Source organism: Butyrivibrio sp. AC2005 (genome assembly GCF_000424145.1).
Taxonomy (GTDB): Bacteria; Bacillota; Clostridia; order Lachnospirales; family Lachnospiraceae; genus Butyrivibrio.
The window spans coordinates 516,265-619,739 of sequence record NZ_KE384137.1; the positions used below are offsets into that span (position 1 = coordinate 516,265).

83 protein-coding genes and 1 tRNA gene (1 of these 84 running past the window's edge) are annotated in these 103,475 nt (G+C 40.5%); 17 read left to right on the forward strand and 67 right to left on the reverse strand.

Going from position 1 to position 103,475, the window contains the following annotated elements; genetic code table 11:
• The 4 genes from G602_RS0119270 to G602_RS0119285 all read right to left on the reverse strand — a co-directional run.
• Positions 1-819, reverse strand: partial view of an ABC transporter permease gene (locus tag G602_RS0119270; protein WP_049945343.1) — the 5' portion only. 381 nt of this gene lie to the left of the window's left edge; 819 of the gene's 1,200 nt are visible here — the first part of the coding sequence; it begins with the start codon at positions 817-819; its stop codon lies beyond the left edge, outside the window.
• Positions 812-1,507, reverse strand: coding sequence for an ABC transporter ATP-binding protein (locus G602_RS0119275; protein WP_026660450.1), 696 nt, complete (start codon positions 1,505-1,507; stop codon positions 812-814). The genes G602_RS0119270 and G602_RS0119275 overlap by 8 nt, the downstream gene beginning before the upstream one ends.
• Positions 1,504-3,201, reverse strand: coding sequence for an efflux RND transporter periplasmic adaptor subunit (locus G602_RS29345; protein ID WP_049945344.1), 1,698 nt, complete (start codon positions 3,199-3,201; stop codon positions 1,504-1,506). Before G602_RS29345 ends, G602_RS0119275 begins: the two co-directional genes overlap by 4 nt.
• A 159-nt stretch (positions 3,202-3,360) precedes the next feature.
• Positions 3,361-4,554 carry an acetate/propionate family kinase gene (locus G602_RS0119285; protein WP_026660451.1) on the reverse strand — a complete coding sequence of 398 codons (1,194 nt, stop codon included), beginning with the start codon at positions 4,552-4,554 and terminating at the stop codon, positions 3,361-3,363.
• Between the two features lie 29 nt (positions 4,555-4,583).
• On the opposite strand from G602_RS0119285, the gene G602_RS0119290 reads away from it, so the two are divergent.
• Positions 4,584-5,876, forward strand: coding sequence for a tRNA(Met) cytidine acetate ligase (locus tag G602_RS0119290; protein ID WP_026660453.1), 1,293 nt, complete (start codon positions 4,584-4,586; stop codon positions 5,874-5,876).
• A 25-nt stretch (positions 5,877-5,901) separates the two neighbouring features.
• Here the strand turns inward: G602_RS0119290 and G602_RS0119295 are convergent, their stop codons facing one another.
• Positions 5,902-7,185: a hypothetical protein gene (locus G602_RS0119295; protein ID WP_026660454.1), complete on the reverse strand. Its 1,284-nt coding sequence runs from the start codon at positions 7,183-7,185 to the stop codon at positions 5,902-5,904.
• Positions 7,186-7,395: 210 nt separating this feature from the next.
• Here G602_RS0119295 and G602_RS27560 point away from each other — a divergent pair, with 210 nt between their 5' ends.
• Positions 7,396-8,412 (forward strand): GGDEF domain-containing protein, encoded by a 1,017-nt coding sequence (locus G602_RS27560; RefSeq protein ID WP_049945345.1) that lies wholly within the window; start codon positions 7,396-7,398, stop codon positions 8,410-8,412.
• A 58-nt stretch (positions 8,413-8,470) separates the two neighbouring features.
• Complete coding sequence (locus G602_RS0119305; protein ID WP_026660455.1) at positions 8,471-8,989, forward strand: fibronectin type III domain-containing protein; 519 nt, start codon at positions 8,471-8,473, stop codon at positions 8,987-8,989.
• Between the two features lie 88 nt (positions 8,990-9,077).
• Here the strand turns inward: G602_RS0119305 and G602_RS0119310 are convergent, their stop codons facing one another.
• Both G602_RS0119310 and G602_RS29350 read right to left on the reverse strand, forming a co-directional pair.
• Positions 9,078-9,971 carry a hypothetical protein gene (locus G602_RS0119310; RefSeq protein ID WP_026660456.1) on the reverse strand — a complete coding sequence of 298 codons (894 nt, stop codon included), beginning with the start codon at positions 9,969-9,971 and terminating at the stop codon, positions 9,078-9,080.
• 99 nt (positions 9,972-10,070) lie between these two features.
• Positions 10,071-11,987: a putative bifunctional diguanylate cyclase/phosphodiesterase gene (locus tag G602_RS29350; RefSeq protein WP_026660457.1), complete on the reverse strand. Its 1,917-nt coding sequence runs from the start codon at positions 11,985-11,987 to the stop codon at positions 10,071-10,073.
• A 267-nt stretch (positions 11,988-12,254) separates the two neighbouring features.
• Between G602_RS29350 and G602_RS29355 the strand changes: the two genes are divergently transcribed.
• Both G602_RS29355 and G602_RS31130 read left to right on the forward strand, forming a co-directional pair.
• Complete coding sequence (locus tag G602_RS29355; RefSeq protein ID WP_049945346.1) at positions 12,255-14,366, forward strand: Crp/Fnr family transcriptional regulator; 2,112 nt, start codon at positions 12,255-12,257, stop codon at positions 14,364-14,366.
• Positions 14,367-14,386: 20 nt separating this feature from the next.
• Positions 14,387-14,563 (forward strand): DUF6472 family protein, encoded by a 177-nt coding sequence (locus G602_RS31130; protein ID WP_196808727.1) that lies wholly within the window; start codon positions 14,387-14,389, stop codon positions 14,561-14,563.
• Between the two features lie 45 nt (positions 14,564-14,608).
• On the opposite strand, the gene G602_RS0119330 is transcribed toward G602_RS31130, so the two are convergent.
• The 8 genes from G602_RS0119330 to mscL all read right to left on the reverse strand — a co-directional run bounded on the left by G602_RS0119330 (position 14,609) and on the right by mscL (position 24,114).
• Positions 14,609-15,640 (reverse strand): ABC transporter permease, encoded by a 1,032-nt coding sequence (locus G602_RS0119330; protein ID WP_026660458.1) that lies wholly within the window; start codon positions 15,638-15,640, stop codon positions 14,609-14,611.
• 16 nt (positions 15,641-15,656) lie between these two features.
• Entirely contained in the window at positions 15,657-17,153 is a 1,497-nt protein-coding gene (locus G602_RS0119335; protein WP_026660459.1) for a sugar ABC transporter ATP-binding protein, read from the reverse strand.
• Between the two features lie 11 nt (positions 17,154-17,164).
• On the reverse strand, positions 17,165-18,112 hold the full coding sequence (locus G602_RS0119340) for an ABC transporter permease (protein WP_026660460.1): 948 nt from the start codon (positions 18,110-18,112) through the stop codon (positions 17,165-17,167).
• 214 nt (positions 18,113-18,326) lie between these two features.
• Entirely contained in the window at positions 18,327-19,499 is a 1,173-nt protein-coding gene (locus tag G602_RS0119345) for a sugar ABC transporter substrate-binding protein (RefSeq protein WP_026660461.1), read from the reverse strand.
• Between the two features lie 71 nt (positions 19,500-19,570).
• On the reverse strand, positions 19,571-20,023 hold the full coding sequence (locus tag G602_RS0119350; protein WP_026660463.1) for a hypothetical protein: 453 nt from the start codon (positions 20,021-20,023) through the stop codon (positions 19,571-19,573).
• Between the two features lie 129 nt (positions 20,024-20,152).
• Positions 20,153-21,742, reverse strand: coding sequence for a response regulator transcription factor (locus G602_RS0119355; RefSeq protein WP_026660464.1), 1,590 nt, complete (start codon positions 21,740-21,742; stop codon positions 20,153-20,155).
• On the reverse strand, positions 21,711-23,534 hold the full coding sequence (locus G602_RS27575) for a cache domain-containing sensor histidine kinase (protein ID WP_044932782.1): 1,824 nt from the start codon (positions 23,532-23,534) through the stop codon (positions 21,711-21,713). Before G602_RS27575 ends, G602_RS0119355 begins: the two co-directional genes overlap by 32 nt.
• A gap of 97 nt (positions 23,535-23,631) precedes the next feature.
• A complete protein-coding gene (mscL, locus tag G602_RS0119365; RefSeq protein WP_044932950.1) occupies positions 23,632-24,114 on the reverse strand; it encodes a large conductance mechanosensitive channel protein MscL in 483 nt (160 codons plus the stop codon).
• 101 nt (positions 24,115-24,215) lie between these two features.
• On the opposite strand from mscL, the gene G602_RS0119370 reads away from it, so the two are divergent.
• A tRNA-Gly gene (locus G602_RS0119370) sits at positions 24,216-24,286 on the forward strand.
• A 240-nt stretch (positions 24,287-24,526) separates the two neighbouring features.
• Here the strand turns inward: G602_RS0119370 and G602_RS27580 are convergent.
• From G602_RS27580 to G602_RS0119440, 14 genes are all read right to left on the reverse strand, one after another.
• A complete protein-coding gene (locus G602_RS27580; RefSeq protein ID WP_049945347.1) occupies positions 24,527-25,165 on the reverse strand; it encodes a 4'-phosphopantetheinyl transferase family protein in 639 nt (212 codons plus the stop codon).
• A gap of 18 nt (positions 25,166-25,183) precedes the next feature.
• The gene (locus G602_RS0119380) at positions 25,184-26,440 is read right to left on the reverse strand and encodes an L-lactate MFS transporter (RefSeq protein ID WP_026660466.1); all 1,257 of its coding nucleotides are present in this window, start codon (positions 26,438-26,440) and stop codon (positions 25,184-25,186) included.
• 15 nt (positions 26,441-26,455) lie between these two features.
• Positions 26,456-27,274 (reverse strand): MBL fold metallo-hydrolase, encoded by an 819-nt coding sequence (locus tag G602_RS0119385; RefSeq protein WP_026660467.1) that lies wholly within the window; start codon positions 27,272-27,274, stop codon positions 26,456-26,458.
• Complete coding sequence (locus tag G602_RS0119390) at positions 27,258-27,821, reverse strand: DUF1097 family protein (RefSeq protein WP_026660468.1); 564 nt, start codon at positions 27,819-27,821, stop codon at positions 27,258-27,260. Before G602_RS0119390 ends, G602_RS0119385 begins: the two co-directional genes overlap by 17 nt.
• Before the next feature lie 183 nt (positions 27,822-28,004).
• The gene (locus G602_RS0119395) at positions 28,005-28,508 is read right to left on the reverse strand and encodes a DUF1097 domain-containing protein (RefSeq protein WP_026660469.1); all 504 of its coding nucleotides are present in this window, start codon (positions 28,506-28,508) and stop codon (positions 28,005-28,007) included.
• Positions 28,509-28,549: 41 nt separating this feature from the next.
• Positions 28,550-29,662, reverse strand: coding sequence for a butyrate kinase (gene buk / locus G602_RS0119400; protein ID WP_026660471.1), 1,113 nt, complete (start codon positions 29,660-29,662; stop codon positions 28,550-28,552).
• A complete protein-coding gene (locus tag G602_RS0119405) occupies positions 29,659-30,663 on the reverse strand; it encodes a phosphate acyltransferase (protein ID WP_026660472.1) in 1,005 nt (334 codons plus the stop codon). Before G602_RS0119405 ends, buk begins: the two co-directional genes overlap by 4 nt.
• Positions 30,664-30,741: 78 nt before the next feature.
• Positions 30,742-30,981, reverse strand: a complete 240-nt coding sequence (locus G602_RS0119410; RefSeq protein ID WP_026660473.1) for an acyl carrier protein — start codon at positions 30,979-30,981, stop codon at positions 30,742-30,744.
• A 15-nt stretch (positions 30,982-30,996) separates the two neighbouring features.
• On the reverse strand, positions 30,997-31,419 hold the full coding sequence (locus G602_RS0119415; RefSeq protein ID WP_026660474.1) for a Zn-ribbon domain-containing OB-fold protein: 423 nt from the start codon (positions 31,417-31,419) through the stop codon (positions 30,997-30,999).
• Positions 31,420-31,434: 15 nt separating this feature from the next.
• Positions 31,435-32,742: a thiolase family protein gene (locus tag G602_RS0119420; protein ID WP_026660475.1), complete on the reverse strand. Its 1,308-nt coding sequence runs from the start codon at positions 32,740-32,742 to the stop codon at positions 31,435-31,437.
• Positions 32,743-32,992: 250 nt separating this feature from the next.
• Positions 32,993-33,568: an NADH-ubiquinone oxidoreductase-F iron-sulfur binding region domain-containing protein gene (locus G602_RS0119425; RefSeq protein WP_026660476.1), complete on the reverse strand. Its 576-nt coding sequence runs from the start codon at positions 33,566-33,568 to the stop codon at positions 32,993-32,995.
• Between the two features lie 10 nt (positions 33,569-33,578).
• The gene (locus G602_RS0119430) at positions 33,579-35,666 is read right to left on the reverse strand and encodes an FAD-dependent oxidoreductase (protein WP_026660477.1); all 2,088 of its coding nucleotides are present in this window, start codon (positions 35,664-35,666) and stop codon (positions 33,579-33,581) included.
• A gap of 20 nt (positions 35,667-35,686) precedes the next feature.
• Positions 35,687-37,180, reverse strand: a complete 1,494-nt coding sequence (locus G602_RS0119435; RefSeq protein WP_026660478.1) for an FAD-dependent oxidoreductase — start codon at positions 37,178-37,180, stop codon at positions 35,687-35,689.
• An 18-nt stretch (positions 37,181-37,198) separates the two neighbouring features.
• Positions 37,199-38,143, reverse strand: coding sequence for a flavodoxin family protein (locus G602_RS0119440; protein WP_026660480.1), 945 nt, complete (start codon positions 38,141-38,143; stop codon positions 37,199-37,201).
• Between the two features lie 179 nt (positions 38,144-38,322).
• Here G602_RS0119440 and G602_RS0119445 point away from each other — a divergent pair, with 179 nt between their 5' ends.
• A complete protein-coding gene (locus tag G602_RS0119445) occupies positions 38,323-39,834 on the forward strand; it encodes a PucR family transcriptional regulator (RefSeq protein WP_026660481.1) in 1,512 nt (503 codons plus the stop codon).
• Between the two features lie 33 nt (positions 39,835-39,867).
• Here the strand turns inward: G602_RS0119445 and G602_RS0119450 are convergent, their stop codons facing one another.
• Positions 39,868-40,770, reverse strand: a complete 903-nt coding sequence (locus G602_RS0119450; RefSeq protein WP_026660482.1) for a hypothetical protein — start codon at positions 40,768-40,770, stop codon at positions 39,868-39,870.
• A gap of 147 nt (positions 40,771-40,917) precedes the next feature.
• Between G602_RS0119450 and G602_RS0119455 the strand changes: the two genes are divergently transcribed.
• Positions 40,918-42,147 carry a hypothetical protein gene (locus G602_RS0119455; RefSeq protein WP_026660483.1) on the forward strand — a complete coding sequence of 410 codons (1,230 nt, stop codon included), beginning with the start codon at positions 40,918-40,920 and terminating at the stop codon, positions 42,145-42,147.
• Between the two features lie 15 nt (positions 42,148-42,162).
• On the opposite strand, the gene cls is transcribed toward G602_RS0119455, so the two are convergent.
• Positions 42,163-43,707 (reverse strand): cardiolipin synthase, encoded by a 1,545-nt coding sequence (cls, locus tag G602_RS0119460; protein WP_026660484.1) that lies wholly within the window; start codon positions 43,705-43,707, stop codon positions 42,163-42,165.
• Positions 43,708-44,111: 404 nt separating this feature from the next.
• On the opposite strand from cls, the gene G602_RS0119470 reads away from it, so the two are divergent.
• Positions 44,112-45,872: a Na/Pi cotransporter family protein gene (locus G602_RS0119470; RefSeq protein ID WP_026660486.1), complete on the forward strand. Its 1,761-nt coding sequence runs from the start codon at positions 44,112-44,114 to the stop codon at positions 45,870-45,872.
• A gap of 46 nt (positions 45,873-45,918) precedes the next feature.
• On the opposite strand, the gene G602_RS0119475 is transcribed toward G602_RS0119470, so the two are convergent.
• The 11 genes from G602_RS0119475 to G602_RS0119525 form a co-directional block, all read right to left on the reverse strand.
• A complete protein-coding gene (locus G602_RS0119475; RefSeq protein ID WP_026660487.1) occupies positions 45,919-46,338 on the reverse strand; it encodes a hypothetical protein in 420 nt (139 codons plus the stop codon).
• A 23-nt stretch (positions 46,339-46,361) separates the two neighbouring features.
• Positions 46,362-47,168 carry a class B sortase gene (locus G602_RS27585; protein ID WP_049945348.1) on the reverse strand — a complete coding sequence of 269 codons (807 nt, stop codon included), beginning with the start codon at positions 47,166-47,168 and terminating at the stop codon, positions 46,362-46,364.
• Between the two features lie 66 nt (positions 47,169-47,234).
• Positions 47,235-48,398, reverse strand: a complete 1,164-nt coding sequence (locus G602_RS0119485) for a pectin acetylesterase-family hydrolase (RefSeq protein WP_026660489.1) — start codon at positions 48,396-48,398, stop codon at positions 47,235-47,237.
• Between the two features lie 57 nt (positions 48,399-48,455).
• Positions 48,456-49,175 carry a DUF6320 domain-containing protein gene (locus G602_RS0119490; RefSeq protein WP_026660490.1) on the reverse strand — a complete coding sequence of 240 codons (720 nt, stop codon included), beginning with the start codon at positions 49,173-49,175 and terminating at the stop codon, positions 48,456-48,458.
• Positions 49,175-50,476, reverse strand: coding sequence for a hypothetical protein (locus G602_RS0119495; protein WP_026660491.1), 1,302 nt, complete (start codon positions 50,474-50,476; stop codon positions 49,175-49,177). Before G602_RS0119495 ends, G602_RS0119490 begins: the two co-directional genes overlap by 1 nt.
• A gap of 17 nt (positions 50,477-50,493) precedes the next feature.
• Complete coding sequence (locus G602_RS27590; RefSeq protein ID WP_081676079.1) at positions 50,494-53,178, reverse strand: right-handed parallel beta-helix repeat-containing protein; 2,685 nt, start codon at positions 53,176-53,178, stop codon at positions 50,494-50,496.
• Positions 53,179-53,215: 37 nt separating this feature from the next.
• On the reverse strand, positions 53,216-54,367 hold the full coding sequence (locus G602_RS29360; RefSeq protein ID WP_049945349.1) for a GGDEF domain-containing protein: 1,152 nt from the start codon (positions 54,365-54,367) through the stop codon (positions 53,216-53,218).
• A gap of 27 nt (positions 54,368-54,394) precedes the next feature.
• Positions 54,395-54,667: a hypothetical protein gene (locus tag G602_RS0119510; protein WP_026660492.1), complete on the reverse strand. Its 273-nt coding sequence runs from the start codon at positions 54,665-54,667 to the stop codon at positions 54,395-54,397.
• A 139-nt stretch (positions 54,668-54,806) separates the two neighbouring features.
• Positions 54,807-55,505 (reverse strand): YggS family pyridoxal phosphate-dependent enzyme, encoded by a 699-nt coding sequence (locus G602_RS0119515; protein WP_026660493.1) that lies wholly within the window; start codon positions 55,503-55,505, stop codon positions 54,807-54,809.
• 91 nt (positions 55,506-55,596) lie between these two features.
• Positions 55,597-56,205 (reverse strand): NUDIX hydrolase, encoded by a 609-nt coding sequence (locus tag G602_RS0119520; protein ID WP_026660494.1) that lies wholly within the window; start codon positions 56,203-56,205, stop codon positions 55,597-55,599.
• A 40-nt stretch (positions 56,206-56,245) separates the two neighbouring features.
• Positions 56,246-56,842, reverse strand: a complete 597-nt coding sequence (locus G602_RS0119525; RefSeq protein ID WP_044932785.1) for a manganese efflux pump MntP — start codon at positions 56,840-56,842, stop codon at positions 56,246-56,248.
• Between the two features lie 89 nt (positions 56,843-56,931).
• On the opposite strand from G602_RS0119525, the gene G602_RS0119530 reads away from it, so the two are divergent.
• Positions 56,932-58,038 carry a cation diffusion facilitator family transporter gene (locus tag G602_RS0119530; protein WP_026660496.1) on the forward strand — a complete coding sequence of 369 codons (1,107 nt, stop codon included), beginning with the start codon at positions 56,932-56,934 and terminating at the stop codon, positions 58,036-58,038.
• Between the two features lie 276 nt (positions 58,039-58,314).
• Here G602_RS0119530 and G602_RS0119535 read toward each other — a convergent pair whose 3' ends face one another.
• Positions 58,315-58,533, reverse strand: a complete 219-nt coding sequence (locus G602_RS0119535; RefSeq protein ID WP_026660497.1) for a hypothetical protein — start codon at positions 58,531-58,533, stop codon at positions 58,315-58,317.
• 196 nt (positions 58,534-58,729) lie between these two features.
• Here G602_RS0119535 and G602_RS27600 point away from each other — a divergent pair, with 196 nt between their 5' ends.
• Together G602_RS27600 and G602_RS0119545 are read left to right on the forward strand one after the other, a co-directional pair.
• Positions 58,730-58,984 carry a DUF6465 family protein gene (locus G602_RS27600; protein WP_044932788.1) on the forward strand — a complete coding sequence of 85 codons (255 nt, stop codon included), beginning with the start codon at positions 58,730-58,732 and terminating at the stop codon, positions 58,982-58,984.
• Between the two features lie 27 nt (positions 58,985-59,011).
• The gene (locus tag G602_RS0119545; protein ID WP_026660499.1) at positions 59,012-59,776 is read left to right on the forward strand and encodes a ParA family protein; all 765 of its coding nucleotides are present in this window, start codon (positions 59,012-59,014) and stop codon (positions 59,774-59,776) included.
• 196 nt (positions 59,777-59,972) lie between these two features.
• On the opposite strand, the gene G602_RS0119550 is transcribed toward G602_RS0119545, so the two are convergent.
• Together G602_RS0119550 and G602_RS0119555 are read right to left on the reverse strand one after the other, a co-directional pair.
• Positions 59,973-61,532, reverse strand: a complete 1,560-nt coding sequence (locus tag G602_RS0119550) for an ABC-F family ATP-binding cassette domain-containing protein (RefSeq protein WP_026660500.1) — start codon at positions 61,530-61,532, stop codon at positions 59,973-59,975.
• Positions 61,533-61,662: 130 nt separating this feature from the next.
• Entirely contained in the window at positions 61,663-63,024 is a 1,362-nt protein-coding gene (locus tag G602_RS0119555; protein ID WP_026660501.1) for a sodium-dependent transporter, read from the reverse strand.
• A 179-nt stretch (positions 63,025-63,203) separates the two neighbouring features.
• Here G602_RS0119555 and G602_RS0119560 point away from each other — a divergent pair, with 179 nt between their 5' ends.
• Positions 63,204-63,947, forward strand: coding sequence for a helix-turn-helix domain-containing protein (locus tag G602_RS0119560; RefSeq protein ID WP_026660502.1), 744 nt, complete (start codon positions 63,204-63,206; stop codon positions 63,945-63,947).
• 71 nt (positions 63,948-64,018) lie between these two features.
• On the opposite strand, the gene G602_RS29365 is transcribed toward G602_RS0119560, so the two are convergent.
• Positions 64,019-67,792, reverse strand: a complete 3,774-nt coding sequence (locus G602_RS29365) for a carbohydrate binding domain-containing protein (RefSeq protein WP_049945350.1) — start codon at positions 67,790-67,792, stop codon at positions 64,019-64,021.
• A 334-nt stretch (positions 67,793-68,126) separates the two neighbouring features.
• On the opposite strand from G602_RS29365, the gene G602_RS0119570 reads away from it, so the two are divergent.
• Positions 68,127-69,170: an acyltransferase family protein gene (locus G602_RS0119570; protein ID WP_026660503.1), complete on the forward strand. Its 1,044-nt coding sequence runs from the start codon at positions 68,127-68,129 to the stop codon at positions 69,168-69,170.
• Positions 69,171-69,214: 44 nt separating this feature from the next.
• Here the strand turns inward: G602_RS0119570 and G602_RS0119575 are convergent, their stop codons facing one another.
• From G602_RS0119575 to G602_RS27610, 8 genes are all read right to left on the reverse strand, one after another.
• Positions 69,215-71,491, reverse strand: a complete 2,277-nt coding sequence (locus tag G602_RS0119575) for a hypothetical protein (RefSeq protein ID WP_044932791.1) — start codon at positions 71,489-71,491, stop codon at positions 69,215-69,217.
• Between the two features lie 36 nt (positions 71,492-71,527).
• The gene (locus tag G602_RS0119580) at positions 71,528-72,367 is read right to left on the reverse strand and encodes a hypothetical protein (RefSeq protein WP_026660505.1); all 840 of its coding nucleotides are present in this window, start codon (positions 72,365-72,367) and stop codon (positions 71,528-71,530) included.
• A 4-nt stretch (positions 72,368-72,371) separates the two neighbouring features.
• Complete coding sequence (locus G602_RS0119585) at positions 72,372-73,886, reverse strand: bifunctional metallophosphatase/5'-nucleotidase (RefSeq protein WP_044932793.1); 1,515 nt, start codon at positions 73,884-73,886, stop codon at positions 72,372-72,374.
• 158 nt (positions 73,887-74,044) lie between these two features.
• A complete protein-coding gene (locus G602_RS0119590) occupies positions 74,045-75,913 on the reverse strand; it encodes a DUF3298 and DUF4163 domain-containing protein (RefSeq protein ID WP_026660508.1) in 1,869 nt (622 codons plus the stop codon).
• A 235-nt stretch (positions 75,914-76,148) separates the two neighbouring features.
• Positions 76,149-78,401, reverse strand: coding sequence for an alpha-galactosidase (locus G602_RS0119595; protein ID WP_026660509.1), 2,253 nt, complete (start codon positions 78,399-78,401; stop codon positions 76,149-76,151).
• 16 nt (positions 78,402-78,417) lie between these two features.
• Positions 78,418-79,251 (reverse strand): carbohydrate ABC transporter permease, encoded by an 834-nt coding sequence (locus tag G602_RS0119600; protein WP_026660510.1) that lies wholly within the window; start codon positions 79,249-79,251, stop codon positions 78,418-78,420.
• 24 nt (positions 79,252-79,275) lie between these two features.
• Entirely contained in the window at positions 79,276-80,166 is an 891-nt protein-coding gene (locus tag G602_RS0119605) for a carbohydrate ABC transporter permease (protein ID WP_026660511.1), read from the reverse strand.
• Positions 80,167-80,242: 76 nt separating this feature from the next.
• A complete protein-coding gene (locus G602_RS27610; protein WP_044932797.1) occupies positions 80,243-81,622 on the reverse strand; it encodes an ABC transporter substrate-binding protein in 1,380 nt (459 codons plus the stop codon).
• A 150-nt stretch (positions 81,623-81,772) separates the two neighbouring features.
• Between G602_RS27610 and G602_RS0119615 the strand changes: the two genes are divergently transcribed.
• Entirely contained in the window at positions 81,773-82,636 is an 864-nt protein-coding gene (locus G602_RS0119615) for an AraC family transcriptional regulator (protein WP_026660512.1), read from the forward strand.
• 1 nt (position 82,637) lies between these two features.
• Here G602_RS0119615 and G602_RS0119620 read toward each other — a convergent pair whose 3' ends face one another.
• On the reverse strand, positions 82,638-83,747 hold the full coding sequence (locus G602_RS0119620) for a cation diffusion facilitator family transporter (RefSeq protein ID WP_026660513.1): 1,110 nt from the start codon (positions 83,745-83,747) through the stop codon (positions 82,638-82,640).
• A 125-nt stretch (positions 83,748-83,872) separates the two neighbouring features.
• Here G602_RS0119620 and G602_RS0119625 point away from each other — a divergent pair, with 125 nt between their 5' ends.
• On the forward strand, positions 83,873-84,472 hold the full coding sequence (locus G602_RS0119625) for an NUDIX hydrolase (RefSeq protein ID WP_026660515.1): 600 nt from the start codon (positions 83,873-83,875) through the stop codon (positions 84,470-84,472).
• A gap of 149 nt (positions 84,473-84,621) precedes the next feature.
• Here the strand turns inward: G602_RS0119625 and G602_RS0119630 are convergent, their stop codons facing one another.
• The 8 genes from G602_RS0119630 to G602_RS27615 all read right to left on the reverse strand — a co-directional run bounded on the left by G602_RS0119630 (position 84,622) and on the right by G602_RS27615 (position 98,508).
• A complete protein-coding gene (locus G602_RS0119630; RefSeq protein WP_026660516.1) occupies positions 84,622-85,179 on the reverse strand; it encodes a hypothetical protein in 558 nt (185 codons plus the stop codon).
• 209 nt (positions 85,180-85,388) lie between these two features.
• Entirely contained in the window at positions 85,389-86,042 is a 654-nt protein-coding gene (locus G602_RS0119635) for a hypothetical protein (RefSeq protein WP_026660517.1), read from the reverse strand.
• Positions 86,043-86,092: 50 nt separating this feature from the next.
• A complete protein-coding gene (locus G602_RS0119640) occupies positions 86,093-88,228 on the reverse strand; it encodes a zinc-ribbon domain-containing protein (RefSeq protein WP_026660518.1) in 2,136 nt (711 codons plus the stop codon).
• A gap of 16 nt (positions 88,229-88,244) precedes the next feature.
• Complete coding sequence (locus tag G602_RS0119645) at positions 88,245-92,399, reverse strand: vWA domain-containing protein (RefSeq protein WP_081676081.1); 4,155 nt, start codon at positions 92,397-92,399, stop codon at positions 88,245-88,247.
• A 64-nt stretch (positions 92,400-92,463) separates the two neighbouring features.
• Positions 92,464-93,699: a YARHG domain-containing protein gene (locus G602_RS0119650; RefSeq protein WP_026660520.1), complete on the reverse strand. Its 1,236-nt coding sequence runs from the start codon at positions 93,697-93,699 to the stop codon at positions 92,464-92,466.
• A 28-nt stretch (positions 93,700-93,727) separates the two neighbouring features.
• Entirely contained in the window at positions 93,728-95,995 is a 2,268-nt protein-coding gene (locus tag G602_RS0119655) for a zinc-ribbon domain-containing protein (RefSeq protein WP_026660521.1), read from the reverse strand.
• A 59-nt stretch (positions 95,996-96,054) separates the two neighbouring features.
• Positions 96,055-97,074 (reverse strand): hypothetical protein, encoded by a 1,020-nt coding sequence (locus G602_RS0119660; RefSeq protein WP_026660523.1) that lies wholly within the window; start codon positions 97,072-97,074, stop codon positions 96,055-96,057.
• A 102-nt stretch (positions 97,075-97,176) separates the two neighbouring features.
• Entirely contained in the window at positions 97,177-98,508 is a 1,332-nt protein-coding gene (locus G602_RS27615) for an HD-GYP domain-containing protein (RefSeq protein ID WP_049945351.1), read from the reverse strand.
• A gap of 393 nt (positions 98,509-98,901) precedes the next feature.
• On the opposite strand from G602_RS27615, the gene G602_RS27620 reads away from it, so the two are divergent.
• Entirely contained in the window at positions 98,902-100,023 is a 1,122-nt protein-coding gene (locus tag G602_RS27620) for a PD-(D/E)XK nuclease family transposase (RefSeq protein WP_155829993.1), read from the forward strand.
• Positions 100,024-100,118: 95 nt separating this feature from the next.
• On the opposite strand, the gene G602_RS0119675 is transcribed toward G602_RS27620, so the two are convergent.
• From G602_RS0119675 to G602_RS0119690, 4 genes are all read right to left on the reverse strand, one after another.
• Positions 100,119-100,799 (reverse strand): hypothetical protein, encoded by a 681-nt coding sequence (locus G602_RS0119675; RefSeq protein ID WP_026660524.1) that lies wholly within the window; start codon positions 100,797-100,799, stop codon positions 100,119-100,121.
• A gap of 204 nt (positions 100,800-101,003) precedes the next feature.
• Positions 101,004-102,086 (reverse strand): tRNA 2-thiouridine(34) synthase MnmA, encoded by a 1,083-nt coding sequence (gene mnmA / locus G602_RS0119680; RefSeq protein WP_026660525.1) that lies wholly within the window; start codon positions 102,084-102,086, stop codon positions 101,004-101,006.
• A gap of 10 nt (positions 102,087-102,096) precedes the next feature.
• On the reverse strand, positions 102,097-102,414 hold the full coding sequence (locus G602_RS0119685; RefSeq protein ID WP_026660526.1) for a metal-sensing transcriptional repressor: 318 nt from the start codon (positions 102,412-102,414) through the stop codon (positions 102,097-102,099).
• 188 nt (positions 102,415-102,602) lie between these two features.
• On the reverse strand, positions 102,603-103,358 hold the full coding sequence (locus G602_RS0119690) for an energy-coupling factor ABC transporter ATP-binding protein (protein ID WP_242835675.1): 756 nt from the start codon (positions 103,356-103,358) through the stop codon (positions 102,603-102,605).
• Positions 103,359-103,475 lie beyond the last annotated feature (117 nt).

Here is a 103,475-nt window from a genome sequence, read left to right on the forward strand (position 1 = left end):
CATCATATCCGTAACGGTACTCATTGTGGTCATCAGGCTTTCCATATTGAAAATCGAATAACTGTTATCAGCATCATTATATATGCCATCCAGTACATCACGGAGGGAATTCTCCACTGTAGTACTTTCATATCCGTCTTTAATATAGACCTCTACACTGGATACATTCTGCTTTCCACTCATACGAAGAACATTTTTGTAGGGGACAATAACCGTTCCATCAGAATCACTATTGTCCACCATGGCATTAAGCAGACTGTCATCGCTCTTCCTTACACCTATTATCGTGTACTCATAACCGTTAAGTTTGAATGACTTACCAAGTACATCCGGATTTTTGAAAACAGTATCAACGAAATCCTTGTCTACTATGCACACCTTAACATCTCCGCTCATATCCTGATTATTGAAAATCCGTCCTCTGTCAAGGATATCATTATGCTCAAAATAGACAACATCATTACCGGAGATAGAAACCTTATCATAAACTTCATTGTTAAGACTGGCAGCCCCATTCAGTGATGCAGTAGGAGCTATTCCATCCACACCATCAACAGCCCTTAGCCTGTCAAGATCATTTTCCGTAAGTCCCTGCTTTAGCGCCGTGCCATTCGCATTAACCGTAAGTGTTCCCGCACCAAGACTTGAAAACTGGTCAAGGACGGAATTGGTAACGCCCTGAACTATGGTTATAAGTCCGATTACGGATGCAACACCTATTACTATTCCAAGCATCGTCAGAAACGATCTCATCTTATTTGCTTTTATATTCTGCAGAGACATTTTAAAGCTCTGCTTTATCAATGAAAAATTACGCATCTGACAGATCTCCTTCACTTAACTCTCCATCAAGAATCCTCACAATTCTGGATGCATGGGATGCTATGTGTCTGTCATGTGTGATCATTATTATTGTTCTGCCCTCATCATTCAGACTGTGAAACAAATCTATAATCTGTGCTCCTGTCTTCTGATCAAGCGCACCTGTAGGCTCATCTGCCAGCAGAATTGTAGGATTGGCTGCTATCGCTCGTGCAATCGCCACTCTCTGCTGCTGCCCACCTGAGAGCTGATTGGGATAATGATTGACTTTATGAGCAAGCTGTACCTTATCCAACATTTCAATCACCCTGTCATGTCGCTCTTTTTCAGGCATATTGGCATATATAAGAGGAAGCTCTACATTTTCATAAGCTGTCTGTCTCTGAAGAAGCTGAAACTGCTGAAAAATAAATCCAACCTCCTTATTTCTGATCTGTGCCAGAGAAGCTTCATCCTGATCAGCAATAAGTTTGCCACTAAGTCTGTACTCACCTTCTGTTGGAACATCCAGGCATCCGATTATATTCATAAGGGTGGATTTACCCGATCCCGATGGTCCAAGAATCGCCAGAAACTCTCCTCTTTTAACCGACAGATTGATTCCTTTCAGGACTCTCGAAACCTCGTCTCCCAGAACATAATCCTTCACAATGCCTTTCATATTGAGAATCTCATTATCACTCATCGTCTGCCACCCATCTGTCCATAGGGCGTATTAAGTGCAAGTGCATTCTCAAGTACTACATCTCCTTCGGATAATCCCTCCACAATCTGTATATAAGTTCCATCTGTTTCACCAACAGTGACCTCCTGCTTAACAGGATTCTTTCCGGTGCCCTTTACCAAAACGTAGGAAGAACCGTCATCATTGGTATTAACTGCTGTACTCGGTACAGTGAGAACCTGCTTCAAATCGTTGATTGCAAGACGGATTTCTACGCTCATACCACTTTTTATATCCTCATCAGCGTCGAAGTCCACTTCCGCTTCAAAATAAGAAACACCATTATCGATTGTAGCTGTTTTTGCTATATGTTTTAATGCCCCGGTATATTTCTTATTCGTTGCATTAACATCTATCTCAACTTCTTTTCCTTCTGTCACACCGAGAGTGTCATACTCATTGATTTTTATATCAACCTTCATCTTGTCAAAGCTTGTTACCTGCGCAAGCTTGGTAGATAATGTTGTAGCATCTCCGATTTTAACGGGGACATCTGTTATAACGCCATCAACAGGTGCCTTAACTTCGCAATCATTTATCTGCCTCTGATAATTTTCCAGTCTGACCTCATTTACACTGTTATCGCTCTGAAGCTTCGCCTGTTCTATCTTAAGAGCATATGCTTCAAGCTGCTGACGTGAGCTTGTAACTGCGGCATTGTAATTATCAATTGCATTCAGATAAGACTGCTGTGCCTGCAGTAACTGGTCAAATAAATTGGTCAGGCTGTTTTGCTCGTTTATTTTTGCGGCTTCATAGCTTGCAAGAGTATCATTATAGCTGGTCCATGCATTTTCAAGTGTAAGAGATGACTGATCCATTTGATTATTGGCAGCTTTTACAGCATCCTCAGCTGATTCCACCGCTTTTTTGGCAGAATCTTTTGCTGCTCTCGCAGTCTCCAAAGCACTCTTATTTGCTGCACTTTTATCAGCGTTATATTTATCCTTCGCGTCCGATACATCATCCTTGGCATCTTCCAGATCTTTTTTTGCATCATCAAGTTTACTATCAGCATCGGAAACGGAGCTTTCGGCCTGTTCATAAGAAAGCTGACTGTTCCTTACATTATTATAGGAACTATCCAGGCCGGAAATCGCATTAAGCATAGTTGCGGATAATCCCTGATTGTTCAGCCCAACCTCATTATTATAATTTTCCTGAGCTGATACCAGCTGAGCATATGAGCTGTCTATAGCCTGCTCTGCACTGAGTATGGTTGTATTGAGATCATTATCAAGATTATATTTATAATCACTATAGCTCTTTTGAGCTTCCTTAAGGCTAAGTGCACCAGACTCCTCGGTTGAAGCCATTGTCGCTTCAAGCTCTTCCACAGACTCTTCGATAGTACTGGGATCAAGTCTGAAAAGTACATCTCCCTTCTTGACCGAATCTCCTTCTTCCACAAGAATCTCTTTTATCTTGGGACCCGCCACATCAGGATACACATTTCTCTCATCTACGGGAGCTATGGTTCCCGTAAAGCTGTGGTAAGTCTTAATATCTCTAAGCTGGGCAGTATCCTCAATGTACATACCGTTATCCCCACCCCGAGGCATAAGAAAAAGCCCTGCAATAAGTGCTATAGCAGCCACTATCACAACAGGCTTAAACCACTTCTTTTTCCTGATATTCAAAACCTTCTTCACCATTACTTACTACTCCTCCCAAAAACATTGCATTTCTATTATATCCAAGAAACCAACTGCGCACAATGAAAATGATAATTATTGTAAAATACAATAATAAAAAATACTCTCTCTGGAAATGACAAACTCCAAAGAGAGTATTCTACAATTCATATATTTAGCTTATTTGCAAAGCTCATTTGTGTCACGGGCAATTGCAAGCTCCTCATTTGTAGGAACTACAAGAACCTTAACCTTGGAATCGGGAGTAGATACTTCCTTATCCTTGCCATGAACCTCATTAGCTTCCTTGTCAAGCTTAACGCCAAGGAAACCAAGTTTCTCGCAGATGATGCTTCTTACAAGAGGTCCGTTCTCTCCGACACCTGCTGTAAAGCAGATGCAGTCAACACCATCCATGGCAGCAGCGTAAGCACCGATATACTTGGAAACTCTGTAGCAGAAGGTATTGATTGCACGGATGCAACCCTCATCTCCATTGTTATAGCCATCCTCAAGATCTCTGAAATCAGAGGACACATCTCCTGAAAGACCGTAAACACCTGACTTCTTATTAAGAAGATTCTCAGCTCCGGCTACATCGCAACCCTCTTTTTTCATAATAAATTCAACTACTGAAGGATCAATGTCACCGCTTCGTGTTCCCATGATAAGGCCTTCAAGGGGAGTAAGTCCCATAGAAGTATCTACACACTTACCGTTCTTAACAGCTGATACAGACGCTCCGTTACCAAGGTGGCAAACAATAGTCTTAAGCTCGCTGTAATCCTTACCAAGCATCTCTGCTGCTCTCTTACTTACATAAGAATGGCTTGTTCCATGGAAACCATATCTGCGGATCTTGTACTTCTCATAAAGAGTATAGGGAATTCCGTAGAGATAAGCCTCCTCAGGCATTGTCTGATGGAAAGCTGTATCAAATACCGCAACCATAGGTACTCCGGGCATAGCCTTCTGACAAGCTCTGATACCAATAAGGTTGGCCGGGTTGTGAAGAGGTGCAAGATCTGAAACCTCTTCTATAGCCTTAATTACATCCTCATCAATAACTACAGACTTAGTAAACTTCTCTCCGCCATGTACAATTCTGTGTCCAACTGCACCGATCTCATCAAGTGATCCGATAACTCCTGTTTCCTTATTGGTAAGTGCCTCGATAACAAGCTCAATTGCACGATTATGATCAGGAATAGCTGTGTCATTTGTAATCTTATCGCCATCACCGGGAGTGAATACTATTCTGCCGTCGATGCCGATTCTCTCACAAATGCCCTTTCCAAGTACTTTTTCTGTCTCTGAATCAATAAGCTGAAATTTAAGTGATGAACTTCCGCAATTGATAACCAGTATTTTCATTATGTAACCTCCATGATATTATATTTTTTATGAAGACCGTAGGAATCATTGCTGAATTTAACCCCTTCCATAAGGGACACGAATACCTGATCCGTACTCTGAAAAAAGAGACCGGGTCCGATTATGCTGTCATTGTAATGAGCGGTGATTACACTCAGCGTGGAGCTCCTGCAATCCTCGATAAATATACAAGAACAAAAATGGCCCTGCTATGCGGAGCCGACCTTGTATTAGAATTGCCTATCTATTATAGCACATCCAGCGCAGAATTTTTCGCAGGAGGTGCAGTTTCTTTATTAAATAATCTTGGGTGCATTGACTTTCTCGGATTCGGCTCCGAATCAGGAGATATAGAATCCATGAAAAAAGTTTCCGCTGTTCTTGCTGACGAACCAAAAGACTTTTCAGAACATATAAAAAGGAATCTGAAGAGTGGGATGAGTTATCCTGCAGCAAGATCTGATGCACTCTCCAAATATATTGACAAAACCAGTGATACAAATGACAACGGATTTGATGTCTCTCCGCTTTCAAGCCCTAACGATATTCTCGGAACCGAATATATAAAGGCACTGATATTACAGCACAGTACTATTACACCTTATGCCGTAAAAAGAGTAGGTGCAGGTTACGATGATACTGAGCTGTTTTCTGATCCCGGCCATTATGCTTCTGCTAAAGCTATACGGACTGTTCTTGAAAACCTTGGAGATATTAAGAGCATTTCAGGGAAAGACCTGTCGCAGGAAGACGCTTTTTCTCAGCTTCCCATTGCTGTTAAGGATTATCTTCTTAGTTTAAATAATGACGGAAAGCTCTCTTACATTTCTGCAGATAGTTTTTCAGAACTTTTGCACTATAAATTATTACTTGGAAAAAATACAGGCTTTTCCGATTTTCTTGATGTCACACCTGACTTATCCGATAAAATCCTGGGGAATCTTAATAGTTTTTCTTCATTTTCAGATTACATTATGAAGCTCAAATCCAAGGATCTGACATATACCAGAATAAGTCGTGCGCTTTTGCATATTGTTCTTGGGATGACCTCAGATAAATTAAAGCTATACACCGAAGACCGCAGTGCTTTCACATCATATGCACGAATTCTGGGCTTTAACAAAAGCGCTTCTCCTCTTATGAAAAAAATACAGGAATGCTCTCACATTCCTGTTATTTCCACGCTCTCTGATGCATATAAGACACTTGACAAAACTGCATATATGCTTCTTTGTGATACCATATCCGCATCAAATATTTATGACCTTGTAAGAGGTACTACACCAATAAACGAATATGCAAAACCTCCGGTCATTTTATAAGCCTTAGTTTATTCCTTTGCAGCTGTCAGTCTGCTCTTTTATATGCATAAGGGCTAAATTCCTGAATCTCACCACTTCCAAACATAGCAGCTTCATCAACTTCAAATGTGGGAACCTGACTATTCTTCAGGCTTTCTTCTGCTTCTACCTGTGCTTTCTTTAAATCCTTTACATACTGAATCTCGTACCCCAATATTTTTGCCAGATACAGCAGACCTCCGAGTCCCTGGACATTACCTTTTTCAAAGGCTTTTTTTGCATTTTCCTCAAGCTTTGCCTTAACCTTGTCTTTCGGATAAGTTTTTAATGCGTCAACAGCCATCTGAAAGTATGCTTCATCCACATCATTCAGGCAGTCAAACAAAAAGTCTAATCCATTATGTTTAAGATGGCTGTCTACCACTTTAAGAAGTCTTATTCCATTACATACACTGTATTCATTTTCATAGCCCTTAAAGCACATGTAGTCTGTAAGCTTTACTTTACCCTGTCTTATAGCCCTGGCATATTTATTTACTTCTGCCTCTGTAAGAACTCTCTCAAATATATCCCTGCCATCTCCGGTAATAACAGCTTCTCCTGCATTGTATTTTTCCCATTGATATCGAACCTTCCCCCAGTCAGCCTTTGACAGTTCATCAAGAGGTCTTCCGAGAGCAGCCTTAAATCTTGCATTTGATTTCTTCGGAAGCTCAGTATAATAATCGCCCCTATCCTCAAAGAATTTTTCAATGCTCTCGCTTAAGAAGGGAAGTCGTCCTCTTACAGGGAGTTTTATTACCGTTCCATCAATCGCATATAACTCATTCTCTTTTTTGTTATAACCAACGATAAGATCAACCGGATATATACTTCCTAAAATACGAACCCACTTATCATCATCACTCATTTTAATATATGGAATTTCTTTTCCCCATTTATTTTTATATGGATGAAAGCTCATATCACTAATGATGTCTTCGAATTGCTTTCTCTTATACATATCCCTGAAATGAGGCATTTTACCATATCCCCAGACATCCGGGGTCTCTTCTTCAGGCTCCGGCATCCTGGCATTGGCATGGCTTTCGGCAGTGACTTTATCAGTTTTCCAAAAAGCCAATGCCGAGAGCACAGGCACCAGTAAACAAAATGAAAAAATACCGGCTTCTTCATTTTGTAAAAGAGTTGCCAGCATAACTGAAACTCCACCTGAACAGATTACTGTAGCAGTTTCAATCAGGATTACCATCCAGAATATTTTCCATGCAAGCTTACTTTTTTCACCATAAGAGGCTTTCTCAGCTTTTTTTAATAATTCATTGAACATTACTTATTTTCCGCCTTAGCAGTTATATCACGAAGCAAAATTATAACAAAATTCACCTTGTCTTCCAAGAGTGTGTATACCGTAATATTATTTATAAAGCTTTAATTTGAATGGTGAAAATAGTGCATAGTATAATTTATTTGGGAAAATTTTAACTTTGTATATTACTGAATTAAGCTTTACAGCCTATATAAATTCGGAGAAATATCCATGAATAGCCAGTCTGTATTTTATAACTCAGTTTCACTATATGTATCTATAGCCCTCCTGGGGCTTTTATTTCTTGCCTTTTTTACATACTATCAAAAGCACAAGAAAACCCGTGAGCTTGAAAGTGCCATTCATGCACTGGCAGATATGTACTCTTCCATGACACTGTTTGACCTGAAAGAAAAGAAAGTCACGCCTCTCAGAAACAGCGATATAGACGAGAAAGTTTTCAAGGGTGAAAAAGAGATTATATACAACAGAGAAAGAGCTTTGGCAGCACATCTGGCTACTGAAGCATCCCGGGAAGCATTGTATCAGTTCATGAGAATGGACCAGATCAGGGAAAGAATCGGAGATCTTTCTCATATTACCCATGAATATGTTGACAATAACGGAAAATGGAATCGCCTGCATTTTATTGTAGTAAAAAGAGATTTCGACGGAACAATCCAAAAGCTGCTATGGGCAGTTGAATCTATAGATGAAGACCGAAAGCGTCAGGAACTGTTTAAAAAGTTGTCTGAAACCGATTCTTTGACCAAGCTCCTAAACCGCACAGGAGGTGAAACCAAAGTTTCCGAATATCTTGAAAGCGGAAAAAAAGGGTTATTTCTCATGCTCGATGCCGATCATTTCAAACATGTAAATGATGCTTATGGTCATGACATGGGGGATGAGGTAATTATTGCGCTTGCAAATGCCCTAAGAGAAACCTTCAGAGAGGTTGATGTTATATTCAGACTTGGTGGCGATGAGTTTGTGGTTTTCGCACCGGGAGTCGAAAATGAAACTACCTGCAGAACGCTGATTAACAGACTTTTTGAAAATGTAAATAAAGTTTCTTTTGATAAGATTAGCGATTGGAAACTACAAATAAGTGTAGGCGCTGTTCTGTGCAACTACAAAGATTCCTTTGATTCCTTATATCAGATAGCAGACAAAGCCATGTATCAAAGTAAGGAAGTTGAAGGGAATCATGTGACATATTCAGGACTGCTTCTGCGCTCTTCCTCATAAGACAGCAACAGGCTCTGCTCTTACGCCTGCTGTTACTTTAAAATACAAAGATAATACTTTGGTTTCAGGGACTGATTATTCAACCCAATATTCAAATAATGTCAATGCAGGCTATGCCACTGTTACTATTACGGGAAAAGGGAACTTTACAGGGACCACAACAACCTCTTTCTATATAGAAAGCCCTCCCGAAGTAAACAATAATGAAGTCGATGCAAACAACCAGGAATCTGAATCAAACAGAGCTTCAAATACTACATCAAAAAAATCTGCCTCCGACGATTCATTAGACTCATTCGATAAGATAAAATCCTTCTCTCTTAAAAAAGGAAAAAAATCCCTTACAGTAAGCTGGGATAAAGTAGACGAAGCAGATAAATATGAGATTCAGTATTCTACCAATAAAAAATTTACCGATGCTAAAACAAAGACCTGCAAGGGTTCCAAGAAATCAGTAAAAATCAAGAAACTTAAATCCGGAAAGAAATATTACGTCCGCATCCGTTATCGCCAAAGTAATTATGGAATAAAAACTTACTCAAAATGGAGTAAAGTAAAGAAAGTCAAAGTAAGCTAATATAAAAAAAATGACTAAATATTATCACTTTATCGTGTTAAATATTTAGTCATTTTTATTTGCAGACTTCGCACGCCGAAAATAATAATCAAAACAAATCCAGCATACTGTCCAGATATATGTCCTCTCTAACCTTAAGCTGATATTCAGGCTTTGTCATATAGTAGAGCAAAAACTCGAGTATTATCGCACTTCCAAGACTGCGCCCTTCAATCTTAAAGTTTGTAAAACCGTTAGGCCCATATACTTTTGTAATGTCTTCTATCCCGATAAATCCCGGATTTTTCATAGCCTCAGAGAATCTGTATCCGCTTCCTGCGGTAGGTGACACACATACATGATCCTCACAGTCCTCTCCAAGACTCTTTCGGCTGACATTCTCATAACAATTTTTCCTATCGTAACAATCATACCTGCAACATTCGTTACAGAGAAATTCAACCTTATCCTTTAGTAACTGCGGTAAATTATTCAGTTTATCAAAAGCCTTATTTAATCTGAAATCCGGTACGACATACCGAAAGTCCTCGCGGTTTAATTCGTCTTCGAAATCCTTAAAGTCGGTAAGAACCTTAGTCGTAGAGGACACAAAATAGAAACCGGGATAATTGGCTTTAATATAATCCAGTAACAAATCTGAATACAGAATTATGCCATTCTCTGTTTCTCCGTTCTTCTCAAACAGGCTGCAGAGATAATTACACCGTTTATCTTCAAGATGTTCTTTTCTCAAAAGTGAATTACTGAAGGTCAGTCTGGCAGAAATACCATATTCTTCCATTAAATCTGCGACATTCAGAGGCTCTTCCTCTCCAAAACCCACTCGTCCTCCGCCCCAGATGCAATCTCCCGGAGCACCATAAACAGACCCTATTTCGCACCAGTCATAAAAGTATTCACGATGGGCACGATATAGAGGCAGGAAGGCCTTGTATAATTCATAGAACTCAAATAAACCCGGAAGATGATAGTATGCTGTCATCATAAAAATCGTCACCCCTCATCCGGCGCTTCGCGCCACCTTCCCCCCAAGGGGAAGGCTTTAAGGTTACATATTCCGGCGGGCGTAAGGCTTAAAAATTCACCCGGCGTTAACCTGATCCGAAAAGATTTCGGATGGCATTGGTTTTGCAAAGTAGAATCCCTGTATCATCTCACAGTGAAGCTTTCTAATGTAATCATATTGTTCCTGAGTTTCTACTCCTTCAACAACAATCTTAAGTCCCAGCCGTTTTGCCATCTGTACAACAGATTCAAGAACTATCATACCCTTTTCACTGTTCTCAATATTGCGCAGGAAATACATATCGATTTTCACAATATCAACCGGCATATCCTTGAACATATTCAGATTTGAGTATCCGCTTCCAAAATCATCCATCATTATGATGAATCCATGACTCCGCAGCTGATTCAGCATTTTGATAATATTTTCCATGTTATCATTAAACGCACTCTCAGTAAGTTCTATCTTTATAAGGCTGTGATCAATATTGTATTTATCAACAATACGAACAATCTCTTCAACTATGCCATGATGGTCGACATCAACTCTGGAAAAATTAACAGATACGGGAACCACTTCCATTCCCTGATTAATCCATTCTCTCAGTATTCTGCATACTTCTTCCAAAACATAAAGATCAAGCTCAGTTATAAACCCGTTCTTTTCAAGAATAGGAATAAAATCACCGGGATTTATCATCTGATTCTTGGAATCAATCCATCTTACAAGTGCCTCGGCACTAACTCTCTGTCGTGACATTGTATCGCATACAGGCTGCAGATAAACCTTAAACTCTTTATCAAGAATAGCTCCTCTTACACGCTGCTCTACAGATTTTCTGTGCTCATCCTCAAGTCTTATATCAGCATCATAAAACGCAACATTGGTCTTGAAATTGCCCGATACCCACTTAAGTGCATACCCTGCGTGATCAAGCATCTTGTCGATATCCTTATCCCCATCTTCCAATCTGTAAATGCCGGCATAAAAAGAGACAGCATAGTCCATACCTGTAAGGGGATTGCTTATCGCCTCTGACAAGTCCATATTTTTTATCGTTTGGATTGATATTTCCTCTTCAGTCAGTATAGCAAAAGTATCTCCGCCAATTCTGCCACATACCGCTTTATGCCTGGCACTATCTACACATTTTTGAATACTTTCAGCAAGAAGCATCAGGACTCGGTCACCATTTTCCATTCCGGTTCTCTCATTTAGCTCCTGCATATGATAAACCTGAATTTTTACCATCGCGTATCCACTCATATCCTGCTTATGCATAAGCTCGTCACAGGAGCGAACGAATCCCACCTTATTGTTAAGTCCCGTAAGCTCATCAACGGTAACATCGATAAAGCAAAATACCACTATAGTCATAGCAACAGCAAGCGCTATGATAAGACCTGTAAGGGATTGTTCCGGAAGAAACGCCTGATATAAAAGATTGAAAACAGTAATAAGAAATACTGTAAACAAAAGTCTTCTTCTGATATTCCCCAGATATCTCTTGTGCCTGAATGCGCAAATTCCCACCATAATGGAGCAGATAAGATAATAAATAAAGGTAATGGGAACACCAAATCCGTGTTCATAATCAAGAGTGTTTTTATCGAGTGAAAAGAACATATCAAAGAAAATATTCCCGAAAGTCGCAAAAACAAGCATTATGCCAAGACCTGCATTCATAATTTTATGCTTGCCATCTTCTCCGCACAGCTCATAAAAATATCTGGTTGCACTATAGGGTATTAAATACAATACGCAAAAATATGCCAGCAGCGCTATATAAGTGATGTAATAAGAACGTGGATTGGCTATTTTCAGAAGAATTACTGTAAGTGAATCGAGAATATTATACGCAATTGCGCAACAAATAAGCAGCTTTAAACTAAAGCCGAAATTTTTCATAAGCTTTGGACGAATCCAGGCGCATATTAAACTGGTGAATATTACCATTATGCCGGCAACATCAAATTGGTAAGAAAACTGCATAATAGTACCTCAGGCAGAATCTATAGTAAATACGGTTAATTTCTATAAAAAAAGACGAAAAAAGATGATGTCCCCTCATATAGGCACATCATCTCCTCCACCTAACTATAATATATTATCTAAAATTTAATTTTTCAAGCGATTTTTTTGATTGATGATGTGTTTTTCTAAGTATTTTGAAATATATTTACCAAACTTTAATAAATTGCTATCAAAAATTCGTCTATAATAAATTCAAACTATATTCTATTGTTAAAAAGGAGCAATATGGGGCTTATAACACTTAAGCAGAATCAGGTCCTGCACAAAAGCGGCGACATAGTAGAAACCCTTGAGATAGTTGTTAAAGGGTCTGTTTCTGTTATCATCGAGGGTGAATCCATCATCGTCGGTGTAGGTGGTATTTTAGGTGCTCCCGAACATCCAGGGTCTGAATATGTCTATACTTATACCGCTCTTGAGGATACATCCGTATTCTCATATCCTTTTAATTCAATAGATGATATTTTCAGAGTTGTCGCATCAAATCCTAAAATATCCCCCATCCTTGCTGCCCAGACAGTTAAAAATGTTGTTCTTAGCCTTGATAAATATAATGAGGATTACGACAACATTCTTGCAGAATACAAACAGCTTGATATCGATGAAGCAGATTACCCCATGATGGCGGTTTCAGTTGGCATGGAGGTCGAGGATTTTCCCGAACTTGATGATATAAGGCCTCCTGTTCGTACGCAGGCTCTTTCTGATTGGCAGGAAAAATTCTATCGCAAATTAAACGATAATGAAGAACTAATGAAGAAGACGTGCTATGCCCGCTCTGCAGACATATCAGACGGCTTTATTATGTATGCCCTGGAGGCTATTTCCTATACTGCGGCCTGCAGAGAACAGCTCACAGAATACAGACACGATTTTCAGAAACAGACAAGCAGATTCCGTTCATCCATGCAGCTTATACGCGCAAAATCAGATGATATGAAGCGAAATGGCGCAGACGGAGCTGCTACAGATATTGATATCAGGGATGCACTCAATACCATACTTCAGTATGCCGATGCGGACGAAACTGCAACTGAGAACTTCCGCAATATCATTATTGAATTTAAGAATACAAAGACAAGATATGACACTTCGGATGAGAGCAGGGCCTTAAGGCGAAATGTGGCAAAGGACTACTACACTATTTACACCTCTGCATTCCTTCGCAGCCTCAGTGATCCTTCTATTCCGTCTGAAGTCATGATGTTTTTGATGTTCGGTTTTGTGGACGAAGAGCTTGCAGGGCGAGAAAACACAAGGCAACTCTATGCCCTTATGAAAACCTATAAGCCTGATCCGGCCGGCCATGTTATGACCGTTTATGAATGGCTGAAAAAGGTTTATGCAATGGAGCTTGAGCCTTCAAGAAATGAATTCGATGAAGATTATTTCACTGCTCTTCGCACCTTAAAAACCAGCGGTGACATAAGCGAAGAACAGATGGAAGAAATGAAGCTTGATCCCATGGAACGCCTGAAATTTGAGATAAAGAACCTTCTTGCTCTCGGAAACAGAATGAGTTTTGGAAGGCCATCAATGTTTGTTCCTGTTTTTGACGAAGAAAATGTAATACGCCCTCTGGACGTAGCTTATGTAAATACTGAAAAAGTGAATAGCTTCTATGAATATATACGTTCTATTGACTTTTCATTGTTCTGCAGGCAAAGTATCTTTTCAGATCCGGAAATCGGCGTGAATCAGGCATTTATCGACGAAGATGTGACGCCGTACATGATACTCATGCCGAATATGGGAAGCCGGGCTTCTCTATGGCAGGAAATAGAAGGAAAGAAAAGAAATACTCCCGCAAGATTTATCATTTCGATTTTTAACACAGAGACCTTTGAAGATGTTATGATACGTCTATGCGGCGAATTCCGTTGGGAAATGTGCAAGACAATTCAGGGTGTTCACTGGAATGATGTCACAGATCCATCTCTCACATCAATGTACTGTGATTATCTGCAGTTTTATAAAAAGAACCACTCTCTTTCCACTGAGATGAAGGAAAAGCTCAGAACAGATCTTAAGAAATACAACAACAATTATAAGAATCTGTTTGTATCTGAATATATGGCTTATATTAAATTTGAAGCAAACCAGTCCCCCAGGCTTAACAAGATTTCCAGGGAGATTATATTCACGTACTGTCCGTTCTCAGCTGAGCTTAGGGAAAAATTTGCAGATAATCCTCAATATGGTGAGCTAATAAAGAAATATACCGCACATATAAACGGTATCATGCGCCCTATTTCCAATATGATCAGAAGGATACAAAATGACGGCTTTGAAGTGCCTCAGGTTCTGAAGGATCAATATGAGTATCTTAAGAAATAATTATCAGGAAGGATTATTATATGCAAATGCACTGCGATGAATGTACTTATTACGAGTACGATGAAGATGATGAAGCTTATTACTGCGGAGTCGATATGGATGAAGACGACTACGCAAGACTGATGGGTAATTCCAAGAGTGAATGCCCATATTTTAGAAATAATAATGAATACGAGGTGGTTAAACACCAGATGTAACCCAGCACCGCCCCAATATACATTGGGGCGGGCAAGTTGTTAAAGTTATTTAACTATCATTCCGGTCTCGCGGTCAGCGAAGACTGCTACCATTATCAGGAATACAATACCCATAATAAGCTGCTGCGTCTTAGGTTCTATGCCAAGCATGACCAGACCTGCAGTCAGAATTTTGTAGGTTAATGCTCCAAGAATTATGTTATAGAACTTAACCTTAGCTCCACCGTTTACAGGCATCCCACCAAGAACTAACGCAATCATGATCTGTGTCTCAAGCTGATTACCTGCAGTTGAGGTTACAGATCCAACTTTGATGCTATTGATAAAAGCTGCAAGTCCTGTTATCATTCCGGCGGCCATGTAAACAAGCATCTTGGTTCTCTCTACTCTTACACCTGCAAATCTGGCAGCTGTTTCTCCCGCACCGATAGCCTTAAGCCTGTTACCAAGACCTGTGTACTGAAATACAGCAAATGCTGCAAGCAATATAAGTAATGTAAAGGTCAGATTAAAGGGCATGGTGTTATAGGAAAACACTGACTGACAAAAAAAATACAGACCAGCTGTGGCCTGTAAGTACTTCTGATATAATTTAACTGTCAAACTCCCGGTTATATTTGAAACACCATAAACAGGAGTTTTTGTAGTAGCATATGCAACAATACCTCTTAACAGATACATATTACATATAGTGACAATAAAGGATGTGATTTTTCTTTTCACATTGAAAAATCCGTTAACAAGGCCTATTATTCCTCCGGTCAGTACTCCGCATAATACAGCAAGTACGATATTGAAGTTTGACAGAAAACAAACAACTACCGAACATACACCAAGCATAGACCCCTGAGAAAAATCAAGCCCTCCCATTGTCATAACCATGAACACTCCAACACATGCTATCAGCAGTACATAGGACTGGGATAACAGGAGTTTTAAATTACCTGCAGTAAATAACTGTCCCCCTGTAAGTACCGCAAACAATATCACAATAAATATGAATCCTGCAAAGGGCATTATATTTCTTATAAGAGCACGTTCCATAAACGGAACTGCTATTTTTTTACCATTTTCCATTTTGTCCTCCCGGCTCTTATACCATCTTCGCTATAAGGTCTGTATCCTTAAGATCTTCTGATCGTTTGAATTCACCACTCTGCTTACCATCTTTCATTATAATAATTCGATCAGCCATACCAAGAAGCTCCGATATTTCTTCCGATATCATAATGATTGACTTGCCGTCTTTTCTCATATGGCTCATCATCTGGTAAATCGTAGCTTTAACCTTGACATCAATTCCTCTGGTAGGTGAATCCAGTATTATGATGTCCGAGTTTTTACCGATCCATCTTGCCAGGACGACCTTCTGCTTGTTACCACCGGAAAGCGCTGACATAAACTGATGAACCCCCTCCATCTTTGTACTCATCTGCTTAGCATATTTTTCAGCAAATGCTTTTTCATCCTTTGAATGAAGAATGTGATTTTTCTTAAGTTCCTCAAGTGAAGGCAGGCAAATGTTATCCTGTATGGTATCGTTTATGACAAGCGACTCGTTATCTCTGTCCTTGGAGGCATAAGCAATACTGTTATCTATTGCAGTCTTAATGTCATTTATCTCTGTACCGTCAGCAAGATATACATTTCCCTCTCTGTCGTAGGAAGCGCCAAACAACGCTTTTCCAACTTCATGCATACCACACTCTGACAAGCCGCCGATTCCAATAATCTCACCTTTGTGCAGTTCTATATTAAAATCATCAATCTCTCCAGGAACAGTCAGATGTTCTCCTCTTAAAACTACTTCGTCCGAAATCTCTGTGCCATAGTCCGTACGATAGTAATTGTTACTCATCTCACGTCCTACCATAAGTTTTTTCAGAGCATCCGCATCAACCTCACTGCTTTTAACTGTATCGATCAGAACTCCGTCTCTGAGCACACTGATTGAATCTGACTGTTCTATAACTTCATCAAGGTCATGAGATATAAAAATCACACATCTGCCATCATCCTTAGTCTGTTTCATGACTTTGAAAAGTTCTTTACGTCCTTTTTCACCAAGTGCTGTCGTTGTCTCATCCACAACAAGTACCTGTGGTTTAAAATGCGTAGCTTTAACTATTTCTATAAGCTTTCTGTCCTCAAAATTGTATTTGTCAATAACATCTGTTGCCTTAATGTAATTAAATCCATACGAATCCAAAAGCTCCTGGGCTTTTCTGTTCATAGCATTGGTGTTTTTTACGCAGAAGCTTGTAAACTCTTTTTCCTTACCAAGAAAGATATTCTCAGCAACGGTAAGGCCTGATAGTGTTCCAATCTCCTGAACTATAATCGCTACCCCCTGGTAATTTCCATCAACCTGATTCTTAGCGGATACTTCTTTTCCGTTTAAGGTAAAGGTTCCTGTATCCTTGTGATAGATACCTGTAAGACATGATGTAAAGGTTGATTTACCGGAGCCGTTTTCACCTATAAGTGCATGCACCTCACCTTTATAGAAGTCAAGAGTGACATGGTCGATGGCATGGGTGACGCCAAAATTTTTGTCGATTTCCTCGGCATGAAGCAGTACTTCGTTCATGTCTCCCTCCTTTACTTCACAACAACGCCCTTAACAGGCTTAATAGTCATAGTTACAATCGCAAGAAGAACAATACCGGTTACAATGTTCTGTACTGTTGTCGGAGCGCCAAGTGCAACAAAGCCCTGGAAAAGTAGCTGAATGATAAACTCCCCGACTACAATTGCCACAACAGGATGTCCATACTTTTTAAAAGCAAGGCCAAAAAACGTTCCCATAAGAGGCGGGAAGTTTCGGCTCATGGATGCAAGGTTTGAAGCACTAGTCATAGATGTTCCATAAGATATTGTCAGAATAGATTCAACCCCCACAAAGAATCCGCAGAGCACAAAAGCAACCACCTTATATTTGTCAACATCAACACCCATATTCTTTGCAACAACTTCGTTTGAACCTATCGCATAAGTATAGGTTCCAATCTTTGTGTACTTTAAAATAAATCCGCATAGGAAAAAGGCCAAAAGTGCAAGAATAAGATTTCCCGGATAATCACCAAAGGCTCTGTACTGCGGTGCAAGAATCGCTTCTTTTCCATTAGTTGCAAAAATGGAAAGAGCCTCATAAACAAGTGACAGGCCCGCTGTCACGATAAGTGATGATATTCTGAATTTTATATATACAAGTCCGTTAAGGAGTCCCACCAGTACTCCGCTTATCATGGGAGCAACAAGAAGGCCCACATAACCGAAACGTTCACTCATATTTACCGCAAGCACCGAGGAAAGTACGATGTTTGCACCAACGCTCATATCAAAGGGACCCATAACACAAATAAAATAGAGTCCGCATCCGCCTACCGCATAATAAAGAGCGGTTTTTAAATATGTCTGCAATTTATTAAAGTCCCCGAAGGTCTGGGGTGCCAGAATTTTAAAGAAAGCCCAGAAAACAAAGGCTATCAGAACCAGAAGGAGCATACCGTACCACTGGCTCTGTTTGAATTTTTGTAGCTTGTTCATAGAATCCTCCCATAACCCCTCATCCGTCAGCTTCGCTGACACCTTCCCCCCTACCAGGGGGGAAGGCATAATATTAGTTGCCCCAACGCATATTAACATTGCCAGTTGAAAGGTATAATATTAGTTGTCACAACGCATGTTAACATTGCCAGTTGAAAGGTATAATATTAGTTGCCACAACGCATGTTAACATTGCCAGTTGAAAGGTATGATATTAGTTACTGTGGCGTGTTATAACGTCATCGATTGAAAGATTTGTAGCTGCCTTGTTGAGTTCGTCAAAGCTGTAACCTGCCATTTCAGCGAGCTCTTCGTCTGTATAAGGATCATCCTTTACAAAGTACTTCTCATAGTTTGCATAGTCATCGGGAGATGAAACATACAGGTACGGGAAAAGAATCTCATAACCAAAGGTTCCTTCTTCCTTAACATAGTTGCCCTTTACTGCGTTAAGCACAAGGTAGAAAGCAAAAAGAGGATCGCAGAAATGTCCACCTGACTCGGCAAACATACCACCTGACTTAAGCTGCTCAGCAAGATCATCAAGGAAGTCTGTGGATACAACATCGATTTTTCCTGTAAGACCTTCATTAGCGTATGCACCGATGGAACCAACGAGGGAATCACCACCGCCACCTGCTACGATAAGGGCATCCATTCCGGGATTTGAATTGTAAAGTGACATAGCTGCTGCTGCACCTTCTTCAGAAGATGTGTTAGCATAAACAGGCTCTGTCATTGTTGCCTGGTCATCGGGATGAGCTGAATTCCACTCATCGATTGCCTGCTGATATCCCTGCCATCTGAGCTGGAATGTAGCATCACCAACTGTCCAAGCCTCAAGGCCTATTGTTCTGTCGCCTTTTTCAAGAAGAAGGTTAACAAGAGTATAACCGTTTGTTATCTCGTCCTCGTGAACCGCACCAACATAGTACTTGGAATTACATGCTGTCTTATATACCTCCGGACTGTTTTCCTCTGAAATAATACGGAAGAACTGTGCGATGTATACCCCATTCTCTGTACATGTATTGATAGCTGAAGTCATTTCGGAATCAGCTGAGTTACAGATTATAATACCCTTACATCCTGCTGCGCAAAGCTGCTCAACAGATGCTGTAACCTGCTCAGATACATGTCCCTGATCAACATACTGTACTTCCACTCCTGTTGCCTTTGCAGCCTTGTCCACAATCTTTTTGCACTGGCTTCCGAGAACGTCTGTGGAGCTCCAGATTGAAACACCGATCTTAATATCCCCTGATCCTGAAGCTGATGATCCACCTCCGTCACCGGAACCTGCAGCCTTACCGCAACCTGTTATCAGCGATGATGCCATAACACCTGCCATAAGCAATGCGCCAAACCTTTTAAAACTCTTTTTCATAAAACATTTGCCCTCCTTATTTAATTTGAGAATATTTTTCACCGGATCATGCTATCAGCAGATCCGACAAGTTACTTTTTTAATCCCTTTACTTCAAATGTCTTACTCTTCTCATTTCCAAATACCACTCCTGCCGATTTGGCTGCAGTATCATCGTATGAAACGGAGACAATAACCTGCTCTCCGTTAGATAGTCCGGAATTCTTATCGATATTAAAAGAGATGGATGAAACTGCATTTATATATTTTGTAAGCTTTGAAAGGTCTTCTATCTCATCAAGTTCTTTTATCTTCTCCTCACCTCCGACCATCTCTGTTTCAAGTCCGTCGTAATCAACATACACAAATGCTGTTCCCTCTCCATTTGATCCGTCAAAAGAGACTGTTACGTAATCAAGGATATTGGTCACTCCATCCTCAGTATTTATTCCTGCATATTTTTCGTGACCGCATCCATTTATCAAAAGCATAAGAGCAATTCCGGTACCGGCTATAACTGCCTTTAAATTCCTTATTTGTAACACCCTTATATCCTCCCCAAAAATAAAAAACTTCGTAAACCCGTTATAGTTTACGAAGCCATTGTATCAATTATATTTTTTAACTATTAGCACAATTTAGAAAAACTTACTATCACTATTTTGAAAATCAATCTAGCATAAAACGTTCTTTCTATACTCTGTCGGACTTATTCCCTCAAATCTTCTAAACACGCGGCTAAAATAATTGTAATCATCATAGCCTACTTCGAAGGATATTACCTCAAGCTTGATATCCTCATCCTCCATAAGTTTCTTTGCCTGATTCATCCTGCATCTTGTTATAAAGGCTGTAATCGTCTCATTGTATTTTTGTGAAAATTTACGTGACAGATAACTGGGTTCAACAAAGAACATCTCTGCAAGATCAGAAAGCGAAAGACGTTCCATATAATGTTTTTCAATATAGTCATGAACACTTTCTACCTGCCTGTTAATGGAATTATCCTCAAATGATTCCACACCGGAGGCAATACTAAGAGCAAGATCTATATTATCCAGAATAATTTCTTTATTCAGCGATCTCAGGCCGTAATTAATTGCATCCTGAACCTCCTCCAAGGAGCGCACGTCACTCTCACACTCAAGATCAGCTATGGTATTTATCACTCTTGTGGTAAACTGCGTTACTTCAAAAAGGCTCCAGCCTGTGCTGTCACACTTCCTTAAGCCGGCCGTTTCCATAATGGCATTTTGGGCCTGTCTGATCTCATGATTACTTAAATGGCCTGAAATAAGAGATTCCAGCCGGTTAGTATATTTATCCTGTACCTCAGATATTTTCTTATTTCCCCTGCACATGACAATGCTATGCTTTCTTCCAAATGGCCTTGTCACAAGCTCTGCTATCATCTCACGGTATACCGTAGCAATATCATCAAGTGAACTTGCCCTGTCATGTATGACCACAGTAACCGGGCCCTGCTTTTCAACAGGAAACGCTTCAATGATTCTGTCTGCTATAAGCTTTAAGCGCGGTGGTGTAGCATTAAGCTCAATTATGAACTCATTAACCTTGTCGGTGTAGTTAAAGACTATGATACTTTCATTATCTATGAGTTCTCTAAGCTTTGCTTTCAGATCATAGGACATTCTCAGAACATCCTTATCATAGCTTTGCTTTAATATTTCAACATCGTGAAACTTTACAAGTATAGTTGAAAGCTCAGAAAAAACCTTTGTACTTGGAATATGAAACTCTTTGGTCGGTCTGAAAAGCTTTCCGTTTAGCAAAGATGAAAACTCATCATCTTCAAGAAAAGAGGATACATAGTTTTCTCTTAATCTGCTGTCTTCTTTTTCAGCATTTTCCGCTTTTCTCTCCTCCAATGTTTTAAGGGCCTTACTCAAAGAAGCTGCCAACTGCTCTCTGCTTACAGGTTTTAAAAGATAATCTATGCCACCGGACATAAAGACACCCTTAACCTTTTTAAAGTCATCATAGCCACTTACCGCAAGGGTTATAATATCAGGAAAATCCGTATGAATTTTATTCAAAAGTTCAAGTCCACTAAGAAACGGCATGTTGATATCAGTGATAACAATATCAGGTTTTTCCTCCGGTATCCTCTCAAGAACCTCATCTCCATCACACGCAGGCTCAAGAAAGTCGATTGAATAATCTTCCCAAGGCAGCATTCTTCTTATATTTTCACGACTCCACAATTCGTCATCAGCTGACAATACCCTGTACTTCGCCCCCATTTTCTTCCTCCTCTTTCACAACAGGCAAAATGATAACAGCTTTTGTTCCATCCTCAGATACGCTCTCATAATGTATTCCGTACCCACTCCCATAGACACTCTTGACTCTGGCATTAACATTCATTATGCCTATCGAGCGTCCCATCTCTATCCTGCTGATATCAGCTTTTTTAAGCTGCTCATTCATTTCCTCGGCGTCCATACCCGCACCATTATCTTTTATCGTTACAACAAGGTTTCCATCTTTATGCTTTGCCGAAATAACAAGCTCCTTATCTTTTCGCCTGCTCTTTCTGAGGCCGTGTTGGATAGCATTCTCAACAATGGGCTGCAGTGTAATTCTCGGAATGCTGTCCATAAGTGTATCCGACTCAATCTTATAGGTGTATTTTATAGTGCTGCCAATACGCACATCCATTACATAGAGATAATTTCTTACGTGTGCCATCTCCTGCTGAAGTGTAGACTGAGTATCAGAGATATCAAGGCTGTATCTGAAAATAGCTGAAAGTGACTGGCAAAGGCCGCTCACCAGAGTACAGTCCTGAGATGCAGCTATTCCGCTCATGGTATCAAGAGTATTATATAAAAAATGAGGATTTATCTGCGCCTGAAGCACCTTGTACTGTGTACGTTCCATAAGTACTTTTGCCTCATACTCTTCCTGAACCATATTTTGAATTCGGTCAAGCATCTCATTAAACTCTTCACCCATTACCTTTAATTCCTCGCTCCAGCCATCTGTCCGGGCCCGAAGCTCTGTATCACCGTCTTTGATTTTTATTATAGTATGATTCAATTCATCAACAGGTCTATAGATAAAGCTTGATATCATAATTCCGAGTAGAATGGTAACAAGAAGAATTATTCCGGCAATTATTATCAGCATGCGGGCAAGAGCACTCTGAGTCTGTAACAACAGTGACTGTGGTGTCAGCATATAGATACTCATATTGTATTTCTCGGAAGGTCTGGAATTAAGATAAAAGGCACCATATTCATCTTCCAGTTCATTATAATTCTCTGACTTTGTCGCTATGATTTTAGTTATATCCGAAAATATCCTGGTTTCTTCCTTAGTGGTATTTCCCACCCTTGTTATCGGAGAATCTCCATTTGGCTGTAGCCAGACATATACATCTCTTGAGGAAATATACTTACTCATGATTTCAGCAAAATTCTGGGTATTATAATCACAGACAAGGTAACCAAGCTGCGACCTTTCATCATCATATGTATGTAGTTTTAAGCAAAATCTTAGGACATCTCTGTCTGCTTCCTCATTATGATATCCGGATAACATAACAGAATAATCATCAGAATCAATATAGCTTTTCAAATGGGAAATATTTACATACTGATCAGTATCATAAAGGTCTCTGGGGTAATTGTAGGGCTGTTTTCTCCACGAGCTTACAAGCTTGTTATCATTATCGTAAATGTACATGGCAAGCAGCTGGTCCGATGAATCAAAATGCTCCTCTGAAAGATGCCAGGCCTTCCAGTAATGATTGAGCAATCTTCTCCTTTTTGCATGAGAATATCTCATGTCATAGAGCATTTCGCTCTCAGAATAGATAGTCTGCATCTTTACAGTAATCCCATGAATATAAGAATTAAGTTCGCTTTCGATACGCCCAAGAGTTTCGTCATTATTAAGAAGGCTCTCTCTGCGAATCTGGTTTCTGGATGTCACTTCAAACGCTACCGTCTGCGCAATTATCGCAAATAGCGTACATCCAACAACCAGCCCCAGAATAGCTTGCCGCATAGTCCATTTTGCTTTTTTCATACCCTGTTTATTCCCCAATATACCGCGTATGCTTCGAAAAAATCCCTACTACAAAACAGTAGCAGGGATGCTAATAGTTTTCTTTTACTATTTCTTTTTATTTTAAATCAGATGTACAGCAAGGGCACTTTGTAGCCTTGATGTTGATCTCGCTCTGGCAATGAGGGCAGATTTTGGTTGTGGGAGCTTCCTCTTCCTTCTCCTTCTTAACCTTATCACTAAGCCTGTTAAGTGCCTTCACAATACAGAAAATAACGAGAGCCATAAGCAGGAAATTAATAACTGCAGTGATAAATAAACCATAGTTAAGTGTTGCTGCACCTGCTTCCTGAGCAGCTGCAAGTGAAGTGTACTTTGTTCCGTCAAGTGTAATGAACCAGTTGGAAAAATCGATACCACCGGTAAGAACGCTTATAACCGGCATAATAATGTCATTAACAAGTGAATTGATTATCCCCTGAAAAGCTCCACCGATGATGACACCGACTGCCAAGTCCATTACGTTTCCGCGCATAATGAATTCACGAAACTCGTTTGCAAACCCCTTACTTTTTTCTAAAGCCTTAGTCTTATCAACCATCATTTTTTCCTCCCCTATTTATCTGGAAACTATTTTTCAAACCACTTGAAATTATACCACATATTGAGTATTATTAAATAGTTCATTGATAACGAATTCATGCAGGACTAGTACATCGGTAGTATGTCAGCTTCCCAAGCTGAAGAGGCGGGTTCGACTCCCGTGTTCTGCTTTTCCTTTTTTCATTGTGTTCACAGATTTTTCACATTCCAATCACTTTTTCACAGAATAAACACAAATTTATCACTTTCTGTTACGATTTTGATTGTAATATATAAAACATCAAGAGGAACAAACCTCTTGAAACTCCCTCATAAGAAATAGAAACTTTTCTTCAAAACAAAAAAAGCTGGCGTTTCCCGTGACAAGGCGCCAGCTTTTCCCCTGTTTATAAGTATTTTATTCTGAAAAATCAAATCGTAATATCTTCCACATTCACAATCTTTAAGACAAATGCCTTTTTGGATGCACAGCTTACCATGTATTCCTCGTCAAGATTAAAGCTCTCAATATGCCATCCTTCCATAAAGTTATCATCCTCTCTGGGATCGATATTAAAGCCTTTCCCATCTGCTTTTAGAATAGCTTCAACCGATGTCCAGCTTTTCCCCCAGGAAAGCTTTGTATTATTATTCTCTTCCTTTTCAAGTCTTTCATAATATGTAGACGGAAGAACTCTTTTCAGTACATTCAGATTTAATCTGTCGACGCGCTCGATATCAATGCCTACAGGTGAATCTGATGTAGCAAGAATTACATATTGTCCGCTGTGCGATAAACTGAAGTGCTTATTGACTTCCATATTAAGCATCGGTTTTCCATACTCATTAAATGTAAGTTGATCATCCCTTGTCACCCCAAGATATCTTGCCAAAAGAAAGCCGGCACCGAGTTCCTCCTTTTTTCCTCTTGGAACCCTGATTCGCTCATATTTTTTCGCATAATGGGGAGCAATGACAGACAGCAGCCTGTCATCCTCCCCATCCAGTTTTTCAATATTAAGAACATATACGTTTATTGTGTCCGCTTTTATAGTCTCATCAAAGCTCATTATATCTTCCTGTTTGTATTATTTTTCGTTGTTATTCATATTACGATATATAAATGTTAATACAATTCCAAGAATAGATAAAGCCATAGCTGTAAAGTATGCTGCTTTATAGGTGCCTGTTGCCAGATATATCTTGCCTATCATGATAGGAGCAAAAAATCCGGAAAAAGCAAAACCGATAAACATTATTCCATAATTTACACTTGAGTACTTTGCTCCGAATTTTTCATTGGTAAATCCGGGATAGATACCCATGAAGCCACCAAAGCACAGTCCTATTATGCAGATTCCGAGATAAAGAGTAGCCACGCTTCCCTCTCCCGTGATAATCAGCATGAAAAGACCGGCAACCGAACAAAGAAGTAACAACGCAAGCGTATTTATCTGTCCTATAAGATCTGAAATATAGCCACCGAGAATTCTTCCTCCCGTGTTAAACAGCGCAAGTATTGAAACCACTACTGCTGCAGACTGCGAGGTCATAAGTACCTGATTCTGGGCTATCGGCGATGCCTGAGAGATGATCATCATTCCCATGAACGCGCCGCAGCACATGAGAACCATCATTATATAAAATTCTTTTGTCCCCAGCATCTCTTTCCAGGTATAGTCTCTTGCCTTGTTAACAGAACCGCTTTTGCTGCTCTTGGAAACCGGCTTATAGCCATCAGGTATGAAATCATCCGGACAGGGAATAATGAATAATGATGCTGCAAGTACTATAACAACAATGGCTATACCAAGTATTTTGAATGCCATTGTAACATCCATTTTTGAAATAATTGCATTGGCAATAAGGGGTACCAATACTGAACTGAGTCCATATGAAGCTGTGGCAATTCCTCCCACAAGCCCTCTCTTGTCGGGGAAAAATTTTACTGCATTACTTACCGTGCAGCCATAGGTCATGCCCATTGCCAGTCCGCAACAGATTCCAAATCCAAAAATCAGCACTGCTACAGATCCTGCAAAACCACAGATAAGCATCCCCAGTCCAAACCATATTCCGCCTATCATTATGACAAGTCTCGGCCCAATGGTTCTAACAAGTTTTCCGCCGCCTATCATTGTTATGGGTCCTACGACATTAGCTATTGAAAAGACTATTGAGAGACTGCTTGCCGTGACTGCATTCTTCCCCTCAAGTCCTAAAACTGCTGAAATATGTTCAGCCATAGGTGATGCAAAAACACTCCAGGCGTATAGTGCACCAATACATAAGTTAATCAGACAGCTGGCAATAAGCACCAACCATCTGCGTTTGGTTAAGTTCATTTTTAATCCTCTGTTTTATTTAATTTTTGTAGGCCTTTGTTCGACGATCAGCCCCACCGGCTCATCTCTTAGTGAATGAACGTGAAAATATCCTTCCCCGTATGGCGGTTTGGGATAAGTGTATTTTATGAATCTCTTTTCTTCAGTATTTTCAAGACAAGCTGCCATACTGTAAAGAATTTCTTTTTTTAATAGCTTATTGTTGTGTGAAACAAGGAAATAATCAAAGTCCAAGTCAATTGATTTTTTTATTGTTGATCGCTGCTCTTCAATCGAACCATGATTCTTGAATATTAGTGTAATTATTGGCGAAAGAGCGTCTCCTCCAAGAACAAGTCTGAGCTTTCTGAAAATGATTCCGACAGATCCGGCTGAATGTCCGGGAAGTTCTATTACCTCACCCTCAAGGTCTCCTAAATCGAATCTGCCAAAATCAAGATTTGCTATCTGCTTCCATTCTTTACAGCCGAAGGTTATCTCCTGCACTATTGCATTTTCGGAATCCTGAGTTTTGTAATCATCCCCATCACCCATCTCCGATATCCATTTATTCAGTAATGCTTCATCATAGGTATCCAGGATGTTTCTGTCCTTTTCAGAAAGAAAGACTTTATCGAAAAAACGACTGCCACCAATATGATCAAAGTGTCCGTGACTTGCTATGACAAGAAGCGGGAGATCTGTTATTTTTCTTACAGCAGCATTTATATCATCCAATCCGCATCCTGTATCAAACAAAAGAGCTTTCTTAGCCCCAATCACAAGATTGGAGCAGGTTCCGAAAGCATCTTCAAGTATATAAACTTTATCACTGATTTTAATCGTTTTTATCATGTCCTGGGAATTCACCAATTATTGCCTTCATGGCACGTTCTTTTCCAAAAATCGCTGAGCAAACTGTCATACCTGCAAAAACAAGTACAATAGTAAGAACAATTCCATAAAGGTAGAATGCAATAAGATGTATAGGTGTAAGCGGTACGCCTATCATAAACACAAAAAATGTAGTCGCCATACCAAGGAAAAGACAAGGTATATTGCCTAATATTGTCTTTGCAAGAAAGCCTTCATGAATTGTTAATATCAAAAAGATAATAATAATTGTAGGTACTATGCCAACTACCGCCTCTGATGCAAAGGAGCGGAATACTTCCTGTAGTATACCATTTGCATAAGCCCATGCAATGCCACATACATAACATATGATCATTGACGGGATTTTCTTCAAGTCTGCTCCAAGTGCAAAGAACATGAGAAGCGGTAAAAACAGCATCCAAATATACTGTGTATAGCCGGTAAGTACAAATACCTGCATAAGAAGTGTGAGTACAACTGCTCCTGTAAGAGATTGTACGATTTTTACCTTCATTCTGTCACTCATTTCAAACCAATCCTCCTGTGTTTTTCCCCTCATCCGGCGCTTCGCGCCACCTGTCTTCGCTCCGCTTCGGTCCGCGCAAAGCAATCGTCCCCCGGACGATTTGCGCCCCCCAAGGGAAGGCTTTAATAGTATTCTTCCAAAATAGTGAAGATTATAATACTTTTCCTTCAAATATAGTTAAGATTACTTTCCTAAAATCTTAACCAGCTTCTTCTGGAAGGCGTCAACTCCTATCCCCACGTAGACTACGCCTGCTATCATGGCTGCACCGATCTGAATCGGAAGTGTTCCTATATCTGCGATTGCCATAGGTCCCATGATGGTAAGACCGATTGCCCAGCCACAAAGCCATGCCGGTGTAAAGATGAATTTTGATATACTCTCACCTATAAGAACGGCCAGCCCTCCCATAACAAAAAGCGTACAGTAAAGCTCTGCATTGGGATTAAAGCTCATCTTTTCCATTACGAATATAGCTATAACTGCCCAGATGTCACCACACAGAAACCCTATTGTTATTTTTAGCGCATCACTTGCCTTGTTACCGTTTGCAACATAAAGTCCTGCACATATAAGGGCTACCGCTCCGGTTGTAATTCCCATAAATGGCGATAAAACAGCCCAAATAGGAGGAAGCAGTGCTATCCCTAAGGCAAGCGTGAGCTTATTTAATGTATTTTCGTTCATTTTTATATCTCTTTTCGTTTTACTCTTTAGGTCCGCACTTTTTACTCAAAGTCAAAGCCTGTAAAGCAAGGTTTTCCTGTGTAATGCTTAAGTTCCTCTTCTCCGTCAAGAACACGGATTGCACCTGCAGCCATTGCTTCCATTTCAAACTCTCCGGGATATGCAAAAACAGGCGCGATGAAAGAACATGTATCAGTTATCTGCTGAACGAGATCCTTATTATGGACCATTCCTCCCCCAAGAAGAATTCCATCTACCTTGCCATGAAGAACCACTGCCATGGAGCCAATGCATTTTTCAATTTGATATATCATGGTGTTCCAAAGCATCTCGGCATACTTATCACCGTTTGCTGCACGATTTGTGAGCTCAATTGCATCTGAGATACCTTCATGGCTTACAAATCCTCCGGACTTGGTAATAAGTGGCTTAACATCAGCGACGCCAAGGTCATTCTTTTTCATATAATCGAGAAGATTCGCTACAGATATACTTCCACAGCGTGTGGGCGCCATAGGACCTTCTCCGCCGACAATATCAAAACCATCAACCATCTTTCCTTCTCTGTGAGCTGATACAGAAATTCCGCCACCTATATGACATACAATATAGTTTGCTTCCTCATATTTTTTATGAAGAACATTCTTACTGTGGCGAATCGCTGTCTCCTTCAGATTAAGAGAGTGAAGGTGAGCAAGACGATAAACGCCCTTAATTCCTGTCATTCTGGCAAGATCCTGATATTCATCAACATCAGGGGGATTAACTACCATTGCCCTGGCTCCGTTTTTGGAAGCAAACTCAGCTGCAAGCTGCGGACCAAGTGCAGCAGGATGAATAACACCGTTTGCCATGGTCTTTGCATGATTTAAAAGGAGCTCATCTACGTCGTAGGTTCCGCCTTCCATTGCAAAAAGTCCGCCACCACGTCCGACGAATACGTCAACATCATCAATTGATTGTCCAGCCTCTTTAAGAAGATCAAGTATCATGTTTCTGCGATACGGAAGCTGATCGCTTATTGTCTCGTATTTTGCAAGCTCTGCCGCATCATGAGACACATTCTGTGTATAGAGGCATTCCTCACCTTCAAACAATGCTATTTTTGTGGAGGTTGAGCCCGGATTTATTGTAAAAACCTTGTATTTTTTCATCTCTTCTCACCTGCCGCTCTTACTGCACTAATTACAATATTGCCCTTAAGCTCTGAAACCGGTGCACTTCTTGAGCAGTCACATACAACCTTGTTAAATCCCTGAAGCATGGGACCGTATGCATCTGCGTGACCAAACTGTTGAATAAGCTTAACTGCAACGTTACCTACGTTAAGATCAGGCCAGATAACAACATTTGCCTTTCCGGCAACCTTGCTCTCTCTGTTTACTTTTTTCTGAGCTACAGCAGGGTTGATTGCTGCATCAAGCTGGAATTCGCCATCGATGGCAAGGTCGGGACGAAGCTCGTTTGCAATTTTTACTGCCTCAGTTACCTTGTCGATAAGCTCACCCTGTCCGCTTCCGCAGGTTGAATAGCTGACGCATGCACATCTGGGTTCCCAGTCAAGAAGTGACTTAACAGTGTCACAGGCAGCAATTGCGATACTTGCAAGCTGCTCGGAATTAGGATTTGTGCAAACGGCGCTGTCACCGATAGCAAGAAGTGAACCTTCGCTTCCGTCGTAGCCGGGAATATCACAAAGACCGATACTTGAGATTGTTGCAAGGCCGGGCTTAATACCAATAATCATCTGTCCAGCAAGAAGAACGTCACCTGTAGTGTAGTCGATTCCCGCGAAGGTTACATCTGCCTCATCGGCAGCCTGCATAACCATTGCAAACTGAAGCTTATCCTCCATGCGGCGTCTAAGTGCCTTCTCCTTAAGTCTTGTCTCAGGAAGAGCTGTGTATTTCTCCACAAGCATTGTCTTGTAGTCCTCGTTGTTTACATCAACGATTGTAAATACTTCTTCCTTGTAGCCTCTCTCCTTGATAGCAGCCTTTATCTCGGCTTCGTCACCAACAAGAATAGGCCTTATATATCCCTCAGAGCCTGCTTCATAAGCAGCCTGCATCATCTTTTCATTAAGTGCTTCAGGGAATGCCACTCTCTGGGGATTCTGCTTTGCTTTTTCAAAAATTTTCTCTATTATGCTCATTTTTCGCCTCTTTTAAATTGGCTCGCCTATTATACATAAGCGAGCCGAATTATTATTTTTATGTTTCTGAAATTCCGATTACATCTCTTCTTCAATGAGATCTACGAGATCAGAAATTGTCTCGCATGCACTTGCATCAGCAAGCATAAGAGCTACATCAAGCTCATTCTCGATTTCTGAAACAAGAGCTACCATCTGGACTGATGCTCCGTTTAAGTCTGTCTTGAAGGATGTGGACTCTGAAAGTTCAGAAACTTCCTTCTTGTAGGACATTGCTACCATGTTTAATACCTGATCTAAAATTTCCTGTCTGCTCATTCTTTATTTCTCCTTTTATTTAAAATACTTCTCATCCAGATCAAAGATTACGGTCTTGAAGCCGCCATCGCGATCTATAATAGCTGCGTGAATGTCGAGAGGAAGCTGCTTGGAAAGCTCCTCACGATTCTTCTTGCTGATGCCGCGAACTACTGCGTTAAGTCTTGTGCCTTCCTCGATTTCAACCTCGCCATAAGCGAACTTGCCCATCTTCTTGTACTCAGGCTTTGAGGAAAGTGCAGCGGGAAGAACGATTGAATGAAGCTTTGCTTTTCCGCTAAGTTCAACCCACTCAGTCTCATAGTTTCCGCACTCGTTGCATGCGTAAACCGGAGGGAATTCAACGTGTCCGCACTTAGGGCACTTGCGGCCCATGATTTTTCCTTCTTCTAAGGATGTATAAAATTTCTCAACGATTTTTTCTAATTTGATAGCCATGGTTAATATTCCTCCTTAGTCCATTGTTCGAATGATGATAGCGGCTACGTTCTGAGCACCGCCATATCCGCGAAGCATAGTTGTTTTGGGCAGTTTCTTAACCTGGCGATCACCACATTCATTCCACATCTGCTTACATGCTTCATACATGTCTGCAAGACCTGATGCTGCGTGAGCGTGTCCGAAGGAGGTTCTTCCGCCGTTTGAATTGATGGGCTTATCACCATCCCATGCGGTACGGCCATCGCAGATGTACTTCCAGCCTTCACCGTAGGGAAGATATCCTGCAATCTCAGCTGATACAAGGTGTGATGTGATGATAAAGTCATTTGCAAAGAACAGATCAAGATCATCTCCTGAAAGGCCTGTTGACTCATAAACCTGCTTTACTGCTTCCTCAGTTGCACGAACCTCGAAGTGAGGTGTTGTTGCCTCGCATGCAGCACTTCCGATTCCGAGAACCTCAATGGGCTTATGCTTTAAGTTCTTTGCGATTTCAGGAATCTTCTCTGTTGCGCATACGATACAAGCTGCAGCGCCGTCACACTTAAGCTCAAGGCCGCCGGCACGAAGGAAGTCACCCATCTTAGGGTTGTAAGGTGAATTCATGTACTCATCAAGAGTCATGCCTGCCTTTTCAGCAAGCTCTTCATAGGTTGTTCTCTCGATTGCAAGAGGGTTAACTGATGCATTTCTTCTGTTATTGATGCACATTGCATTAAGAGTGTTATTCATATCCTCTGCGGATATTCCTCTTGTGCGCACATACCACTCTGCTGCATCGTCATAGATGAGTTCCTGACCTGCCATAAGGCTTCTTGTATAGGTTCTGTCATAGAGCCATGAAGTAGTCTTAAGGAACTTCTCCATTGTCATCTTGTCGCGCTTGTAAGGATGCTTGGGTGTCTCAACATTGTCAGCGGGGCTTGGAGTACTGTCACCAAACTCAACCGCACCTGTGAGAACACAGTCATATTTTCCTGAAGCAACTGCGTTTACAGCCTGCTCGATAGCAAGGTATCCTGTGCAGCATGCCTCGGAGTGGTGGATTGAACCCTTACCCTTCATACCGAACCAGTTGGCAATCTGTACGTTGGGTGTGAGGTAGTTAGAGCCATTCAGCGGGCTGGCACAGCCGTGGAAGTAGAAATCAACATCCTGAGGATTTACTCCTGCATCTTCCATAGCCTTAAGTGCTGCATAGCCGAATAATTCGCCTTCTGTGAGGCCGTTTGTTTCTTCATTATCTACTGTGTACATGAAAGGTGTGCAGCCGGCACCGATAATGGACACACTACGTGAGTATTTTCCGAATTTTTTCATTATATTAACCTCGTTAAATTTTCTATGCTTCCCCTCATCCGGCGCTTCGCGCCACCTTCCCCCCAAGGGGAAGGCTTTCAGAGTCTTTCCCTTGGGGAAGGCTTTCAGAGTCTTTCCCTTGGGGAAGGCTTTCAGAGTCTTTCCCTTGGGGAAGGCTTTTAGAGTCTTTCCCTTGGGGAAGGCTTTTAGAGTCTTTCCCTTGGGGAAGGCTTTTAGAGTCTTTCCCAAGAGAAAGGCTTAGAAGCTTACATTACTTTCTCTTACACGGAATAGGTTTAGTGGGGCACTTGGGCTTTTGTGCGCCTGCCATGACGATTGCATCCTCGTCACATGCGCTCATGCACTTTCCGCAAAGTGAGCATTCGTCCATTACAATTACGTGTACGAACTTATCTTTTCCAAGGATTGCGTCATCCTCGCAGACATCCATACATTCACCGCAGCCCACACACTTACTTGCAAGAATGTGGTAGGTCATGAACTTTTTACATACTCCTGCACGGCAGCCCTTCTTAGAAATATGCTCATCAAAAATGTCACCGTAATTACTAAGTGCTTCCTTAACAGCATCCGCAATATCTTCTCCGTCTTCGCAAAGAGACTGAGTTTTCATCATATCTGAAAGATCCTGCATAAGAGCGATGTCACCGGGACGTCCCTTCTTTTCGGTTATATCCTTCAGTATCATTTCAAGCTGTGTGATTCCTTCATATCCAAAGACACATTTCCCGCAGTCCTTGCAGGGGTGGCTCTGAACTTCCTTAAGAAGGACATCAACGACGCACTTATCTTCTTTTAATTCTCTGATCTTATCTGCGCTACTCATCTTTTCCTCCTTAATACTCGTTCCAAAGCTTTACTTTGGATATTGTTGTTCTAAGATCGCACTGAAGGCATCTGCTTGCTTCGCATTTCGCCTGATCACAGGTAAAGGGCTTCTCTATGGCATCAAAACCGCATTTTCTCTTCTCAGGCTCCATCATTGCAGCTTCATTTCTGGATAGATCAGCAAAGCCATCTATGCGACCGATATATTTCTCCGGAGCAGTTCTCTCTGTAAGAGTCTCACTGATATCACCGTCTCCGCCGAGGAATTTATCTATAGCAATCGCTGCATCTCTTCCGCCTGCAATTGCTTCGATAACAGATCTTGTACCTGTAACTACATCACCTGATGCAAAGACTCCTTCCATACTTGTAGCACTGTCTTTTGCGGCAATGTAAGGACCATGTGTGAGCTCAAGGCCCATCTTGTCAGTTCCTTCAGGCTTCTGGCCAACTGCAAAAATTACATTATCTACTTCTACTATCTGGTTTGAACCTTCCTCAAGTTCGATAATGGCCTTTCTGTTTTCATCAAAGTAGAACTTGTTAACCTTCTGAATTTCTACTCCTGTAGCCTTAGTATCTCCTGTTATTCTAAGGAAGGAATGAGCTGCATGAAGAATTACACCTTCCTCTTCACCCTCTCTTCTCTCCTCCTCAGATGAAGTCATCTGCTGGAGATTCTCAAGGCACGCGATATGCACTTCCTTAGCTCCCTGTCTGATAGCTGTACGGGCACAGTCATAAGCAACATTTCCGCCGCCAAGAACCATTACCCTGTCGCCTACGGGAAGAGGATTTCCCTGTCTTGCAGCCTTGAGGAAGTCTGCGTTTACATAGACGCCTTCAAGGTCATTTCCTTCAATAGGAAGCTTTGTTCCCTGATGTGTGCCGATTGAAACCAGGACGGCATCAAACCCGTCTGCTAAGAGCTTTGCAGGTTCTTCTGCTGCTACGCCTGTTTTCAGGGTGATTCCTGACTCTAAGATTGTATTTATCTCTCTGTCTAAAAGCTCATCAGGAAGTCTGTAGGAAGGAATACCATAGCGGCACTGTCCGCCGGCTTTTTCGTTCTTCTCAAATACAGTTACTTCATGTCCCTTCTTTGCAAGGTAATATGCACCTGTAAGACCTGAAGGGCCTGCTCCTATAACAGCAACCTTCTTGCCGGTAGGTGCATCCTTTCTTACATGCTTTTTCCACTCGCCACTCTCATTTGTAGCAGCTGCTCTCTTAAGTCTGCAGATAGATACAGGTGAGTTAAGTTCACCTCTCTTACACTGACTTTCACAGTTTCTTGTGCAGACAGATCCGAGAGTCTCAGGGAAAGGAACCTTTTCTCTGATAATTGCAGTAGCCTTATCAAAATCGCCTTCCTTAATGCTTCTGATGTACTCAGGAATATCTATATGTGCAGGGCATGTACTTCTGCAGGGAACTACATTTTCCTCATAGGTTCTCTCAGGTTTCATGAGCTTAAATGCATCAACGATTGAGCCTGTGGGACAAACCTCGATACATGCGCCGCAGAATCTACAGCCTGCTTCCTTAAGGCTCTTTCCTTCAGGGATACCTGCTCTGATTCCAATGTCCGTCTTTATATAGTCAAGGACTTTAACACCGCGCATATCCTGACATGCTCTGATGCAGCGTCCGCATCTTACGCATCTTGTGAAAAGATGTGAAATCAAAGGATTGCTTTCATCATTGGGAACCGGTCTTGACTTTTTCCTCCAGCGCTCGGGACTTACTCCCATGTACTGGTACATTGACTGCAGTTCGCATTTTCCGTATTTGGGGCATCCTGTACAGTCAGCAGGATGAGTGGCAAGTATGAGCTCCATGGCTGTTTTTCTTACCTTTTCAGCCTCGGGGCCATTAACTGTGATCTTCATGCCATCTGTCACAGTTGTTTTACAAGAGGGCACAGCCCCCTCCACTCCGTCTATCTCGACAGAGCAGAGGCGACAACCTCCCTTTGCTTCCAGATCGGGATGGGAGCAAAGGTGCGGAATAAAAACGCCTGCTTCAAGGGCTGCATCAAGTACTGATGCGCCTTCTCTTGCCTCTATTTCTTTTCCGTCAATAAAAATCTTCATCTACCTGTAACCTCTGTTATTTATTCAAAATCATCAAAGTCCTCGGAACCTGCTGATGCGTTCTCACCTGCGATACGTCCGCTGTTGAGGCAGAATCCCATTGTGTTTCCTGAGAGGATGAAAGGATAGCTGTCACCGAAGATGTTGCAGGCATCTGTTCCTGCTGCATAGAGTCCGGGAATAACCTTTGCATCCTGTGTGAGAACCTGTGTCTTGTGGTTGATCTTTACGCCGCCAAGTGAGCCGTATGCACCAACGTTCTCTCTGCAAAGATAGAAAGGTGCCTTCTCGATGGGCTGCATGTATGCGCGATCTTTCTCGAAGATCTCATCGAAGCCCTTCTCGCACATCTCGTTGTACTCTTCGATCTGAGCCTTGAGACCTTCAACATCGATGCCTGCCTTCTCAGCCAGCTCTTCGATTGTGTCTGCCTGTACGATGGGCTCATATCCATCTGCAAGGTCTCTGTTCCACTGCTCATCGAAGTGATCGAAAAGATCGTGAGGGTGTACATGAGAAACGATGTCGGGACCCTTTTTCTTATACTTTTTAAGGAGCTTGCTGTCGAAGATTGAGTAAGCAACCTTTCCGGGCTGAGCTGCGATTGCGTTACCTGTGAAGGTTGTGTTTGCAATCTGATCCTCAGGCATGAATCTCTGTCCGTTTCTGTTTACCCAGAGGCAAGGCTGACGGAAAGCACCGTCAAGGATGAAGTGGTTCATGTTGTCAGGAAGCTGATACATAAGCTCCATGATGCAAGGCTCGTGGCCAGCGCCTGCTTCCCATGCCATCTTGATTCCATCGCCCTTCATTCCGGGAACTGCGAAGTTGTAGATTGTGTTGCCGTACTCGAACTCTGTCTGCTCTTTGATCATCTCCGGGTTGTCACCGAATCCGCCTGTGCAGATGATTACTGCATTTGCTCTTGCTTCGATCTCTTCACCGTTCTTATCTGTTGCGATAACACCTACAGCAGCGCCATCCTCCATGATGATCTTCTTAACAGGTGTCTCGAACTGGAAGTCTACGCCAAGCTCCTTAGCCTTCTCTGTCATTTTCTTTGTCATAGCTGTTGCGCAGCGAGGTCCGGGCATTCCGCCGTCCTCGGGCTTAACAACGTGCCATGTAAACTCACCATCTGAATAAGCTCTTGTAGCCTCAGGTGCACTGAAAGCTCTCTGAACTCCAACAAACTCAACGCCCATGTCCATAAGCCAGTCAATTGTGTCACCTGACTTGAAGTAGTAGTCTCTTACCATACGTGCATCTACACGATAGTGTGTGAAGTACATGTGCTTTCTGAATGCCTCACCGGGTGTAAGTGCGATCATGTGATCCTTCTGGATCCTACTACCAACACCAAGAGGGCCCATTCCCATGTTTGCAGCACCTCCTGTTGTGGATGACTTCTCAAATGTGATTACACTTGCTCCGTTCTCTGCTGCTGCGATACTTGCTGCAAGACCTGAAAGGCCTGCTGCTACTACGATTACGTCTGCGTTCATCTGTTTCATTTATATACACCTCCCAATTTAGATACCCTTAAAAGTTTTTTCCTTATATCTGATGATTTTCTTACCAACAATTTCTCTGTTTTCGGGATTTTCGAAGAAGCCGCCCTGTGTACGTCCGATTTCTTCAAGATGTCTTGCTCTTCCCTCAACTGTTGTACGATCCTTTAACAGGCCGTCCTTCTGAATAACAAATTTCCACTTGCCATCCTCAGTCTGCTCAAGATTTCCGCCTGCTCCGCAAACCTGACACTCGATAGGATAGTGAAGGCCATCCCACTGAGGTTCTCCAAGAACAAGTGCGTTTGAATGGCAGTTAGGACACCAGCCCATGTTTTCATCACCAAGCCAGCCTCTCTTCTCAACAGGAGTCTTAACAGCCTTGATAATGTTTTCACCCATCTTGTGAGCTCTCGCTATAAGCTCATCATCAAGAAGACACTGAGCGGGTCCTGGTACTCTGGTTGCAAGAATCATGTCAACAACCTTCATATCTGTTGTGAACATTGTTGCCTGAAGTCCTTCAAGAGCCATGGACTGCCATGCTCTGGTTGATCCGCCTACTGAGATAAGTCCGGCAACTCTGTCTCTGTGTTCAATTGCACCGATTGTCTCAAGGAATGCCGTCTCATAGCTAAGGCTTCTCTGAGCGAATGTCAGATAGTTGGCGGATGGCATCAGATCATATGTAGGAACTGAATAAATAACCGCATCCTGGTTGAGCAGTACGTCCATGATTTTCTTTTTGTCATCCTTATCATCAAGAACGCAGCCAACATTCTTGCCCTGGGACATACCGATTGTGCAGGATGTGCAGCCTGTGCAATCAAGGATGTTGTAGTCCCTTAAGTTAATCATTGTTACCTCAGCTCCTGCCTCCTCACAGGCGATAAGAGCCTCCTTTAACAAAATTTCGCTGTTACTGTTTTTTCTTCCGGCAGTAACCCCCATTACTTTGATACTCATAATGCTTACTTCCTCTTTATCATTTTTTTAATATGTAATACGTTAGTTAATAAATTATCATTCAGAGTTTCTCTTTACATCCAACGGTCATTGAGTAAAAATAGTAAATATCGCGGACCTTTTCCGACAAATGTCGGATGCAACTTAAAATTACGAAAAAATGCGGGAGAACCAGTAAAATGGCTTATATTTCAGACATCATAAATGCCATAGAAAAAAAATATGAGATTATTGTCCATGGAAACGCACCAAAAAGGCATTCAGTTGACGGATTGCGTTTTTTAAATCAAAATGACGTTATCATTGAGCATCTTTCACCCAACATACTCTATCTGGCAAGCTATAAGGATTACGGTAATTCAGATGTCTTTGGGGATGTTCTTTTCATAGGAACCGGTGATAGAGTTCCTTCTTCGGATTCTTTCTATATAAATGAAGAACTCGATATATTAGAACTTTATAATCTTATGGAGGATGTCATCCTTTCTTATCAGAGAATTGATATACAAAAACAAAGTCTTTTCAGCATTCTCCACAACGGCTATGGTATAGAAGCTCTTCTTCAAACCGCCAACAAATATCTTGGTAATCCTGTTGTTGTCTGTGACAGCAGCTATGGTATCCTTGCTTCTTACCCTGACCTTTCGGATAACAAGAACCTGGAAATACGAAATAACCGCCTGTCAGTACGTGCAAAGAATACTGCCGACATGGAACAGAAAAAAATCACCGAGCGAATTTATCACTCGGTGTATCCCTTTGCTGTAAAATTTGATGATTATTCATTTAATTGGATATTTGAAAGCATCAGAATAAAGCATGCTGTCGTGGGATACATCTGTGTAATGTGTAAAGACCGCGATCACACCGAAAGTGATCTTGATCTTATTCATACGCTTGCGCAAATGGTTTCCATCCAGCTTCAGAAGGATGACTCTTACAGGAATCCTCAGGGAATTAAATATGATATGTTTTTAAAGGATCTTTTCGGAAGACATTATGACGAAGAAACCGCCGTCTCTCAGCTATCTCTTCTTGGTATTAAGCCGCAGGATTACTACTATATTGTTGCCTGCAGCTTCACTGCGACTTCAAATCGCCTTATGGCTTATCACAACTATATCCATCAGCTCACGAACATCTTTTCAAACAGTGTTACGGGAGTATTCGGAAATCGTTTTGTGACCCTGGTTTCCACCTCAAAACCGGCTACGCTTGACGAAAAGACAGCAAAGAGATTAGGAACATTTCTGACAATGAACCATATGATCGGAACTATCAGCTATCTCTATGACAGGTTAAGTGAGAGCTCCTCTTATTTTAATCAGTGCCAGGGACTACTCTCCCAAAGAATGTCAGTATTTAACGAATCACCAATTATATATTATAAAGACTACTATTTGAGACATATTCTGGGTGCACTGAATAAACACGCACTTGTAATGGCATCAATTAATCCATCTATAAAATTCATGAAAAAATATGACGAGGAAAATGGAACTAACTATATCAGCACACTTACTACTTATTTTGACAATAACAGAAGCGCACCTGCTACAGCAAATGCGCTTTTCATACATAAATCAACTTTATTTTACAGATTCGATAAGATGAAACAGCTTTTTGGAATACACCTTGATGATAAGGATGAACTGTTTTCTTATGAGTACTCTTTGAAGCTTTTGGAGTAATGTTTTTTAGCTTCCGGAAAATAATATTATTACTTAGTTCCCTGATTCCAGCATTTCCTTCAGGCTCTCTATCAGTTTGTCCTGCTGCTCTTCTGTAAGGATGTCGTTTATATCGATATCCTTACCGGTTCTGTCCTTGTACAGTTCCTCAAAACTTCTGCCCTGATCTTCCGGATTAAAGTCCACATCCCTGGCATGACTTTTAAGCTCTGAATCGTCCGGAAGTGCAGCGTAGGCAATATTATGCTGCATCCATTCATATACCATGTCATCAGCACTACGATAGCTCGACATGTCACGTCCATGTATAGGATGAATATCTATGAGCGCCTGACAGATTATAGTCATGTCTGACATACTATTAATCTTGTAGGAATTATAGATGGTCCAGTTGTCTGTTCTGTATACAGCGCTATAGTTCTCAGAGTTGTATGTGAATGAATAGTTAGTGCCCTGCCCATCAACATCCTGAAGATTTATATCCTCTGCAGAGGTCAGGATTCCAGTTTCTTCAGAGCTTCGGTTTCCAACTGCATCTGATTCAGCAGAGCTATCCTTTTCTTCTGTTCCTGATTCATTAGTCTGCGTACTGATAGCAGAATCTGTCTCTTCATCTATAACGGCATCTGTATCTACAGTATCTTCTGCCTTAATATCTCCTACGCCATCAGCTCCAATAACAGATTTATTCTGTTCTTCTTGTTCTGTTTCGATAACCTGACTTTCATTTTCATTGCCAATAGGTTCGAATAAAGTATCCTCTCCATCTTTGCTGCATCCTGATAATGATATCAGACCAAGCAATGCCGCTGCTGTAATCCCATATTTAATTTTATTTAGTTTTATAATCTTATTTTTCATCATTACTGTAGTATAACATACCCTTTCATATAGAAGAAAAACATAAATTGCAGTCACAAAACACAAAAAGTTCACAAAAATACCTCTAACATCTTATTAACCTATGCCGATATATAAGATAGCAACGGATATTGCCGAATATCAAAGGATGGATTTTCTATTGGTATTCGGATTTTTTTGTCTAAAAGTTTTCACTAATTCTTGATGGAAGGAGGAAAACACATGCTCGAACTCTCAAAGGTTAAGCAGGTTCAGAACATTGGCACTTACAAATATGAAAATAATGGGTCCCCTGCCAAAGCAACAACACAGAGCTTTAAGGCACACTTAGATGACGCCTCAGCTGTAAATAGCACTACTCCCATAAGCAATACGACAGTCAAAGAAAATGCTTCAAATACAGGTTCAACGGTTAATGGAACTAATGCAGCTGCTACTCCGCAAAAAACATCACAGACCGAATACACTGATACTGAGTGGGACGCACAGCGCAAGAAAAATATTGCAATCAGCAAGCTGCAGAAGGCAGACCCTGATATAGCCGCACTTGAAAGGGTTGCTCCCAATGCTTCTGAAAAAGTGAAAAGCGCATGGATAGATGCCTCCAGGGAAACCGGATACAATGGTCTTGGATATAGCAAAGACGCGACAGAAAATACCGCAACAAGACTTTATGCTGAAATGAATACAAGTGCCAAGATGACTGATAACAGCGCTGCCGGAGTTCAGGATATTTTGGGCGGGAATGTAGATTCTGCCATAGATGCAATTGAGGCCGCGAAACAGGATCGCATCAACATGACTAATTCACCCAGATCTTTAAAACGCTCTGACAATGAATTAGAATTTTACGATGCATTTTTAGAAAAATTAAACGGTTTACAGAATGGCACTTACACACCTTCAGAACAAAGTACCTTTGAGAGAATGAACAAGAACAACCTTGAAGTGCTTCCTTCAGAAAGCAGCAATGCTTCTGAAGAAATGGAAATCCCTGCAAGATATTCGGAAAATGCGTTTTTCCATAAAACCACTGGGGTCGATGCTGATGGTAATACCTTTGAGCTTAGCGCAAAATACCCTGCGGATTACGATCCGTCAAATCCCAAGGTTGAAGTCTTTACTAACTATCAAGGCTCAGAAAAGCTCTATGAGGTCAGCATAAATAATGTAAATCCAGATAAAGCATCACAGGCTGAGCTTTACGGTCTTTTCGCATATGTTGAAGATGACAGGAACATTCCACGCAGTATCGATCCGGATTCTTCAGACCTCTACTACAGCGCTCTTGACAGAAAACTCGAAATATTACATCAAAATGTTCAGGATGTAGACAAAAACAACCAGCAGGAGACATATTTTGCTGAAACGGTAAATCCTTTCAAAACAATGGGCAACCTCTCATACTGGGATAGGAAAGAGATATTGGAAAGCGTATACAGCGGAAGTTGAATAACATTACGTTTTTTATAATAATGGAGCCACAACTCGCAGGAAATTATCAATAATCTTATGAATAAATTTCCTGTTTATATCCTCAAGGTGTCTTTCCCTGCACTCTTTCAATGTACTCAGATAATCAGCCTTCAGGGCATCAACAATATCTGCCTTGTAGAAAACAGAGCTACACTCGAAGTGAAGGAAAAGGCTCCTGTAATCAAGATTGACCGTTCCAATTCCTGCTATCTTATCATCTGAAATAAATGCCTTGGCATGAACAAAGCCGGGCGTATATTCATAAATTTTCACACCGGCTTTTAAGAGGTCCTCGTAATAGCTTCTTGAAAGCCGGTAAACTAATTTCTTGTCAGGAATTCCGGGCATAATTATTCTTACATCCAGGCCTCTTCTTGCAGCTCTTATAAACGCATCAAAAAGCGCATCCCCCAGCATAAGGTATGGCGTATAAAACCATACATACTCAGTTGCTGTAGAAAGAATCTCCGTAAACAGAATATTACTGGTGTGCTCATCTCTCATAGGAGAGTCATAATACGGAAGTATATAACCGTTATCCGCATCGTAATCCTCCATATCTGCAACACGCTTTAATGTTTCTTCAGGAATTTTATGCATGGCAAAAGCGTCCCAGAATTCAGCAAACATATAGGTATAGCTTGCCACTGCCCTGCCTGTTACGCGAAAACCGATGTCCTTCCATCTTCCAAACATCTGCTTTTCATTGATGTACTCATCTGCCAGATTAACGCCTCCGCTGTAGGCTATCTCTCCGTCGATGACCATAATTTTCCTATGATCTCTGTTATTGAGCTGAGATTTTATGAGAAAGAATGGATTAAAAGGAATGCATTTGATTCCCTTCCTTGAAAGATCCGAAATGTCCCTAACTGAGTAAGTTGCAATACTTCCAAGGTCATCGTACATAACCCTGACATCAACTCCTGACTGCACTCTCTCTGCAAGTATTTCCGTAAGTGTATCCCAGAATTTACCGGACTGTATTATGAAATACTCAATAAAAATGAAGTGCTTCGCATCCTTCAGATCCTTGCACATATCGGCAAACATATCTTCCCCGAAGGGATAATACTTTGAAGTATCATTTTTCAAAAGAGGAAAGCCTGTTGACTGACTGACAAATGACAAGGTCTGTCCAAGCCTTAAGTCATCCTTCTCAATCTCCTTTATATAACAGGGGATTTCTGTATTGTCACCATCATATAGTTTTCTTAGCACTGATGCTGTATAGTTAAGTCTCACCCTGAGCTTCTTCCCGGTAGTTTTATTTCCCAGGGTAAAATACAGCATGGCACCCAATACAGGTACTGCTACTATTACTATAGCCCAAAGCAGTTTATAGGAGCTCTCATCCCGTCTTGCAATAAGCCTGACAACAAAAAATACTGCAAGCACAGTGAAAATACCATTAACAATATCAGCCAGATGGCCATTGGTAATTCTGTTAAATTGGACAAGTGTCAAATATAGCCATCCAATCTGAATAGCCAGCACCGGAAGAACAATGATGATTCTGCCAAGTATTTTTTTCAAAGTCTTCTCCTTCGTTTTCTAATATGTTTATATCAATTTTATCAACGGAATTTCAATAATTCTACTTTTTGAAAAGTTATTTCTATGATATTCAGAAAAATTTAATATTTAATTTCGTTTTGTTTTGATATGCACCATCTATAATTAATTATGTGACTGTCCCTTTATTACATTAGGAGGTTTACCATGCTTTTTCAAACAGTTGACAAGTTAAAGCGCCAATCCCTGGTGGAGTACCCCTGCAAATCTGTTTTTGGGGATAGGTATAATACTACTATTCACTGCGTTTGTTGGCGTTATGCGTCTTATCTGGCTATGGCCTACATACCGATTCTTGCATTCAATGCGCTAAGCAACCTGGCAATCAAACGCATTATGCCCAAAAGATAGAGGAGACCTTGTCCATGAGTTCAGTAGAAATATTCACCATTATCGCTTCTATGGTAGGTGGTCTTGCATTATTTATGCTGGGAATGGATACCATGAGCAATTCCCTGTCAGCGTTGGCAGGAGGGGCCCTTAACCGATTACTGGGAACCATTACCAAAAACAAATTCTTTGCGTTTTTATTTGGTGCAGTCATAACCGGAATAGTTCAGTCCTCTTCTGCTATTACGGTTCTTTCTGTCGGTCTTGTAAATTCCGGAATCATAGAGCTTTCAAAGGCTGTAGGCCTTATTATTGGTGCAAATCTTGGAACAACCGCTACTGCATGGATATTATCCCTGAATGCTCTGGATGGCGAGGAGCTGTTTCTTACAATTTTAAAACCAAGTTCTTTTTCGCCATTCCTTGCAATATTCAGTATTTTCATTACCATGTTCTCTAAATCCGAAAAAAAGAAAAATGTGGCATCTGTACTTCTTGGTTTTTCGGTAATGATGATTGGTATGAATCTGATGAGTTCAGCGGTCTCTCCTCTCAAGGAACTGCCCGCTATAAAAAATATACTGATAAGCTTTAACAATCCTATCCTTGGATTTTTATTTGCACTATGTTTTGCTCTTATCATTCAAAGCTCAGACGCTGTTATCGGAATCGTGCAGGCCTTTGCCCTGTCCATGACTATTACATATGGCATGGCTCTTCCCCTTATACTGGGTGCACAGGTTGGTACATGTATTACTGCTCTGCTGTCTTCCCTTGAAACATCCAACAATGGAAAAAGAACTGCTCTTTTGAATCTTTACTATAATTTTGTAAAGACACTTCCTGTCCTGATTATTTTTTATTTTTTAAATAAAGCTTCCGCTTTAAGCTTTATAGATAACAGAGTTGGCGGGATAGGTATACCTGTAATGCATTCTATGGTTAATATCATAGCCATTGTAATATGGCTTCCTTTGTCGGATGTATTGGTAACACTGGTCAATCTGTCCATTCCTTTAAGTGCGGCAGAAAAGGAAGAACAGGCCAACAGACTGACCATGCTTGATGATAATCTTCTGGGTAATCCTGAGGTTGCGATTGATCAGACAGACAAAGCTGTAATTATTCTATCGGAAACAGTTGAGGATACATATCTGTCTATAATAGACATTTATAAAAATCCTGATGTTAAAGAGAAAATACCGATGCTTATTGAAAGGATCTTCAGATTCCGCGATCAGATTGATTCCTATCTCACAGAACTATCAATGAAAGAATTGGGTAGTACAGAAAGAGCTCATCTGAATCTGCTTAATTCTGCCAATATTGCATTCGGAAGAATGGGAAAGGTTGCTAAGCGGTTATTCGATTTATCTGACACAATCGCTTCATCTTCATATAGACTCACAGGTGAGGATCTCAAACAGAATCATATACTTGCGGGATCAATATACGAAATCATGCAGTTGACAATCAGTGATTTCAAAACAAGATCAAATGCTGTTTCACAATCAATAAGATATTACCGGGAAGAAATCATGGAACTTAGCAACATAGTAAAACGAAATTACATAAAGAGAATCCATGACGAAGACCTGGACCGAAGCAACAGCACACTTTATACGGATGTGTGCAATATCGAAGAGCGGCTTATTGATTACTGTGACATGATTGCCGAGGCTCTTATCAGGTACAGCAAAGAAACAAATCAGTATAATGCTTCGGTAAACGGAAATGATAAAAAAATACGTGCACAGGTACATGAAGCCTTCAAGGATAAGTTCGAAGCTTTATAAAACAAAAAGCCTCGCAGTTTCATTTTTTTAAACTGCGAGGTTTTAATTAATGGCTCTTCTTTCGGCCATTCTTTTCAAAATGCCCTCCCCATACAAGAGCTGTCAGGAATACTGAAAAGCTGGCAAGCATGGCAACAAAGGTTAGTATTATACGATCGTCATCACCTGTTTGGGGAAGATCCGTCGTAGTTGTCGTTGCGGGAGTTGTTGACACCGGCGTTACAGTTGTCTCAGAGGATGCTGTAATTGCTGCACTGGGAGTAGTTGTTGTTGCCGCAGTTGTGGATGCTTCTGCGCTACCTTCATTATTGTTGCCCGAGCCACCGGAAGGCTCTTCCTGTAAAAGTCCGGCATCATAATTATCCTTAATATCTACGGTAACAGCCTCTGCCCTTATTACTGAAAGCGGGGATGTCATCAGCGTACAACACATAGGTATAACTACAAGCATTTTTTTCATCTTCATACGTATCGCCCTGCCTTTCGAAATTATCCGACCCTCTTGGCAACTACCAGCAATCTTCCGTTTTTCATTGTGTAGTCACAGGTTGAAAGTGTCAGCAGCTGATCACCATAAGTCGCGGTGGCTGCTATCTGGTGCATAGATCTGGCCTTTAAATTAGCCACATAGGAATCAAAGGTTTCCTTGTCATTTAAATTAATATAGTTAGCATAATTAAATCCGTTTTTCTCACCGTTTGCGGTGGTATCAACCACAGCTATTACCTCATAAAACCTCTGCTCATTTGGAGTATCAAGCTCAACAGCCTGATGCTTCCTCATGTATGCATCATCCTTGTAATACTTAAGAGTTCCGAAAAGAGCGCCTGATCTCATATTATGTCCATGTATCAAAAGATGATTATCTGATAAGTCATAGTTACATCTCTTATCTAAAACAAGGAGTCCGTTTCTGTCTTCATTACCGAAAAAATCATGCTGTAAATAATAATCATTGTCGTCATCCCTATACATGATAGGATAGTTAATCTCAGAACCATTGATACGGAGCCATCCCGTAAGATCCTTGTTCTTTTTATAAAGATATTCTATTTTGAGGGAAACAAGATTTGTATTTTGCTCTTCCGGAGATTCTTTTTTCGCATCCATGACAGCCCTGGAATTAGAAACAGAGACAGCCGCCATAGCCTGTACTTTTTTCATATTGGAACTGCTAACCTGTTCCTGATAAATCTCGACAGCAAAAATACCTGTCACCACCAAAAAGGTAATGCAGGATAACGTAAGGATAGTATTTCTTATTGTTTTTTTGATATTCCCCCTACGCCTTCGCATAAGCAAAAATCCCCATACCAGTTTTATTATTTACAAGTATTATTTCGGCATATAGGAGAAAAAAGTTTAGTCTAAAAGTAAATCCATTCCAACATCATATACGTTTCCGTTTACTGCGTCACTAAGCCATCTGGCCATGGTGACATCCCCCTGTGAAAAACGTGTAAAATACGGCTCTCTCACAGCGGTATGCACTGTTCCTCCCTTTGTTACGATTGGAACAACCCAATTATTGATAAACATGCCAAAGCCGGGAGTAAGCTCTTTTAATTCGTGAACCATCTCCTTTAGTTGCTCATAAAAAGTATCCTGAACATCCGCATCGGTTTTGTAAGTCTTATTGATAAAATTATTGTAATAAGCTGAAAGCACATAATCTCTTGTGGAACTGGAATATAGATATCTGAGCTTATCACCGTATTTCGCAAACAGATTCCTGTACCAGCAAAGAGTAATGTTATCTGTTTTTATCGGATCGCATATGGACTCAGGTGCCTTCCATACGTTCCTCGCAATATGCTCCCATTTTGAATACAAAAGAAGCGCGCTATCCGATAAAAGTGTTACATCCTCCGCATCAGGGTACCATTTACTTAAAATATCATCCGTCAATGCCGGGACAGCGAATGCTCCGGCACTATTGCCGGCTATAAGTATTTTTTCCGGATTGGCAAAAAGTTTTCCTGAAATCTCCATCGCTTCAAGAAAATTATGATAACCATGGAAATGAAGGACATGCTGTTCCTTGTCCTCGCCCTCGTAAGGAAACTCATTATTCCCTACATGGAAATCACCCGTAGCATAGGGAATATCAATTATGCTCCAGTCTCTAAAGGGATTATCAGCATCCTTAAGATTCATTATCCCAATATCAATGTTTATGATCTGGGTTAACGGACGAACATTATTAAAATAATAATTGGGAAGATCGGCAGCCACTTTACCACCGGTAATAGGCCTGGCTGCAGTATACTCATTGTATGCTACGCCACCGCCGGAAAAGAAAATACATAGTTTTTTTGGATCGGCAATTTTCACATAGATATGATACCCTGATCCATCACCTGATATTCCTTTTGGAATTATGACCCTGTACCACTTTTTATCTTCGGGATCATCAGGAAGCTCCGGTGCCAAAAGGTCACGTTCTACCATCTGCTTATCTATTTTGTTTTCAACAAAATCCCCTAATTGCTGCAGTCGAAGGTTGCGTTTTTCCTTATAATTCATACTGTTTCCCCCATTGGCATCGACATCGCTTCTCCCCGGAGTAATAATGCATTTTTATCAGACATTAAACATACGAGACGTGGCACTTCTGAGTTCTCTGAATCTGAATAATAATGTAGCAATAAGTGTTATGGCGAAAGCTGCCATTACAAATACCGCTGCATAGGGAACGGAATTTTCACCATTCCATATAAAGATTATCTGCGAAAATGCCATAACCGCATCCATAACAATATAGATTATGTATTCCTCAAATCTGAGCTTCATTACCTGTGCAACAATCCAGCTTAAAATCGTATGTCCAACCAGGCTAAAGGGTATCATCCAGGACACACTCCAGCCGTAAAAGCCGGTTTTCTTATCGACGTAGTAATTTATGATAATTGCCACGATAACTTCTATGGTCAATACTTTCAAAATGTTGTAGCGATATCTCATAATTGCGAGAATATCAAGCCACAGCACAACACTTCCAAGAATAAAAACCGGAACCCAGGTCACTGAATCTCCAAACAGGTATTTTATCGCTGCACCCATTACTATGATTATTCCAAGCAGAAATGTACATATTTTCACAAAGGTCACACCGCTGATTCTCCGCTCCGGAAGTGTTGGATAAGGTGCTTCACTTTCTTCGGAAAAATCATTGATGTCGTACATTTTCTTATCAAGACCGGTTCGAAGAACATCCTTTTTGCCAAGGACTTTTCCTTCACACAAAGGACAGCAGGTTTTATCTCCCCTTATTACAATTTTACATTTTGGGCAGTATTGCATTACTTACTCTCCTTTGCTTTCTTATCGTGAACAGGCACATCAAAGTCATTGGTACTAAGCTCAACTCCCAGTCCCTCGGCAGTAAGCCTTCTGCAAAGATTAAGCATTGTAGGATGCGAAGTAAAGGCTGAGCATTCTCCAAATACCATCCTATCGCCGAAGCTGCATATGGTTATCTGCTCCTTAGCCGCCGTCATGAAAGCTGAAAATCTGTCGATGAACGGTGTTACCTCTGTTGGCATTTTAATCAGTCCCATATTGGAAATAGAGGTCGTAACACCTTTTTTTGCAGCCGCATCAAATCGTCCTATGGCATAGTCCTTGATGAATAAGGGAACAACCTTGATTGCAATATTGTGCTCAAGGGCTGCATATGAATTCATGGTTTCATTGACTCTTGTAGGTTCGAGCTGCTGCTTAAATGCATCATCAACCTCTTCTATTATGCTCACCATCGTACCATCATAATCGAAGGGATCAAATTTAATGCTGATAACTCCAAAAAAGTTTCTGGCAGTAAAGGACTTGTAGTACTGTCTTAAGTTTACAGGCACACTCACCACTATCGGCTTTTTCATCTGAGCAGTGGACATTGTATCAATAATTGCTCCTATGTAAATCGATGTGCTCAGAATTCCTACTGTAGTACCGAATTTTAATGCCAGCTCCTTAAAAGCATTGGCTGATACACAGGCCTCAACTATATGTGATTCGTTATTGCTGTCAACTTCCCCGTGGAGCTGATAAGCATTGTTTCTTGCAAGAGTCCTTAACTGTTTTAAGCCTTTTTGTTTTCTGTAAAAATGTGTAAAAGAGTCAAGATTCTTCTCTGCTACAGACGCAGTTTCTGCTGCAAAGAATTCATTATCCACATGAAAATCATGAGCGATTTCCAGATATCTGGTTATCATTCTCCTAAAAAACATGAGGGCGCCGGTTCCGTCTGCCAGCACATGAAACATTTCAATACTTATTCTTCTTTTATAATAAAAAACTCTGTATAAAAGGTTCTTTTTTCCCGGAAGATAAAGAGGGCTGCAAGCAGGAAGATGCTCCTCCTCCACTGTACAGTTAAGATTGCTGTCCTCAAGGTAATACCAGAAAAGGCCTCTCCTTAAGACACAGTTAAAGAAAGGGTATTCGACGATAGACTCGTCAAGTGCCCTTTGTAAAATTACGGGATCAATCTCCTCCAATAGTTCGCAGGAAATACGAAAAACTCTCGTATTTGCTCCACGAACCGTTGAAGGTATGATTTTTGCTGCATTATCGAGTTTGTACCAATTTGTACGTCTTTCCATTATATTTCTTTATATCGTCACAGATTCTCTACAGTCTCTGCAACAGGCTCAATAGGAGATGTCTTTACTCTGTAAATTACATCCTCAAGTGAGATAAATTTTTTCTCCTGTATAAATTTCAAATATTTAGGTGTAAGTCTCATTGTGATTCGAGGCTCCAGCGCTTTATTTACTCTTGCGCTTATGGTCTTGCAGGCATCCGCAGGATCATGTGTCATACTCTTACTGAGTACGCATAAAAGTGTTCCCACCGTCTGCACCAGTCCGCTCATATTGGGATCCTGACTTACATCAACGGATTGAAGTGAATTCACACTCCATCTTTTCCTCTCAGAGTATATACCATATTCGCAGTCAACCTCAACAAGCTTCTGGGTTTTCAGATCCCGAAGCCACGCTGTATTACCTCTTACGAAAATGTCCTGCACCTGGAAAAGTGTTCCGTTGTAGGGGAAGGTCACGCTCTCACAGCCGGTCATTGTAATATCCGCCTGAACTCTTGTGATCTCATCCTCCTTCTCGGATGCTTCCCAGCTGCCCTCTCCCTCAGGGCCGCTCTCATAATTTCCCCATGGCTCCGTCTCGGGCTCTGCCTCGGAAAACTCTCTCTGTGAAATTCTTTTTCTCGCTTTGCCCTCAAGACGTTCCTTAGCATGATGATAAATAGCTCTTCCACTCATTGTAGGCATAGCCACAGTAAAACGGTCTCCTGCTCCCTCTTCAAAAGGTCCGCATAGAGGATGAATACTTCTTTTTCTTCCGAAATAGTCAGTATCCATTAAAAGTTCGGTACCATCTCTGTTCTCAAAGCGCTGCTCCGGTTCGAAGGCTTCTCCTAGAACTTTCGAGGATATCATCCTTGTCATACTGCGGGGCAGATATTCATATAAATTTGTATGAAGTCTGAAATTGCCCTCTTCCTCGGATACCATAATCTTAACGGTATGGTTTTTCTCTATATACGCACCATATTCCGAATCACAGGGCTGTGCGCCGTTGAAATACGCATTACCGCCCGTATAAACAGGAAGATGGTCATAATATCTGTCATTGGGTCTATCCTCCCACTTAACTGTCGGATCCGGCGGTAATGTTGCAAAGTACTGCTCCCTTGTGGGATAACCATCATAGGGCTTGGTTCCGCAAATAAAGTTATACAGTGACAGAGACTCCTGTCCTTCTTTATGGGCATAGTCTCGCAGATCCTGCCTAATCTCCTTTTGCACGAAAATATTGTTATAGAAACGTGCATCTCCATGTAGGATAGTCATAAATCCGGCTATCTTAGTGGAATGAGGTACATGATACGGCGTATATCTGCAGCTCTGGAACTTTTTACCACCATTGTCTGTTCCCTGACCAACATATGAAAATGATCCATTTATCAGATTATGCACAAGTGCAATTCCCTGTGTACTAAGTCTGCAGGAAATATCCGATAACAAAAGATTGTGATCGATGATGGTAGGCCCATGAGATACCTCGACAAAAATGTCTTCACCAAGTGCAAGACCATCAGCAATCTCGCATCCTTCAGGCGTTGTATTATCATGGAAGAAGTTTTGTGTCACTCTTGTTCCCTGCGCCTGCCAGTCAAGCCATAAACCTCTTGTGCAGTGATGAATGTGGTTTCTCCGTATCACAACATCAATGGCGGCATGAAGCTTAATTCCTCCAATCTCCGCACCTTCAAGATTATGCTTATTATTTATCCTGTAGATATGATTGTCTTCGATTGTACTAAAAACAGCACCCATATGTCCGACAATACCTGTCTGTCCGCAGTCATGGATTTCACACCTTCTGACAATGTGAGAACCGATTGTTTCCTTATCCCATCCATCATTGACCGCCTGACAGACAGCATCTCTCTCAGTCTGTGTCCCGTCCTTAATATATGTTCCTGTCCACTTGTTATTATTTCTGCTCTGGTAATATTTTCCCAAAGAAATTCCAGCACATTTTGATTCGGAAATCTCACAATCCTCTATGATCCATCCCTTTGCCCAATGGGGTCCTATAAGACCATCCTGATATGCAGTGGGAGGCGCCCACTGTGTAGCAGCCTGCCTGAGCGCAAAGCCTGATACAGTGATATAGTTAATCCCATTTTCAAGAGGCATGAAGCAATTTCTGCGAACACTGATTTCAACATCTTCCTCATTGGGATCTTTTCCATGGAAATTGGCAAAAATGACGGTATCGTTGTTTTCCTGCGCTGAATACCATGTATATACGCTGAATTCCTGATCCCAGGAAGCACGTCTTATAACAGGATCGCATACAGCATCAAGCGAATCCACTTCATACATGGATTTGCCATTTAAGAAAACATCACCGGTATGATTTATTGTTTTTCCCCAGTACCAGTCACCTTCCACAGGTGTTGTAAAGGGATTATAATCTCCGAAAATATCATTAGGAACGTTGACCTTCCAGACATCGCCTTTAAAAGGCTCCCATTCCTTGATTCTCTCCGCTCCGGTGATTACAGCGCCCTGCGGCTCTGCACTACAGTAAACAATTGGAGCGTCCTTTGTTCCACCATTTGCGGGATGAACAAATTCTCTGTAAATTCCCGGAGCTACAATTACAATGTCTCCGGGCTGCGCAATGTCAGCAGCTTCCTGAATAAAGCGGAATGGATGGTTTCTCGTTCCGTCGCCACTTCGAACTACGCTCTGCGAAACATAAATCTGCATGGCAATACCCCCATTAAAAAAATTTTTTTATAAGAAATTAGTCATTTCTGGCATGCTTCATATGGTATAAGTCAGTATCTGCTCTTGCTATCAGTGAAGGAATCGGAACAGGTGATGAATAATCATACTCCGCAATTCCGACACAAACAGAAAGATCATAGGGTGCTCCGGCCTTCTCATTAAGTATTCTTACACTTGAACGTATCTTATCTGACAGCCAGTTTACTTCACCTTTATATTCAGTCTCAGCTATAATTATAAACTCATCTCCACCGAATCTGGACACAAAGAAACGATTTCTGTGTGCCTGACATGCTTCCTTCATTGCTGTTGCTACACGAACCAGCGCCTTGTCCCCCTCAACATGACCATAGGTATCATTTATATCTTTGAAATGATCAACATCTATTATCATGAGATACAACGAAAGTCCCGGCGTGGGAGATTTCATCTTTTTCATAAGATATCTCTGCATCTGATGACGATTATTAACCTGAGTAAGCGAATCCATGGAAACCAGATTCTCAATAGAAGTAAGATAAATCAGCAGAACCGCAATTGTAGCTCCGTAACACATTATAGGAGTTGTCAGGAATATCACTTGTAATATTCCGCAAACAACAGGGAGTATGGGGAAAATACCTATAACATAATAAAGACTGTTATCAAGATAGCGCTCCTGAGTATAAGCCCTGTAGAATCCCTTAATTGATGAATAGAACATATATCCCCCGGGAATAAGAAGCAGCACTGCATACAGTGGTCCATACTGAAGAACACCATTTTCATCAAAATGAAAAACTATCCCATTAAAGGAGCCGAATATTATCAATATTATTCCCACAAACATGGGAATAGAGCAGCGAATCATGCCGCCTTTCGAAACAATTTTTTTATTTTGCTGAAGCAACTCGCAGTATATAAACCAGCAAAAACCACAGCCCACAATAAAACCATAAGGAATTATTGTGGCAATGTACATACCGGTCTCAGTAGCTGGCAATATTTTGCCCTCAAACAGTACCCATACTGCATCAGACAAAAAATAACCCATCATAAGCCAAATCATTTGTCTTATTACGATAGTTGAAATCTGGCGATCAATGCCCTGATTAATTTTTACAAGAACAAGCCCCAAAATAAGAATGCAGGCTATATTAGCCTCTGCATAGTAAAAAACTTCAGTCAACTTGAAGCCCCCTAACAAAATTATTTCTTAAGCACCGTTTGCTACCGCTTTCAGTGCCTCAAACTCCGATTCAAATACACCACCCATCTTCTCTAGCTCATCCCAGGTATACCAAGATCCCGAAAGCTGAATACCATTGATTGAAACATCAGTCACCACAACCATAAACGGCTTATGATTAATTACAATATAAGCTGTCCTGTTCATGCCAAGTGGTGCAACAAAGGCATGACCGGTATCTATCAGATAATTTATCTGATCCAGTGTGAGATTTTTGGTTAGCGGCATTGTTCTCAGCATCAGACTGCTCCGAAGATATATTTGACCTTAAAAATGAATATAAAGCCCTATATTTATTCTAAGGTTGAAAAGCTATATTATCAATTAAATGAATATGAAAAATTAGTAAACTCGTTATCATATTTTTAACAGTAATATATCACTTTTTTGAATAATCTCTCTCACCGAATATACCGGTACCGACTCTGACAAAGGTTGCTCCCTCTTCGATTGCAATTTCATAATCCCCTGTCATTCCCATAGAGAGCGTATCAAGCTGTGTACCTTCTATGTTTTCTTTTTTTAGCGACTCCATAAGCTCACGCAGGCCCTTAAAATATACTCTGTTGGATTCCGGATCATCTGTGTAGGGTGCAATTGTCATAAGTCCTCGAACACGTACATGTGGAAGCTTAGCTATGGTTCTTACAAAGTCGGGAGTTTCTTCCGGAGTAAGACCAAACTTTGTATCTTCAGCTGCCATGTTGACCTCGCAGAGAACATCCATCACCAAATCGTTTTTTGCTGCCTGCTTCTCTATTTCTTCTGCAAGGCTAAGCTTATCAACCGAGTGAATCATATCAACTTTTCCCGGAAGATATTTCACCTTATTTGTCTGAAGATGACCAATCATATGCCAATGAAGAGGTTCCTTGATCTCCTCAGTCTTATCTCTTATCTCCTGAACCTTATTTTCACCGAAAACCGTAATTCCGCATTCCATAGCCTGTCTTATATCGGAAACAGGCTTGGTCTTACTGACAGCGATAAGTGTTACTTCGCTTCTGTCACGACCTGCTCTGTCGCAGGCTGCCTGGATATGTTTTTCTACTTCCTGCAGATTTTCTTTGATAGACATTTTTTCTCCCTTCTCCCCTCATCCGTCGCTTCGCGCCACCTTCCCCCTAGGGGGAAGGCATTATATTTTTCATCCACATGCTACTAAATATTTATATATTTAAAAATTTAAACGGATCCTCATCGTGCAGAAAATGCTGAAGCTGATATGCTGCAAGAATTGCAACATGTTCCTCTTTAAGGATTCTTCTGACTTCATCTCTGTCTGCAATAACCACCTGAATCTCTTCGCTTATTTCCTGATATTTGTCAGTAATCTCACCATCAGCGTATCCAAATACCATAGCCACAGACTCGTCTGTCATACCAACTGATGAAAAGCGCGGAAGCTCATACATCGAGTCAACATCAAGAGGATGGAAATTAAGGCCTGTTTCCTCATGAAGCTCTCTCACTGCAGCTTCCCTGTAATCCTCACCGGGTTCACAAAGTCCTGCGGGGAACTCATATATGTATGTGTTTATCGGATAACGATACTGTCTTACAAGAACCACCTTGTCCTTTTTTTCTCCACATAATGCATAAATTGATACACCATCAGCCACATTTTTACCGGTGGTAATCATAAGATTATCTTTAGTTTTGGATCTGGATGCAACATAATAGTTTGAATGATGTCCTTTATCATTCTCTCCCTCGACATGAAAAAGGTTTACAAATCTGTTTTCAGTAAGCTGTTCCAAAGAATTTATTTTTGCCATATTTTTATATGTTCTCCTCTTATAAAACTTGTTTGCCTCTTTATAGACCAATTATTCCTTTGACAAATATTTCTATTCCTATTCCGATTAGAATTACGCCACCTACTATTGTCGCTCTTCCGGCGAGTTTTAGGCCGACTTTCCTTCCAAGGTGAAGTCCTATTCTGCATATAATGAAGGTTACTGCTCCGATAATTAATGCGGAAAGCAACGCTTCAAATGTCTTGTACTCAGAAATGGTAAAGCCTACCGAAAGGGCGTCTATTGCAGTGGCAATCCCCTGAACCATAAGAAGTTTAAAGGTAAGAGGCTCTTTTTCAATAGGTTCATCACTTTTTTGCTCCTTAATTCCTTCAATAAGCATTTTCCCACCGATGTATGCAAGAAGTATCAGCGCAATCCAGGGAATAAAGGTTTGAAACTGTGTAAACAAAGTTGCAATAGTATGTACACATATCCATCCGATCATCGGCATAAGGAACTGAAAGCCTGCAAACGTACCTGCTATGGCGTTTTTCCTCTTATTGCTCATGTCAGGGTCTGCGATAGCATTTGCTATAGACACAGAAAAAGCATCCATCGCCAGTCCCACGCCAAGCAAAATGGAATTACCTATAAGAAATATTAAAGTTGTCATTGAAATGCTCCTAAATTAATAATAAAAATATTATGCACTTGTAGCTATTCATAGTCAATTATTGACATATTCAGAGTATAATAAAACTTATGAGTGAAAAAACAGAAAACAGAAATAAAAAAATACTGGACACATCCATTATTGGAATTTTGGTCAATGTTGCACTTGTAATAATCAAATCAATTTTTGGTTTACTTGCAGGTTCCATTGCCATGCTTCTGGATGCCTTAAACAACCTCACTGATGTAGTAAGTTCCGTAGTAACGATAATAGGTCTTAAGCTCGCTGAAAAACGCCCCGATGAGGATCATCCCATGGGTCACGGCAGAATTGAATATATCAGTGCAGTAATAGTCGCAATTATCATAATTTATGCAGGTGCTACCGCGGGCTTCGAATCCATAAAGAAAATCATAAATCCTGCTGCAACCAACTATACCGGCTTTACCATAGCAATTCTTCTCATAACAATTATTACAAAATGCCTGCTTGGCAGATTCGTAAAAAAGCGCGGAGTACAATATAACTCTCCTGCCCTTGTGGCGTCCGGCCAGGATGCGATAAACGACTGCGTAGTTTCTGTTGCGGTTCTTTTATCTGCCATACTTTCAATATTGGCAAACATTCAGGTGGATGCGTTTATAGGCCTTTTTATAGCCATATGGATCACCAAAGCCGGCTTCGAACTTCTTATTGATGACATGGACGATATTCTTGGAAGGCGGGCTGACAGAGAGCTTGCTGATAAGATAAAGAATTATATTGCAGACTTCGAGGAAGTGCTTGATGTGCATGATCTCGTTTTACATAATTACGGTCCCGATCGTTTTATAGGGTCAGTTGTTATTGATGTAGACAGCAGCATGACCGCTGACAACATTTACACAATATCCCACTATATAAAGGATGATGTACTTGATGCTTATAACGTCATTCTGAGTGCAATCGGTATCTGCGTTGTAAATAGTGAAACCAATGATATGCGGGAAGAAATAATACGACGCCTGGAACACATAGACGGCATCCTTCAGGTTCACGGAATACATATTGATAAGGAAAAAAAGCAGATCGACCTCGATATTATTATCAGCTTTGATACCCCCTATCCTGATGCTACCCTTGATCACGCAAGAATGCATCTGACAGAGAGCTATCCTGATTATGAGATAGATATACACAGTGACAGAGATATATAGTGCCTCGGGCGAAAGTTGATTAAACATTTAAGTAATCAGGCTATTGCATGGTTTTCAGGCAATAATTCATGCGATAGCCCTTTTTATGCGCTTTTAGCGGTATTTCAGTAAAATATTATTTATAAACTAATTAGGTTAAAGATAATATATTTATGAAATGGTGATATTATTACCAAACATGTTGATGACTGATTAAAACTGAATAAACAAAAAATGGCCGGAACTAATTTTATTTCAGTTCCGGCCATTTTTTTGTTTATTCAGTTTTAAAGAAAATCAATTACATTTCATAGGGATAAGCTGTAAGTTCCCTGTGCCAAAGAATAAAGAATTTCGAATCATGCCTATCCTGTATAAATTCAATATATAAAACATCTTATACATAATAATAGGTAATCCAAATGCCCTTATAAGTTCTTCGACAGTTGGCTGATAGCCATGGTTTCTAGAGTAATTCCCAACATACTCCGCAATTTTCAATTCAAGTAATCCCATTTCATACCATCCTTTCGTCTTTTTGCTTTTTAAACCCTAATAAGGATGGTAGCTTAATTTTGTTATCAAACTGTGTTCATATTCTTAATAAAAATTGAACGGCTTTTAATTAAATATGTACAAAAATCAGAACCAATTTGATAAAATAGACATTGTTAATTTCACAATTACCATTACATCAAAGGGGGAATTAAAAATGGCCAGAAAAAGTAGCGTAAAAAGAGCTCTTGAAGCTACAGGAAGCTTTGTAAGCGCACAGAAAAATATCGTAGTACAGTTCCAGAACAGAGACAGAAATACCGATGAACTTTTAAAGCAGATCAAAGAGGATGCTCTCTCCAAGGGCGTATCAGAAGCTGATTTTGCCAAAGTTGATGTGTATATTAAACCTGAAGAAAACAAGGTTTTCTATGTTATTAATGACGAAGTCAATGGATGCATTGATTTCTGATCCATTGATTTCCAAGGAGGATGAAAAATGTCTACAATATTTGTAGTAGCCAACCAAAAAGGCGGTATAGGAAAAAGTACAACAGCAACAAATCTTGCCGGAATTCTGGGGAAACAGGCAAAAACTCTTTTAATTGACGCTGATCCGCAGTGCAACAGTACCAGCACTTACAACGCTCAAATTGAAGATGTTGCAACTCTTTATGACGTAATTATTGACTCTGATAAGCTTCCTATCTCTGAAGCAATACAGCACACTGAAAACGGTGATATTGTCGCATCCGATCCTCTGCTTGTTAAAGCTGAGAAGATGCTTGATGGTGATCTTGAGGGCTTCTACAGATTGAAGGATGCCCTGGATGAGCTTGAGGGTTATGAATATATAGTAATTGATACTGCTCCCTCTCTTAATATTATCCTGTATAACTGCCTTATCGCAGCTGATAAGGTTATTATTCCCGTTACAGCTGATTCTTATGCAATGCAGGGAATCAAGCAGCTTCATGACACAATTATGTCAGTCAAAAAGCGTCAGAACAGGAATCTGACTATTGCAGGACTCTTACTTGTAAGATATTCCGGAAGATCAAATCTGGAGCGCGAGACACGCGATAATATTGAGAAGGTTGCCGGACAAATGGACACAAAACTGTTTAAGACTGTTATTCGTGAGTGCATAAAGACAAAGGAAGCTCAGGAAAACAAGAAGCTGCTGATAGATTATGCACCTAAGTGTAATACATGTCTGGATTATGTTGAGTTTACGAAAGAATTGCTGAAGAAAGCTCAGTGATGAGGACCCCTCATCCGTCAGCTTCGCTGACACCGTCTACGCTCCGCTTCGGTCCGCGCAAAGCCATCGTCCCCCGGACGATGGCTTTGCGCCCCCCAGGGGGAAGGCTTTTTTGATTTTTTCTTTATTTGCAGAAAGCTTTTTTATTGATTTTTCCTTTATTTGCATAAAGATTGTTATTGCATTTACTTCTTTATTACAATTTAGTTGTCCACTTGGTGCAGTCGATGACCTCATCTGCAAGGTCTTCATAAAAATCAGGTTCGTGGCAAACCATAAGCACGGTGCCTTTATATTCCTTAAGTGCTCTGTGGAGTTCTTCCTTTGCGTCTACATCAAGGTGATTTGTAGGCTCATCGAGAACAAGAATATTGGATTCTCTGTTCATAAGCTTGCAAAGACGAACCTTAGCCTGCTCTCCTCCTGACAGAACCTTACATTTACTTTCAATATGCTTGGTAGTAAGTCCGCATTTAGCAAGAGCAGATCTTACTTCGTATTGTGTAAATGACGGGAATTCATTCCATATCTCCTCAAGGCAGGTTGTCTCTATATCAGGCGACATCTCCTGCTCAAAGTATCCTATTTCTACATTCTCACCACGTGTTACCTTTCCTGAAATCGCCGGAATGATTCCAAGGATACTCTTTAACAGTGTGGTCTTTCCTATTCCATTAGCGCCTGTAAGAACCACAAAGGTGTTTCTTTCTATTGCAAGATTAAGAGGCTTTGAAAGGGGCTCATCATAGCCAATTACAAGATCCTTTAACTCAAACAGAAACTTGCTCGGTGTTCGCGCCGTCTTAAAGAAGAACTCCGGCTTTGGCTTTTCCTGAATTTTCTCAATAAGTTCCATATTATCAAGCTTTTTCTGACGCGCCATCGCCATGTTCCTGGTTGCAACTCTTGCCTTGTTTCTTGCAACAAAATCCTTAAGGTCCGCGATCTCCTGCTGCTGTCTGTTATAAGCAGCTTCCCTCTGTGCCTTTTTCACTTCATATACTTCCATGAACTTATCGTAATCACCAACGTATCTGTCCAGGCTGTGTGTCTGGCCGTCCATATGATAAATGATGTTTACTACGTTATTGATAAACGGAATGTCATGAGATATAAGAATAAATGCGTTCTCATACTCCTGCAGATATCTTGTAAGCCATACAATGTGCTCAGCATCAAGATAGTTTGTAGGCTCATCAAGGAGAAGGATATCGGGCTTTTCAAGAAGAAGTTTTGCAAGGAGTATCTTTGTTCTCTGTCCTCCGGAGAGCTCCGTAACATCGCGGTCAAGACCAAGCTCAAGGAAACCAAGAGCTCTGGATACTTCATCAATCTTGGAATCAATAAGGTAAAAATCATGGTTCGTCAAAAGATCCTGGATTGTTCCAAGCTCCTCCATATATTCCTCAAGCTGCTTCTCATCAGCCTCTCCCATGGCATCACAGATTTCATTCATTCTTTTCTCCATGTCAAAAAGAGGCTCGTAGGCAGAGGCAAGTACATCTCTTATGGTCATACCCTGTTTTAATACAGCATGCTGATCAAGATATCCTACTTTTACGTTCTTTGCCCACTCTATGTTTCCTGCATCAGGCATCAGCTTTCCGGTGATAATATTCATGAAGGTTGATTTGCCCTCACCGTTTGCTCCTACAAGTCCTATATGTTCTCCCTTGAGAAGCCTGAAGGAGACATCATCAAAAATGGCTCTGTCTCCAAAGCCATGTGTTAAGTGTTCTACATTTAAAATACTCATTCAATTTGCCTTTCGGTAATACTTATTGTTCATTCCATACGCAGCATTATAGCTTACACTCTTACCAATATCAAATAATTATAAATTCCCGTCTTTCCATAGAAAAACGGGAATCCATAGTTTATTTCGTTTATGCAATAAGTCCCTGAATCAGAATTATAAGGATCAGTACCGGAAGAACAAATTTAAAGTAGTTCTTGAAAATAGCAGGCATAGCTCTTCCTGAGCCGGTATTGGTTTCCTCGAGATATTTATCAAATCCCCACCCAAACTTTACTGTGCAGAACAAGGTGAAAATCAATGAGCCAAGCGGTAACAGGATATTGCTGACAATAAAGTCTTCTGAATCAAGAACATCTCTTGCACCTATAATATGAAGATCACTCCATACATTGTATCCAAGGACACAAGGCATACTTGCTACCAGAATAAAAATCAGGTTGACTACAATAGATTTACCTCTGCTCCATCCAAAATTGTCTGATATGAATGCTACAAGATTTTCAAATACTGCTGTGACGGTTGAGAAACTGGCAAAAGTCATAAATACAAAGAAAAGAGTTCCCCATATTCTGCCCATGTTCATATTCATGAATACCTTGGGAAGAGTTATAAAAATCAAAGAAGGGCCCTGAGCAGGTTCTACATTATAGCTAAAGCAGGCAGGAAAAATAATTAGTCCTGAAATAAGTGCTACAAAGGTATCAAGAGCACATATCCTTACTGCTTCACCTGTCAAAGTGTGATCTTTTGACATATAACTACCGAAAATCTCAATTGCTCCAATACCAAGACTGAGCGTAAAAAATGCCTGGTTCATTGCAGCACTGATAACTTTTCCAATTCCTACTTCCATTGCCCTGTTCCAATCCGGAAGAAGATAAAATCTGACACCCTCTGCGGCATTACTTAGGGTTAGCGAATGTCCTGCAAGCACTATAATAAGTGCAAGAAGACCTATCATCATTAGCTTATTTACTCTCTCCAGACCATCAGCAACTCCAAGGCTTAAGACTCCAAAGCCAAAAAGTACTGTCAGGACCATAAAGATTCCCATTTCCTCCGGATCCGAAAGCATTTCCATAAATATATCGCCAACCGCTTCAGGATCAACCTTACTGAATCTCCCTGATGCAAATTTAAAAAAGTAGGCAACCATCCATCCTGAAACTGTTGTGTAATACATCATTAGCAGATAGCAGCCGATTATACACAACCATCCGTGAATATGCCATTTTTGTCCTTTTTTCTCAAGCTTTTGATAACCACGTACGACAGACATACCGCTTGCACGTCCGATTGCAAGCTCCATTGTCATTACAGGAATGCCCATCAGTACTAGAAATAAAAGATAAAATAGTACAAAGACCGCTCCACCATTGGCACCTGTCACATATGGGAATTTCCATACATTACCGATTCCTATAGCACAGCCTGCACTTACAAGAATAAAACCAAGTCTGGAGCCGAAGCTCCCTCTCTTTTCTTCCATATTAAAATCTCCCCTTTAGCAAAAATATAAAATTTTGCATTTTACATTTTTTGATTAGTTCTGAATCATGTTTATATTTTATCATATTTTCCATATATAGCTTATCTTACGTTTGCTAATTTTTATATGTATAATATAGCTACAAAATGCTTAATTTAATGTTAGGAAAGAGAATGGCTATGAATTTTCATAAAGACTGGGAAGAAAACGAAATAATGTTATCTGAGAACGAAGTGACTCATCGTCAGCAAAATGATGAGTACATGTTCTATCAAAGTGTGTCTAATGGCGATGTTGATGCAGTTCAGGACAATATAGATCATCATAGGTTTCTTGACTCCAGTGGTACCGGTACCCTCTCAAGGGACCCACTTCAAAACCTCAAATACCATTTTGTAGTAAGTGTTGCCCTCATCACCAGAATCTGTACCGAGAAGGGCATGGAAATGGAGCGTGCCTTCAGACTTAGTGACTTTTACATTCAAAAGCTTGATGATATAAATTCCATTCCCGAGCTTTCAAATCTCCATTCCCAGATGGTTATGGATTACACTGTGCGCATGAAAAATCTGCGCCATAATGCGAACCTTTCAAAGACAACAAATGAGTGTCTGAATTATATCTATGCCAACGTAAATGACCGAATAACAATCGATGATCTGGCTGATCATCTAAATACCTCCACCAGCCATATATCAAGACTTTTTAAGGAGGAACTTGGTATTTCTCCAAGCGACTATATTCGTAATGTAAAGCTTGATAAAGCAAAGAATCTCCTTAGATTCAGCGATTATTCCATAATTGAGATTTCGAATTATCTTACTTTTTCTTCACAGAGTCATTTCAGCAAGCTTTTCTTCGAGGATACGGGAATGACACCTAAGAAGTACAGAGAAACCTATTATGGAACGACATGGAAGTAAAAATACACCTCAGGTAAATTGCCTGAGGTGTATTACACAATAAAGTATAGGGAGTTTTATATGATAAGTTGTTATTTGCGTATGAAGGTTACGTCCTTAAGTCCAGCGTCCTCAAAGAGTTTAACAACTTTTTCATAGCTTTCATCATCCTTAGCATGGATAACTACCTTGAATTCCTTATTCAGCTTGCAGTCCTTGAATGCTGATTTCTCAACCTTCTTGAGCTTATCACCCTTTACAGTGATTTTCTTAAGCTTAGTACATCCGCTGAATGCGCCTTTTCCGATTTTTGTAATGTTCTTACCGAGTGTTACTTTCTTGAGGTTCTTATTTCCCTTGAAAGCATTCTTGGTAATCTTTGTAACCTTTACCTTTGTACCATCTACAACTACAGTTGAAGGTACATTTACAGTCTTGTTCACATTATCAGGATTCTGCTGATAACTTACAGTTTTCTTACCTGTTACCTTATAGATGGAATTCTTGGTAACTCTTATTTCACCCTTCTCAGCCTTACCATTGTTGTTAAGCTTTGACTGGGGCTTATCTGTGTTAGTTGTTTCTGCTTCCACTGCAGGAGCTGCCTGATCAGGTGTATTAACTACGTCCTTGTCATTGGTGCCTTGTGTAGAAGGCTTGCTTTCAGGCTGTGCCACCGGCTTCTGCGAAGGAACCTCTGCAGGAGTCTCCGAAGGTGTTTCCGCAGGTCTGTCTGCAGGTGTCACTGAAGGTGTTTCTGCGGGTCTGTCTGCAGGTGTCTCTGCAGGTGTTTCTGCAGGCTCAGCTGCAGGTGTCTCTGAGGGAGTTTCTGCAGGTTCTGCCGCAGGTGTCTCTGTAGGCTCCTCTTCAATATTTTCACTGCTACCTAGCTTATCAAACTCTTCCTTGGTCAACTCTATCAGTTCGATATCATCAATGTAAACGTCGTGCTTACTCTGAATTCTCTCACCACCTATTGAACCAAAGGTAATGTTGAATCGTGTCTTTTCATCAGTAGCATTAGTCATCTGGAATGCATGTGAGAATGTCTTCCACTCATGTCCAACCTCTACTTCACCTGTACCACTGTAGTTTGCCCAGTCATCACCATTCTTCTGAAGACAGTACTTTATCACTCTGTTCATGCTGGACTTAGCCTTAAATGATACATAGTAATATTTGCCTTCTTCAATCTTAAGTCCGTCCTGGTTAAGCTGAATGTACCAGTCGTTGTCCTTTCCTGTATCTTCGATAGTGATAGCAAAACTATTATCATTACCATTCATGTTGTCGATAACATAGTTTGCCTTTGCTGCACCATCAATGTAAGGTGTCCAGCCTGCCATACCGGCACTAAATGATCCATTCTTAAGAAGTGCCTTTTCTGTAAGGAATACATCATCAAGATAATAGGTTCCGGGCTTTGTAAATGAAAACTCAATATTTGACTCGTCTCTTGTAAGATCATTTTCAAGGTTTATCATCTTGCTAAAGCTTGTCTTTTCATTTGTAAGAGATGGAACAAATTCCTCTCCGACAACATTTACGGTAAGACCGTCTGCCTCTCCGCCATCATGATATGCATGAAAGGACAGCTCATATGATCCCTTAGCAAGAGGAGCCAGATCTGACTGTGAAATAGTCACAGGGTTAGCCTCCGAAGCTCCCTCCGGAACTTCAACCTTTACCATAAGCTCTCTATCAGTTTTTGTCTTTGTTACAGAAATCTGACTTGCATCATTTTCATCGAATTCCCAATAGCCAAGTCTCTTGTCACCCTGATCAAATGATCCGTTGTAGACATAGTTTCCATCAGGACGGATAGCCTTTTCATTATCATCCTTTACTTCTTCACCTGACTTGTGAATAAGCTTTACGTTCTTTATAATTACAGGTGCTGTAGAACCCTGTTTTCCAAGATTGAACTCCAATGAACCGTTTGCATCAGTCTTCTCGTTCATTGTGAAATTCATAGTATAATGCTGTTCATTTGTTCCTAATGCAACTGTTGTATCCTGCAGGTATCTTACCCAGCCATGATCAGGACCTTCAATATCAACAACAATACTTCTGTCCTGTGTGGAATATGCATCAAAAGAAAGTTCATATTCCCAGCCCTTATACATAGGAATACCTACCTGTTTAAGCTGAACACTGTGAGGTTGACCGCCTTCAGCTACAGGAGTTATTATAACTGCTCCATTACTGGTCTCTGCAACAGATCCTTCTGCATCCTTCTCAAGATGAAGTACCCAGTTATTTTTTCCTTCCTCTGAGTTTTCTGCAGCTATAGCATTTGTAAAGTCACTGTTAAGTACGTAGTTCCCACTTTCATCAGCATCCCTGTAAACTACGGGTTCCTTTTCAGGACGCTCAGCACCGCTCTCAATCTGCTCATACTCGCTTTCGCTTTTCTGATAAACTCTTACATAGTCTATTTCATAGGCTTTGCCATTGATTTCATCAAGATCAGGATCACCAACCCAGGATCCACCTACAGCAAGATTCAGAATGATATAGAAATTCTGATCAAAGGGTGCAGGATATGTAATCTGATTATCATCATCTGTTCCTGTATACCAGTCACTTGTCTCATAAACCTGCTGATCATCCACAAACCATTTGATTTTACCGGGTTCCCAGTCCACTCTGAAAACATGATATTCATCCGAAAAGTTGCCTTCTGTCAGAGTCTTTGTTCCCTGATTTTCCTTATGCCCGTTTCCGGAATTATATCCATAATGGATAGTATGATAGGACTTATTTGTCTCCTGTCCCATAACCTCCATGATGTCTATCTCACCGCACTTAGGCCACTGACCGTAGTAACCTTCATCTGAAGCCATAAGCCAGAATGCAGGAAGGAAGCCCTGCCCGTCCGGAACCTTAGCTCTTGCTTCAAAACGTCCGTAGGTAAAATCATGCTTACCCTGGGTTGTAATTCTTCCTGATGTAATCTTGCTCTCACCGCTTTCAATATTTCCTGCATTTCCTGATTTTCCTGACCCTGAAATGAGAAGCTTTGCACCACCGTACCAATTATAACCGTTATCAGGATCAAGTGCGCTTATCTGAACCACTCTGTCTGTATCAGAAGCTGCATCCATTGAAAAGACATAATTATGTCCGGGAATCAGATGAAGTCCGCTCTGCTGCATTTGAATATGCCAGTTTGCATCACCTGCATTATCTATTTTTATATTATACATTCCATCAGTATAATCATATGTTCCCTGGCCATTCTCATTAAAGCCGCAAGACCAAGCTTCACTATCAAGCATATTTACAGGTTCTACGCCCTCAGTTACATCAATAAGAGAAATATTTCCAAGAGAAACATAAGCCTTAGCCTCCAAAGCAGCTTCTTTATCCCCAAAGGCATTTTTTTCATCATCATTCTCTATCGGTATTTTTCCAAAATTAACCTGAAGAGCTATTGTATTTGTTTCCGGTTTATCCTCCCCAACATTCACATTTACACTGAAATGCTCAAAGGTTCTCTCTGTGCTCTCTTCCTCTACACCTTCTGTCTCTTCTTCGCCGACAACATATTTGGGAATGATATGAAGTACACCATCCTTAACCTCAATGTTTCCTTCATCAAGTGATGTATATTTCTGCCATTCTGCATTAACCCATCCCGGATCATGCTCCTCAACATTCCAGTCATTGGTGTTTAACGTATCACCATCAAATTCATCTCTCCAAACCAGATTGTAGCCATCGTCTGCCTCATTAGCTTCATTTTCCTGCGTGGTCTCGGCACCGGTTTCCTCTTCCGCATAAACCGATATCGGAACACTTGTCACTGTCAGGGCTGCCACCATTGCCGTAGCAAACACCCTTCCCCATTTCTTTTTTACCATGTCCTTCTCCTTCTTCGAAATCAAAATTGATAAATCTATCCTATTGATTTTTAGAATTTGTTTATATCAGATTTATGCTTTTTTTATAATTTTCATTTTCCGGAGTCAGAAATTTACCCCGCCATTCAAAGACATTCCCTATTTATTTTCTTATTATATGAAGTATATTCCATACATAAATTCCAGTTGTTCTGCGAGACATGAGACAGTGGGTGAGACATGGGGACGGTTCTTTTGACTTGTCACACTTGTCTTAATTCTTATTAATTTTGTATAATTAAATTAGAAATATGCTCAGACAATTTATTAGTACAATGAATGGAGAGTGATACCTATGAAGAACTCACGTACACGAATTGAACTTATAGATCTGGCAAAAGCGGTTACCATTTTTCTTGTAATAATGGGACATACTACCGGTAATTTAGATACGCCTCTGTTCAGACGCGTTCTATATTCTTTTCATATGCCGTTATTCTTTTTCCTGGCCGGAATGTCTACAAAACCTGTGCCGCTAAAAAGCTTTGATAGTTGGAAAAAATTCCTTAAAAAGAATATCCTGGCCTTAGCTGTACCCTATATCTTTTGGGGACTGCTTTATGCGCCTTTCTCTTTTGAAATATTCCCCAAACTGTTCTATGCTTCCTGGAAAGCTCTCAGTCAAATAGGTACCCTCACATCTCTTTGGTATCTGTCCGCATTTTTCACTGCAAGAATAATGGTTCAAATCATAATAACAATTGTCGATTCCTTCCAAAGTAAAAATATATACCTTGTCTACATTATCATTTCTGTAATTATGTTCATTATAGGCTTTGTATGTCCGCATCTTGATACAGGATATCCGTGGTGCTTTGATGTGGCATTTGTTGCCTCAGGTTTTATTCTTTTAGGAATTGCACTCCGAAATGCTATGCTTATTCTTGCGCAGGAAAAAGCCTGGATACTGGCATTAGCGTTTGTAGTGGGAGCAGTTGTATTAATGATTGGAACGGTTTTCAGAGCCAACGCTCTGGAGCTTTCTCTTATGTGTGACAGTAACTACGGAAACACATTTTGGTTTCTGCTTAACAGCGCATCCGGAACTGTGCTTGTAATGAGTTTTTCCATGATATTCATACGCATAGCCAGGGAAGGCTTTATGCCGTTTGGTTTCTCCCCTATAGCATTCATTGGCCAACACACAATGGGAATTTTCCTTCTCCACAAAAATATGCTTCAGCAATTGATTATTCCATTACTTGGAAAGTTTGAAATGTCAGGAGAGGCATTGATTCTCTTAAGCAGTATCTTAGCCCTTGGTGCCAGCATGATTCTGTGTGTGCTGATAGAACGGTATGTACCGCAGCTCTTAGGTCAATTTCCTAAATACGAGTAAGAAAACAAAGGTGTGAGATAGGGGACGAGACAGGGGGCATGTCCCTACTCAGTGAAATATCCGGTAGTTACCAAATCCTCTGCCGGCTCACCATTAATCTTAAAGCCATCTTCATCATTGCCAGTTATATAGAGTCTATAAATCGTATCATCATCTTCATACACGTCGATTACATCGATAAAAGTCTCTGCATCAGTTCTGACAATTGAGAGATAGGAATCCTCCGGGAGCTTCTTCACTTTTGATTTTACTGCATTTTCATCTGCAAAAGCCTCGGCCTTTATGTCCTTTTGTGTCATTATGGGAAGCGAATTGTATTCAGGCCGGAATAGTTCCTTAAGAACAGGCTGACCATCATTTCCTACCTTTGCCCTGCCCTTTAGCTGTAACAGTTCTACCAGCAGGACAGTACTTGTCCCCAATTCAATGTCCTCAGGGTCGATAACAGACTCATATATTTCATAAGTCGGATAATTTATCATCCCAATAACACTGCCAACATACTCAGGCGAATCTCCTGTCAGATCGTAGGTCAAGGTTTCCTTATTTCCTGACATATATAGGTATGATTTTCCATTTCTTTTTACCATATATGGCACATGCCATTTGCCGTTATCTTCTCCCTTGAGAGGTCTCTTAACCCCCAGCATTTCAGACAGGCATTTGTCTGCCACCGGAACCACATAATCATACTCAGCATATGCATCCTGATACATAAACTCAGTGCAGAATGAAAATGGAATAAAAATCTGCTGCTTGTCATTTAATATGTAACCTTCTGCATAAAACGGATTAGAAAAAAAGAACTCAAAACCTATGGGACTAACTGCCCAGGCAAAAAGTCCATCATCCCTGCAGCCATTTAGACTATCTAAAACAAGCTTTTCAAAATCCTCAGACAGATACAATCTCTGTCTCTCACTCTCTTCTGCTCCGTAGCTTTGAAGAGCCATCTGTCTGCATAAAATTGCAGAGAAAGAATCCATATCTGTTATAAAATCGCTAAGTGTAAGTTTCCTACCCGTCTGAACATCATACGTATGCCCATAGAAAAGATTATAATCTGGCTCATAACCACGGTTGTAACAGGAATTTGTCGTTACAAAGCTTAGAATTGAAGTATCGCTTCTCATAAGCTGTATCCCAAGCTTTGGTGAAAGATATATCAGCGCATCTGCCTCTTTTTCATGGTATTTATCCCATCTTTCCTCTGCTTTTTTCATTTCATCTTCGAATGAAGAGTTAACCATGGAATTATACTCATCCAAGATTTTTTTCACAGAGTCCGGTGCATTACTTTCAGGATATGCCAGTGCATAAGACACATCAACGCCACCCTTTCCACCGTCACTTTTTCCCTGTTCATTATTATCAGTAAAACTGATTTTCACAGGCTCACCATCCCTTGCCGGAAGTGTTAGCTCCATGGCTTTTTTATCAGATAGATGCGCCGTTGCAGCCCATGTATCAGTCCGAACCATATTCTGTGCTCCTTCATCAATCCTGACCACATCAGCTGTTTCATCACCGTCATTTGCGTTTGCATTTCCCATATAATCCTCCGGTTCTGCTACACCGTCGGGATAATTAAGCTCCAACTCTTCATTCGTTTCTTTTGAATACAGCTTTCCTTCCTTTGAATAAAAATTCTGATTATCCTTATCGCAGTTAAAACTGTATACAGGCTGGTAAAATATTATATTCCCATCATCCTGCCTGATTCCAAGATAGGCCCATTCCGGTTTTGTTCTACTGTAATCAAGTACTGCTACTCCTTCTATATTTTTTCCAAGATTTACTGTAAATTTCAATTCCTCAAAGGATATATGTCCATCATACAGAGCATCATCTGTCCCCTTATAATACTCAGTGCGATCGTACAGCCATTGATCTGATAAGTATTCCTGTCTTAACTTCTCATTTTCTTCCTCCATTTCAGGCGTAAGCTTTTGAGATAATGAAGGCAGATATTTGGGTTCAAAACCAGAATCATCCAATGGCTTAAACTCTATCCCGAATTCATCGGGAACTCCGATGCCTATACGACCACCGAGCTCTGTAATCTTAATGCCTTCAGAGGTTTCATCCGGAACATCTATCGTCAGGCTACCCATAGTTCCGTCCCAAAGAAATGCCTCAACAAGAGCAGCTTTTTCGGTTTTATTATATATTCGGAAATCACCTTCTGTTATTGTGTTATGACTCATGAAGCCATTTTGTGAGGTATTTCCTGATGGACAGCCACATAGTAAAAGCGAAGAAATGATAATAATCGGAAAAACTCGCAAGCATCTATAAAATATCTTTTTATTACACTTCATAAATATCCCCTCGTCTATTGCCCTGTTTTCATCATATTACAACGCCGCACTAAATACCGGGCTCTCACTGACCAGCTTGCCCTTTTCATCATATATCTGCAAACGGGCATCAAAATTATCGCTTCCGTTGGAAATGCTTATCTTCCATCCTTCCTTGAGCTTCGGAATATCTGCCTCATAATATATCTGATTCTCATCAATCATTCGGAACAGATATTTATTATCCTGCGATAACGGAATAAGAACCGTGTACTCTTTTCCAAGTTCCTCTGCCTGTACCATCGCAGTTCCCCATACGCTTGTCCCCCGATTTTCCTTTGTATCCCGGATTATCCATACGCTGGAAGGCACCGTCTCATTATTAAAAACTATGCCTATAGTCTTAACAGCATTATCAATCGCAGTTACAAGATTTCCTCTGGTAGCTTCATCAAGTATCAGATCCCAGGCACCATCAGGTTCCTTATCCCAGTAGATATCCGCAGAAAAGCTCTGATTGTCAATGTCCCCATCCATCCTGTCAGGATCAGACGCCTTATGCCTAACATAATCACAGCCCTCAATTAACTGTAAGATTTCCTTGAATTCAGGACCTGTAATTTCAACTTTGGTAACTATCTGTTCCTTTTTATCCTTGTCAAATTTGTCGGTTTCCGCATAGTACTTATTATCACGCTTAACTAAGTTATAGGAATCATAGATGTATCCATAATCCAGGCTTTGCATGCCGGATATATAATAAAGCCTTCTTATTTCTGTAAGCTTTGGATCTTTTCCTACCGTATAAGTCTTAATAAAGCGCATATATATAACCTGAGCCGCTATAGCTGCAGCAATCACAAGGACAATTATCAGCAAAAACTTTAGCTTTTTCATATCTTCAGACTCCTGTCACGGTACCATCCTCGAGATGAATTATAAGTCTGCCTGTGCCATACGCATCCTGGTGAAGTCCCTTTTGCAAAACCTCTTCTATGACACCTGCGCAGGATGTACATATCTGTCTTGACTGGCGATTATTATCAAGATCTGCCACCTCAAATCCAAACGAATCCTTCACATTCGTATAATGGAACTGCTGAAGTCCAACTGAATAGACTTTATTGTCGTCAACAGGTTCACCCTTAAAATTGAACTTCAGGAACGAATGATTCTTCTGATCATACTCAATCTCAAGTCCATCAGAGAGCTGGTAAAATTCTGTATGTTCACCGCAAAGTGCTTCATCCCTCAGCATTCTCAAAAGTCCCTGCTTTAACTGTGCCCCTGTCCAATATGTCACATATACTCCATCATCATAAGGAAAGTTTTCGTCAAAATCTTTTTTAGTAACAACAGGTCCTAAAGTCTCTGTACGGATTGAACCTGATCCCAATAAAAAGATATCGAGTCCCAATGTCTCACACAGAGCATCTGAGTACAAATCACCCAACTCTGTCTCTTGTATTCGTGAAGGATGAGTCAGCTGACGTACAAATTTGGTTATTATACGACCATATTTTTCATCTGTGCTGTGCTTGTAATTATTGATTATCTCCTCGATTCCGGGATCCTTTGGACAGGTGGATTCATTTATCGGTATCGGTTTCCAGGTATAGCTGTCTATGCAGTTATTGTCGGTATCAATCATTATGTCAAAGCGACCTATCTGATCCGTTCCCGTCCCTGCCTGAACAATCGGTATTCCATTAACAATCGCCGGTTCTTCTATAAAGGTATGGGAGTGCCCACCAATTATCACATCAACGCCCCAGGCAGGATCAAGCAGTTCAGCCAGCTTCTGATCCTCCTCAAAGCCTATATGGGTAAGCAATACGGTGAAGTCTATATCAATTGCATTGTAAGTATCACAAATCCTGCCTATCTCTTCTGCTGCATCCTGCAAAGTTACGAGAGTTCCTATCATCTTATCCATTTTGCACTGCATAAGTGCCACCTCAGTGATGATACCGATAAACAGAATTTTCATTCCGTCTATCTCGATTATCTTGCATGGTTCGAATAGTCGTGCGTTATTTGTTTTAATATGCAGGTTTGCATTGATTATTGGAAATTCAGCACATTTTTCCAGGAAAAGCAGATGCGATACTCCATAATCAATCTCATGATTCCCCACCGTAACTATATCCGGTGCGAGCATATTCATGATTTGTATGGTAGATATCCCATGAAATTCAGAATCGATAATTGATCCGCGGAACATATCCCCGGCTATCGCATAGAGTACGTTTTCGTCCTCATGGCGCACCTTACTGACATAGCCCGAAAGGAGTGATACACCTCCCACCAGATTCTCGTCTATTTTTTCCGCAAGGAAATCGCCATGCATATCATTTGAATGCAGCAGTGTAAGTGGTTTCAGGTTCTTCTTAGGCCTTTTTTCGCTGTGTTTCATATATATTCCCCCTCACAATCGAACGGTCTTCACCATGAATAGTTACATTCTGTATTCTTTTTTGAGTAAGCCAATACCAATTTTAGCATTATTTGATAAATTAATACACAGATAGCTTCAATTTTTGTAATTTTTTTACAAAAATTGAAGCTATCTTCTTAACCCGCGTATACTAATCCATCGAATAAATCATCAATCTCACCTTCCTGAAGCTGTACCGGATAATCAACGGAGATATAGTACAATCTTGCTATCCTGCCATCGTCAAGCATGCAGTCTATATATTTTTCACCGTCTGTACTATACGGTATAAAGTGCGAACCGGAAGGAACTGTTACACCGCCTTCAGCAGTTGTTCCATCCTCATTTACAATATCTGCCTTAATATCACTCTTGGAATAAGCATCCTCTGATTTCCAGACTATTTTATAATCATCTGAAATTTTTACCGGAAGACCATCTGCTCCAACCTCATAGTTAGCGTAACAGGTAAAGGTTCCGAAGATTCCCATAACATCACCAAAACGCAGGTTATATGGATCTGATTGTATTGGTTCTACACGAAAACCACCGTCAAGCCGCTCTTCCATATAGTGATACCACTGCGTGCCGGCAAATTTTACATCATCACCTGTTATGTCAAATACATGCAGTTTGTAGTAGTCATTTACGTCCGGAATAATGACATAAATGTACTCTTTTCCATCAGTCGTTCCTATTCTATAGGCTTCAAGTGTCGTATTTTCGTTAATACAAAAGCCGCTGTCTGTATAGGCATATTTGCCATTAGCAAGTGCAAGTCCAAAATCATCACCGTAAAGTAAGTCATCATCCTCAGGATCATTAGCTGAATGAACATATCTAAAATGTAAGCTCTGTTGATCAGAATCATATTTCTCATCAATCAGAAAAATATTTTCTTTCATGCAAAAGCCGTTACTATCTTTAGGAATATATTTATCTGCGATAAGGCCGTCATGTTCCTCATAGCCTATCACTATATCTTGCATTCCATCTGCATAGGAGGCAATTTCGTACGGATTGAAAATGATGTGTAATCCATCACCTGCAAAATACCATTTGTACTCATATTCATATACACCTGAATCCAAATCAAAAACTGCATTATATTTATAATCACTAAGACCACTGTCTTCAGCCAGCGAAAACTGGCCTTCATATTCTTCTATCTCATGGAGCTTTTCCAGAATAATCTTATTAAGTTCACTTTCGGGGACAGTGACTACATCCCCAATATCCAGTTTTTTTCCTGATTCCACATCATAGTTCTGCCCGTTTGCGCCATACATTCCATGGACACCGCCGGTATATTCCGAATTGTAGCTGTATACACTAAAGACAATACTATCCGATCGTTTTACCATTAGTTCATCTTCATCAGAAAAAGGGCCATAAAAGCTATAGCCATTCTGGGCACAATCCTCATACTGTCCCTTAGCTTCAGATGTTGTTTGATCAGCCCACTTATCGAAGGATTCCATTTCTTTCTGTGCTTCGTCCTTAAGTGTCTTATAGAGTGCAGGATAAATACTTTCCCACTCGTCATCCATCATGATTGTCTGTTTAGTTCCTTTGTAAAGAATACCATCCGAATAGTCCTTACAGTTCCCATCGTCATCAGGAAACTTTACATCCCCGTCATATCTTGTATTGTACTTTTTTGAGATATTTTTATAAGTAGGTGCACCTGATATTGCTTGATTCATGGAGGATTGCTCTGAAGAATCATCCGGATTATCCGTATTATCAGTATCCTTGTTTTCTGTACCATTATCTGAATCTGAATTACCAGAGCTTTCGACAGCATTTTCATCAATCAGGTTATCAAGAACGGTTTTCTCATCCTTTGCAGCCTGTTCGTTTTCATTATTGTTTCTATCTACTTGTGCGTTTTCAGAGTTGGTCACCTCTTTTATATCATTTATTTTATCTGCTATGTTGCATCCGGTTATCATAGATGTTGCTATAGCAATGCTTATACATGATGCCAGGATTCTTTTTTTCATACTTATTGTTATATCTCCTTGTTATTCTTAGTTTTTGAAAAGGAATGGTGATATTCCGCTACAAGTATCAGTTCAAAAATGCCTTGTCAATAATAAGCGAAATTCAAAAAGATTATATCATTTTTCCGATTAATGTTTAGCAAATAAAAAAATGAATTCCAACTTCTTTACCCGAAAGTTGGAATCCATTTTAAAGCTATATTTTAAGCTCATATATAAATAGATTACTAATGATTTAAACCTTCTTTAAATGTATCTGTACAGAAGGATATACTCCATACAAGGGATCCAGTGCCAATCCGCCATTCATAAGTGCGTTTCCTGAATACGTAGCTTTTACCTTCTCCTCTTTTAACATAATCCCGGCTTCGGCAGGTACATCATCTACAGATGAAAAAATATTATCAATCTCATACTCTCCATAAGGATCAAGACCGCAAAGCTTCACATAAGGAATTTCAGGATTAGCACGAACATCAGTAACCACAAGGCTAAGAAGCGCCTCTTTCTTATCCATTGAAACAAATTGCCATGAAGTGAAATACTTCTCCGTTTCCTCATCGGATATCCTGTAGTATCTGCCTCTCTGAATAAGATCATAGTATCTGTTAAAAATGCTAATCTCTTTCTTTATCTCATCCTTCTCATCATTCGTAAGTTTTCTTGGATCAAGCTCATACCCAAAAGTTCCGGACATGGCAACTATTGCCCTTGTTCTGAAAGGAACAACTCGTCCATTCTGATGATTGGGAGATGCTGACACATGAGCCCCCATGGTGCTTATAGGATAACCATAGCCTGTTCCCTTCTGAATTTTCAAACGGTTAATTGCCTCACTGTTGTCCGAACACCATATCTGTGGTGAATAGAAAAGCATTCCGGCATCGAATCTTCCGCCACCACCTGAGCAGCCTTCAATCATTATATGAGGATAGTTTTTCCTGATTCTTGAAAGAAGGTCATAAGTTCCAAGCATAAATCTGTGAGCTGTTTCCCCCTGTCTGTCAGCTGGAAGCGCATTTGAATAAATATTTGCCATGGACCTGTTGTAGTCCCACTTTATATAGGAAAGCTTTGCAGAATCAATAACCTTCGTCATGCTCTCGTAAATGTAGTCGACAACTTCTTTTCTGGACATATCGAGAACCAGCTGATTTCTTCCCATTACAGGAGCTCTGTCAGGATCTCTAAGTGCCCAGTCAGGATGATTTCTGAAGAGATCAGAATCCTCGTTCACCATCTCAGGTTCAAACCAGAGTCCGAATTTCATACCAAGAGAATCTGCATGGTCAGCAATACTCTTTATTCCACCCGGAAGCTTTTTGTCATTTACAAACCAGTCTCCAAGGCCACTGTTGTCATCATCTCTTTTCCCAAACCAGCCATCATCAAGCACGAACATCTCAATGCCGGCATCGTGAGCAGCATCAATAATCTCAAGGATACTCTTTTCGTTAAAGCTAAAATAAGTTCCCTCCCAGTTATTGATCAGGACTGGCCTCTTAACATCACGAAATTCTTTAGGACAGATATTTTCAAGAATTATTCTGTGATACAGATAGCTAAGCTCATTAAGGCCACCATCGGTGTAGGCCATTATAACTTCGGGAGTTACAAAGCTATCATTTTTGTTAAGAAGCCATGAAAATCCTTCACTTCCGATTCCGCTCACAACTCTGATACTTCCTGCCTGGTCAACCTCTATTTCCTCTGCGTGATTGCCGGAATACATAAGCATAAATCCATAGCATTCACCATGATTCTCAGTCGCATCATGGTCACACAGAATAACAAAAGGGTTATTGTGGTGTGAACTTGTGCCACGCTTAGAACCCACAACATGAATGTCATGAGTAAGGGATACTCTCTCGTGTTGTCTCTCCATTGCATGTCTTCCGTGAAAATGGATGAGATCCATTTTCTTATGAAGAAGATCAACGGACATAGAAGCTGCCTTTGTAAGCCTGATGGGATTATCTGATACATTTTTGATCACAACAGATCTTGTGATAATATCCTTTTTGTCAAACACACTATATATAAGTGAAGCCTCGATGAGTGCTGTTTTATCCTCCAGTATAATCTCCAGAGTGGAAACGCTGTCCTTCTCTCCTCTAACATAGGGCAGGTTTTCAAGCTCATTTTTTCCTTCTATGACAACATGACTCTTGTATCTAAGATCCAGCGTTCTACTTCCATTATCAAGAATTACTCCGACAGCATTAACCCTGAAATCTCCGGCACCATATGTGCCGTATTCAAGAGGAAGTGTATCAGGCGACACTCCTCTTCTATTTCTTCCCTCATACGTATTTCCTGAAAAACCTCTGTCAACCTCTTTAATGAGAAATGACATATCAGTCTTGCCCACAGGTGAACCATAGTAGGTATGAAGCAACATACCATACTCGTTTATTTTCATCTGGTACTCAGTATTACTTGTTGTCAGGAAAAATACTTTGCTTTTTTCATCAAAAACTATAGCCATTTTTTATCACCTCGCATCAGAGTTTTCCACCTGATGTTGCAATTCCTTCCACAAACTGCTTCTGGAATATTATGTAAATTATTATCATAGGAACAATTGCAAGTACAGCTGAAGCCATCATTGCGGGATAGTCACTTCCATACTGTCCCTGCATTTTAGCAAGACCTGCACTAAGTGTTGTTGTCTGCGCGTTAGTACAAACAATCATGGGCCACATGAGATCCTTAAATGCAAACAGTGCTGTAAAGATTCCCAGTGAGATCATAGATGATCTTGTGAGAGGCATCATAATAAAAAGAAATGTCTGACCTATATTACAGCCATCAATAGCCGCTGCCTCTTCCAAGTCCTTGGGAAGGCTCTGGTATCCTGTTTTTAACAGGTATGTTCCAAAGGCTGTCACAAGACCGGGAAGTACCAGACCTGCCGTGGAATTTAATATATGAAGCTTTGAAGCCATAAGGTACTGAGGAATAATGAAAATCTGGGAAGGAATCATCATCTGGATAAGAACCAGTGAAAACATAAACTTTTTACCCGGAAATTCAAGTCTTCCAAAAGCATATCCTGCCATGGTGGCTGTGAGACATGCACAGACAACACGGAAGAAAATAAACAAAATTGTATTTTTATAGAGCGTAACAAAATTGTAGCTCTTCCAGACTGTGGCAAAGTTCTCAAAGTGCCACCCATGTGCCGGCAGAATATAAAAAGGGTTTACCGAAATGGCTTCCTGATTTGTTTTAAGTGCAGTAAGTATCATCCATACAAACGGCACCAGCATAATTATCGAAAAAACTATAAGTACTGTATATGTAAGTATCTTGTTCCTTACATATTTCTTTTTCATGCTATCCATAACATGGTTCCTTTCTTAATTATAGAATACGATCTTCTTTTCGAGTTTCTGAAGAAATACGGTGGTTATCATAATAAATACAACAAGTACAACAACAATTGCTGCGCCGTATCCACGATTACTGTTTGTAAATGCATATGTATAGAACAGATAAACAATGGACTGTGTCTTGTTAAGTGCAAGATTTGTTTTATCCATTACCATGAACATAAGATCAAATACAGTCAGAGCACCGATAATTCTTGTCTGTACGATAAAGAAAGTCGTAGGACTAAGAAGCGGAACCGTTATGTTGAAAAACTGAGAAATTGCAGATGCACCGTCAATCTGAGCTGCCTCATAATAGTCAGCGGGAATCTCCTGCAGACCACCAATGAACAGAACCATATTATATCCGATGATTGACCATACACCTATAATTCCTACACTGATCCAGGCAATGTTCGGATCAGAAATCCATGCAACATTTGTATGGAGAAAGTTGTTCAAAAGACCAAACTGCTGGTTGTAAAGCCATTTCCAAACCATAGCAACCGCAGCAGGTGCACAAACCATAGGGAGGAAAAACAGAGTACGGAAGAACCCTTTTCCCGGAAGCTTTTTCTGCAGAAGAACAGCAAGAATAAGAGCAATTACTATTCCAAGCGGAACTTCAACTATCGCATATTTCACAGTGTTCCAAAGTGACTGCCAGGTTTCTGTGTTGCCAAGAACGGCCTGATAGTTTGCGAGGCCAACAAATTTGTTCCCTTTTCCGAAATCTCCGGTCTTGCATAGAGACTGATATACTGTGTTTATCGCCGGATAAAAGTTAAGTATTATCAGTCCAAGCATTGTAGGGGTTATAAATGCCCATCCCCATATGGCCTGTCTTTTTTGCGACGGGGTCATTTTCCCTTTACTCATAATCTTTTTCTCCTTAAATTGCCTCTTTGCTTTCGCAAAGAGGCAAGTCATTAACATTAAGTGTGTCCGTTATAAATTACTCAGCTGCAATAGCATCCTCAATAATCTTCTGTGCATTATCACAAGCTGTTCTCATTACTTCAGGATCCTCCGGATTCTGCCAAGCATCAAGGAAACCGCCTGCCTGCTGAAGAGCATCTTCCCAAACAGTTGTGTTTCTTGTGTAAGGACGGAAGAACAGATCTCCCTCTTCCTCAGCTCTTACGAATGCAGAAACGTCCATTCCTTCAAAAGCACCTGAGAAATCTTCTGAAACTCCCTTCATGCCACCCATTGTTACACCAAGCTCAGCCTGCTTCTTCTGGCCTTCCTCTGAGCAGAAGTAAGCGATGAGATCATAACAAGCCTTAGGATCTGCTACATTCGCATTAGCTGCCCATCCAAGTCCGTTATAAGCTGAGTAACGCTCGCCTGCATCACAGGTTCCGTTTCCGTTAACATCTGCATAAGGAAGCATTGCCCATGCATAATCTGCATGATTTTCTGCTGTATAGAAGGAATTGATCATCCATGAACCCTGTGTGATCATTGCAGTTTTGCCTGACATGAAGAGTGAATCTGTACCTGTCTCAGCAACTACTGACTGAGGAGCACCAACTGTAAGAAGCTGTCTGCACATCTCCATACCAGCCTTACCTTCCTCAGAACCGATTGTTGTACCCTTGTGGTCATCTGTGATAACCTGAGCACCAAAATCGTAAACGAGGTTATACCAGCCATCCTGGTTGTTTGAAGTATTCATAGCCATACCATATACTTCACCGTTTGAACCCTCTGTGATCTTCTTAGCTGCTTCATACATGTCATTCCATGTCCAGTCGTCTGTAGGATAATCCACGCCATACTGATCAAAGATTGCTTTGTTGTAAAGAAGAGCGATTGTGTCGTGATCCTTGGGAAGTGCATACTGTTTTCCATTGCTGTTGTAAAGATTCCAAACGCCTTCATAGTAGTTAGCCTGATCAATAGTAGCATCATTTGCGATGTAGTCTGTAAGATCAAGAAGAATCTCATTCTCCATGTACATCTGTGCTGTATTTGAGTGCATCCAGAATACGTCAGGCATCTCTCCACCTGAAGCACCAGCCTCAAGAAGTGTCCAATAGTTATCCCAGTCAACAACTTCTACAGAAACCTTAACTCCTGATTTAGCCGTCCAGTCATCGGCAATCTGCTGAATGCCTGCCTGCTGATTTGAATCCCAGATGTTGATTGTGATCTGATCTGTTGTATATCCACCTTCAGAGCTTTCAGCTGCTGTATCTGTACTCTCAGTAGCCTCTGTTTTTTCTGAATTTGCTGCTCCGTTATCTCCTGAATTAGATGAGCCGCCGCATCCGATCATACCAGTTGCCATTACAGTACTAAGTACAAGTGCCAATACTTTCTTTTTCATTTTTGTCCTCCAATTTTGTTGCGGTAACATCTTCCTTTTGTTATCCGCACCCTTGTTTTTTGTTTCAACAAATGCAATTCTAATCTCCCACAGATAATAATTACATGTTATTATGTTATTAGAATTTGTCATTTTGTGAGGTGGATTAAAATGGATACTTCCGAAAACGGTTTAGGTTTTGATTTTTGTGCCTTTCTGGATTACGACAAAAGCGCTGAAGTGCGTCTTTACGAGATAGGAAATTACAAATGTGAACCAGGGTATTCTTATGGACCTGTTGTACGCCCTCGTGGCATTTTGCATTATGTGATATCAGGAAAAGGCAAGCTCCGAATAATGAACAAAGAGTATAAGATACATGAAAACCAGCTTTTCTATATACCAGCCGATATCATGGCATATTATGAAGCAGATCATGATAATCCGTGGGAATATATGTGGACCCATATTGGCGGTGCTGTAATACTCGAAGTCTTAAAGGATTGTCAGCTTGATGAATATAATCCTGTTAAAGATATCGTATCTCCTAAGGGCAAATATTTTCGCAGTCTTTTTGACATTTTATCTGATATATTTAACGACTATGAAAGTGAATACTACTGTATATCCAGAACCTATGAAATGATGGATTATTTTAAGAGAGCTTACGTATCCGAAACCAAAAAGACCAGCGAAAGCCTGCAGCTTCAGTACGTCCGCACTATCATCAAATTCATTCAGCTAAAGTTTTCAGAGGATATTCATGTTGATGACATCGCTTTGACCTGCGGTTTAAACCGAAGCTATCTTTCAAGACTTTTTCATGAAGCAACCGGCACGACCATAAAAGATTACCTTCAGTCCTATCGTATGCAGGCTGCAGAAAATATGCTAAAAAATACCGACAGCACTATACAATACATTGCATACGCTGTCGGCTATAATGACATATTCACCTTTTCAAAGGCTTTCAAAAAACATACAGGTTGTTCTCCCAGTGCCTTCAGGAACAAGACAAAAGAACCGTCCCCGTGACTTAGTCACTAAAGTCGCGGTCCATATTTATTTTGAAATCATACTGCGGATAAACTGCTTTCAGTTCGGATATTACGTCCTGATGCAGCTTTTCCTTGTCTTTTTCCTTGAATGAAATTACCATATCGAATGCTACAATGTTCTTTATTTCATCAAGGTAAAAGCCGTGAATCTGCTTTATGTTTTCATGGTTTCCTATAATGTTTCTAACAATTACATTTCTAAGTTTTCCTGCTGCTGAACTATCTGAGTTTTGGGAATATATGCTTATTCCCTCAATCGCAACTCCATGTTCTTCATATACTTTTGCAGCAATCTGTCTCTGAAGCTGATCAAGTCTGTAAATTGTGATATTATCAGGAACCTCAATATGAACTGAACCTATATATCTGTCCGGACCGTAATTGTGCAGAAGAAGGTCATATGCTCCCTGCACCTCCGGAAATGAAGCTATCGTCTTCTTTATCTCGCTTGAAAGTTCAAGATCTACTCTTTCACCAAGAATTAGTGATAAGTTGTCACGAAGCATTTCAAGACCTGCTTTGATAATTACAATTGAAATAACAGCGCCAAGCCAGGCTTCAAGGCTCACCTTTGTGATTATAAAAATAATAGCAGCAAGAAGTGTCGATGCAGAGATGACTGAATCCAGCTTTGCATCCTCACCCGATGCTACAAGTGATTCGGAATTAACGCTTTCTCCAACCTTTTTCACATAGGTTCCGAGAACTATCTTTACCACTATTGCAACTGCTACGATTACAAGGGAGGAAGTCTGATATGAAGGAAGTTCAGGATTAATTATCTTTTTAATAGATTCCACAAACGAAGTTATTCCTGCATACAGAACGATTACAGAAATAAGAGCCGCGCTTAGATATTCGATTCTTCCGTAACCAAGAGGATGCTTTTTGTCAGGTTCTTTCCCTGCAAGTTTGGTTCCAATGATGGTAATTACCGATGATAACGCATCGCTAAGATTATTGACTGCATCAAGAACAATTGCGATAGATCCCGATACTATGCCAACTCCTGCCTTAAAACCGGCAAGAAGAATGTTGGTTACTATACCTATGATACTTGTTTTAATAATTGTGCTGTTTCTATCCATGATGTAAATCCCCTTAATTATTTTAATATGAATATATTTAGTTTTTCCTTATAAATGCTTATTTCTAATTATATTGTATATGAGATATATAGGAAAGAGTGCTGTTTAAGTAATATAATATATACATGAATGCAAAAGAAATAATTGAAAAAATAGAGAATAGCAAAATAAGCATAATTCCTCCAAAAAGCTCTGCGGTTGTAATTCCTTTGATTGAAATATCAGGAGAACTTCATGTGCTTTTTGAAGTAAGGTCGCGCGATCTTCGTTTTCAACCGGGGGAAGTCTGCTTTCCGGGCGGAAGAATTGATGCGGGTGAGACTCCTTTAGAAGCAGCTGTTCGGGAGCTGTGTGAGGAGCTTAGTATTGATTTTGTTGATTTTAAGATTCTCCGTGATCTTACTCCGCTTGCAGGACCTACCGGTGCCTTGGTATATCCATTCGTCGCTCTTTTAAAGAATTATGATATGTCCTATTCCCCTGATGAAGTCGAGCGGGTGTTTACATATCCTGTTTCATATTTTGTTGAACATCCCGGTGTCAGCTATCCCATGAAAAAAACGACTGTCGCGCCTGATAATTTTCCATACCGCATGGTCACCGGTGGTACTGATACTTACAACTGGCATGAACAGCATTATGATATGTGGATTTACGAGGACACATGTCCCGTTGTTTGGGGTTTCACCGGAAGGTTGCTTCACGCATTTTTAGAGTTGATTTGACATGGCCCAAATTATTAAAAATGGCTGTGAAATTGAATTTTCCACCAATTTCACAGCCATTTTACTTAATATCGCTTGATTATAATCGTTTTAAAATTAATACCACTACTACCACCGTCAACAACTGATGATAACTATAGGTCTCCCAATTATCTATTGTAATCCATTGTTTTATCAATGCCATTTACATAATCATAAATGATTTCACCATTACGGGCTGTTATAAGTACCTGCTCATGATTTGAATCATTCACAAGACTAAGATATACGTCCATATCATGAAGCTTATATGCTTCGTAATACGTGTAGGAGGCTCCTTCCATAACACCAACCAGATAACTCCAGCCTTCTTTTGCTGTAGGATCACTATCCAGTTGAGCAAGAGCCTCATCCGCGCCCGTATACCACATATTGATGATTACACAATCATCCTTAACTTCAAAGGTATATCCAGCCTGATCGTTTTCACTTACACCCTGCTCCAACCCCTGCTTGGTGAATTCAATCAGTTCATCTCTAGTCATATCTTTAAAATCTTTGCCCAGTAAAGAGGCATCTTCGCTCTCTGTAACGGTCTCTGCCTCCGCTTCAGCTATACTGCCACTAACAGAGCCTGATGTAGCATATACTTTTGTTACCGGTGCCAGTATAAGTGACATCATAACTGCCATAACAGATACTGAAATTATTCTCTTAGAAATCGTCATAATAAAGCCCTCCATGGATTGTACTCCAATAGACAGATATTCCATTCCCCATTCGAGTACTGAGAAACGAACTTGGTATCTGCCTGTAATTATAGAAATATACTATATCTTAAAGCCATAAACTCTATATAAAATCAGTCCGCCAATGATTTTATATATCAGAGTCTGACAGGATATATAAAACAAAACTCCTCCCAGCAATAATATTCTTATTCTGCCGTATCTGATTCCATATCAATTTCCGTATCAGAATTATTTAAATCTTCCACATCAGAATCATCCAAATATTCATAACTATCCGCTGATTCCTCCACTTCCGTCTCAAAGGCACACAGAGGCTCACCTTCCAAAGCATTACCTTCGTACAGTACAACTGTAATATTAGCTGTGTTCAAAGGAACCTTAAAGAGCAACATGGTCATTAAATATGATCCACTTTCATAATCCAAATCTTCCTTGTAATAAGTTTCATCATCATCTCCAAACTCATCATCAGGCATGTCCGTATAAGGAGTAAGTATCTTATCTTCACCAAGAAGTTCATTGCCTTCCTCGTCTTTGGCACTGATGATCACGAATCTTTCAGGATTTATAAGCTTAGTTGCACCTTTTCCAAAATCAGAAAAATCGAAATCAACTTCTATATATTTCTCATTTTCACGAAGATCATACCCCGAACGAAACCAGTCTGCACAATGCCTTAAGGACAGGCTCAAATCATCTATTTCCACAAACTCGCTGGTAGTATGTGTCTCATACGATCCTACAGCTTTTATCGTCAAAGGGCATATTGCCATTCCAATAAATATCGAAGTCATTAAAGCACCTACGATAGCTTTTGAAATATTACTTGTCTTCTTCATAGACTTCTCCTTTCACATCGATTCAAATCTATAATGGAGCGTTCAGGTATTTAATCACTCGGTTTTCCGCACTTTATACAGAACTTTGCAGCCTTTCTATTTTTTGCACCACAGTGCTTACAAATTTTCCAATCACCTTCAGTTGAATCATTATGATTCTGCTCACTCCAAGCCTCAGGTGTCTGCATATTCCAGGGTTCTTCCCTCTGTTTCTTCCACTCAGCTGCCTTCTGTGTGGCCTTATCTGTAGCGTTTTTAATAAATCCAGGCATTCCCAGCTTCCTGCCTGACAGTTTTGCAAACAGGATTACGCCTGCAGATGCTAATATAAAAAGTATAAGAAGCACTAACAACCATCCCGAAAGCCTTGTAATACTAAGATACGAATAAGCCTCATGTATATTGGTTGCAGACAGATCAATATATTTCTCCGAATTCTGAAAACTGCGTCTTGTTATGTAATAGATAAGATCAGCTATAAAACCAACAATTGCAAAACTGCAGGTAACTACACCGCCCCTAAACATATTTTGATTAAGCGTACGCTTTTTTATCCCGATGAATATAACAAGGAAAGTCGTTATCACCATTGCAACTATGAAAATGAGCGCTACAAGCCACAGCCATTTTCCAAATCCGCCTGCCTTGCCTTTACTACTACCGTCTCCCAGATCATCAAGATCTGCGTCCACGTCTGTCGGTGCCTGTCCGTCCTTACTATATGTAATTGCAAATGCATAGGTAGAAATATTACCAGCTCCGTCAGTAGATTTAATATCAAAATTGTTCAATCCATCAGCCAAATCAAGTTCAAGCGAAAAGCTTCCATCTTCGTTCTTTTCTGTTTCATTTCCGTTAACCGTAAGTACTGCATCAGCGTCAGTTTTACCTGTAAGCACAATGTTTTTATCATCAGTTACAATACCGTTAAGTGCTTCATAAATCTTTAATTCAGGTGGTATCACATCGACAGTAACTATCGTATCGTACACGTACCATATATTATCATCAGCCTGATAGCTTATACGCAGCTGCGCAGATGTATCTCCAACAGGTATAAGATGTTTCCCACCACCATTTAATACAATTTCTTCCTCACGCTTATCATCTATCTTCGTGTAAACAGCCTGATCTAAAGCATTCTCATAGGAAATTGTGTAATTCGTTGAATTAATAGTGTCACTTTCAGGAAGGTTCATCCAGAATTGACCCTGCCTGCCGGTCAGGTAGACAGTCTTGGTAAGTGGTGCTGATATTCTTCCGGCATCATTTTGCAGAGTGACTGAGCATTCTACAATCTTTGTACCATCCTTAAGCTGTATATTTGTTACATCTCCACCGTCTGATCGTATTACTATTACAGGATCCTGCTCTGCGCCGTCCTCTTTGATATTGATACAATAACTTTTAGCCTCCCAAGGTACATACTCAGATATATCAACATCAATCGAATTTGTGATCATATCCACCGTTACCTTGAAGTCCTCAATTGCATCGGGTGCACCATCAGGATTGGTATAGGAAAAAGGATCACTGACCAGAGTCTCCATATAACGCATATTATCTCTGTCATAATAGGCAATTATCTGAAAATAATACTTGTCATAAGTATTGACGTCTTTTAAAGGAACCTCTGTTTCAGTTATCTCTCCCTCATATCCATAGCCTTTTTTGAGGACACGATAATCATCCATGTTTTCATAAGTGCCAATTCTGATCTCGTAATTAAAATTCCTTCCGTCAGGCTGAGTTACTCTGAATGAAACAGGCAAATTGTTATCTGCATCCATACTGCCGAACTTCAGCGAATCGATGACCATGGGTTCCTCTTCTGCATAAGCCTGAACAAGCAGTTCGTCATTTGAACCTTTATCGTATATAAGTTTCCACTGTCCTCTCTTGGCATTTTTCACAATAATGAAAACAGTACTTTCACTCTGCACATATTCTACGTTTGCAGAATTGAGCTGCACTTCATTATCATCAGGATCTTTTAGGGCGAGCTTTATATCGCTCTTTTCATACATCATACTGATGTAGAATGTTCCGCCCTCCTTATCCATGTAATATACGTTCTTCTCTTTTACTTCAGCACATACATCTATCGAGAAAAGCATAAGAGTACAGCACATTACAAATACAATTAAGAACCCTAAGCCTTTTAAACTGATATGATTCTTACTCATAGTCGCATCTCCCCATCTAATCAAAACTTACGTCCGGAAGCCATCCGGAAAACATAACCTTCATGGCTATTTTTTCCTTGCTGCCATTTTCGCCTTTAAATCCAATATATGGTGTTCCGGTGTAATTATCTTTTAGCAAAAAGCCATACTCAACCGCGCCTTTACACTCTCCACTCCACTTCTTTATAATATCAAGATCAATAGAGCCTTCTCCCGCTCCGCCAATCCTCCATCCGGCTGTAGCCGCCAATATGCTCCATCCCCACTGTCCTTTGACCTTAAACCTCGGAAACTCGATATTAGGTCCAATAGGTATATCGATACGCATTCCATATACTCCCGGTCTGTTAGTCCCGAGGACATAGCTTTTATAATCAATCACTCCCATGACAAAATCGATTTTTCCGCACTCTACCTCGCCAAGAAGCTTTATGAGTGAATTTAAAGCAAACTGTGCATTTCCAAAAGATATGGCCAGTTTTGTTTCTTCAAACTTTACAATGCAGAGGTTATCTCCAAGCCAGCTGGCAGCTCCTGCAGATATTGTCTTAAGGCTGCCAACACTTATGTCCAATCCTCCGACAAAATTTGCCACCCATAATCTATGCGAAAATTCCCTTACGTCATCCTGTCCGCTTAAGTCATCTATTCCCAGCATCATATTGTTAAATCCCACCGGTACTCCACCTATCGGAACATCGAAAGGAATATCTGCATAAACCCTCACTTTATCCAGGTAACCACCCTTTGCTTCAATCTGGAAGCCCCAATTATTTTTTCCATCATCGCCACTGACATTACCAAATCTCTTAAAAATCGAAGCATTTATAAGTAAGGTACAGTCATAATCATCTTTAAATGTATCCCATTTCAGGGCAAACTTCTTTAATCCGTATTCTCCGCCAAACATTTTAAGGCTAAACGTAAGATCTTCTGTGCTCACATCGCCCGTAGTAAACAAACCACTATTATCAACAAAACCTTCAAACTTCACACTGAATTTTAAAGGATTATCTATACCATTCGGATTACTCCTGGTTTTAGTAAGTCTCTTGAACAGACCACTTACACACGGAAAATTCCAGCAAACTTCTCCCGCCTTAAACTCATATTTATTAGGACGTAATGTATACTCCGGTGCCTGAGCAATAAATACTCCCGCCTTCCAGGAATCGGCACCTGCCCATCTTACGGTTTCAACCTTATATTTATCAAAATCTTTCAGGTTAACCTCATCGTTATAAAGCGTGTACCTATCCCAGTTTCCGACATTAGTTTTATTTCCAAGCAGCATCATAAGTCCAAGGAGTGGCCTTGAGCTCAGGATATAGCTCCCTGCTGTACTTGTCATAGTCACTTTATTATCCTTAATATCACCCTCAATAACTACATCACCGTTAAAGTACAGGAAACCGTTCATTCTTACATCGCCGGTAATGGTGACCTTTTCATGCTCCTCATCCCTGATGACACGATTTCCGAAGAAGCAGTAAGCACCATATCTGAATACCTGCTCGCAGCCATCAAAAATCTCAATCTTATCCTTGAAATCTACTCCGTTAACAGCGATAAAAGCTTCATATTCTCCCGGCGGTATTCTGCCCGGAAGCATAACACTGAAGGATTCATCAGACACATAGTTTCCAACAAAGGTTTCGATATAAGATTTTCCTTTAAGCGTAACAAAGCAGCTCATGGAGCTTTCAAACCCTTTTCCGCGAATGAAGCCTTCCACATCCTGAACTTCACGGTAAATCTTCTTTGTAGAAAAACCTGTGCAGTCAAAAGGAGCATCCTCCGGCTGTTCTTCTACTCCGCTCTCCTCTATGTCATCTTCGTCTCCAAGCGAATATTCCTTGGTCATGGCATAGCCGTCAGCTTTGTTAGCACAAGTTAATACACGGTGTTTTCTCTTTGTATCAACTGCCTTGAAAGATACAATATAGTTATTTTCCATCTGAGCATGAATAAAGTCGTAAATATTGTTAAGCTCGGATGCCGAGAATGAATATACAAATCTTCCATTTCCTGCCCTTGCAACTGTCTGAAGGTAATCTGCATTTACAGAGCTTCCCATACCGACTGTATAAACGACAGTGTGTCCATCGCTTGTAATATCCCGAAGTCTTCTGAGAGTATCTCCGTTAAAAGAATCATCCTCACCATCAGTCATTACAATCACCACATTAATGGTATCTTCATGTTTTCCAACTTCACTTAAAGCAGCAAATGTTCCTGAAGCAATATTCGTTCCTCCTCCCGGATTAAGCATCTCCAAATAAGGGATAACTTCACTGGGACTTCCAAGTATATGTGAATTGAAATCAACTCCATCAGAGAAACCAATAACACCTATGCTCTCTTTTTCAGTGAGACTGCGTGCAAGACTCCTTACCGCAGACCGAAGCCTCTTCTCGCTTCCATCCATCGATCCGGATTTATCACAAACAGCAAACAGGATTGCCTTGTCATACTTAACTTCCTCGATTGTGTAGTCCTGTATTACTATATTGCAATCATTGATTGCGAGCTGAGGGTTCTCTAAGTCAATGGGCTCTGATGTCTGCAAATTGAAAGATACTGTAGGAAATTTTGATGTATCAATTTTACCGATATTAAGAGCTGCATTTTCCTTTGCTATGCATGTCGTGTAAGCAGATGCCAGCTCCTGCGCAGCAGATAACTGCGTAGTCTGATCTGCATCATCCTCTCTCTGAAGCAGTTCTTCAAAGTTTTCAGGATCCTCAGGATCTAAATATTCTCCCTCTTCCTCCGGCTCAGGTTCTTCCTCTTTTTCCTCTTCATCTTCAACCTTGGGCTCAGCAGGATTAGTATGGGGAACCTTCTTGTTATATGCCTTATTTAAGGATTCTCCCACATCAGTAAGCTCATTGGGATCACCTGCTCCATACCTGGTTGCACCGATTTCCTGACAAGCGTCACGATAACCGTCATCGCTCGAATATGGATAGGTATCCATACTTTTATCCATGCACTTATCACCCTTTTCAGTATTTCCAAGGGCATAATTTATTGCGGCTTTTCCCATGTATAGAGGACTCTGATCCTTAATATCTTCCTTACCGGGTTTTATTCTTTCCTCTATTTCAATCAGAGCAGCATTATCAGAAGCTTTTCCCACATTCTTTACTTTGTTTTCGTAGCTTCTTAGTTCAACTCCTTCTTTTCTCTTCTTAACCTTTTTCAACGCTTCTTCGCACTGCTTATTAACAGCCTCAACCTCATCATCATTTAACGAGGAAAAGCCTTTTGGCAGATCACTTCTCTTCATATGATGATCTATCAGCATCTGACCTACCGCAACAAGTGCCAGCTGTGAACCGGATTCATCCGCATACTTTGCCAGAGACTCCCTTTCTCCCAGCATAATAAGAAGGCGCACATAGGCTTCGTCAACCCTGGATATCTTAAAAGCGTCCTTACTATTGGCATAGAGATCCGCAAAACTGTCAAGATATCTCTTCAGATAATAGGTATCTGCGCTGTTTTGTTCAATGTAATTATTGTATTCCGTTGCTATAAGGTTTGCTGCCTCTATAGCTTCAGCAAGCCCCTCAATGTGAGCATCAGCACTTGTTTTTTCAGTAATATCATCTTTTACTGCCTGTGTTATATCCGATACAGGATCCAGTGAGCCGTTCAGAACTTTGTTAGCAATGTCTACCTGCTCGCTTGTATACCCATAGTCCACAGGATTAGCATTCTGACTTTGTAAATATTTTATCTGGGAAGCTAAATTAGAAGCGGTATAGATATCCATAACTTCATTATTCTGAAGTTTAGATAAAAGCGCTGATTCAGTGTCTGTCATTACGGAAGAATTTCCGGTAGAATCCAGTTTTTCATAAAGAAGCTTAGCTCCAACATAATCCTCTTTTAATACGCAGAGTCGCGCACATAAAAGTGTCCCCTGTGCTGTCTGCCCACAGGAAGAATACAGAAAGTCAATGTAGGTATCTGCTGCCGTAAGGTCACCCTCTGCCATAGCCTGCTCAGCGAGATACACATAGTAGTCCTCTGTCGATTCCTTTGTAGAGCTTGCTACCGATGTACTGCCACGGAAATTGGCCACAGTAAACACACCCAACAGCAAAAGCGTTGTGATAATTATACGCGATAAATGTATACGACTAACTCTCCGCCTTTTCATAGGTCATCCTTTCTGCCCCAAAGCAGGCCACAAAAGAATCGACTATTCTAACATTCTGCTATATTTACTTTCTTCTATTTCTCTCTTTTACAAGGACATTTATATTCTTTTTCTCTATATCATTAAGTATGCTGTCCTGAATCTTATCGAATTCCCCGGGTTCGTATATTCCTACATACCAGGAAGTACTATTAAAATAATTCTGTAATTCCTTATCCTTAAATTTTCTGCCATGCCTTGCATAAATTTCGTTTATGGCAATCCTTAATTCATAGTCCGACAAAATCTGAGCATCGTAATCTGATAGCAGGCTAGTTGCTGAATACGGAAAAACAAATTCATAAGCTGCCTGATACGCCTGATTTTGCTGTATGGAATTATTGTAGCCGCTGTTATAGCCATCATTATAGCCGTCACTATATCCGCTATTGTAATTGTTGTTGTAGTTGTAATTGTTATTGTACTGATCGTTAGTATTGTACTGATTATTCGTGTTGTATTGATTATTATTGTACTGGTTATTATTGTTGTACTGGTTATTATTGTTGTACTGGTTATTAGAATTATTTACGTATTGATCATTGGAATAACCATTATTGGTCTGTGCGCCTGATGGATCATGAGGATCATAATAATAAGAGTTCGGTGTATAGGTGCAGACATGAGTCTGACCGCAGGCACTTATCCTTACGGTATTCTTATCATCAGAGACCGAAATAAGCATCTGTGTTGTTACATCATCACTGTACTCAGGCCAGGCCATATAGCAGCCATGTCCCACCGGAGTAAGTGTGCAGGTCATGTAAACTTCACCTGTCTGCATGTATGCAATTTTTACCTTCTGCAATCCATCGGTATTAGTAAGTTTAAAAATCCAGATGTTACCCTCACCTTCATAGGCTCCTTCATAGGGATTAACATCCCAGGTTCTCTGTGTCTTCGTACTGTCCCAGGCTCCGTCCGAACCACAGTAAAATCCATCAGAGGAATAGTTGTCCTTTACAAGGCAGCCATCATATCCTACAAAAAACAGCATATCTCCATCCAGCACCCAGCAGTTTCTGACAAGCTGATTTGTACGGTCTTTATAGGTCCATACACCATCCTGATTTTTCTCCCAGGTTCCATCACTCATTGCATACATTCGTGGACTGTCAGTGCCATTTTCACCACGGCTGCTTATGCTCATAACCGTTGACATATCCTGTTTTCCGGTATAAGCATTTGCAGGGAGCATTCCTGTTATCAATATCATGCCTGTCATAAAAAATGATGCAATAATCTTTCCATAACGTATCATGGTGACTACCTCCGTTTCACAAGAAATCTTACCTCTTTAAAGTAAATCTGTCCGAATATCCATAGTCCGTGATAATAAATCTTTCACCGCCATTAAGAACCGTAATCTGAGGTCCACTGCCATATATTCCATTTCCCTCAAGCATATAACAGGAGCCTCCTTTATAGATGACACCATAGTTTTCGGAATAGCCAAAGCTGTATACTCTCTCAGCAGTTCCATCATAGGTTCCGCTTGGTGACATGGTAAATTTCCATGCAACACTATCTGAACCATTTTCATATACATAGGTACCGGTCTGAAGTTTATCCGTCGTGGTGAGTCTCGGAATGTACTTATCCCAGGCTCCGTCAGCTCCGACATAATATCCGTCCGATGCATAGTTGTTATACATAAGGCACTTATCGAATCCTATGTAATAATACTTATCCATCTCCTTAACCCACATATCCTGAGCCTGCTGCCCATTCATCATGTAGTAGATGGTCTCACCACTCTGAAGTACATCAAATTTTCCACCTGTAATTGCTTTGGATGGAGGTGCTGCATCATCACCTGCAGGGCTGTTTACATTTGAGTCATTATTAGCCCCACTGTTATCAGCTGCAGGTCCTGTTCCATTATTAGTGGCGGGTCCATTACCTGTACCGGTCCCATTATTCGTTTCTGTCACTTCATTTGAGGCAGGACTATCGGTAGAAATTGTAGTATTGTCAGTTGTTGAAGATGTTGTGCTTCCAATGCTACTATCCTCAGTTGTGTTTTCATCTCCAAAGGTCATGGAACTCTGTGAGTTAGTCTCTGTGTTACCGCTTGATGAATTACCGGTTGCTGAATCATCCTGCTTGTTATCCTTAGACTCGCCAAAGGTAATCCCACCTGAATTAGTATCTGAGGTAGTACCAATCGTGGAATCATCTGAAGTTCCTTTATTAGATGCTATATCAATTTCTTCCTGCTTATCTTCTTCAGTAGAACCAAAGGATATTGAAGCTGTTCCGTTACCGGATTCCTCTGTCCCATCCCCATCATTTTCTTCTGTACTTCCGCTATTATTTAAAGTAAGTGTGACTTCCTCCTCATTTGCATTCTTATTCTGTTCAATCTTACTCTTAGTATTGACTTGAAGATCAGCCACATTAAATAATTCCGGATGGTACTCATTAGTTATTTTTCTGTAATACTGACCACCCTCATACTCAGGTGTCCAACTGCCAAATGTCAAAAGGAGTTCATCTTTCAGAGCTTTATCATTCGCAAGTCCAGTCTCATACCATCCCCGCTCAAGCCTTTCATCCATGATTTCAGGTGCACCGGGATCTACACGATATTCATCTATCTCTGCATAGAGTATAATTACGTAAGTTTGTAATTTATTATCTTCATAATTATTTAAATCATCAAAGTAATACTTCCCTGATACTGTCGTCTTTGCATCCGGATTATCCAAGTACCACCTCTCAGCTATATAAGTGCCATCATCAGCAAAAGTTACACGTCCCCCGGTGTTGGTTTTCCATTCTGACTGATTGTCAGAAAGCGTTCTGAACATATTGGGAGTGTCATCTATATTTTCATAACATTTAAGCCATGTCCCAACCATATAATTTTCCGGAAGAGGATCTTCCTCCGTTGAAACATTTATGGTGTCCATAGTCTCAGTGTCTCTTTGATCCCACTTGATCTTTCCCCCATCTGTTTGGGTGACGTCGGCGCCACTACTAAACAAGCTAAGTCCTTTTTTTGCTTCAGTTGTTGTTTCTGCCTTCTCCTTGTCAGTTATAACTTCCTTACCATCCGCAACAATTTCACCGACTTTACCTCTTAGCAGGAAAAATGCTCCAACACCTATTCCAATAACAAGGATAGCCACTGCTGCAATCACAATAGGTATTACAGGGAAATTAGAGGCAGGTATAGCAGGCGCAGGAATTGAAGGTGCAGGGATTGGTTCCTCCGGCTTAGGTGTCGTAGGTTGTGGCGCAGGGATAGATTCCTCTGCTTTAGGTGCTGTAGGTTGCGGTACAGAAACAGATGGTGCAGGGATTGGCTCCGGAGCTGCAGCTTTAGGCGGTTCAGGTATTGGTGTTTCGGGTACTTCTACCTTTGAAACCTCCGTCATTGGTGTATCTTCCTTTGGAGGCTCTTCTTTTTTCTTATCAAATATGTTCTTGAATGGATTCTTAATCTCAGGAATTCCTGATTTTGCAATTATCTGCAAAGTCTGTCCGCAATTATCGCAGAAGGCGGCCCCATCCGGTAATTCTGTTCCACAGTTGTTACAATAAATAGCCATATCCAAACCCTCCTAAAACAAGATTTAGGAAACAAGTTCCCCAAAAAACTATAGAAAAATCAATACACGTTACTTAGATCAATATCATTTCCAAGTATATTAGTACCTTTAAGTGTGTTCGGGTTAATGTAATACCAGTCCCAGGTGGCTATATGACCACCTGTCTGTTCATACAGGTGGATATTAAGTGTCCCGTCCGGATCTATACTGTCAAGCTCTGCAAAAGGCGCTCTGCTGTGCTTTTTCGCACGTTCGACTATTTCATCGTTGCTAATACTTCCACCAGCTCCGGTATTGTTGTAGCCCTGGCCTGAATCTAATGAGTTTGCCATTCCCGGTCCTGCAGGTCCCTGACCACTCTGGTTCTGCCCCTGATTTCCTGCATCACCTCGAAGCTGTCTCTCTTCAACCTTATTTAGTCCCAGGTATGCCCAATATATATTTTTATCAGCTGTCATGATATCCATCTTACCGGTGGCATGTATCCTTTCGTCAGGAAGCGTGAAGAAACTGTATATATCCAGCCCTCCACCGCCCTCTATATTTGCATTTATAATGCCACTGTTATTCCAAAAGCCGTTTATCACAAGATTATTCTCATTAACAGGATTCGCATCACCGGGTCTGTCAGGAATAGCTTCGGTAATTTCAATTCTTATTCTCAGGTTATCCCCACCAACATTTTCTATATAAAGTTTTCCTATCTCTTTTCCAAGGAAAAGCGGTGCAGGCGCCAATGATGTCTGATCCGGATGATGATAGATGACCATATCCCATGTGCCCTCAAGCTTACTCCTGTCAGTAACCTCCTGAGCCAAAGGATTCATACTATAGTAATAGATTCCCTCGAAAGCATCATAGCTCATAGAATTCAGGAACCACTCGAAATCAGATAAGGTCGGTCCGTCATTTCCGGTGACGCTATAAGTTGACGGAGCATTCCCCGTGTTACCATTCTGTCCATCTGCATCTTCAGAAGGTCCGGCAAGGCTTTTCATACCGAATTTTGATAAGAAGGATATCGTCAAAAGTGCGATACCAGTAATTATTAGTGTTCCTAAATGATTTCTTCTTCGCATGTCAGCCTCCTTTCCGATACTGATAGTTTTCCGTATTTCTTCTGAGAAACAAGGATCTATAGTTTTCGATGTTTCTATCAGAGAAAATGGTACCTATCAGATTTAGTCCTCATCCACATATGAATCAGTATATTTATTTCGTATTGCTTCTATTTCGTCATAATGTGCCACAAATACGTCAACAATCTCCGGTGCAAACTGCCCGCCTCTCTGATTAACTATTTCTGCTTTTGCCTCCTCAGGCGACCAGGGTTCTTTATAGGATCGTGCACTTGTAAGCGCATCGTAGACATCTGCAACAGATACTATCCTCGCATAGAGAGATATTTCTTCACCCTTTAGGCCTCTTGGATAACCGGTTCCATCCCATCTCTCATGATGCTCATAAGCTATTGTTTTTGCCATCGACATGATTTCACCCCTGCTGTGTGAAAGAAGATAATCTCCATAGCCTGAATGCATCTTAATAGTCTCATATTCTTCGGGTGTAAGCTTTCCGGGCTTTTCAATTATCTCATTGGGGATCATGAGTTTTCCTATATCATGCATCATGGCTGCGACCTTGATATATGAGACTTCGAGCTCATTTAGGCCAGCTCCTCTTGCCAAAATGGCTGTATATTCAGATACTCTTCTGACGTGTTGTCCGGTTTCGCCGGATTTAGCCTCTGAAATAGTTGCAAAATCCCTGATGATATCAGTCTGGTTATCCTGGAATTTACGCATGTATTCAATTTTATCTTCCTGCTCCTGTGACAAGGTTATATTCAGCTTTGAAAAACCAGCAGCAGCTAATACGGACATTATCACAAGGGCATCTATCCATATGATGGGGATTGATATCCCGCCCGCTCCAATGTCCGGTACAAACAGGTATGCGATATAACATGCGTCCATGGTTATGAAAAGCGAAAGATTATAGTAAAATACCGGCTTCCAGCTGACCGAGTCCTTATGCCCGAAAATATAATCCATTTCTTTATGATGAATAAGCCCCAGTACAATCTGCTCAGCTATATAAACAATCATGTATGACAACGGTGAAAACGAAATAATCTGTGCAAATCTGTCCTGCAATATAAATTCCATGTAAACTGTTCCTACAATGAGAGGTTCTTCATGAACAAGTTTAGCGCACAGAAAGCTTGGAATTACGTAAATAAAAAGGTCAATAACTATCCTGACCAATCCATATACTGCATTAAACGTAATCTGATCTGATATTATTGGTCTCAGTAGTATATTTCTAATCGGAACAACCAAAAGAATCTCCGAGGCAATGGATATAACCGTGCAGGATAAAAAGAAAAATGCCGCAAAGCACAGTATCCTGCTTATACCCTCGCGTTTTTTTAATGAAAATCGTGTGCATACGCAGGCAAAGAACAATGCGACTATCAGTCTTGGCCAATAATAAGAGATTATCTCCAGCACGTCCTACCTCCGGGGACTATAATAAAAGGGTTTTTTAGTACAAAAGGCATAGAGCCCCTTACCCCATGCCTTTTTCATATATCCATTCTCTCATACAAATCTTAAAACCACGTAAAGAAAGCATTATTTTAATGAAAAAATAATGCTGAAATTTATGATTTCTCTGTGACTCGTAATTCTTAAGTTTTTCTTAAGGTTGCACCCGAATCATATATTATATCTTGTTTGCATTTAGTTTTCATGTTATTATTCGCTCTGTTGGGTTTAAAAAAATATCGCATCTATTCGATGCTCCGATTGAATTCATCTCTCGGAATAATCCATTATTTTTGTGCAGCACATATAATCAACGGCCAACATGGATAAAATAAATAAAAGAAAGAGGTACATTATTTGAATATAGAACATACAAAACTCTCTCAGTTCTTCCCATCCATTAGGGCAAGAGAATTGATACTTTCAGAAATTGATAGCAATCCTGTCCTTTTAAATATTTTTAATAGCTGGGAGGAAGACCAAAGGGAAGAATTCCTTTCCATCTGTACGGGAAACAAAGGCGCAAAAATGCTTTACGACAGCTTCTTCAAAGAAATACTGAACGCCGAATACTATCCTGAACGCTTATCAAGTCTTCTTTCTCAAATAATAGGCAAAAAAGTGACTGTCAAAACGGTTCTGCCTAATGACAATACCAGACTTGGAGATGAGTCATCACTGGTAATAACTGACATAGTTGTAGAACTTGAAGATGGCACTATTGCAAATGTTGAAGTACAAAAGCTAGGCTATGCCTTCACCGGTGAGCGTTCATCCTGCTACTCTGCTGACCTTCTACTTCGTCAATACAAACGCGTCAAAGGTTTAAAGAAGAAAAAATTCACCTACAAAGACGTCGCGCCTGTATATACTATTGTTTTTCTTGAAAGCAGCCCATCGGATTTCAAGCATTTCTCAGACAACTATATACATAAATTCAAAGTCACTTCAGATACAGGTCTGCAGCTGAATATGCTACAAAATTTCATTTTTATACCGGTTGATATTTTTATTAAAAAACTCCATAATGAAGGTATACAGAGCGAACTTGAAGCGTGGCTTACATTTCTTGGATGTGATGAGCCGGATTATATTGCTAATCTTATCCAGGAATATCCACAGTTCAAGCCCTTGTATGAAGACCTTTATGATTTATGCCTCAATACGGAAAGGGTGATGGATATGTTCTCAAAGGAGCTGCAGATATTAGATCGCAATACCGTTAAATATATGATTGATGAACTTCAAGAGGAGCTTGATACAACAATATCAGAACTTGATGCTGCTAAATCTCAGCTTGATACCACTAAGTCTGAGCTTGATACCACTAAGTCTGAGCTTGATACCACTAAGTCTGAGCTTGATAACACTAAGTCTGAGCTTGATATAGCTAATGAAACTATTTCCGATAAAGATGCCCAAATCGCTGTGCTCCAATCCCAACTTGAAGAATACGCGAAAAAAGCTCGCAAGAATTAGTTAAAAATACACATCAAAAAATGACCTCAACTCTGATATGATATGTTGAGGTCATTTTTATCTTCCTTCATTGTATAACCTAAGCTTCTTTTCTATTACTCTATTGCTTCTATATCACCAACTATCCGGTCGACAGTTTCCTGTGACAGGCAAGTAATTGCAATGCACATAGCGTATCCATCCTTTATCATTAGAATACTTCGCTGATACATATTGTAGCCCATAAGTTCACCAGTGTACCAAACTTCATAATGCTTTTCGCCTGCAAACTCTACTTCTCTCACTTCATGTTCAGCAGTAGTTAATCCCAAATCATCATATGTCGATCTTGTTTGTTCTTTAATTATATCTGCCAATTCCTTTTCAGATAGTTTGTATCCATTTAGATTAGTGATGGTTATATTTACATTATCACTACTGCCCTTATCATGAGCTTCAGCTACCATGAGCCCATTAATATCGCTCTCACTTTGCACAGTAAATTTACCATCAGTTAAGTAAGCTTCCGGATTACCTGTTTCTTCAGCAAGTGTCTTGTCATCAGCAAACTGAAATGATTCAGGCAATATCACTCTAAGTCCCATAAAGTAATTTTCGTATACATTTCCCGAACTGCTACCCAGGATAGCAGCAAGACTGGTAGTATCTGCTATTGGCTCATCAGTCTGTTCTAAAGACAAATCTCCAGACACCGCACGAACCTGCATAGCAGATAATGAAATTGTCACCATCATCATACTTACAATTATTGATGCTACTCTCTTTATTTTCCTCATAGCTATACCTCACTTTCCCCAGATATAAGTAAGTGACATGTTTCATGATAAAGATTACTTAATAGTTCAAATCATTATATATAGTTTCTTTTACATTATAATTTATATCTATGATTATTTTCAAAGAATCTGCTATGAAAAGAGTATTAAATTTCTATGCAGAAAAGGCTCCCGCGGGAGCCTTTTCGAGTCTAAAACCTATATTTAATTCTGTTTTTGTATTATCCCACCGCCAAGGACAATATCACCATCATATAATACTGCTGACTGGCCTGCGGTAATCGCACGCTGAGGCTCATCAAAGAGTATGCGTGCTATACCCCCTTCTTCGGAAGGAAGCGTAACCGTTGCAGGTTGTTCTTTGTGCTTATACCTGATTTTGGCGCTACATCTGATGTCGCCCTCCGGCATTTCCCCGGTAATCCAATGAAAATCTCTTACTATAACTTCTCGTTCAAAAAGCTCCTCATTATCCGAAAGAACTACTCTGTTGTTCTTTATATCAAGCTTTGTGACGTAGAGTCGTCTGTCCGCAGGAACTCCAAGGCCACGTCGCTGTCCGATAGTATAATTAATTATTCCGTAGTGATGTCCCAGAATGTTACCATCCTTATCAACAATGTCACCACCGGGATACTCTCTTCCCCGATATCGTTTTATCATAGAAGCATAGTCACCATCCGGAACAAAACAGATGTCCTGTGAATCGCTTTTATGTGATGTAACAAACTCTTTGTCTTCCGCTATCTGTCTGGCCTCTGTCTTTGTGAATTCTCCAAGTGGGAACATGGTATGCGAGAGCTGTTCCTCTGTAAGATCATAGAGAACGTAGCTTTGATCCTTGTTAAGGTCTGCTGCTTTTTTCAGATAAAAATGACCGTCCCTCTCTTCAATTCTGGCATAATGACCTGTCACGATATATTCGCAGTTAAGTTCCTTTGCCTTTTTATAAAGGATGTCGAACTTCAGATACTTGTTGCATCTTATACAAGGGTTCGGTGTCTCTCCCTTTTCATAGCTACATACAAATGGCTCGATTACGTTATCAATGAACTCTTTTTCATAATGAAAAATATGATAGGGTATTCCTATCTTCTCTGTAACTGCACGGGCATCATCCGTATCCTTCTTACTGCAGCAGGTTCCGAAAAGATCCTCACCTATCATATCATTTTCATATAATCGCATTGTGCAGCCTATGCATGAAAAACCCTTTTCCTTCATAAGCTCTGCAGCAACGCTACTGTCAACGCCACCACTCATGGCGATAAGTGCTGTCTTAGTCATATAAAACCTCTTATATAAATTTTTGTACGGCCTTTTGGAATTCCTCCACTGCAGTCATGTCTCCATCCTCGAGTGCATGAACTATGCAGTGGGACATGTGCTCGTTTATAATTTCTTTCCCAAGGCTTTTAAGAGCAGAATTAACCGCCGATAACTGCATCAATACATCTGCGCAGTCTTCATCGTCTTCTATCATAGTCTTTACGTGATTAAGGTGTCCTATAGCTTTGCTTAATCTGTTTATCTGTTTTTTCTTTTCCTCAGGGGAGTGATAATGAGCATGGCTGTGGATAACGCCATCCTCGTGAGTGTGTTCGTGCTTGTTCATATAACCTCATCCGTCAGCTTCGCTGACACCTTCCCCTTAAAAAGGGGAAGGCTTTATTATTCTATCTTCTCCTGCCAATAGGCTTTTTTATTCTATCTTCTCCTGCCAATAGGCTTTATTATTCTATCTTCTCCTGCCAATAGGCTTTTTTATTCTATCTTCTCCTGCCAATAGGCTTTTTTATTTCATTACCGCTGATACCTAAGCGGAAGCTCAAGCCCATGGGCTTCAAGGAGCTCCTTGTTTTTTAGTATAACATCTGCAGTATCGTCTGCTGCAATTCTTCCATCATGAAGTAATATTACTCTGTCGCAGGTGTCCATGATGAAATCCAGATCATGGGACGCCACTATTTTCAGACAGGTTAGTTCACCCAGAATCCCAATGAGATTACGCCTGTTTCTGGGATCAAGCGCTATTGAAGGCTCATCCATTAGTATTATATCAGGCTCCATTGATAAAATGGTAGCGATTGCAGAAAGCTTTTTCTCACCACCTGAAAGCTTATAATTTTGCTTTTTTCTAAGATTTTCTATATGGACTCTTTTAAGAGCTGTGGTAACACGTTTCTCAACTTCTTCCTGCGATAGGCCATAGTTCCTTGGTCCAAATGCTACGTCCTCTTCTACAGTTGCCATAAACAGCTGACTGTCAGAGTCCTGAAAAACATATCCTATATGCTCTCTTATATGATTAAGGTTAGCTTTATTTACAGCATGTCCCGCAATCTCAAGCTTTCCATCGTAATCAAGGTAAAGTCCCACAAGAAGCTTTAGCAATGTGGATTTTCCTATTCCGTTTGCACCTATGAGTCCGATTTTCTCACCATCACCGGCATGCAGATTTATATCATACAACACCTGCTGGTTCCTTTCATAGGAAAAATTGAGATGTTCAATTGTAATTAGTTCTCCGTGAACTCCGGTGTGCATTGTCCCCCTCATCCGGCGCTTCGCGCCACCTTCCCCCCTGGGGGAAGGCTTAAAAATTATCTGTTCTTTTGCAAAAATGTTTAATAATCTCTATTCTTCTGAAAAATGTTTAATAATCTCTATTCTTCT

What these genes read in the sequence shown, in the direction of transcription:
- G602_RS0119485 (WP_026660489.1), bottom strand. Translation starts at nt 48,398, where the DNA reads ATGAATTATAAGGAAAAACGCAACCTTCGACTGCAGCAATTAGGGGAT.
- G602_RS0119290 (WP_026660453.1), top strand. Translation starts at nt 4,584, where the DNA reads ATGAAGACCGTAGGAATCATTGCTGAATTTAACCCCTTCCATAAGGGA.
- G602_RS0119475 (WP_026660487.1), bottom strand. Translation starts at nt 46,338, where the DNA reads ATGAAGATGAAAAAAATGCTTGTAGTTATACCTATGTGTTGTACGCTG.
- G602_RS29350 (WP_026660457.1), bottom strand. Translation starts at nt 11,987, where the DNA reads ATGCAGTTTTCTTACCAATTTGATGTTGCCGGCATAATGGTAATATTC.
- G602_RS0119685 (WP_026660526.1), bottom strand. Translation starts at nt 102,414, where the DNA reads ATGAACAAGCACGAACACACTCACGAGGATGGCGTTATCCACAGCCAT.
- G602_RS0119595 (WP_026660509.1), bottom strand. Translation starts at nt 78,401, where the DNA reads ATGGCTATAGTTTTTGATGAAAAAAGCAAAGTATTTTTCCTGACAACA.
- G602_RS0119410 (WP_026660473.1), bottom strand. Translation starts at nt 30,981, where the DNA reads ATGAGCAGACAGGAAATTTTAGATCAGGTATTAAACATGGTAGCAATG.
- G602_RS0119605 (WP_026660511.1), bottom strand. Translation starts at nt 80,166, where the DNA reads ATGAGTAAAGGGAAAATGACCCCGTCGCAAAAAAGACAGGCCATATGG.
- G602_RS0119575 (WP_044932791.1), bottom strand. Translation starts at nt 71,491, where the DNA reads ATGAAGTGTAATAAAAAGATATTTTATAGATGCTTGCGAGTTTTTCCG.
- G602_RS0119600 (WP_026660510.1), bottom strand. Translation starts at nt 79,251, where the DNA reads ATGAAAAAGAAATATGTAAGGAACAAGATACTTACATATACAGTACTT.
- G602_RS0119555 (WP_026660501.1), bottom strand. Translation starts at nt 63,024, where the DNA reads ATGGAAGAAAAGAGAGGGAGCTTCGGCTCCAGACTTGGTTTTATTCTT.
- G602_RS0119395 (WP_026660469.1), bottom strand. Translation starts at nt 28,508, where the DNA reads ATGAACGAAAATACATTAAATAAGCTCACGCTTGCCTTAGGGATAGCA.
- G602_RS0119425 (WP_026660476.1), bottom strand. Translation starts at nt 33,568, where the DNA reads ATGAGTAGCGCAGATAAGATCAGAGAATTAAAAGAAGATAAGTGCGTC.
- G602_RS0119620 (WP_026660513.1), bottom strand. Translation starts at nt 83,747, where the DNA reads ATGGATAGAAACAGCACAATTATTAAAACAAGTATCATAGGTATAGTA.
- G602_RS0119635 (WP_026660517.1), bottom strand. Translation starts at nt 86,042, where the DNA reads ATGAAGAAGACAAGTAATATTTCAAAAGCTATCGTAGGTGCTTTAATG.
- G602_RS0119340 (WP_026660460.1), bottom strand. Translation starts at nt 18,112, where the DNA reads ATGAACAAGCTACAAAAATTCAAACAGAGCCAGTGGTACGGTATGCTC.
- G602_RS0119415 (WP_026660474.1), bottom strand. Translation starts at nt 31,419, where the DNA reads ATGGCTATCAAATTAGAAAAAATCGTTGAGAAATTTTATACATCCTTA.
- G602_RS0119645 (WP_081676081.1), bottom strand. Translation starts at nt 92,399, where the DNA reads ATGAAAAGGCGGAGAGTTAGTCGTATACATTTATCGCGTATAATTATC.
- G602_RS0119525 (WP_044932785.1), bottom strand. Translation starts at nt 56,842, where the DNA reads ATGACAACTTTAATATTTCTTATAGGTAATTCCATTTTGCTTGGCGTG.
- G602_RS27560 (WP_049945345.1), top strand. Translation starts at nt 7,396, where the DNA reads ATGAATAGCCAGTCTGTATTTTATAACTCAGTTTCACTATATGTATCT.
- G602_RS0119675 (WP_026660524.1), bottom strand. Translation starts at nt 100,799, where the DNA reads ATGAGGAAAATAAAGAGAGTAGCATCAATAATTGTAAGTATGATGATG.
- G602_RS27610 (WP_044932797.1), bottom strand. Translation starts at nt 81,622, where the DNA reads ATGAAAAAGAAAGTATTGGCACTTGTACTTAGTACTGTAATGGCAACT.
- G602_RS0119495 (WP_026660491.1), bottom strand. Translation starts at nt 50,476, where the DNA reads ATGGAAAGACGTACAAATTGGTACAAACTCGATAATGCAGCAAAAATC.
- mnmA (WP_026660525.1), bottom strand. Translation starts at nt 102,086, where the DNA reads ATGACTAAGACAGCACTTATCGCCATGAGTGGTGGCGTTGACAGTAGC.
- G602_RS27590 (WP_081676079.1), bottom strand. Translation starts at nt 53,178, where the DNA reads ATGCAGATTTATGTTTCGCAGAGCGTAGTTCGAAGTGGCGACGGAACG.
- G602_RS0119535 (WP_026660497.1), bottom strand. Translation starts at nt 58,533, where the DNA reads ATGGGATTACTTGAATTGAAAATTGCGGAGTATGTTGGGAATTACTCT.
- G602_RS27585 (WP_049945348.1), bottom strand. Translation starts at nt 47,168, where the DNA reads ATGCGAAGGCGTAGGGGGAATATCAAAAAAACAATAAGAAATACTATC.
- G602_RS0119585 (WP_044932793.1), bottom strand. Translation starts at nt 73,886, where the DNA reads ATGAAACACAGCGAAAAAAGGCCTAAGAAGAACCTGAAACCACTTACA.
- G602_RS0119630 (WP_026660516.1), bottom strand. Translation starts at nt 85,179, where the DNA reads ATGACGATTTCTAAGAGAATAATTTCAGTATCTGTTATGGCAGTTATG.
- G602_RS0119530 (WP_026660496.1), top strand. Translation starts at nt 56,932, where the DNA reads ATGAGTGAAAAAACAGAAAACAGAAATAAAAAAATACTGGACACATCC.
- G602_RS0119660 (WP_026660523.1), bottom strand. Translation starts at nt 97,074, where the DNA reads ATGCGAAGAAGAAATCATTTAGGAACACTAATAATTACTGGTATCGCA.
- G602_RS0119515 (WP_026660493.1), bottom strand. Translation starts at nt 55,505, where the DNA reads ATGTCTATCAAAGAAAATCTGCAGGAAGTAGAAAAACATATCCAGGCA.
- G602_RS27600 (WP_044932788.1), top strand. Translation starts at nt 58,730, where the DNA reads ATGGCCAGAAAAAGTAGCGTAAAAAGAGCTCTTGAAGCTACAGGAAGC.
- G602_RS0119330 (WP_026660458.1), bottom strand. Translation starts at nt 15,640, where the DNA reads ATGGAAAATGGTAAAAAAATAGCAGTTCCGTTTATGGAACGTGCTCTT.
- G602_RS0119470 (WP_026660486.1), top strand. Translation starts at nt 44,112, where the DNA reads ATGAGTTCAGTAGAAATATTCACCATTATCGCTTCTATGGTAGGTGGT.
- G602_RS0119455 (WP_026660483.1), top strand. Translation starts at nt 40,918, where the DNA reads ATGCTCGAACTCTCAAAGGTTAAGCAGGTTCAGAACATTGGCACTTAC.
- G602_RS0119285 (WP_026660451.1), bottom strand. Translation starts at nt 4,554, where the DNA reads ATGAAAATACTGGTTATCAATTGCGGAAGTTCATCACTTAAATTTCAG.
- G602_RS31130 (WP_196808727.1), top strand. Translation starts at nt 14,387, where the DNA reads ATGCAAATGCACTGCGATGAATGTACTTATTACGAGTACGATGAAGAT.
- G602_RS0119625 (WP_026660515.1), top strand. Translation starts at nt 83,873, where the DNA reads ATGAATGCAAAAGAAATAATTGAAAAAATAGAGAATAGCAAAATAAGC.
- mscL (WP_044932950.1), bottom strand. Translation starts at nt 24,114, where the DNA reads ATGGTTGATAAGACTAAGGCTTTAGAAAAAAGTAAGGGGTTTGCAAAC.
- G602_RS29365 (WP_049945350.1), bottom strand. Translation starts at nt 67,792, where the DNA reads ATGGTAAAAAAGAAATGGGGAAGGGTGTTTGCTACGGCAATGGTGGCA.
- G602_RS0119655 (WP_026660521.1), bottom strand. Translation starts at nt 95,995, where the DNA reads ATGGCTATTTATTGTAACAACTGTGGAACAGAATTACCGGATGGGGCC.
- G602_RS0119560 (WP_026660502.1), top strand. Translation starts at nt 63,204, where the DNA reads ATGAATTTTCATAAAGACTGGGAAGAAAACGAAATAATGTTATCTGAG.
- G602_RS0119490 (WP_026660490.1), bottom strand. Translation starts at nt 49,175, where the DNA reads ATGCAATACTGCCCAAAATGTAAAATTGTAATAAGGGGAGATAAAACC.
- G602_RS0119570 (WP_026660503.1), top strand. Translation starts at nt 68,127, where the DNA reads ATGAAGAACTCACGTACACGAATTGAACTTATAGATCTGGCAAAAGCG.
- G602_RS0119445 (WP_026660481.1), top strand. Translation starts at nt 38,323, where the DNA reads ATGGCTTATATTTCAGACATCATAAATGCCATAGAAAAAAAATATGAG.
- G602_RS0119615 (WP_026660512.1), top strand. Translation starts at nt 81,773, where the DNA reads ATGGATACTTCCGAAAACGGTTTAGGTTTTGATTTTTGTGCCTTTCTG.
- G602_RS27575 (WP_044932782.1), bottom strand. Translation starts at nt 23,534, where the DNA reads ATGAAAAAAGCAAAATGGACTATGCGGCAAGCTATTCTGGGGCTGGTT.
- G602_RS0119440 (WP_026660480.1), bottom strand. Translation starts at nt 38,143, where the DNA reads ATGAGTATCAAAGTAATGGGGGTTACTGCCGGAAGAAAAAACAGTAAC.
- G602_RS0119640 (WP_026660518.1), bottom strand. Translation starts at nt 88,228, where the DNA reads ATGAGTAAGAATCATATCAGTTTAAAAGGCTTAGGGTTCTTAATTGTA.
- G602_RS0119420 (WP_026660475.1), bottom strand. Translation starts at nt 32,742, where the DNA reads ATGAAAAAATTCGGAAAATACTCACGTAGTGTGTCCATTATCGGTGCC.
- G602_RS0119650 (WP_026660520.1), bottom strand. Translation starts at nt 93,699, where the DNA reads ATGATACGTTATGGAAAGATTATTGCATCATTTTTTATGACAGGCATG.
- G602_RS0119295 (WP_026660454.1), bottom strand. Translation starts at nt 7,185, where the DNA reads ATGTTCAATGAATTATTAAAAAAAGCTGAGAAAGCCTCTTATGGTGAA.
- G602_RS0119545 (WP_026660499.1), top strand. Translation starts at nt 59,012, where the DNA reads ATGTCTACAATATTTGTAGTAGCCAACCAAAAAGGCGGTATAGGAAAA.
- G602_RS0119310 (WP_026660456.1), bottom strand. Translation starts at nt 9,971, where the DNA reads ATGACAGCATACTATCATCTTCCGGGTTTATTTGAGTTCTATGAATTA.
- G602_RS0119390 (WP_026660468.1), bottom strand. Translation starts at nt 27,821, where the DNA reads ATGAGTGACAGAATGAAGGTAAAAATCGTACAATCTCTTACAGGAGCA.
- G602_RS0119580 (WP_026660505.1), bottom strand. Translation starts at nt 72,367, where the DNA reads ATGAAAAAGCTAAAGTTTTTGCTGATAATTGTCCTTGTGATTGCTGCA.
- G602_RS0119335 (WP_026660459.1), bottom strand. Translation starts at nt 17,153, where the DNA reads ATGAACGAAGTACTGCTTCATGCCGAGGAAATCGACAAAAATTTTGGC.
- G602_RS0119275 (WP_026660450.1), bottom strand. Translation starts at nt 1,507, where the DNA reads ATGAGTGATAATGAGATTCTCAATATGAAAGGCATTGTGAAGGATTAT.
- G602_RS0119345 (WP_026660461.1), bottom strand. Translation starts at nt 19,499, where the DNA reads ATGAAAAAGAGTTTTAAAAGGTTTGGCGCATTGCTTATGGCAGGTGTT.
- G602_RS0119385 (WP_026660467.1), bottom strand. Translation starts at nt 27,274, where the DNA reads ATGATAAAAACGATTAAAATCAGTGATAAAGTTTATATACTTGAAGAT.
- G602_RS0119355 (WP_026660464.1), bottom strand. Translation starts at nt 21,742, where the DNA reads ATGGGGGCGAAGTACAGGGTATTGTCAGCTGATGACGAATTGTGGAGT.
- G602_RS29345 (WP_049945344.1), bottom strand. Translation starts at nt 3,201, where the DNA reads ATGGTGAAGAAGGTTTTGAATATCAGGAAAAAGAAGTGGTTTAAGCCT.
- G602_RS0119435 (WP_026660478.1), bottom strand. Translation starts at nt 37,180, where the DNA reads ATGAAACAGATGAACGCAGACGTAATCGTAGTAGCAGCAGGCCTTTCA.
- G602_RS0119405 (WP_026660472.1), bottom strand. Translation starts at nt 30,663, where the DNA reads ATGAGCATAATAGAGAAAATTTTTGAAAAAGCAAAGCAGAATCCCCAG.
- G602_RS29355 (WP_049945346.1), top strand. Translation starts at nt 12,255, where the DNA reads ATGGGGCTTATAACACTTAAGCAGAATCAGGTCCTGCACAAAAGCGGC.
- G602_RS0119690 (WP_242835675.1), bottom strand. Translation starts at nt 103,358, where the DNA reads ATGAGGGGGACAATGCACACCGGAGTTCACGGAGAACTAATTACAATT.
- G602_RS0119550 (WP_026660500.1), bottom strand. Translation starts at nt 61,532, where the DNA reads ATGAGTATTTTAAATGTAGAACACTTAACACATGGCTTTGGAGACAGA.
- G602_RS0119520 (WP_026660494.1), bottom strand. Translation starts at nt 56,205, where the DNA reads ATGGCAAAAATAAATTCTTTGGAACAGCTTACTGAAAACAGATTTGTA.
- buk (WP_026660471.1), bottom strand. Translation starts at nt 29,662, where the DNA reads ATGAAAAAATACAAGGTTTTTACAATAAATCCGGGCTCAACCTCCACA.
- G602_RS0119510 (WP_026660492.1), bottom strand. Translation starts at nt 54,667, where the DNA reads ATGCTGAGAACAATGCCGCTAACCAAAAATCTCACACTGGATCAGATA.
- G602_RS27580 (WP_049945347.1), bottom strand. Translation starts at nt 25,165, where the DNA reads ATGAGCTTTGATGAGACTATAAAAGCGGACACAATAAACGTATATGTT.
- G602_RS0119590 (WP_026660508.1), bottom strand. Translation starts at nt 75,913, where the DNA reads ATGAAAAAAAGAATCCTGGCATCATGTATAAGCATTGCTATAGCAACA.
- G602_RS0119430 (WP_026660477.1), bottom strand. Translation starts at nt 35,666, where the DNA reads ATGAAGATTTTTATTGACGGAAAAGAAATAGAGGCAAGAGAAGGCGCA.
- G602_RS0119380 (WP_026660466.1), bottom strand. Translation starts at nt 26,440, where the DNA reads ATGAACTTAACCAAACGCAGATGGTTGGTGCTTATTGCCAGCTGTCTG.